We start from the raw sequence: 104,873 nt of genomic DNA on the forward strand, positions 1-104,873 counted from the left end.
TAATTGAATATCCTCAGGCTCACGATGCGCAGCTAGCGCCGCTAACTCCATCCTTTGCTTGATGAGTATGAGGTTGCTAACAATTTGACTCATTGTTTAATGGTTTGCTTTTGCGAAATCAATTGATCAATGATTTCAATCCAATGGAGTACTGGCTTGCCATCTTGTTGTAAGTGGGTGATACAGCCAATGTTTCCAGAGACAATGACATCGGCACCAGATTCTTCACAAGCGGCATGTAAATGAGTCAATTTTTGTTGGCGCAATTGCTCTGATAGTTCAGGCTGGGTAATGGAGTAGGTGCCAGCGGAGCCGCAGCACAGATGGCTGTCAGTGCATAGTTTTACGCCTATACCGATACTACTTAGCACCCCTTCGACTTTTCCGCGAATTTGTTGGCCATGCTGCAAGGTGCAAGGGGGGTGATATACCACTCCTGTCTTGGGTTCAGTGCCAATTAAGGCAATCAATTCATTCTGCAGGGCTGGCAGAATTTCTGAAATATCTTTACTGAGTTCCGAGATTCTTTTTGCTTTATGGGCATACGCAGCATCATTGGCAAGGAGGTGGCCATAATCTTTGGTCATTACTCCGCAACCCGAGGCGGTGACCACAATTGCTTCAACACCGCTTTCTATTAAAGGCCACCAGGCATCAATATTTTGCTTGGCATTAGCTAAGCCACCGGCTTGATCATTTAAGTGGTATTTCAAGGCACCGCAACAGGTGGCATTGGATGCGCTGATGAGTTGTATCTTCAGGGCATCCATCACACGTGCTGTAGCTGAATTAATATTCGGCAGCATGCCTGGCTGAACGCAACCCTCGAGTAATAGCATTTTGCGCACATGCTCGGTGTGAGGGCGCGCATAAGGATCGGTTGATTTTGCTAGTACCGCATTTTTAACCAATGGGATCTTGCGCTGGATGCTGTTTGGCATAAGCGGACGCACAAAGCGACCCAAAGTCATTGCTGTATTAAAGAGAGTGGGATTGGTTAAGCCATTTTTTAGTGCCCAGCGCGTAATGCGTGAACCGATTGGTCGGGCTGGGGTATTTTCTTCAGCCCATTTGCGCCCAATATCAACTAAGTTGCCATATTGCACACCACTTGGGCAGGTGCTTTCACAGTTGCGGCAAGTTAAGCAGCGGTCTAAGTGAAGACGGGTCTTTTCCGTGGGCGCCTGGCCCTCAGCCATTTGCTTGATGAGATAAATGCGGCCGCGCGGGCCATCGAGCTCATCACCAAGCAGTTGGTATGTGGGGCAGGTTGCTGTGCAGAAGCCGCAGTGGACGCATTTACCAAGAATGCGTGCTGCCTCTATACCTTCTGGCGTATTGGCAAATTGTGGAGCGAGTTGAGTTTGCATATAAAAACTTATGAAAGGCGATTGGTGGCAAAAACGCCAGCAGGATCAAAGGCGGCTCTGAGACGAGATTGAACGAGTTCAAGTCCCTTAGAGTGGGCTTGCTCACTCAATAGAGTGAAGCGCTGTAAGGACGGGTCGACTGAAGTACCCAGGCGGAAACACGTTGCATGCCCTCCGTGTGCAGTGGCGATTTCTTTGAGTGCTTTGAAGGTGGCTGCGTCGCTTGGACCTTTGAGCCAACGTTGTTGACCATGCCATTCAATGACAATATCTTTGTGCATCTGGCCGATGTTAAGGGGGCCGCAGGCAGCAGGTAATGCAAGTCGATATAGGCTCTCATTTTCTTGAAGCGTTTCAAAGAAAGACATTTTTTGTTCACGTAGGTTTGCCCAAAATACTTCTGCCTCATGAGGCTCAAGCGTTTTTGCATTTACTAGTGCACTCATTAAATTCCTGGCAGCTTCAACTGCTGCGACTGCGCCTGACAAACGGAAGGTGAGCTCACCTACTGAGTCAACGCTCGATTCCCCAATCCAGGCGCTGGCAGTTAAGGAGAGGGGTTGCCCTGCCCACTCATTCAAAACCTTGAGGGCATTTGCTTGAGTGGTATGACAGCGCAGGGTAGCCATTGCCTCGGGGCGCGGTAATACTTTGACTGAAGCTTCCAACAAAAGCGATAGCGTACCCAGGGAGCCTGGTAGCAAACGAGAAATATCATAGCCCGCAACGTTTTTCATCACCTTGCCGCCAAACGAGAGGTCTTGCCCTTTGCCATCCATGATGCGGGCGCCTAAAACAAAGTCCCTTAAGTTGCCGGCACTGATGCGGGCAGGCCCAGCAAGACCAGCGCCAATTGCTCCACCAAAGGTTGCGGTATCACCAAAATGAGGGGGTTCAAAAGGGAGTATTTGATTTTTGGCTGCCAGAGCTGCTTCAATTTCTTTCAGCGGCGTACCTGCACAAGCTGTAATGACCAGCTCTTCTGGTTGGTACTCTAAGATCCCCGCATATGCGCGGGTGCTTAGCTTAGTAAAGTTATTTTTGTTGCCATACCAAGATTTAGTACCGCCACCCTCTATAGAGAGGTGTGTGTTGGTTTTTGCCGCTTGGAGAATTTGCTCTTTAAATAAATCAATCTGCATAGTATGGTTTATAGCGGAGTTGCTCATTAAAAGCGCTCCAATTCTGGGTGAGGTAATTTGCCGCCACTAATACGCATACGACCATATTCTGCGCAGCGACTCAATGTAGGAATGGCTTTGTCTGGGTTGAGCAGTTTTTGTGGGTCAAAAGCACTCTTCACGCCCCAGAAGGCCTCTCGCTCTCCTTCTCCAAATTGCACGCACATCGAATTTATTTTCTCGATTCCTACACCGTGCTCACCAGTGATTGTTCCACCAAGCTCAACGCAGGCCTCTAAAATTTCTGTACCAAAGTCTTCTGCACGATGCCATTCATCTTGATCGGCGCCATTAAACAAAATGAGAGGGTGCATATTGCCGTCACCTGCATGGAATACATTCAGGCAGCCCAGCCCATATTTCTTTTCCATCACTTGAATACGCTTGAGGAGGGTAGCGATATGCCTGCGTGGAATGGTGCCATCCATGCAATAGTAGTCAGCAGCAATGCGGCCCGCAGCCGGGAAAGCATTTTTACGACCACTCCAAAATTTCAGGCGTTCAGATTCGCTGTTTGAAACTTGAATCCCACTGGCACCAGATTGTTCTAGTACTGCTGTCATGCGCGCAATTTCTTCAGCAACCTCTTCTGGTGTGCCATCGGACTCGCACAGCAAAATCGCTTCAGCTTCTAAGTCATAGCCGGCGTGCACAAACTCTTCTACAGCGCGAGTAGTGGCTTTATCCATCATTTCCAGACCAGCAGGAATAATGCCGGCAGCAATGATGGCAGCAACTGCATTGCCGCCCTTTTCAATATCATCAAAACTGGCCATGATGACGCGTGCTAATTTGGGTTTGGCTACTAGTTTGACAGTGACTTCGGTAACAACGGCCAACATACCCTCGCTACCGATGAGGACCGCTAAAAGATCTAAGCCAGGCGCATCGGGCGCTAAGCTACCAAATTCAACTACTTCACCGTTCATCAAAACTGCCCTTACCTTAAGGACATTGTGCAATGTAAGACCGTATTTAAGGCAATGCACCCCACCTGAATTCTCATTTACATTTCCGCCAATAGAGCAGGCAATTTGGGAGGATGGATCAGGGGCGTAGTACAGACCAAGATGGGCAACCGCTTCTGAAATCGCTAAGTTACGCACACCTGGCTGTACAACGGCAGTGCGTGTAAATGGGTCAATGCTGAGGATTTTTTTCAGCTTCGCCAGGGAAAGTACTAATCCTTGGGCAATCGGCATAGCGCCACCTGAAAGACCTGTCCCAGATCCGCGGGGCACCACCGGAATTTGCATGGCAAAGCAAATCTTCAAAATTTCTGAAACTTGCTCTTCGGTCTCCGGTAGGGCTACTGCCAAAGGCATGCGCCGATAGGCTGCTAAACCATCGCATTCATAGGGAATCGTATCTTCGGGCTCCCAAAGCAAGGCATGCTCAGGGAGGATGGGGCGCAATGCCGCTACCAATTTAGATTGAAGGGCTGTGATAGCGGCTAGATCAGGGGGAGGGGTCACCATATTCATATGGATCATTTTAGCCATTTACCTATAATCAGTTCATGGGAAATCGACTTTCAAAAATAGCCACCAGGACTGGGGATGCCGGTATGACCGGTCTAGGCGACGGTAGTCGCGTAGAAAAGGATCATTTACGCATTTGCGCTATGGGGGATGTGGATGAGCTGAACTCTGAAATCGGTGTTTTATTGACCGAGGAGCTGCCTAAAAGTGTTGCAGATGCCCTTTCAAGCCTTTTATTAAAGGTTCAGCATGATTTATTTGATTTGGGCGGCGAGCTTTGTATCCCGAATTACACCTTGCTCAAGCCTGAACAGGTCGAGCAATTGGATGTTTGGCTGGAGCAATACAACGCCAACTTATTGCCCTTAACCGAATTTATTCTTCCTGGAGGCACTCGCGCTGCTGCCCAGGCGCATGTATGTCGAACGGTATGCAGAAGGGCTGAGCGCTCAGTAGTTCGTTTAGGTTGGGATGTGGATATTCATGAGGCGCCACGCCAGTATCTCAATCGCTTATCTGATTTACTATTTGTTTTGGCTAGAGTGCTTAATCAAGCCTCCGGTGGTTCTGACATTCTTTGGAACCACTCCAAAGAAAAGAAAAAATAAAAAGCAAAAGGGCTAAATTACTTTAGCCCTTTTTATTTCAGCGCAGCAGTTCTTATTTTTTGCTGCGACGCTTTTTCACTGCGCTAGCAAGACGCTCTAATACCTTCACTGAATCATCCCAGTTAATGCAGGCATCAGTAATACTCTTGCCGTACTCCAGTTTGTTTGGGTCATCCTTGCCCGGACTGAATTTTTGCGCCCCATCCTTGAGGTGGCTTTCAATCATTACGCCAAAAATTTGATGCGATCCAGACTCGATCTGCTGTGCAATATCATCCGCTACCACAATTTGACGCTCATGTTTTTTGCTCGAATTTGCATGTGAGAGGTCAACCATCAAACTGGCTGGAAGCTTGGCTGCTTCAAGCTCTGCACAGGCTGCTTGAACATATTTCGCCTCATAGTTTGGCTCTTTACCACCGCGCAAAATGACATGACAGTCTTTGTTACCTTTGGTCTCCACAATCGATACCTGACCATTTTTGTGAACTGACAAAAAGTGGTGTGGGCGACTTGCCGCTTGAATGGCATCGGTTGCAATTTTGATGTTGCCATCGGTACCATTTTTGAAGCCGATTGGCGCAGAAAGTCCAGAAGCGAGTTCACGATGTACTTGACTCTCGGTTGTGCGAGCACCAATAGCACCCCATGAGATCAGGTCAGCAATATATTGTGGAGAAATCACATCTAAGAATTCACTACCAGCTGGCATACCTAGACGATTGATTTCCATGAGCACTTGGCGCGCAATCCGTAGACCTTCTTCAATGCGATAGCTTTCGTCGAGGTAAGGATCATTAATTAATCCCTTCCAGCCCACCGTAGTGCGTGGCTTTTCAAAATACACGCGCATGACAATTTCTAGTTCACCCGAGAAACGCTCACGTTCAATCAGAAGACGTTGGCAATATTCAAGTGCAGCACGTGGGTCATGAATCGAGCAGGGCCCAATGATCACTAAAAGGCGATCATCTTTGCCATGAATAATGTTGCGAATCTTCGTACGCGTTTTACTGATGAGGGATTCGGTGGCGGTTCCTGAGATCGGAAAGAAACGAATCAAATGCTCTGGTGGAGGAAGAACGGTAATGTTCTCAATACGTTGGTCATCGGTGTCAGACGTTTTGTCAACGGCTGCATACCAGTTCGCTGGATTGGTGTTTTGTTGGCTCATATATCTATTTTAAGGGTATCAGGCGGTTCCACCCACGGTAAGACTGTCAATTCGTAAGGTGGGCTGTCCAACACCTACTGGCACGCTCTGACCTTCTTTGCCGCAAACCCCCACGCCACCGTCTAATTTGAGGTCATTTCCAATCATAGAAACCTGTTTTAAGGACTCAGGACCGCTGCCAATAATGGTTGCCCCTTTGACGGGATATTGAATCTTGCCGTTCTCGACCCAATAAGCTTCGGATGCGGAAAATACAAATTTACCGCTGGTAATGTCAACCTGACCACCGCCAAAATTGACTGCATAGAGTCCGCGCTTAATACTTGCCACAATCTCTTGCGGATCATCTTTGCCAGCCAACAAATAGGTATTGGTCATTCTAGGCATGGGAATGGATGCAAAACTTTCACGTCTACCGTTGCCGGTAAGGGGCATTTTCATCAGGCGGGCATTTAAGCTATCTTGTATGTAGCCCTTCAGAATCCCATCTTCAATCAATGTAGTGCATTGAGTTGGAGTGCCTTCATCATCTATATTCAGTGAGCCACGACGCCCTGTAAGCGTTCCATCATCTACTACCGTCACGCCTTTCGCTGCCACTCGTTCCCCAATGCGACCAGCAAATGCAGAGGAACCCTTGCGATTAAAGTCACCCTCAAGTCCATGGCCAACCGCTTCATGCAATAAAACGCCAGGCCAACCTGGGCCCATGACAACAGTCATTGGCCCGGCTGGGGCGGGGCGAGATTCAAGATTAATCAGGGCGCCATCAACCGCTTCATCAACGTATTGATTAATGAGCTTGGTATCAAAATAGCCATAGTCATGGCGTGCGCCGCCACCGGAGGAGCCAGATTCTCGGCGACCATTCTGCTCTGCGATGACATGAACGGAGACTCGTACTAGTGGGCGTACATCTGCAGCAAGCAGACCATCTGCGCGAACCACCAGAACTACATCAAACTCACCCGCAAGACTTGCCATTACTTGAATAATCCGTGGATCTCTCGCTTTTGCTCGCTTCTCAATGCTCTCCAGTAAGGCAATTTTTTCTTTGGGTTGCATTGAGTCCAGTGGGTTAATACCAGAGTAGAGCTTGTTCGAAATAGGATGAAATATTTTGCGTGCGAAGCCTTGCTTACCACCTGCCGGCCCAATGACTCGTGTTGCTTTGGCAGCTTTAGCGAGCGCCTCGGCATTTATCTCATCCGAGTAAGCAAATGCAGTTTTATCGCCATAAATTGCGCGCACACCTACGCCCTGATCGATGCTAAAGCTACCTGATTTAACAATGCCCTCTTCCAGGCTCCAGCTTTCACTGCGGGTGTGCTGGAAATACAGATCAGCATCATCGAGGCGATGCGTAAACATATCGCCAAAAGTATTGCTTAATTCACGCTCGGTTAAGCCGGTTGGCTCGAGCAAAATGGATTTGGCTAATTTGAGAAGATCCGCCTGTTTTTGGGCTTGGCTCCAATTGGCGGGAAACAGTGCTTCAGGTGCATTCATATTAATTTAAGCAGATCTTTTAATTTTTAAAGCTTACGATGTTTTAATGCTGGTAGCTTAGAGCGTACCTCGTTTAATTTTTCTTTGCTCAGAAGGCCTGATATAAAGCCCTCACCCTCAGGTAGGTCGCCTAGGATCGCACCCCAAGGGTCAATCAACATGCTATGACCCCAAGTGCGACGCCCATTGCGATGGGTTCCACCTTGTGCTGAGGCTAAAACATAGCATTGGTTTTCAATTGCGCGGGCGCGTAGTAGCACTTCCCAATGCTCTTTGCCGGTGGTGTAGGTAAATGCTGCGGGTATCAAGTGACAATCCACTTCGCCCATTGATCTGTAAAGCTCAGGGAAGCGGAGGTCATAGCAAACGCTTAAACCAAAGCGCCAGTGGACTCCGTTGATATCGAGCGAGACGAGTCCGGGTTGATTACCTGCCTCGATTGTTTCGGATTCCTGATAGCGTTCAGTGAGCGTCTGGAATCCAAACAAATGGATCTTGTCGTAACGACTAATACATCGACCACTGAGATCAAAAATGAGGGTGGAATTTAAAACCTTATTTGCCTCTCTAGCTTCCAGTGGAATGGTACCGGCCACCAAATAAATCGAATTGGCTTGCGCAATGGCTGCCAGCCGCTCTTGAATTGGACCCTTTCCAAACACTTCTCTCACTGCAAGCTTATCAGTATCTTTTAAGCCCAATAAGCAAAAGTATTCCGGCAGAACAACTACTTGAGCGCCATCTTGCGCAGCGAGATGAACTAGCTTGCCGGCAGCATTCAAATTCTCCTCTAAGTTCGGAGTGGAAATCATTTGCACGGATGCAATTTTGAGAATAGCGTTATCTGGAGCTTTATTCATTTATAGGGCAGGGCCAACTGGTGGTTTATCAGTCGGCGCGTTAGGTGCATTCGGTTTAGTTTGCTCTTTAAGTAATGCTTTTTGTCGAATCGTTTCTAGAGTCTTTGGATCCAGGGGTTGCCCTTTTTGATCAAGGGGAATGACCTCCGGATTGCCCCAGGAACCTTGTATGAGGTAATCAGATTGCATGCTGCGATTGATTTGATTGGTGATGAGATATTGACCTACTAGGGCGCTAAGGCCAACGATGGGATTAACAACGAAGGCCGCCACAATGGATCCAGCAGTGGCATCGAGTGTTGGGAATACTGTAACCCTTAAATCTTGCGTTTCATTAGGGATATTGATTTGGCCTACCATCGCTACACGCGCTTGATCTAACTCCATCGTAAATTGACTGGCGTTGGCAATCCCGTTGGTAATTGCAAAATTACTAACAATTGAATTAAATGGCGTACCTTTGGTGACAATGCTACCTAAGCCCCCCTGTAAATCAAGCGTAGCAAAGCGAAATAAACTTTGCAGGCTTAGTACGTTCAATAATTTGGCGGCATCAGTGTTCACTTCAAGCAGACGACCTTTTTCTAAATAAAGATCTACATTGCCCGATAGGCTCTCATAGCTGGGTGCATAGGGTGAGCCATTCCATTGCAGCTTGCCAGTGATCTTGCCATTTCCACCTTCAATCGATTTGGCATTTGTCCAGTGAGCAACTATTTCACCGGCATTTTTAATTTCCATATCGACATTGATCGCAGTTTGCTCTCCACTATCTTTTGGATTGATGCTCCATTGTCCTGAGAGGGTAGAGTTATCTTGAGGATTGGAGACCTGAATAGATTCGATGTCTAAGCCATTCCTGTTAGTGTGCGTCTTTATTTTGACGCTGCCAAGCAACGTTTTAGCTAAAGAAAAATCATCAATCGAAATATTGAGGCTCGGTATGGCATTCGGCTTGAAAGCTGTTGATGCAGAAGTAGCTTTCGCAAAACTTTTTTTCTCACCAGGATTCCCTTTATTGCCCATCTCGACCTCTAGGTTTTGGTCTGGGACTTTGAGTCGGGCTAGGTGTCCAGAGATTAGGCCGCTCGGGTTTTGTTCTGTTGGTTCGTGCCAGTTCAGTCGCCCTGAGAGATCGGCAGAGTTCAGGCGGAATCTCCACCCATCACTCTTGTTTGTGCCATCTAAGCTGAAATTCGTCCAAAGGCGATTAAAGAGTGTGAGATTTTTGACTTGGGCGTTGATGCGTGCATTATTTGCATCGCCCAATGAGGGAGCCCCTGCTAAGTTATTTTGATGGTTGGTACCGGCGTTCATAAATTGTCGCCAAGCATCTAGATCCAGTTCATTAGCCACTAAATTGAGATTGAATCCTTGGGGTGGCAAGCTTGCAGTCGCGCCAATACCAATAGATTGGCGTAATTCCTTGTCAGTACCTAATGCGCCCTGAACAAAATAGTTTTCGCCCAGTTTTCCTGACCAATCTACTTTGTTGATGCTCAAGTTTTTGTTTTTTGAGCTGGTGTAGGTCTTGACATTTAATTGCCCTAGCATTGGCACGCCCGCTAATTTTTTTGCGGGGACTGGTGCCGCGCTTGCCCAGTTCCGTAAATCGAATTGAAGGTTGGTTTCACTGCCGGCTTGATTGAAATTTAAAAGCCCTTCATAGATAGCTGAGCCACCCATCGCATTGAATGCTGGCGCGTAGTCAGATTTGAAGTTTTTTGCAAAGTAGTCTTTGAGGTATTTGGCGCTAATGTCGCCGGCAATCTTAAAGCTCGAAGTATTTGCTGTAGCAGGCGCATTAGAAATCTTGATTGAGCCGCCCAAAAAACTTGCCGTGACATCGTCAAATTCGGGATGGACTTCGGTTAACCTTACCTTTCCTGTAAGATTTTCAAGTGGTGGAAGATTGCTCCATTGCACGCGATTACCTGAAAGTGTGAGCTTGGTATCAATCCGGGGATCACCCGATCCGGATAGCGGAAACTCTATTCCTAGGTCGAGAATAATTGGACCACTAGCTGACAAGTTTTTTTGAAGCTCGGGCTGTTGTTTGCCAATGGGTGAGGCAAAAAGATAATCGAGCATCTCAAGTGCATCGCCTTGGGCTGCGCCTTGAATATTGAGTATTAAGTGATTTGCGCTGACATTTGGAATTTGTGCATGAAAATTATGCAGGGCGATATTTTTATAGTTTGCTGAAGTGATATCGACATTTACAACTGAGTTTTCTTGGCTCAGCTGACCATTGACATTGCTCAGCGACTGCCAAACACCTTGATTGCTTGGTAATAGGGGGGCAGGTTTGAAGCTTGCTCCTAAAATAGGGAGATACAGAGAGAATTCTCCCGAATTTGGTTTTGAAAATGGGATCTGATCTGGATCGCCCTTTACATGCAAGGTTCCATTTTCAATAGTGCCAGAGCCGAAACATTTTTCAAGATACTGCCTAGCATCTTTGCTCATTCCGATTGGCAGGTAGCGATAAGCCGTCACCATATTCGCTTTGACGAAATTCATATCCAAAACCATTTGGTCCGCTTGCTTTGGTGCGCCAAGCAAATAGCTGAGATTCAGTGTGGTGGTGATATCCGGATTTTTAAGGGCGAGTTGTTTTGCTTCAATCGACCATTGGCCGCGTTGTTTCGTCCAAGTAAGCACCCCATTGGCAGTATCCAGTTTAATTTTTGGATCTACTAAAAAATCGTTGATTTCTATCTCAATATTTTTTGAGTCAAGTGTAAATTTCCCGCCTTTTTCATCGCTATATAAGAGGCCTGATAAATGCGATACCGCTGGCATTGATTTGTTAATTGCGGCAAAACTCAAATCAATTAATTTGGCCTTGATCATAAAATCCAGTTTGTCTGGATTGATCCAAGATCCGGGAATGGGCAAGACTGCAAGCGCAGATTTTTTCTCTGACCAATTGAGTTCTAGATCCTGTAACTCACCTTCGGCTTGTGAGGCCTTAACCCATTCGTGTACTTTTTTGGAGAGGGGAAGATTCAGGGCAAATGAGGCTGCATCAGCCACATGAATTTTGGGTGATGAGAAACCAAACTCTTTAATTTCCCCATCTGGGCCAGGCGGACGCCAGCGGAAAGTCATAGGGCTTAAAGTGGTTAGCGGGGCGTTGCTCGGGCTATTGATATCACGCCAAGCAAAGTTTTTGGAGCTAATTGATAAAAGCCCCCGAGTATTTGCCTGGCTCAGATCGGCCTCAAGATGGCCAAACTCAATAGGCTCTTCATTTTTATTGAGTTGCACTCTGAATTGATTTGCCTTGAGATTAAATTGAGCCCCATCAGCAACTCCCCCATCTAAGTTAAGCTCGCCTTTAGAGCTGATCGTACCTTTCAGTGTATTGAGGGGTAGGGTGAAATCGGTCGCTAATTGATTGAGATTGAGATCAATAAAGTCCCAAGAAAAATGACCAACCCAATCTCTCCAGTTGCCTGGCTGTCCTCTGAGGCGGTGAACAAAGTCTGCTTGCAACTGAATGGGGCTGTTAGACCATGGCGCACTCATGCTTAGATCTGCTTTGTGGAGCCGGATCCCATTTGTCAGATGAAATTGAAAAATATTGACGGAGGTGTTTAATTTTTTATTTTGATGGTCCTGCCAAAAAATTTGCGCATCGCCAATCTCAATCTCTGATTGATCCAAGAGCCAGTTTCCTGCGGAAAAATCATCATCGTTCCCATTAATAGGGATGCCGGCAATGGATACTGCTCCTTGGGTATTTCTCTGCGCATAAATTTGTGCGCCTTGGAAATGTAGATCCTCAAAATAGGGGGCGAGGTGATAGAGTGAATTCCAACTTAGGCCACCACTAATTTTTTGAATTTCTAGCAGTGGGGGTGCTTTTTTATCTGGTGCATTGAAGCGCAATCCAGAGATCTCAAAGCGAGGCCGAATTCCTGTCCAGGAGACCTGGAGATCATCCATGGTGATATTTGCATCCAAACGGGCGCTCATCAATTTTTCGATGGCAGGTTTAGATTTCTCAATTTGAGGCCATAGCAAGAAGCGAACACCTAGATGCCCGAGGACCAGGGTTGCAATGATTGCCCCGCAAAGAATGGCCGCGCGCTTGCGCCATGCCCCACCAGTACCCACGGGGCGTTTTTGAAGCACGCTCTGCAGGCGACGCTGGATCAAATTTCTAAGCATGTGCTCTATTATCCGTCAGCCAGCGCCGGTTCGCCAAGCTATTGAGTCAGATTCTTGCGCCGGATTAAGATGGTGAAATGAGTCATTTTTCCAAGCAAATCCAATTTTTGACGACGCACTCCAGCTATGCTGCTCGCTGGCTCAATGCAAGGCCGGAATGGGTTAATTGGCTAGAGTTGCATGCAGGGCAAAAAGTCGATCCAGTTGGTATTCAAGCCCTCCTAGGAGAGTGCGCTGTTTTAGCTGCCTCTAATGGGTGTGACGAAGCTCTGTTGATGTCTCATTTACGTCTTGCACGTCAGAAATTAATGCTTTGGCTGGCTTTTCGAGATCTCAATGGCTTAGCTAGCCTCGATGAAGTAATGCGTGGCATGAGTCAGTTCGCTCAAGCGGTAATTGCGCTATGTATTGATTTTATTCGCGCTGAGCAGAAAAGTCGGTTTGGGCTTCCTTGGAGCGTAGTTCGTCACTCGGAAATACCTCTCATGGTAGTTGGTATGGGCAAGCTTGGGGGTTATGAGCTGAACCTATCGTCTGATATCGATTTAATATTTTTGTACGAGTGTGATGGCCAGACCCAAAATGGCCCTCACAGCCTATCTCATCAAGAGTGGTTTACGCGCATGGGTAAGCGCTTAATCAAGTTGCTGGCCGAGCATACTGAAGATGGATTTGTGTTCAGAGTTGACATGCGCTTACGTCCCAATGGCGATTCCGGGCCCTTGGTTTGTAGCTTGCCCATGCTGGAAGAGTACCTAATGGTGCAGGGTAGGGAGTGGGAGCGCTATGCTTGGATAAAGGGACGGTTAATTGCCCCTGCACCCAATTCGGCTGATTTTGCTTATTGTGAAAAACAATTAGATCAACTCATTCGACCGTTTGTGTATAGGCGCCATTTGGACTATGGCGTGATTGCTTCGATTCGCGACTTGCATGCCCAAATACAGATTGAGGCGGAAAAAAAATCCTCACATCACCATGGCCGTTCACAAGACATTAAGTTGGGGCGCGGTGGTATTCGTGAAATCGAGTTTCTGGCGCAAATGTTTCAGCTCATGCGTGGGGGCACAGATCCTCGCTTTCGTGTGCGACCTACCTTAGAGGTGCTCGATCTGATTGCAGAGCGTGGTTTATTGCCTCGGGATGCGGTGCTGGCCTTAAAGGCGGCCTATGTATTTTTGCGGCGCTTAGAGCATCGCATTCAGGTATGGGAGGATCAACAGACGCATTACTTACCAGAAGATGCTGCTGCTAGGATGCGATTGGCTAATGCCATGTCTGGGCCAAACGCTACTGAAGGCGACTCAACATTTTTGCAGGCACTAGAACAGCATCAGACAGCTGTTGCTGCGCTATTTGAAGAGGCTTTTGTGCTTGAGGATAAAGCGCGTTTAGAGCTCGCGCCATTAGTGGCGCATTGGAGTCCAGACCCCGTGTTATTTCCGGAGGGTTTCAAGCGCTGGGAGCTTTGGCTTGATAGCGCTAGGCAAAAACATTTACCGGAAAAAAGTCGCTTAATTATTTTTAATCTGCTTAATAAGGCAACTGAATATTTGCAGGCAAATGAAGTCAATTCGCAGGCGGCTGATATCACTATCTTGCGCCTTTTTGATTTGCTTGAATCGATTTCCAGAAGAAATGCTTACCTGGCGATTTTGGCTGAATACCCCAAAGCCTTGCTCAATGTATTGGCTTTGCTGAAATCATCCCAATGGGGAGCCGCCTACCTGAGTGGTCATCCTTATTTATTGGATTATTTGCTTCATTCTCGTGCTGAGCAGTTGCTGATTGATGAGCCTAAGCGGTATTGGTATGAAGTTAAGGAAAACCTCGACATGCGCCTGGATGATGCTCAGAGTAACGGTGAGGGTTCTGAGCAATCGCTCGATATTTTGCGGGTCACGTATCATACCGAAACCTTTATTACCTTGTTGGCTGATCTAGGCATTGGTATAGAGCGGGGGCTTTCAGTGGAGCAGGTGAGCGATCATCTATCGGCACTCGCCGATTTAATCTTGCAGGCGACCTTTGAGCACGTGTGGCCAAGCGTTGCCCAAAAATTTGGCCTGAGTTCGTCATTGCCCCCATTTGCCATCATTTCTTATGGCAAGTTAGGCGGCAAGGAATTAGGGTATGCATCTGATTTGGACCTAGTCTTTTTGTATCAATCAGAAGGTGCTGGTTATGCCGATCAAGAAATTTATACTTTTTTGGCTAAGCGCATGATTCATTGCTTGACTGCATATACTGCTGCCGGCACTCTTTTTGAAATTGATACTCGGCTTCGCCCAAATGGTTCGGCAGGATTTTTAGTTACCAATGCCGATGCTTTCAGAAAATATCAGCTACGCGAGGGCGATAATTCCGCTTGGGTATGGGAGCACCAGGCTTTGACTCGCGCACGCTGTTCTGCAGGTAGTCCGGTAGTGGGTGCATATTTTGAAAAAGTGCGCTCTGAAGTCTTAAGACAACAACGCAACCAGAAAATACTCCGCGCAGAAATTGTGGACATGCGCATGAAAGTCCATGCGGGGCATCCAAACCCTACAGTGCAATTTGATTTAAAGCACGATGCTGGTGGCATGGTTGATATTGAATTTATTGTCCAGTTTTTGGTGTTGGCCTTCGCACATCGTCATGAGCAGTTGGTCGGAAATCTCGGCAACATTGCACTTCTCAGAATTGCTGGGAACATTGGATTAATAGATGAGGATTTAGCTATCAAGGTGGGTGATGCCTACCGCTTGCTCAGAGCGCGTCAACACCGCTTGCGTTTAGATGGGGCAGAAAAGATTCGCGTGACTTTGGAGTCAGAGCCCAACCTCATTCAAGCGAGAACTTCGGTCTTACAGCTCTGGAGAAACGTTTTCAAAGTCCCTATCGATTAAGGCAAGCAAGCGTTAACTTTGCTCAAGTAATTCGCGGGCATGACGGCGTGTGGTGTCAGTAATCGTTGCGCCCCCCAACATTCTGGCAATTTCTTCAACACGCTCGGTTCTGCTAAGAGGGCTTACCTGTGAGAGTGTGGTGTTGCCAGCTTGTGACTTGCTGACTTTGAGATGGTGATTTCCTTGGGCAGCAACTTGAGGTAGATGGGTTACGCACAATATTTGGTGCGATTGACCAAGCTGCCTGAGTAACTTTCCGACTGTTTCAGCAACTGCGCCACCAATGCCGGCATCAACTTCATCAAAAATAAGGGTGGGTGTGAAGGATGCCTCACTCGTGATAACACTAATCGCCAGGCTGATACGAGCAAGTTCTCCTCCTGAGGCCACTTTAGCCAAGGGCCTGGGTGTACTGCCTGCATGACCAGCAACCAAGAATTCAATTTGCTCTAAACCATTGGCGCCACCTTCGCTTAAAGGATTTAAGGCGATCTCTAGTTGACCGCCTACCATCGATAGGCTTTGCATAGCAGTAGTGACCATTGCCCCAAGCTCGCTAGCGGCTTTGCTGCGTTTTTGAGAGAGGAGTTTGGCCTGTTTTTGATAAGTTACTTCTTCTTGCATGACCTTGTCGCGCAAGGCTTCAATATTTTGTGAGGCGGTTAAGGCTTCTAAACGCTCATCTGTTTCTAGTAAAAGTGCTGGGAGCGCAATGGCCTCTACTCGGTACTTGCGAGCAGCAGAATGCAGTGCCTGCATGCGCTCTTCAATTTGGCTAAGGCGCTCTGGATCCAGGTCTGCTTTTTGTAGATAACGATTTAAGCCGTGCACTGCTTCACCTACTTGAATTAAGGCTGACTCCAGTACTTCACTCATCTCTTTGAGGAGCGGGTCATGCTCCGCTAAAGTGGCAATACTCGCACTTGCTTTGGAGAGGGTCGATTCAGCAGAGTTCTCGGCTTCGCTTAAGGCTTCAATGGCCTCTTGGCAACCAGTAAGAATTTTGGCGCCATTCGCAAGGCGACTATGTTCGCTTTGGACATGCTCCCATTCACCTACTTGTGGAGATAGTTCAGTGAGTTCCTCTAGTTGCCATTCAAGTCGTTCACGTTCACGCTCAATATCTTGTCCAGCATTTTCGGCTTGTACTAATTTGCGGCGCGAGTCGGCAAGTTGTTTAAAGGCAGCAGCAACTTCTAGTGCTAGTGGCATTAAGTTTGCATGGCGATCGAGAAGTTCACGTTGCGCCCCTCCCTTCAGAAGGAGTTGATGCGCGTGTTGACCATGAATATCAACTAGCTGATCGCCCGCTTCACGAAGTTGGCTGAGCGTTGCCACGCTGCCATTGATAAATGCTCGACTACGGCCATTGCTTTCAACCGTTCTTTTGAGCAAAAGACTGTGACCTTCTTCTTCCAATGGAAAGCCTTGTTCATCTAACCATTTTTTGAAGTGATCTATTTGCCCCGCCTCAATCTGGAAAAGTGCGCTGATTTCAGCGCGTTGGCAGCCTTCCCGCACTTGACTGCTATCTGCACGCTCGCCTAGAACAAGGCCGAGGGCATCCAAAAGAATGGACTTGCCAGCACCGGTTTCTCCGGTGAGGACGGTGAATCCGGAGGTGAAATCCAGCTCGAGCTGGTCAACAATGACAAAGTCGCGAAGGGTTAGGATTTGAAGCATGTATTAGCGTACCGAAGAACTCGACATTAGAAAGTCGATGGATACTCGTTCCAGTGTAATTTTTCACGCAAGGTTTTGTAATCGCTATGTCCTCGAGGGTGCAAGAGGGTGATTGATTTCTCAGACTGACGCACTTCAATTTTGTCGCCCGATTGCAATTCTGTTTGAGATTGCATGTCGAAATTCACAATCACTTCACGCCCGTCGACCACTTCAATACTGGTAACGGCGTCTTCGGGCAAGACAATGGGGCGATTGGAGAGGGAGTGCGGCGCAATTGGCGCCAACAGAATGCCTGCCACTCGAGGGTGCAGAATCGGTCCGCCCGCGGAAAGTGCGTATGCGGTAGAGCCGGTGGGCGTCGAGACAATGAGACCGTCAGAACGCTGGTTATACATAAATGACCCATTGACGCAAACCGCAAGTTCGACCATGCCAGAAGTGCCGGAGCGGTTGACCACCACATCGTTTAAGGCCAAGGCGCGGTTGATGATCTGCGCCCCCCGCAAAACAATGGCGTCTAAAAGGGTTCTGGAGTCCGCCTCATATTCTCCGCCAATGATTTTTGGAAGAACCTCTTTTACATCCTGAATGGGAATGTCTGTCATGTACCCAAGACGGCCCATATTGATGCCAACCAAGGGCACTTTGCTGCCGGCTAACTGACGCCCAATGCCGAGCATGGTGCCGTCACCCCCCAAAACCACTACCAAGTCGATACTTCCCGCAAATTCAGCGGGACTCTTGCTTGGGTGGGAGCTTAAGTTCAGGTGAGTGGCCGTTGCTGTTTCAATAAAGACCTCGCAGCCCAAGTCGCTGAGCATCTGGGCTAGGTCAATGAGGTGCCCCTCGATACCATCAGCTTGAAATTTACCGACCAGCGCCACCCGGTTAAATTCGTTTTTGGCAGATTTTTGGGATGGGCTTAACATATAACGATTAAACCATAGGCATAAAATCCCTTCCACCATGGATGATCGTTCCCGCGCTTTACTTAAAACCCTCATCGAGCGTTATATCGAAGAGGGTCAGCCCATTGGCTCGCGAACCCTATCTCGCTTCTCCGGCTTGGATCTATCTGCAGCTACGGTCCGTAATGTCATGGCTGATTTAGAAGAAATGGGCCTAGTTACCAGCCCCCATACCTCGGCTGGACGCATTCCTACGCCTAGGGGCTACCGCCTATTTGTCGACACCATGGTTACCGTCCGCCCCCTAGAGGAAATAGCGGCTAGAGAGGTGGAAAGAGGCCTTTTGCCTGATTCTCCTTCGCGGGTTTTAAATTCAGCGGCGCAAATCTTGTCCAATCTGACTCATTTTGCTGGGGTAGTCATGACCCCAAAGCGCGCTCAGGTCTTCAAGCACATTGAGTTCTTGCGCTTAGGGGAAGGGAAAATTCTGCTCATTGTGGTGACCCCAGAGGGCGATGTGCAAAACCGTATTTTGCCGACCACTCAGGATTACACACCCAGCCAGTTAGTTGAAGCGGGTAATTACATTAATGCCCAGTTTGCTGGGAAGAGTTTTGACCAGGTTCGTATGCACCTGAAATCTGATCTGGATACCCTGCGTGCTGATATCTCAGGTTTGATGGCGCTGGCGTTGCAAAGCGGCGTATCCGATTACGGCATGGGAGAGAGTGACATGGTGCTTTCTGGCGAGCGTCGTTTATTGAATGTGGGTGATCTCAGTTCCAATTTAGATAAGCTGCGCAAGATGTTCGACATGCTTGAGCAAAAATCAGTTCTTATGCAGTTGCTCGATGTCTCCAGCCATGCTGATGGGATTCAGATCTTTATTGGTGGAGAGAGTGACTTATTGCCCTATGAAGACTTAGCTGTCATCAGTGCGCCGTATAGTGTGGATGGTCAAATCGTTGGGACCCTAGGCGTGATTGGACCAACCCGTATGGCTTATGACCGTGTCATTCCGATTGTGGACATTACTTCAAAATTACTATCAGGTGCCTTGAGTAGCTGAGCGAAAATTATTTTTTATAGAAGACGGATCTATCTTGAATCAAAATCCCCATTTGCGCCCCTCCAAGACAGCTGTTGTATTACTTAATCTTGGTACGCCTTCAGCCCCAACGCCCAAGGCAGTCAGAGCATACTTAAAGGAGTTTCTCTCTGACCCACGCGTAGTAGAAATTCCAAAAGTAATTTGGTGGTGCATTCTGAATGGCATTATTTTGCCGATTCGAAGTGGTGCTTCAGCTAAGAAGTACGCCTCTATTTGGCTGCCTAAATTGGGTTCGCCGCTGATGCATTACTCCCGATTACAAGCTAAAGAGCTCGGAGAACTATTTACCAATCAGGGCCACTCAGTTTTAGTGGATTTGGCAATGCGTTATGGCGAACCATCCACTAAAAAGGTTTTGGATGAGCTCAAGGCGCAGGGTATGGAGCGCTTATTACTTTTGCCTTTGTATCCACAGTATTCAGCCACTACTACTGCTTCTAGTTTTGACGAAGTGTTTCGTGTACTAGGAACTTGGCGCGATCAGCCTGAATTGCGTCTGATAAAGCACTACCACGACAATCCTGCTTATATTGCTGCCTTGCGTGACCAGGTCTTAGAGGCTTGGGATAAAGATGGGCGCCCTGATTTTGCAAGAGGTGATCGTTTTGTAATGTCCTTTCATGGACTGCCTAAACGCAACTTAATGAAAGGCGACCCCTATCATTGTGAATGCCTCAAAACAGGCCGATTATTGGGCGAGTCTTTGGGCTTGGAGCGCGGGCAATATCTAGTTACCTTTCAATCCCGTTTTGGTAAGCAAGAGTGGTTAAAGCCGTACACAGCTCCTACTATTGAGAAGTTAGCTAAAGAGGGATGCCAGCGCCTTGATATCTTCTGTCCAGGCTTTCCAGCCGATTGCATAGAAACGCTTGAGGAGATTGCCATGGAAGCACGTGAAATCTTTTTGGAGCACGGTGGCAAGGACTATCGCTATATTCCCTGCTTAAATAGCAACCCCAAATGGATCGAGGCTTTGGCTAATATCGCCCACGATCATTTGCAGGGTTGGCCCCTGAGCTCAGAGCCCGAGGCAGTGTTGAATGAGCGCAATGAACGTGCTGAGTTGGCTAAAAAGGCATTGACTTGAATTTCGGGTACTTGAAAACCAGTATATTGACCCAATATCCCCAATAAGCATTATTCGTAGCCGTTTTTAAAGAAAAGTGAATTCCTAGCCATGACACAAGAAAATCAGAATCCAACCGAACCAAGTAAAGAGAATCTGGAAGTTGAGCCGCAGGTGGCCGATGGCGCAGAGCCTGAGTTAATGGTTGAATCCAGTGCACAACTGATTGAGGAATTAAATCAAAAGTTGGGTGAGATGCAGGATAACTTCCTGCGCGCCAAAGCTGAAGGAGAAAATATTCGCCGCCGTGCTGTTGAAGACATTGCCAAGGCCCATAAATTTGCAATTGAAAGTTTTGCTGAGCATTTAGTTCCGGTAACCGATAGCTTATATGCCGCACTGAGCGCCGAAGCAGTCGATGCCAAAGCCTTTAAAGAGGGTCTCGAAATTACACTCAAGCAGCTACTGTCTGCTTTTGAAAAAGGTCGCATGACCGAAATTAATCCAGCTGTAGGTGATAAGTTTGATCCTCATCATCATCAAGCTATTTCAGCGGTGCCTTCAGAGCAAGAGCCAAACACGGTGGTTTCAGTCTTGCAGCGAGGCTATTCGATCGCTGATCGGGTGCTCAGACCCGCATTAGTGATGGTGAGCGCCCCAAAATAAGGGGTTTTCTGGGGATTTTGCTCAAAAATCCTAAAAAAGAGAGAAAAAAAGGCAGATTTCTGCCTTTTTCCTTTTTTAACCCTTGAAATAGTCTTTTTAGACCCCACTTATTGAATATCGATTTATTCGCAGCAGCACATCAGAGATTACATAACAACTTAATTTTTTGGAGCAATTATGGGAAAGATTATCGGAATCGACTTAGGAACCACTAATTCGTGTGTTTCAGTCGTTGAAAACAACGCACCAAAGGTGGTTGAGAACGCAGAAGGCGCTCGCACAACACCATCAATCATTGCTTATGTTGAAGACGGCGAAGTATTGGTTGGCGCACCTGCAAAACGTCAGTCAGTAACCAATCCGAAGAACACCATTTATGCAGTAAAGCGTTTAATGGGTCGCAAATTCACTGATCCAGAAGTGCAAAAAGACATTGGCCTGATGCCATATTCAATCATTGCTGCAGATAACGGCGATGCTTGGGTTCAAGCACGTGATAAAAAAATGGCGCCTCAGCAAGTTTCCGCTGAAATTTTGCGCAAGATGAAAAAGACTGCCGAAGATTACCTGGGTGAAGAAGTGACCGAGGCGGTGATCACCGTACCTGCTTATTTTAATGATAGTCAGCGTCAAGCAACCAAAGATGCTGGCCGTATTGCAGGTTTAGAGGTAAAGCGCATCATTAATGAACCAACAGCAGCCGCTTTGGCATTCGGACTGGATAAGCAAGACAAAGCAGATCGCAAGATTGCGGTGTATGACTTGGGTGGCGGTACATTTGACGTATCCATCATTGAGATTGCAAACGTTGATGGTGAGAAACAATTCGAAGTACTTTCCACGAACGGTGACACCTTCTTGGGCGGTGAAGACTTTGACCAACGCATTATTGATTGGATCATTGATGAGTTTAAGAAAGAACAAGGCGTTGATCTGAGTAAAGATGTATTGGCATTGCAGCGTTTGAAAGATGCTGCTGAAAAAGCCAAAATCGAATTGTCCTCAGCGCAGCAAACAGAAATCAATCTACCTTACGTCACTGCGGATGCAAGCGGTCCAAAGCATTTGAACTTGAAATTGACTCGTGCCAAATTAGAGTCCTTGGTAGAGGAGTTAATCAAGCGTACAGCAGGCCCATGCTTAATGGCGATTAAGGATGCTGGCGTTAGCGCATCTGAAATCGACGACGTGATTTTGGTCGGCGGTCAAACCCGTATGCCTGCAGTACAAGACAAAGTAAAAGAAATCTTTGGCAAAGAGCCACGCAAAGATGTGAACCCAGATGAGGCAGTGGCAGTTGGTGCGGCTATTCAAGGTTCCGTATTGTCTGGAGATCGTAAAGACGTATTGCTCTTAGACGTTACCCCATTGTCATTGGGTATTGAGACTTTGGGCGGCGTGATGACTAAGATGATTCCAAAGAACACCACGATCCCTACTAAGCATTCACAGGTTTACTCTACCGCTGAAGATAATCAGCCTGCAGTGACCATTAAGTGCTTCCAAGGTGAGCGTGAAATGGCTGCGGCAAACAAGTTGTTAGGTGAATTCAATCTCGAAGGGATTGCCCCTGCGCAACGCGGTATGCCACAAATTGAAGTGACCTTTGACATTGATGCCAACGGTATTTTGCATGTCACTGCAAAAGACAAAACCACTGGCAAAGAGAACAAGATCACCATTAAGGCAAATTCTGGTTTGACCGAAGAAGAAATTCAGCGCATGGTGAAGGATGCAGAAGCTAATGCTGAGGAAGATAAGAAGGCACTTGAGTTGGTGACCGCGCGCAATACTGCAGATGCCTTGGCTCACTCAACCAAGAAGGCATTGGAAGAGCATGGTGCTAGCTTAGAAGCTTCCGAAAAAGAAGCGATTGAGGCTGCTTTGAAGGAGTTAGACGAAGCCATCAAAGGTAGTGATAAAGCTGCTATTGAGGCGAAGACGGAAGCTTTGGGTAAAGTCAGCCAGAAGCTGGGCGAAAAAGCGATGGCTGCTGAACAGGCTAAAGCTGGTGGCGCAGCTCCAGGTGCAGCGCCGAATGAAGCCCCTGCAGCAGATGCTGACGTGGTTGATGCTGACTTTAAAGAAGTGGATGACAAGAAATAATTCAGAGTCATTATTCATCAGTGAGTAGTAAATAAATAACAAGTCGGCCCCGTGCCGACTTGTGTCATTGAAGTAGTTGAGAGGAATGTTGTGTCAAAAAGCAAACGCGATTTTTACGAAGTCCTGGGCGTAGCCAGAGGTGCTAGCGACGAAGAGTTAAAAAAAGCTTACCGTAAGTTGGCGATGAAATACCATCCGGATCGTAACCCGGATAGCAAAACTGCCGAAGCCCAATTTAAGGAAGTCAAAGAGGCGTATGAGACGCTCACTGACCCTAACAAGCGTGCTGCATATGATCAATATGGCCACGCTGGTGTTGATCAATCGATGGGTGGCGGCGGTTTCGGTGGTGGTGGCTTTGCTGATGCATTCGGGGATATTTTTGGGGATATCTTTGGTCAAGGTGGCGGTCGTCACTCTGGCCCTCAGGTCTACAAGGGCGCTGATTTACGCTACAACATGGAGATCACACTTGAGCAGGCAGCTGAAGGCTATACCTCTCAAATTCGGGTGCCTAGTTGGAGTGCATGCAAACCATGTCATGGCACTGGTGCTGAGCCTGGAAGTAAGCCAGAAAAATGCTCAACTTGCGATGGTCACGGCCAGGTCCGTGTACAGCAAGGCTTCTTTTCAATGCAACAAACTTGTCCCAAGTGCCGCGGCACAGGCGAGTACATTCCTAAGCCATGCAAAACATGTCATGGTAGTGGGCAGCATAAAGAGCAGAAGACTCTAGAGATCAAGATTCCCGCAGGTATTGATGATGGAATGCGTGTGCGGTCCGTTGGCAACGGTGAGCCCGGTTTGAATGGCGGTCCATCTGGCGATCTCTATGTAGAAGTCCGAGTCAAACCTCATAAGGTGTTTGAACGCGATGGCAGCGATCTCCATGTGCAAATGCCAATCTCTTTTGCAACAGCTACCATTGGTGGTCAGATTGAGGTGCCAACCCTCTCTGGTCGTGTTGAGTTTCCGATTCCTGAGGGAACTCAGACGGGCAAGACATTCCGTTTGCGCAACAAGGGCATTAAAGGTTTGCGCTCCACCCTGGTGGGCGACTTATTTGTGCATGTGATTGTGGAAACGCCGGTAAAGTTAACCGATGAACAGAAGAAGTTATTGAAGAAATTTGATGACAGCCTTAAATCGGGCGGTGACAAACATAACCCGCATCAAAAGGGTTGGTTTGATGGCGTAAAGAGTTTTTTTAGCTAAAGAAGAATGTGTGAGCTTAGCCAGCAAAGCCGTGCTCTGGTCCGGGGAATATCCCAGTTTTTACTTCCCGAACATAGGCTTTGATGGCAGCTTCAATTGAGGCGTGGCCATCTACAAAGTTTTTAACAAACTTGGGTGGCTTACCGGGGCTAATGCCCAACATATCTTGCAATACTAAAACCTGACCAGAGCAATCTGGTCCAGCGCCAATTCCAATGGTTGGAATTGCAAGGGATTTTGTAATTTGTTTACCGAGTGATGAGGGAATTGCTTCGAGCACAAGCATTTGCGCGCCTGCCTCTTGGCACGCAAGTGCCTGTTCACGCATCAGGGTTGCCGCATCTTTAGACTTGCCCTGTACTTTATATCCACCAAGAACATGAACTGATTGTGGCAATAGTCCAAGATGCGCGCATACTGGCACACTGCGCTCAACCAAGTATTGAATAATTTCAATTTGCCAATCTCCACCCTCGAGCTTGACCATATCCGCACCAGCACGCATTAATTGTGCAGCTGAGTCCAGCGCTTGTACTGGATCGCCATAACTGGCAAATGGTAAATCAGCAATAATGAAGGCATGAGAATTAGCACGCGCTACACACTCGGTGTGGTATGCCACTTGTTCTACGGTGACAGGTGTGGTGCTACTATGGCCCTGCACTACATTGCCCAGTGAATCACCAATCAAAATGGTTTCAACACCACAGCGATTTAAGAGGGCAGACATGGTGGAATCGTATGCAGTGAGCATGGCGATCTTCTCACCCTCAGTGTGCATAGAGAGTAGCTTGGTAATTGTGATTGGCTTGTCGCCCTGTAGGTAGCTCATGAGCAAAGTTTACTAAACTTAATGAGCGGCTTGCTGGTATGCGTCTTTTTCTGTGCAGCCACAGTTTCTGCAGCTTAGTTTTTCGATGCTCTGATGGGCCACTTTGGGTAAGTAGGCTTTGAGTTCACCCCAATTGGGTAAGAAGAAATCAGGTGCGATTTCAAGCAGGGGTAGCAATACAAATGAACGCTCGATGATGCGAGGGTGTGGCAAGGTGAGCTCAGTATCAGTTTGGGAGACCCCTTCAAACGAAAGGATATCAAGATCTAAGGTGCGTGGCGCATTGGCATAGGGGCGCTCGCGACCAAACTCTTGTTCTATTGCCTGGCAAATGTGCAGCAAGCCATATGGACTGAGCTGGGTTTCAATTTCAATGACTGCATTAATGTAGTCCCCACCCACCGCTTCCACGGGAGCACTTTGATAGAAGCAGCTTTTGTTGAGAATTTGGAGTTCGCAACGTTGCGCTAGGCAGACGATAGCATCGGTAATTAACTGGCGAGTGTCGCCAATATTGCCACCAAATCCGATAAATGCTCTTGCCATACAAGTTCCATATTGAAGATGAGTCTACTTTACTCAAGTTCTGATAAGTTTGCTTAGCTCGGTGTTGTTTCGCTCGGTGCGTTGACCTTGGGTTTTCTCCGGCGCCGTCTTTTAGCAGCAGGCGCAGTATTGACCGATTCATTTTTCACGGCTGCCATCAAGGCCTCTTGGCCAGCAGGGTCAGCTGCAATAAAGTCAGTCCACCACTGGCCAAGACTGGCATTTTTTTCACCGGATGCACAGCGCAGTAGCAGAAAATCGTATGCCGCTCTGAAGCGAGGGGATTCAATCAGGCGATATGGGTAGCGCCCAACCCGTTTCTCAAAGCGGGGCTGCATTGACCAGATTTCGCGCATATCGCTTTCAAAGCGCCGCTGGATAGTCATGCCGCTACTTTGGGTGGCAATCGTCTCGTCCATTGCATCATGTAGCGCAGGAATGACCGAAACACCATTGGCAATATTCTTTTTCCAGTTTTTTAATAAATCAGGCCATAGCAATGTGGCAAATAAAAAACCTGCCGACACCGTTTTTCCGGATTGAATGCGATGATCGGTATTGCTGAGAGCAAGACGCACAAATTCATTGGCTTCTTTGGAATCAGTGGTTTGATCGAGAATGGTATCGAGCAGTGGGAGTAGGCCATGATGAAGTCCTGCATTGCGAAGGCCTTGTATTGCTGCCCAGGCATAACCAGACATCAGTAGTTTCAGAATTTCATCAAAGAGACGGGCAGCGGGAACGTCATGTAAGAGCTTTCCTAATTTAGCTATCGGAGCGCCGGTTTGTGGATCCAAGGTAAAACCAGTTTTGGCGGCAAAACGAATAGCCCGCAACATACGGATAGGATCTTCGCGGTAGCGTTTAGCTGGATCACCGATCATCCGCAGGGTTTTCTTCTGCATGTCAGCCATACCGCCGTGATAATCCAGTATGGTCTCTGTTTGCGGATCGTAATACATGGCATTGATGCTGAAATCGCGACGGTTAGCATCTTCACCTTGTGAGCCCCAGACGTTATCGCTCAGTATGCGACCACTTTCAGCGACATGATCGCCGGCATTTTCGAGTAAAGCTCTGAATGTCGAAACTTCAATAATTTCAGGGTGACCTTTGCCAAAAAAGGTGACGTGCACAATTTGAAAGCGGCGCCCAATCAGACGGGCTTTGCGGAATAATTTTTGAACTTGCTCAGGGGTTGCATTGGTGGCTACGTCAAAATCTTTTGGGCTGATACCCAGCGCGAGATCTCGAACCGCTCCACCTACGATAAATGCCTCATAGCCTGCTTGTTGCAGTGTATGTGTGACCTTAACCGCATTTTTAGAAAGTAAGTGCGGATCAATGCGATGTGATTTTTTTGGAATGCGCTTAGGGGCACCGCTGCGATTGACCGCAGTAGGTCGTTCCATGGGGTCGCGGCGCAAAATGCGTTTGATAAATTTAGTGATCATGCAAACAATTCAAGGATGGGCCAGTTACGCTTGGTAGCTTCTTGGCGCAAGCGGTCATCTGGATTGGTGGCGACTGGATGACTCACTTTTTCTAAGAGAGGCAAATCATTCATCGAGTCTGAATAAAAATAACTACAAGGCAAGTGATCTAGATTGAGATTTTGTTTTTCTAGCCAGTCATTCAGGCGAATAATTTTTCCTTCACGAAAGCTTGGTTCGCCTCTTACTTCGCCTGTGAAATTAGCCAATGGATTATTGTCAAGAGTGGCCGGTTCAGTTGCAATGAGATGCTCAATGCCAAATGCCTGCACAATCGGGCGCGTCACAAAACTATTGGTTGCAGTGATCACGCAGCAAAGATCGCCGGCATCTTGATGTTTTTTGACGAGGTCAAGCGCTTGTTGGCGCAATTGACCGTTGATCACTTCTTGCATAAATGCATCATGCCATTGTTTGAGTTGTTCGCGAGAATGCTCAGCCAAAGGCTTTAAGGCGAAACGCAGAAATTCTTGTATATCGAGCTTGCCTTCTTTGTAGTCTTGATAGAAGCGCTCATTTTGTTGGGCGTAGTATTTGCTATCAACCACACCAATGCGGGCCAAAAATTGCCCCCACTCATAATCGCTATCGCAAGGCAGAAGGGTGTGATCTAAGTCGAAAAGTGCTAATTGGGTCATTAATTTATTTTGGCTGCAAAAGCTCGCGAACAAGTGGCAAGGTTACAGCACGTTTTGTTTCTAGTGAGTACGCATCTAAGGCGTCGATTAAAGCCATTAAATTAGGCATATCTCGATAAAAGCGGTTTAAAAGCCAGGGCAGTACATCGGGCGATAAGACTAAACCCCTTTCTAGGGCCGCCTGTTGTAAAGCAAGTATTTTCTCATCATCATTGAGCAAGGTGGTTTGGAAAATCAAGCCCCATCCCAGACGCGTACGCAGATCTTCTCGGAGTTTAAGGGAGCTGGGGGCTGCATTACCGGCCATAAAGATGTGAATAGCTTTGCTCGCTTGTACTTCATTGAGAATGCGGAATAAGGCGCCAACGCAACGCTCATCTAGGCGATCAACATCATCCACACTAATTACCGAGGGCGTGTCACTCAGTACAAAGCTTGGTAGCTCTTCTTCAAGGCGTATCCAAGAGATGGGCTCATGTGGCCCAAGCGAAAAATGCCTTAAGCCCATTTTTTCAGCGGCATACCCAAGCGCGCTCAGTAGGTGAGTTCGACCCGAGCCTTCTGGGCCCCACCAATAGATCCACCTTTGATTCAAGGCGTTTGATTGCGCTGTGAGGGACTTTCTCTTTTCCCAATTGGCCACAATTTCACGCAAGGTGGACAAAAGGGCGCCATCTTGTCCCGGTAGGAAGTGGTCCAGACTGGCCTGTGGCGGGCTAGTGAGATCAAGGGCAAACTGACGTGGCAGCAAAGTATTGAGCATTACAGCTAAAAATTATTTTTGATACCAGGTGCTTTGGGTATATCGCGCCCAAAAATACTTGATGAGTACCAGGCTGACTGCGCTAATTGGTAAGGCCAATAAGACGCCAAAGAAACCAAATAATTTACCAAACAAGAGAAGGGCAAAAAGTACCGCCACAGGATGAAGGCCAATGCGCTCACCAACTAAACGTGGAGTTAAGAAGAATCCCTCTAAGAATTGACCCAAACTAAACACAATGATTGTGCCCAACACTTGGGTGCTAGGGCCAAATTGCAGAAGTGCTGAAATTAAGGCAAGCGTAACCCCGAGTGTGATGCCTACATAAGGAATGACAACCATGAGCGCGGTAAAGACGCCAATTGCTACAGCGCCTTTGATGCCCACGATGCTTAGGCCAATGCTATAAAACACTGACATGACGGTGATCACAATAATCTCCCCTCTGAGGTATTGGGAGAGCAACCCATCGGTATGCTTGGCTAAATGATGAACCGTATCTTGGGCTCTAGTGGGCACTAATGTTTTGAGGAGTTCGAAAAAATGAGTCCAGTCAATAAGCAGATAAAACATGACAAACAAAATGAGGATGGCGTTAGCAAAACCAGCAATTACAGAGCTGCCAGATACTAAAACCGTCTCAAGGGTGGTCCCCATCAGTGTGTCAGCATTCTCGCTAATGTGCTCGGTAATTCTCTCGGTAAGGGTAGTTTTTAAGTTACCCCAATCCACATCAATATGAAATTGACTGAGTTTTGGGCCGAGCCAAGTTTGGGTATTTTGGATCCAACCCGGTAATTGTTCTTTAATCAGGGGAATTTCTGTCTTCAGTAGCCCAATAAATAGGCCAAGAACCAAAAAAATGACTCCCAAGCCAATAATCATCGAGAATATGGCAGCAAGAGCTCGGGGCAAGTGGCGCCTCTCAAGCCATAGGCAAACTGGCCTCAAAGCATAAGCCAGGATAAATGCAGCAAGAAAAGGGGTAAAAATTTCAGCCATCTTGTATGAATCCTCTAGAATTCAATGATTCTACCGATCAAGTACCGTTTTTACTAATTCTCTAAATTTGCCATGACATCATCAAACGCATCATCCTCTAAAGGCCTTTCCTACCGCGACGCTGGCGTCGATATCGACGCGGGTGATGATCTGGTTGATCGCATTAAGCCCCTAGCCAAGAAAACCATGCGCGAGGGCGTTCTGGCGGGTATTGGCGGCTTTGGGGCCTTATTTGAGGTTCCTAAGCGCTATAAAGAGCCTGTATTGGTATCCGGAACCGATGGCGTTGGCACTAAGCTGAGATTGGCTTTTGAGTGGAATCGCCATGAAACCATTGGCCAAGATTTAGTGGCCATGAGCGTGAACGATATTTTGGTACAAGGTGCTGAACCACTCTTTTTCTTGGATTACTTTGCCTGCGGTAAATTAACAGTAGATACCGCGGCGACGGTGGTGGCTGGGATTGCCCATGGCTGTGAATTATCTGGCTGCGCTTTGATTGGTGGTGAAACTGCTGAAATGCCCGGCATGTACCCCCCAGGTGAATACGATTTAGCTGGTTTTGCTGTCGGCGCAGTAGAAAAATCCAAAATCATTACCGGTGCAAGTATTGTTCCGGGTGATGTGGTGTTGGCGATCGCCTCTAGCGGCGCACACTCAAATGGTTATTCATTGGTGCGCAAAATTATTGAGCGGGCTGGCGCAAAGCCAAGTGATGATCTAGGCGGTCGTCCTTTGGGTGACGTGGTGATGGCACCTACAGAAATTTATGTGAAGCCCTTGCTTAAATTGATTGCAGAAATTGATGTGAAGGGTATGGCCCACATCACCGGTGGCGGCTTGGTGGACAACGTTCCTCGGGTACTTCCTCAGAATGTCCAAGCGGTATTGCACCGTGATAGCTGGCAGATGCCAGAACTCTTCCGTTGGTTGCAGATGAAGGGTGGGGTTGCTGATGCAGAGATGGTTCGTGTATTTAATTGCGGTATTGGCATGGTGGTGATTGTCTCGCCTGAGCAGGCAGAGCAGGCCATTGCCTCATTAAATGCGCAGGGCCTCAAGGCTTGGACCGTAGGCGATGTGGTTGAGCGTCCTCAGGATGCCCCTCAAACCATTGTTATTTAATCTGATCCCTAATACTTTGTTGGCAGAATAATACTGCTTCCTCTAACTCCGTTGGGTTGAAGGGATCAAATGTATTTCTGCCGCTCATGGCACGCAGCCAGGTGAGTTGCCGCTTACCAAGTTGACGAGTGGCGGCCAAGGCTTTGTAGCGCATTTCTTCCCAGCCAATTTCCTGATCTAGGTAAGACCATACTTGGCGATAGCCTACAGAGCGAATCGCTGGCAAGTCAGGATGAAGCTTGGGATGAGCGTGCAGTTTTTTCACTTCCTCAAGCAAGCCACTGCTCAGCATCTCGTCAAAGCGCTTTTCTAGATTTTGATGTAAGCGGGTGCGATCGCTTGGCTCTAAGGAAACTAGCGTAATCCATTCTGGGATATCTGAACCTGCTCTGCCGTCTTCACTTGGTGAATCCGCCAATAAAGATGACATAGTTTTACCTGTTAGCTCATACACCTCAAGCGCACGCTGAACTCGTTGGGAGTCGTTTGGTTTGAGTCTGGCTGCAGTAAGCGGGTCGATGGCAGCTAGATCTGCATGCATCGCAGGCCAGCCGATTTGCTTGCCACGTTCATCTAAATATGCACGTATCTCTGAATTGGCTGGCGGTAATGCAGAGAGCCCATGAGCCCATGCTCGCCAATAGAGCATCGTCCCGCCAACTACCACGGGGATATGCCCGCGCATACGAATCTCAGTACAGAGCCTCTTGGCATCTGTAGCAAAACGTGCTGCCGAGTAAACCTCGTTTGGTTCAATGATGTCAATTAAATGGTGCATCACCAAGGCTTGCTCAGCTTTGGTGGGTTTAGCACTTCCAATATCAAGACCTCGATAGACAAGGGCCGAGTCCATACTGATTAATTCAATTGTTTGGCCAATTGAACTGGCGTATTGCGCCAGTGACATCGCGAGATGGGTTTTGCCTGCGCCCGTAGGACCCACAATACATAATGTTTTGAGGGGATTAGAAGCATGCTCAGGCTGAATGTTGGGTTCAGTTTGCATACCCCCATTATAGGAACTTAAAACCAATTATCCCAAGCCAAGAGCCTGTTAATATGCTCTTCAAATTCATAAGCGGAGTGCGTGTTGGTTGATACCCTTTTACAAATAAGTGATTTATTGCTGCATATCGATAAGCATTTGGATGTGATCATTGCGCAATACGGCTTCTGGGCTTATGGCCTCTTATTTGCCATTGTCTTTGCTGAAACTGGCCTGGTGGTAGCCCCCTTTTTGCCCGGTGACTCACTGTTGTTCATTGCTGGCGCTTACTGTGCCACTGGGCATTTTGATATTGGCGTCCTCTGTCTTGGTTTATTGCTCGCAGCGGTTGCCGGTAACACAGTAAATTATTTCATTGGACGCTGGATAGGTCATCGCGTGTTCAGTAGTCAATCTGCTTGGATTGATCAAAATGCCCTGCGTAAAACCCATTCGTTTTATGAGAAGCACGGCGGCAAAACAATTATCTTGGCGCGTTTTCTGCCTATTATTCGCACCTTTGCACCTTTTATTGCGGGCGTTTCAGAAATGAACTTTGCGCGTTTTCAGTTATTTAATATTGCGGGCGCAGGTTTGTGGATTGTGGGATTGGTTGCCGCAGGCTATTTCTTTGGAAATATTCCCTTGATACGCCAAAACCTCAATGTCATTGTTCTCATTGGCGTGGGCGCAGCGGCCTTGCCAATTTTATTGGCAGGACTCTACAAGTTATTGAAGTCAAAGAAAAAGGGCTAACAACTACCCTTGAGGTAACGCCTTAGTGCAGCTTAGTTTGGCCCTCAAGCGTAGCGATATGCTCTCTGATTTCGGAGGCATCTTCTGCTCCAGGCGCCTCACTGAGATAGCGTTGCATATCCGCTAAAGCCGGACGAACGTATTCCAATTGTGCAAAGATCAACCCGCGATCACGGATCTCTTCTACTGATTCTGGTAAGAGGATGACTAATCTCTCTTGTATGCCAAGGAGACGCTCCCAGCGCTCATCTTCCGAGTAAATCATTTTGAGGTTACGTAAAAAACGCGAGAGAATTTCTCTTGGACTGGAGGCGCGTAAAAAAAGATTTAAGGGTAGACTCAGTTCACCTCGATAACCTTTGGCATCAAGGTAGGGATCGAGCATTTCTTGCAGTTGATTCTTGGAAAGCGAATCGCCTGTTAATGGGTCCATGATGATTTCACCTTGTTGCAGGGAAATACGCATCATGAAGTGATTCGGAAAAGAAACCCCGCGAATATTTAACCCAATCTGCTGCCCTAATTCCATCATGAGGATAGCTAAGGAGATGGGTATGCCGCGCCGGTTCTCAATAATTTGGTGCAAATATGAATTTTCAGGCGCATAAAAATCATTGGGGTTGGGGCCAAATCCAAGCTCAGTATAGAAGAAGTGTTTGAGGATTTGCAGGCGCTGAATCGGGGTGGTATCCGGGCTAATACGAGTCCGTAGTTTGCTGGCCAACTGATCGATTTGATCGAGCACTCCCTGAACATCTAGGTCGGGATAGGCATGCTGAGCTACTGCTACCGCCGCCTCAGTTAAGGGAAAGTGCTCGTCCTCTGTAACCAGGGATGTGAAGTAGTCAAGCTGTTGTGTTGGCATATGCTCTATTTTGCATGACGCAGAAATTTTTGCCAGCGAATTCCAACTAAACCCAGTGCGGCAAAGTAGACGACTGCTGCTACACCTAACCACAAAGCCAATAAGCTGATGCGCCACCACGGCGTGCTTTGCAAGGCTATCCAGTTATGAAAGTGGGCGGCGTAATAGAGTACCCCTGCAAATGGAATGAGCGCAAAAAATAGTTGACTCAAATACTGCAACCAAGATGCTGAGGGAAGGGCTCCGCGCTTGCTAAGGCCAACCCAAAGAAGGGTGGCATTTAAGCAGGCCCCCAGCCCAATGGATAGTGCAAGGCCAGCATGACCAAACCAGGGTACAAAAACCAGATTGGCTAATTGGGTGGCAACCAGCACGAGCAAGCCAATTTTGACAGGCGTGCGAATATCTTGGCGAGAATAAAAACCAGGCGCTAAGATTTTTACCAAGATCAAGCCAATTAAGCCAACACCATAGGCTGCCAAGGCGCGCTGCGTCATCAAGACATCAAGCGCACTAAATTTGCCGTAGTGATACAGAACTGCCGCCAAGGGTTCGCCAAAAATAAAGAGGGCGAGCGCGCAAGGCGCAGCTAGCAAAAAGGTTAACTGTAATCCCCAAATGAGGAGCTCACCCGCATGCTTGAGGTCATTTTGAGCATTCGCTTTGCTCAGACTAGGCAGGAGCACGGTACCCAGCGCTACTCCTAAAAGGGCGGTGGGAAATTCCATCAGGCGATCAGCATACGAAAGCCACGAGACGCTCCCGGCAGGTAGTCGCGAGGCGATATTGGTATTGATAATCAATGAAATCTGCGCAACTGATACCGCGAAAACGGCTGGCCCCATCAGTCGCATGACCCTTCTTGCCTCAGTATTTTGAGCGGCCGCCTTGATGGCTTTGGGCCACAAAGCTATTCTGGGCAAAAGTTTCAATCGCGCCAGAGCTGGAATCTGGATGCCAAGTTGCAAAAAGCCGCCCAAAAGCACCCCAATGCTCAGGGCATAAATCGGTTGCTCTAGATATGGAGACAACAAAATAGCGCTCCCAATGAGGGCTAAATTGAGTAAAACCGGGGTAAATGCTGGAATGGCGAAGCGCTGAAAGGTATTGAGGATGCCGGCCGACAGCGAAACCATTGAAATTAGCCCAATGTAAGGGAACATGATGCGTGTCATAACAACACTTGCCTCGTATGCTGGACCGCCTTTAAAGCCCGTAGCAATCACTAGAATCAGCAAGGGGGCCCCTACGACACCAATACATACCGTAAGCAGCAAAGCCCAAAATAAGAGCGTAGCAACGGCATTAACGAGGACTTGAGCCTTTTTTTGGTCGCCTTGAGTAGCCATTTCACCCAAAATTGGGACAAAAGCCTGGGAAAAGGCCCCTTCGGCAAATAATCTGCGTAGCAAATTGGGGAGCCTAAAAGCCACATTAAAGGCATCAGTCCACTCGGAAGCCCCAAAACTACGGGCAATTAGGGTCTCCCGCAAGAGGCCTGTAATGCGGGAGAGCATCGTAAGGGAGCTGACTTTGGCGGCAGCGGAAAGCAGATTCATGGGTCGATTTTCTCTTATTTGTCAGGCGACTGGGCTTTTTTGCCCCTTTAATGTAAAATCTTGGGTTTTGGTGGGTCCGCAAAGAAAGCTGGCAATCCCATACAAGTTTCAGTTAATCGTATTTTGTAATTTTTATATAGCAAGGTTTAAAGATGGCCAATACCGCACAAGCGCGTAAACGCGCACGGCAGGCAGTAAAACAGAACGAGCACAACTCTAGTTTGCGTTCAAAGCTTCGCACCTCCATTAAGGCGGTTCGCAAAGCAATTGAAGCAGGTGATAAAGCTGCTGCCGCTCAAGTTTTCATTGCAACTCAATCAACAATCGACAAGATTGCTGACAAGAAAATTGCACACAAAAATACTGCTGCTCGTCAAAAGGCACGTTTGTCTGCAGCTATTAAGGCAATGGCAGCGTAAGACGTAATTTGTTTTAGGCTGGCAAGCGTCATGCTTGCCTAGGCCCGCTCCTTATCAGAGCGGGTTTTTGTTTTTAAGACTAGGTTTGTGGTTCGGGTTCAAACTCACAAGCTTCTTCGATGGGTAACTCATTGTCTTTGGCAAAGTTCATAACGAAGTCGAGCGCTCTTGGATCAAGATCGCCCAGTCTGGTATCAATGACAACGCATTTCACTTTAGCAATAACAACTGGTCTGGCATAAGGCGAGTAAGTGAAGCGGGGGTCGCCAGCATCGCCTGGCGGGCGAAATGTAGCCATCACTCCGCATAGACGTTCAGCCCAATCGCTGGGCCGAAATGGCTTGCCAGAAGTTGTAATGCCTTGAATGAAAAGCTTTTTGTGGTTCAAGTTGGCGTCAGGATCGTAGTAGAAATAAGTAGCAATAAGCCTCTAAGCTTAACAGCCTCGAATGAGCTTAAGATGACTTTAGGAACTATTTTCGTGCAGTTGAATGCCCAAAGAAAAAAATGCAAGCTAAAACTTTAGTAGAAAGCTCAACAATGACATCTCTGGCAAAACCCCAAGCGCCCGGTCAGGTCAGGCATTACTTGCAATTTTCTGACCTTTCTCGAGAAGAGTATGACTATTTGCTCGAGCGTTCTGCTTGGCTCAAGGCTAAATTTAAGAGCTATGAGACTTGGCATCCATTGCATGACCGCACCTTGGCAATGATTTTTGAAAAGCATTCCACTCGTACACGTTTATCTTTTGAGGCGGGTATTCATCAATTGGGTGGACATGCTGTCTACCTGAATACTCGCGATACTCAATTGGGCCGCGGTGAGCCAGTAGAAGATGCCGCCCAGGTGATCTCTCGGATGACTGACATCATCATGATTCGCACCTTTGGGCAAGAGATCATTGAGCGTTTTGCTGCTAATTCACGCGTACCCGTCATTAATGGTTTAACCAATGAATATCACCCATGTCAGGTTTTGGCTGATATTTTTACTTTTGTCGAGGCACGCGGCCTAATACAGGGTAAAACAGTTGCTTGGGTGGGTGATGCCAACAATATGGCGTACACCTGGATTCAGGCGGCCGAATGTTTGAATTTCCAAATTCGTTTTTCTGCCCCCAAGGGTTATCAACTAGATAGCTCGCGCCTCACTGGAGCAGCCTTAAATCACCTCACAGTATGTTCAGACCCTAAGGATGCCTGCAAGGGTGCTGATTTGGTAACAACAGATGTTTGGACCAGTATGGGTTACGAGGATGAAAATGCGTCACGTATGAGCGCATTTAAGGAGTGGATGGTTTCACCCGAGTTAATGGCGCTAGCAAAACCGGACGCTCTGTTTATGCACTGCCTCCCTGCACATCGTGGCGAAGAGGTGGCGGCCGATGTCATTGATGGTCCACAAAGTATTGTGTGGGAAGAAGCAGAAAATCGCTTGCATGTGCAAAAAGCCCTCATGGAATATTTGCTCTGCGGTCGCTTGGATTAAATATATTTAGTTTTTCGAGTTAATTTTTTATTGAATAGAAATCATGTCAGATATTAAAAAAGCAGTGTTGGCGTATTCCGGTGGTCTTGATACCAGCGTTATTTTGAAGTGGCTACAAGATACTTACCAATGTGAGATCGTGACTTTTACGGCTGACTTGGGTCAGGGTGAAGAGCTGGAGCCTGCGCGTGCAAAGGCATTGCAATTTGGTATCAAGCCAGAAAATATTTTTATTGATGACCTGCGTGAAGAGTTTGTACGTGACTTTGTATTCCCTATGTTCCGTGCCAACACCATCTACGAGGGCGAGTATTTGTTGGGTACATCTATTGCGCGCCCTTTGATTGCTAAACGCCAAATAGAAATTGCCCGCTTAACCGGTGCTGATGCGGTGTCACATGGTGCAACGGGCAAGGGAAATGATCAGGTTCGTTTTGAGCTTGGTTACTACGCTCTTGAGCCAGGAATCAAAGTGATTGCGCCATGGCGTGAATGGGATCTGCTATCACGCGAAAAATTAATGGCCTACGCTGAAAAGCATGGTATTCCAGTCGAGATGAAGCATAAGCAAGGTGGCTCACCCTATTCCATGGATGCCAACCTCTTGCACATTAGCTATGAAGGCCGTCATTTGGAAAACCCCAATGCCGAGGCTGAAGAATCAATGTGGCGTTGGACTGTTTCACCTGAAAGGGCCCCGGATGCTGCTCAAATTATTGAAATTGAATTCCGTGCAGGAGATCCAGTAGCGATTGATGGTAAGACTTATAAGCCACATGAGTTATTAGCTGAGTTAAATCGCCTTGGCGGAATGCATGGCATCGGTCGTTTAGATTTAGTCGAAAACCGTTTTGTCGGCATGAAGAGTCGTGGATGCTATGAAACCCCTGGTGGAACTATCTTGCTTAAAGCGCACCGCGGTATCGAGAGCATCACCCTTGATCGTGAAGTGGCTCACTTAAAAGATGATTTGATGCCTCGCTACGCTAGCCTGATTTATAACGGCTTATGGTGGGCTCCAGAGCGTATTGCCTTGCAAACCTTAATTGACCACACCCAGCAAATGGTAAATGGCGTGGTGCGTTTGAAACTCTATAAGGGCTCGGTCTCAGTCATTTCGCGCGATTCAGCAAATACATTGTTCGATCAAACAATTGCTACTTTTGACGATGATGGTGGCGCTTATAACCAAGCCGATGCTGGTGGCTTCATCAAGCTCAATGCTTTGCGTATGCGCATTGCTGAGACTGCTAAGCGCAAGCGCGCTAAATAATTTTTTAACGATGTTGATTTGAAAGAATAAAGATGCAATTTGATCAAGTATCAGTAGGTAAAAAAGCGAATGTATTTTTTGATGGTAAATGCGTCTCACATACCGTCACCTTGCCAAATGGTGTGCGTAAGTCTGTTGGTGTTGTGCTTCCAAGCACTTTACGTTTTGACTTAAGCGCTAAAGAAATTATGGAAGTGGTGGATGGCAATGCTTTTGTGAGCATTAATGGTGCTCCTGAACAGGAGTTCAAGGCAGGTCAGAGCTGGGAAGTGGAAAAGGGCGGATATTTTATTATTCGCGCCGAGTCACCAGTTCACTACGTTTGCCACTTTGAGTAAAGCTGAGTTGTTGCTCGCCACTGTATCGCTGGCGCAAACAAAATGCAGACCAAGGTCTGCATTTTTTTATGACTTCTTTGCTTATTTCTTCGGTAAGCCTGTCACTGTCATTCCTGGAATGATCACGCGCTCTGCAAACCATTGCTTGTTCATCTCTAGAGCGTAACGAATGGGGGCTGTTGGGCAGTGGTTATTGGTGGTGTCAGCTTGCATTTCTTCAATATTCACAATCTTGCCGTCATCTGCAATAAATGCAATCGATAGGGGGATCTTGGTGTTTTTCATCCAAAAGCAATTTCCTGCTTTCTGTTCAAAAACAAATAACATTCCTGAGTTAGTGGGCATGCTCGTGCGATTCATCAGCCCAACTTCTCTTGCTTGAGGGGTATCCGCTAACTCTGCTTGAATACGATAAATTCCTGTTTTCAGTTCAATAGTCGGCAGGCCAGTGTTCACTTGCGCGATGGTGCTGATGGAGATCAGGAAGGAAGCGGCGCCCGCTAAGGTCAGGAGGATGGGTTTGATATTCAGAAGGTGCATGATGCTCTCTAGCAAATAGGGTGTGCGTGCATTCTAAGGGAGAAGAAAATATAGGCGAAAAAAACCCAGGAACAAGTCCTGGGTTTTAGTAATGATCTAAGAGCGATTAAGCTGCTTGGATATTGGTAGCTTGTTTGCCTTTAGGACCTTGGGTAATGTCAAACGTTACCTTTTGGTTTTCCTTGAGGGTTTTAAACCCAGGCATTGTAATTGCGCTGAAATGCGCAAACAACTCTTCTTCACCATCATCAGGTTTGATAAAACCAAAACCTTTTGCATCATTGAACCACTTAACAATTCCGGTCGCCATGCGAACTCCATTACATAAACTTAAAACAACCGTGATGAGGGTGAATACTTTTTAATCAGTCTCGCTCTACAACACGCCTAAATAGGACTTTAAATAAAGCCTATACCCTGATTGTTTGCCCTTTATGGTGAGGTGTCAAGGGGTTATATGCATATAGTTGGGGTGAAGTACCCCTTTTTTTATGAAAAAATGCCCCAATATGGGGTAAGTGGGCTTTATTAATGGTTTTTTCACAACAGGACCCCTGTAAATTTAAGTTTATGTATCTGTGTTTAGAATGTTTCTCATGAGTCGCACAACGAAAAATCCCACGGTTGGTAGTCCCAACAACCCCTACATCGAAGACACCGTCCTTCTCGAAAAGCAGGCCGAGAAAGTAAAGGAGCCCTCGATGTATAAAGTTTTACTATTGAATGACGATTACACCCCAATGGAGTTTGTGGTGATGGTCATTCAGGAGTATTTTAGGAAGGATCATGAAACGGCAACTCGGATCATGCTCCAGGTTCATTTGGTAGGCAAAGGCGTTTGTGGAATTTTTACCCGCGATGTGGCTGCCACCAAAGTGCATCAGGTTTTAGAGCTCTCCCGCGAAGCGGGCCACCCACTACAGTGCACGATGGAGGAAGCATGATTGCCCAAGAATTAGAAGTGAGTTTGCATATGGCGTTTGTTGACGCTCGGGCTGCTCGACATGAGTTCATTACGGTCGAGCACTTATTGGCCTCTCTATTGGATAACGCAACAGCGGTTGAGGTTCTCAAAGCTTGCGCAGTTAATATTGCGGAGCTGCGTGCGCAACTCAAAAATTTTATTAATGACAATACTCCGGTAGTGCCTGGTAACGAAGAGGTCGATACTCAGCCAACTCTAGGCTTTCAGCGGGTCATTCAGCGCGCCATTATGCACGTGCAGTCAACCTCTAGTGGCAAGAAAGAAGTCACTGGCGCAAATGTCTTGGTGGCTATTTTTGGCGAGAAAGACTCCCATGCGGTGTATTTCTTGCAGCAACAGGGTGTTACCCGCTTAGATGTAGTGAACTTTATTAGTCATGGCGTTCGTAAGGATCAGGCTGAACATGTGAAACCTGTAGATCCTGCACAAGAGACAGAAGAATCTGCCTCAGGTGGAAAAGAAAGTCCGCTAGAGCAGTTCACGCAAAATCTTAATGCTATGGCGCGCCAAGGCAAGATTGACCCCTTAATTGGTCGTGACAGCGAAGTGGAGCGTGTCATTCAGGTCTTGTGCCGTCGTCGCAAAAATAATCCTTTGTTGGTTGGTGAGGCTGGCGTTGGAAAAACAGCGATTGCCGAAGGCCTGGCCTGGAGAATTGTGAAGGGGGATGTCCCTGATATCTTGGCTGATGCTACCGTCTACTCCTTAGATATGGGCGCACTTTTAGCTGGCACTAAATATCGTGGTGATTTTGAACAGCGTCTTAAAAGCGTTCTCAAATCCCTTAAAGACAGCCCACATGGCGTTCTCTTTATTGATGAGATCCATACCTTGATTGGGGCTGGTGCTGCATCTGGGGGTACTCTCGATGCAAGCAATTTGCTCAAACCCGCTCTATCAAATGGGCAGCTCAAGTGTATCGGCGCAACCACCTTTACTGAGTATCGTGGCATCTTTGAAAAAGATGCAGCATTATCTCGCCGCTTCCAGAAGGTGGATGTTGTTGAGCCTACTGTAGATCAAACCGTCCAGATTCTGCGTGGACTCAAGTCCCGTTTTGAAGAACATCATAGTGTGAAATACGCTGCTGCGGCTTTAGTAGCTGCCGCTGAACTTTCTTCACGCTACATTAATGACCGTCATTTGCCAGATAAGGCAATCGATGTGATTGATGAGGCTGGCGCTGCGCAGCGTATCTTGCCAAAGTCTAAGCAGAAGAAAACGATTGGTCGCCCCGAGATTGAAGAAATTGTGGCAAAGATTGCGCGCATCCCCCCACAGTCAGTCACGGTGGATGACCGTAGCAAATTACAGACCTTAGATCGTGATATCAAGAGTGTCGTCTTCGGTCAGGACCCAGCAATTGAGGCGCTAGCAAGTGCCATCAAAATGACGCGTGCGGGCCTTGGGAAGATTGATCGCCCGATCGGTTCATTCTTGTTTTCGGGCCCTACGGGCGTTGGTAAAACTGAAGTTGCCAAACAGCTTGCCTACATTCTTGGCATTGAGTTGTTGCGTTTTGATATGTCTGAGTACATGGAGCGCCATGCCGTTAGCCGTTTAATTGGCGCGCCTCCGGGCTATGTTGGTTTTGACCAAGGCGGCTTATTAACTGAGGCAGTGAATAAGAAGCCGCATTGCGTACTCTTGCTTGATGAGATTGAGAAAGCCCACCCAGATATTTTCAATATCTTGCTGCAAGTAATGGATCACGGTACTTTGACAGATAACAATGGCCGTAAAACTGACTTCCGCAATGTCATCATCATCATGACTACGAATGCTGGTGCAGAGGCAATGCAGAAATCAACCATCGGCTTTACTAATGCTCGTGAGTCTGGTGATGAGATGGCTGATATTAAAAAGTATTTCACGCCAGAATTCCGCAATCGCTTGGATGCTATCGTCTCCTTCAAGGCGCTTGATGAAACCATCATCATGCGGGTTGTGGATAAATTCTTAATGCAGTTAGAGGAGCAATTGCATGAGAAGAAGGTGGATGCCACTTTTAGCCCTGCATTACGCGCCCACCTTGCTAAGCATGGTTTCGATCCTTTAATGGGGGCTCGGCCAATGCAGCGGATTATTCAAGATACCGTTCGCAAGGCTTTGGCAGATGAACTACTCTTTGGTAAGTTAGCACAGGGTGGTGCGGTAGCGGTTGATATTGATGCTGACGGTAAGGTGTTACTGGATTTTCAGGCACCTGCATTGCCGCGCAAGCTACCCAAGGCTGATGTGGCTCCGGCCGAAGAAATCTGATCCAAATTCAGAAACTAGTTTTTGTATGCAAACAAGACCACCTTCGGGTGGTTTTTGTTTATTTAGCAATAATGTCAACTCGCTATTTTGAATGAGCGTTATATGAGTAGGGATCAGAATTCAAATAAATACCCAGGAGGTAAAGATGAAAAAAATCCTAATTTCTGTAATGACAGCGCTCGCTTTATGCAGTTTTGTTGCTCCTGCCAATGCTTATGGTTGGCATGGCGGTGGATGGCACGGTGCTTGGCGTGGAGGTGGTTATGGGTATGGTTGGGCACCATTTGCAGTAGGTGCGGTGGCCGGAGCAGTAGTTGCTAGTACTTACTATCGTCCTGCACCCGTCTACTATGCAACGCCATACTATCAAGTGGCCCATAGAACAGCGGCATTTTGTCCTGAGAATGGACTCTACTACCCTCAAACCCAAGCTTGCCCAAGTGGCTGGCAGCAGGTTCCAGTTCAGTAATTTTAGGAAAAAATAAACCGCCCAAATAGAGAGGGGCGGTTTATTCAATTGCCGAGGCGTGATGCTTTAGCTGCGACCGGTGCTGCCAAAGCCCCCAGCACCGCGGCTGCTTTCAGTGAACTCCTCTACCACTTTGAGCTCAACTTGTTGAACGGGCATGACGACCAATTGAGCTAAGCGCTCCATTGGTTCGAGCTTGAAGGCTGTGTCACCACGATTCCAGGTGCTCACCATTAATTGACCTTGGTAGTCTGAGTCGATCAAGCCAACTAGATTTCCTAAGACGATGCCATGCTTATGACCCAAGCCAGAGCGCGGCAGAATAAAAGCAGCATAGCGAGGATCTTCAACGTAAATCGCTAAACCGGTTGGTATCAGTACGGTTTGTCCTGGTTCGATGTCGATTGTTTGATCAATACATGCGCGTAAGTCCAGGCCTGCACTACCTGGTGTCCCATATGCGGGTAATTGGGAGCGCATGCGCTCATCTAAAATTTTGACTTGGAGTGATTGCATGAAGATTCCTAAAGCAAATAAATGGATGAATTGCGCATGATTACAATTTTTTAGCCACTAACTGAATGAGTTGACGTGCTAAAACGAGTTTTTCAGCTTGAGCGAGTTTCTTGCTACCACGATCATCAATCACTAGTAATTGATTGAGATTGCTGCCAAAGGTATCGGGCCCAATATTGCCCACAATCATTGGAATGCCTTTACGAATTCTTTTCGCCTTTGCATGCTCGGCAAGTGTAGTGGATTCGGCGGCAAAGCCGACACAGTATGGATAAGGTTTGCCAGCTTTCTTTTTTACCGCCTTTGCAACGTCTAGCAAAATATCGGGGTTCGCAATCAATTCAATGGCAGGGGCTTTAGTTCCCTGGCGCTTCATCTTTTCTTTAGAAGGCTTGGCGATACCCCAGTCAGCCACGGCAGCGACAGCAAAGAAAATATCGCAGTCGGTCGATGCCATGGTTGCAGCATGCATCTCTTTAGCGCTAATGACATTGGTACGAGTAATGCGACCAGTTGCTTGAAGCGGTGTGTTCAGATCGCAGGGGCCTGCAATCAGATGCACTTGCGCACCAGCCTCAATGGCGGCCCGCGCAATCGCAAAGCCCATCTTGCCGGAGCTGTGATTGGTGATACCGCGCACTGGATCAATTGCTTCAAATGTGGGACCCGCAGTAATCAGTACGCGTTTGCCGGACAATACTTTCTTCTGAAAGAAGGCAATCACCTGTTCTGTAATTTCAGCGGGCTCTAACATTCTGCCCATGCCAATTTCACCGCATGCCTGAAATCCGCTAGCAGGGCCTAACAAAGTAACCCCATCAGCCTCTAAACGCGCAACGCTGCGAGTGGTGGCGCTGTACTCCCACATTTGGCGATTCATGGCTGGTGCAAGCAGGAGAGGGCAGTCACGCGCTAGACATAGCGTTGAGAGTAAATCATCGGCTAGACCCAGTGAAAGTTTGGCCATGAGGTCTGCGCTTGCGGGTGCAATGACAATAGCATCGGCTGCTCTGGAAAGCTCAATATGTGCCATATTGTTTGCAATACGCTCATCCCATTGATTGATATAAACCGGGTTGCCCGTTAAAGCTTGCATAGTTACGGGAGTAACAAATTGCTGGGCTGCTTGCGTCATGACAACTTGAACCGATGCACCCTCTTGCATGAGCAAGCGAGCAAGTTCCGGAGCTTTATAGGCGGCAATTCCCCCGGAAATACCTAGGACGATTTTCTTGTTTAAAAGTGATTGCATGGTGCCAGCTTAATTGGGTTAGGCAGTTTTGCCAAATGCCTTGCGCAACTCACCCCAAACTATCAGGGCGGCGCCGATGCAGATTGCGCTATCAGCTACATTGAATGCTGGCCAATGCCAAGTAGCGTAGTGAAGGTCAATGAAATCAACTACAGCACCAAAACGGATGCGATCCAATACGTTTCCTAGTGCACCCCCCAGAATCAAACTCAGAGCCCATGAGAGGGTTTTATCGCTCTGGCTCTTGCGCAATAGCAGCACGATATAAAGCGATGCTCCTAGACCCAAGGCGGTAAATAACCAACGCTGCCAGCCTGACCCTTGGGCTAGAAAAGAAAATGCCGCTCCAGGGTTAAAGAGCAAGAGCCAGTTCATGAAGGGCAATACTGCTTCAGGTTGGCCAAATTGCAAATGGGTCAATGCGAGCAGTTTGCTCACCTGATCAAGCAATATGACAAATATTGCGATCGCCAACGCCTTCTTAAAAGGCAGCTCTTGCTTGGTTTGCATTATGCGAATGAGCGACTTTCGCCGCTTCCAAAAAGATTACCAATACAGCGGCCACATAAATCTGGATGTTCTGAGTTCGAGCCCACATCATCTGTATGGTGCCAGCAACGACCACATTTTTTGAATTGGCTGGCGCGCACCAGAACCTCCAAGCCATCCTTAGAGTGCTCTACTGCAGCACTAGAAGTAATTGTGACGAAACGTAAATCATTTCCGAGGGAGTGGATTAAAGCAAAATCTGCCTCGGGCACTTTAATGGTGAGTTCTGCCTGAAGTGATGAACCAACATTGCCAGCCTCTCGTTCAACTTCAATGGCTTTGGTGACTTCAGAGCGAATCTCGCGAATGCGGTTCCATTTAGAAACCAAGTCATTTGCATCTTTGATTGCTGGGAAAGCGCCAAATTCTTCCATGAAGATCGATTCACTGGCCTGCTCTTGAGCGCCATGAGGAAATGATTTCCATGCCTCTTCTGCCGTAAAGGAGAGGAAGGGTGCCAACCATTTCAAGAGGTTGCGCGTGATATGGAAAAGCGCATTTTGCGCAGCACGGCGATCTTGTGAGTGGGGTGCACTCGTATACAGACGATCTTTCAGAATGTCCAGATAGAAGCCACCTAAATCCTCGGAGCAGAAAGTCAACATGCGTGCAACCGCTGGTTGGAATTCGTATGCTTTGTAGTGGGTTTCCACTTCGCCTTGCAATTGCTCAGCAAGTGCGACAGCATAACGATCAATCTCAAGCCATTGCTCTGTTGGTAAGACATGCTGGGTGGGATCAAAGTCAGAGAGATTGGCAAGCAAGAAGCGCAGGGTGTTACGAATGCGGCGATAACTTTCAGTTACTCGCTTGAGGATCTCATCAGAAATTGTCATTTCACCCGAGTAATCTGTTGAGGCAACCCAAAGGCGGATGATTTCTGCTCCTAATTTATCGGCGACTTGTTGTGGAGCAATCACGTTGCCGACCGACTTACTCATCTTGCGACCCTGACCATCAACAGTGAAGCCATGGGTTAATAGCGCTTTGTAAGGCGGCTTGCCATCGAGCATGGAGCCTGTCAGCAAAGATGAGTGGAACCAGCCGCGGTGTTGATCTGAACCTTCTAAATAGAGATCAGCCAAGCGACCTTCTGGTAATTCGGATTCAGGTCTAAAGAGTTCATTGCGATGGGAACCACGAATCACGTGCCAATGCGTTGTTCCAGAATCAAACCAAACATCTAGGGTGTCGCGATTCTTTTCGTATTGGGATGCTTCATCGCCAAGTAGTTCGCTCACTTCGAGTTTTTGCCAGGCCTCAATTCCGCCTTGTTCAACACGTTTTGCAACTTCTTCAAGAAGTTCGATGGTGCGAGGATGTGGTTCACCACTTTCCTTATGAACGAAGAAAGCCATTGGTACGCCCCATTGGCGTTGGCGTGAGAGCGTCCAATCTGGACGATTGGCAATCATGCTGTGAAGGCGTTGCTTGCCCCATGCTGGAAAGAATTCTGTTCCTTCAATACCGGCCAATGCAGTCTCACGCAAACTGGCTTTACCATCAGATGGTTTTTTATCCATACTCGCGAACCATTGAGAGGTGGCACGATAAATAATTGGGGTTTTATGACGCCAGCAATGCATGTATGAATGGGTATAGCTTTTCTCTCTCACCAAGCTACCGGCCTCTCGGAGTGCCTCAACAATTTTTGGATTGGCCTTCCAGATAAATTCATTGGCAAAGAGAGGGAGCCAGGAGGCGTAGACGCCATTGCCCATTACCGGGCTCAGAATATCTCTATCGGCTATCTGATGCTTTTTGCAAGACTTAAAGTCTTCCTCACCATAGGCTGGTGAGCAATGAACAATTCCAGTGCCGGTATCGAGGCTGACATATTCAGCTGCATAGATAGGGGATAAACGACGATAACCTGCATCGAGTTTTGCTAAGGGATGCCAGAACGAAATATTTTCTAATTGGCTACCCAAGCAGGTGCCGATAATTTCACCTGCCAGACCATATTCCTGAAGGCAGGTCTCCACACGATCTTTTGCAAGAATGAATAATTTGTCACCCACATCTACCAAGGCATAGATGAGTTCGGGGTTGACATTCAAGGCTTGATTGGCTGGAATCGTCCAAGGTGTCGTTGTCCAGATGACCGCCATACCAGGCTTTGCTGGTAAGTCATTTAAACCAAACGCTTTTGCTAATTGTGGGCGCTGAGCATCATCAAAAGCAAAGCCAACATCAATCGTTGGATCCGTCTTATCTTGGTATTCAACCTCGGCTTCGGCTAGTGCAGATCCACAATCAAAGCACCAATTGACCGGTTTGAGGCCGCGGAACACATAACCCTTTTTCCAAATATTGCCAAGCGCACGAATCTCATCTGCCTCGTTACGGAAGTTCATGGTGAGATACGGGTTATTCCAGTCGCCCAGAACGCCCAAGCGCTCAAAATCCTTCTTTTGTTTATCGATTTGCACTTGTGCATAAGCCCGTGCCTTTGCTTGCACCTCTGCAGTCGGTAAATTCTTACCGAATTGTTTTTCAATTTGGATTTCAATCGGCATGCCATGGCAATCCCAGCCAGGTACATAGGCTGAATCAAAACCCATCAACCAGCGTGACTTTACGATCATGTCTTTGAGAATCTTGTTAACTGCATGCCCAATATGAATATCACCATTGGCATATGGAGGGCCATCATGCAAAATAAATTTCGGTTGATTGGCATGTGCCGCACGAATCTTTTCGTAGAGCTTATTTTTTTGCCATTGCTCAACCCATTGTGGTTCGCGCTTCGCAAGATCTCCGCGCATCGGAAATGGCGTTTCTAAAAGATTAACGGGATATGAGTTTGCTTTTTCAGACATAGACTTTTTTCTGGAAATAATTTCTGGCGTGCTTTGCATCTGCTGCAATAGCTTGTGTGAGTGTGTCGAGGTCGGCGTACTTTTCCTCGTCACGAATTTTTTCTAAAAGCTCAACGGTCACAATTTTTCCGTAAGCATCTTGTTGGTAATCAAAGATATGCGTTTCAAGTAACACCCGCCCTTCATCCTCTACTGTGGGCCGTACACCCAAGCTAGCTACTGCTGGCAGAGGCTTATCACTCAAGCCAATAACCTGTGCTGTAAAGATGCCGCTCGTTGCAGGCTTACGATGATGAAGATGATTTGCAACTGCTAAATTTAAGGTGGGAAAGCCCAGTTCGCGCCCAAGCTTTTGTCCATGAATGACATGACCTGAAATACCATAAGGGCGCCCGAGTAATTTGGCGGCGAGTGTCATATCACCATTGGCTAATGTGGCGCGCAAAGCCGAACTAGAAATGCGCTCGCCATCTTCAAGAATAGTGTCGATGCTTGAAACGGTGAAGCCAAATTTTTCACCAGCTGCTTTGAGGCTTGCAAAATTTCCGGCACGTTTTGCGCCGTAGCAAAAATCATCCCCGATTAAAATCCATTTTGCATTGAGCCGCTTGACTAGAATTTCTGAAACAAACTCTTCTGGACTTAGGCTCGCAAAAGCCTTGTTGAAATGCTCAACCACCACTCGATCGATTCCCATTTGCGCAAACGCAGCTAATTTGTCACGCAGATTCAAGATGCGTGGTGGCGCTGCCTCCGGCGAAAAGAATTCCTTTGGATGCGGCTCAAAAGTCATGACGCAACTTATCAGCCCTCTTTCGTCGGCTCCTTCTTTTAGTTCTTTGAGCAGGGCGCGATGACCCCTGTGCACGCCATCGAAATTACCAATGGTTAAGGCACAAGCAGGTCCTGCAGAAAACTGGGTCGGGCCACGGAATACGTTCACAAAATCGCTTTCAGGGTAGCCTTCAATTATATTGTGGGCATGCAATCAATCGTTACCTTAATCTCAGGCCGCGGATCAAACTTCGAGGCAATCGTTAAAACAGCCCAAAAAGAGGCTTGGCCCGTTCAATTTTCGGGGGTCATTTCCAACCGATCTAGCGCTTTGGGGCTTGATTTTGCTCGTTCTCATGGAATTCCAGCCTTTGCCATTGAGCATCAAGAGCATCCCTCTAGAGAGTCTTTTGATGCCGCCCTCATCGAGCAAATTGATGCTTTAGGGGCTGATTTAGTGGTTTTAGCTGGATTTATGCGTATTTTGACTCCGGGCTTTATTCGCCACTATGAAGGGCGTTTGATCAATATTCATCCTGCTTTATTACCTGCTTTTCCTGGATTGCATACCCATGAGCGTGCTTTGGAGGCTAAAGTGACAACACACGGAGCTACTGTGCACTTTGTAAATGAAGGCGTTGATGAGGGTCCCATCATCTGCCAGGCCTCTGTTCCAGTGCTTCCCGGGGACGATGCAGCGACCTTGGGGGCTCGTGTTTTGGCTGCTGAGCATCAAATCTATCCACGGGCCGTAAAATGGTTCCTCGATGGACGATTGCGAATAGAAGGTAATCAAGTGAAGTTACAACCCCCGGAGTCGCAATTTTTTAAATTATGAGTAAAGAACGTTCATCCAGAAATGCCAGCCCAAGAGCCAGGGCTAGATCCAGCGATAGTAAAAACTACGCTACTAAATCAAAAGATCCTTTGCGTAACCCTGAGCGACGCAATGCGAGCGGCAATCTCATTGGGCCTGTCGGTCAAAAGAATTTTTCGAATGCCAAGGCATTGCCTCAGCATGCCATTCATTTAGAGCGCCTGTTGCCAGAGATGCTCAGTTTTGAGCAGCCTGCAGATCGAGTCGTCAGTCGCTACTTTCGGGCTGAGCCGCAACTTGGTAACCGTGATCGCGCCTTGATCGCAGAAAGTGCTTTTGCTATCTTGCGTCGTAAAAATGAGTTCTCACAATTGGCAGTGAGTGGTGAAGGCTCTCAGGCCAGACGCTTAGCTCTATTGGGTTTGATGTCCGCCTTGTCTGAAGGTGGCCTAGGCACATCGAATCGTGCAGAAAGCGCGATTGCCGATCTGGCGCACGTGCTCAAGCCGGGAGAGTACGAGTGGCTCGTTCATGTTTCTAAGATTGACCCGGAGACTTTAAACCCCCTGGTTCGCAATAATCTGCCGGAGTGGCTTTGGGATGCTTTTGGAAAGTATCCGGGTGAAGAGTCTCGTGAAGCCTTGGCTAAATCACTCATGCATCCAGCCCTATTGGATCTGCGCGCAAATACGATGAAGACTACGCGCGAGCAATTGCTCCTTGAGATGAATGCCCTGGGCGGTCGTTATCAAGCGATCCCAACGCCTTATGCGCCAGATGGCGTGCGCATCATGGGCAAGCCTGCGCTACAAAATACGGTTGGCTTTAAGGCCGGCATGTTTGAGGTTCAAGATGAAGGCAGCCAGCTGTTGGCTTACCTGTTGGCGCCTAAGCGCGGTGAGATGGTGGTTGATTTTTGCGCAGGTGCTGGTGGCAAGACTTTAGCAATAGGAGCCCTGATGCGCTCTACAGGCCGTTTATATGCCTTAGATACATCCGAGCGTCGCTTGGCAAATCTAAAGCCTAGGCAGGCCCGTAGCGGCTTATCCAATGTCCATCCTGTTTGGATCGATAGTGAGAATGACACCAAGATTAAGCGTTTGGCTGGAAAAATTGATCGTGTCTTAGTGGATGCGCCATGTAGCGGGATGGGTACCTTGCGCCGCAATCCTGATCTAAAGTGGCGTCAAACTCCTGAGGGAGTGCTCGAATTAAATGTTAAACAAGCCAATATTCTGGCTTCTGCAAGTCGCTTGCTAAAACCCGGCGGCCGTTTGGTTTATGCCACTTGCAGTCTCTTGCCGCAAGAAAACCAAGGGATTGCAGAAGACTTTTTAGCAAAACACCCTGAATTTGAAGTGGTGCCTGCTGCAGAAGTGCTTAAACCCCTGTTCCCAAATCAGATGCCGATTGGATGCAGTCCAGATAATCCTTGGTGGCAGTTGTGGCCCCATATTCATGGGACGGATGGATTTTTTGGAGCCGTCTTCCAAAAAAAGATAGTCGTTAAAGCGCCAAAAGAAGAAGCCTAAAAAGCTGGGAAAGCTTTAAAATAGGGGCTTACCATATCTTTAGGGACTCCCTTTTGAATACTGCTTCTTATTCTGGTTTTGATCTATTTCTCAATTGGCTTGCGCATGGCTATCTTCAATGGTCTTGGTGGGAGATCGTTGTTTACACTTTGCTCGTGACGCACATCACTATTGCTGCTGTGACTATCTTTCTGCACCGTTGCCAAGCCCATCGCGCCTTAGATTTGCATCCCATCATGTCGCATTTTTTCCGCTTCTGGTTGTGGCTTACAACCGGAATGGTGACCAAGGAGTGGGCTGCGATTCATCGCAAACACCACGCTAAGTGCGAAACCATCGATGATCCACATAGCCCACAAATTTTAGGAATCAATACCGTCTTGTCACGTGGTGCAGAGCTCTATAAAAAAGAGGCTGCCAATCAAGAGACCTTAAACAAGTTCGGACACGGCACCCCTAATGACTGGATAGAACATCATCTCTATTCTAAATTTTCATGGCAAGGCGTTGCTTTGATGTTAATCATCGACGTATTTTTATTTGGCGGTATTGGTTTGACAGTGTGGGCAGTGCAAATGCTTTGGATTCCAATTACGGCAGCTGGTGTGATTAACGGCATTGGACATTTCTGGGGTTATCGTAATTACGATTGCGAAGATGCATCCAGAAACATCCTTCCTTGGGGTATCTTGATCGGTGGCGAGGAGTTACACAACAACCATCACACCTACGCTACTAGCGCCAAGCTCTCTAACAAGTGGTATGAGTTTGATATTGGTTGGCTTTACATACAGATGATGAGTGCGCTTGGTTTGGCGACAGTAAAGAAGACTCCCCCCAAGCCTATTCTGAGTAACTTACGCCCTGCGGACCAGGGCACACTGGAAGCCATCATTGCCAATCGTTATGAAATCATGGCGCGTTATAGCAAGACGCTACGCAGCTTCTTTAGTAATGAAGTCCAGCATATGCAGGTATTGGCTGCGCATCTGAAGGATGCGCGCACATGGTTGGGCAAAGATGAATCTCGCCTGAGTGATGAAGAAAAATCCAAACTGGAAGAGTTAATTGCAAGCAATGCCCAGTTGCGCAAAATGATTGAAATGCGTCGTGATTTACAAGCCATCTGGGGCCGCTCTAATGCTACTGGCGATCAATTGCTAGCCCAACTCCATTCTTGGTGTCAGCGTGCCGAGGAGAGTGGTTTATCGAGCTTGCGCGAGTTCTCTTTGCGTTTGCGACGTTATGCATAAGCCAACGATGAGTTGGGTCTGCGCTCTCGAAGTTCAGATAATAAAAAACCCGCTGTATTAGCGGGTTTTTTATTTGTGAAGTAAAGAAATTACTTCAGCTTGGTTTCTTTGTAAGCAACGTGCTTGCGAATGGTTGGATCGAATTTCATGATCTCCATTTTCTCAGGCTTTGTACGCTTGTTTTTTGAAGTAGTGTAGAAGTGACCAGTACCTGCTGATGACTCTAACTTGATTTTTTCTCTGCCGCCTTTAGCCATTTGTGCGCTCCTTAAATTTCGCCACGTGCACGAAGATCAGACAAAACAGCATCGATGCCATTTTTGTCGATCACGCGCAAACCAGCGTTGGTTAAGCGCAAGCTGACCCAACGGTTTTCAGATTCTACCCAGAAACGACGATTTTGCAGATTAGGCAAAAAGCGACGCTTTGTTTTGTTATTTGCATGGGATACATTGTTGCCAACCATCGGCTTCTTCCCAGTGACTTGGCAAACTTTTGCCATGACGGACTCCATAATTGCGAAAAAAGAAGATTGTATCAGGCATAGAGGGTTTTGATCTACCCCTAATTGGCTTTAGTTTGAACGATTGGTGTAATAAATGGATCTAGACATTCTGAATTACCATTAAAGTTAGTAATTACTATCTTTAAAAGTCAATCTACATAAGGCCTGAGTCTGAAAATGAGAAAAAACCACTCCCGCTCACGATACAGTGATCAAGTAGTGGAATATCGACTAGTTGCAGGGCTTTTGTGAGGATGTTGGTTAAATCTTGATCAGCCTGGCTTGGTAGCGGACTCCCACTCGGGTGATTATGGGCCACGATGATGGCGCTGGCATTGCGGGTGAGGGCCTCCTTGAGGATTTCTCGTGGATAGACAGCTGTATGGGTGATCGACCCCCGAAAGAGCTCCTGGCACTCAATCAGACGATATCTGGAGTCTAAATAAAGACATAAAAAGACTTCATGGGGTAGTTTGCCTATTTTTGCCTGTAAAAACTCCCTGACATGGGTTGGCGAAGAAAAGATCGAGTCGTATGCCAGCCCTTCCTCCAGGCTACGCTTGACTAGTTCATAGGCGGCTTGGATTTGTGACCATTTTGAGAGTCCCATGCCGTGAATGCGCGTTAGCTCGTCAGGGCTAGCACTCAAAAGGCGAGGTAGGCTGCCAAATTGATGGAGAAGATCTTGGGCCAAGGCCACGGCGCTTTTGCCTTTAACTCCAACCCGCAAGAAGATGGCTAAGAGCTCAGCATCATTTAATGACTGAGCGCCTCGGGCGCGTAATTTCTCTCTAGGCTGATCCTCTCTTGGCCAATCTGGGATCGGAGAGTGTTCCTTGGTCGGCTGCCTAGATACAATTACCTTATGACTAAGCTTATTGTTCTGCCTAATTCCTATCTCACCCTCAACTATCGGCTGACTTTGCCCAATGGGGAGGATTACATCAATACGTTTATTGACCGTCCCGCGACGGTTTTGATGGGTTCTGGACAATTTGCGCCTTGTTTTGAAAAAGTGTTGTTGGGTTTAGAGGTGGGCGAGAAAAAAAGTGCCTTACTCCCGCCGGAAGAAAGTTTTGGCGAACGTAAAGATGAGTTGGTGCAGTGGGTTTCTTTGGGGGCGCTTAAAGAAGGCCGGGATGAGGACGCAGAATTTAATCCGGGTGATGTGATTGAGTTCAATGCCCCGGGTGGTGCTCAATATGCTGGTGTATTGCAATCGATTAACGAAGAGGGTGCTTGGTTTGATTTCAATCACCCCTTGGCTGGTCGCCCCGTTACCTTTGAAGCGCAAATTGTTGCGATTCTGTAGAACATATTTAAAGCAGCCATGAATCCGATAGATAGCCCTGAAATTTTGATGGCCCAGCCCCGCGGCTTTTGTGCTGGCGTAGACCGCGCAATCAATATCGTTAATGAAGCGCTCAATCGCTTTGGTGCCCCAATCTATGTGCGCCATGAAATTGTGCATAACGCATACGTGGTCAATGAGCTCCGTGAAAAAGGCGCGGTCTTTGTTGATGAATTGCACGAAGTACCCAAGGGTGGCATTGTGGTGTTTAGTGCGCACGGCGTTTCTAAAGAGGTACGACAAGATGCCGAACAACGTGGATTGCAGGTGTATGACGCGACTTGTCCATTGGTAACCAAAGTACATCTTGAGGTCGTTAAGATGTGCAAAGAAGGCTATACCGTATTGATGATTGGCCATGCTGGCCACCCTGAGGTTGAGGGCACTATGGGGCAGGTGAAAGAGGGCGTCTTCTTGATTGAGAAAATCGGCGATGTTGAGAAATTGACTTTCCCAAGTGATACCAAGATTGCCTTTGTAACTCAAACAACGCTCTCCGTTGATGAGACCAAAGAAATTGTTGATGCATTAACGAGCAAGTTCCCCAAGATTGTTCAACCTCGCAAGCAAGATATTTGTTACGCTACTCAAAATCGTCAAGACGCCGTTAAGTTGATGGCGCCTCAAGTTGAGGTCGTTATTGTGGTGGGTAGTAAGGCAAGCTCGAACTCGAATCGTTTGCGTGAACTATCTGAAAAGTTAGGTGTACCGTCTTACATGGTGGACGCACCGGAGCAACTCAAGGCCGAATGGTTTGCAGGTAAAAAGCGCGTGGGTTTGACTGCTGGCGCATCAGCGCCAGAGAGTTTGGCGCAGTCAATCGTTGCAAAGATCCAAGAATTTGGTCCGCGGCAAGTGCGAGCACTGCCGGGGGTGGTTGAAGATGTTACCTTTTCACTACCTAAAAATTTAGTTGATTAGGTAGTCAGTTTCAAAAGTTCGCGCAAGATGCCACACATCTGACGGATTTCATCATCAGATACATTGAGGGCTGGCATAAAGCGCAATAGATTGGGTCTAGGAGAGTTAATCAGAAGACCCTCCGGTGCGCGATCACGCGCTAGTTCCACTAATTTTCCGCCGATATCTTTTCCTAAAATCAGGGCGCGCAATAAACCCTCACCACGTTCACCGCCCAGATTAAATTCATGAGAAAGTGCCAGTAGTTCTGAGCGCAGAAGTTCGCCTTTTGCTTTAACTGAATCCAAGAAGCCAGGTGCCAGCAACTGTTCAATTACGCTGATGCCAACCGCAGTCATGAGTGGGTTGCCGTTATAGGTGCCACCTTGGTCACCCGGTACAAAACAAGCCACTGCATCGGTAGCTAACAAGGCGGCCAAAGGAACGCCACCACCAATACCTTTCCCCAAAGTCATGATGTCAGGCTCGATACCATAGTGCTGATAAGCAAACAAAGTACCTGTGCGGCCACAGCCAGCTTGCACTTCATCCACTATGAGGAGAATGCTGTTCTCTTTAGTAAATTGGCGCAGGTCTTTCATAAAAGTGGCATCAGCAGGAATGACGCCGCCTTCGCCTTGAACGGGCTCAAGCATCACCGCTACGGTTTTATCTGTCACCAGTTTTTTAACGGAATCTAAATCGTTGAGGTCTGCTTTCGGAAATCCAGGCACTTGTGGTGCATATAAGGTATCCCAACCTGGTTTACCAGAGGCGCTCATGGTGGCTAATGTGCGTCCATGAAAGCTATGGTCAAAGGTAATGATTTCAAAGGCGCCTGGCTTATTGAGTTGCCCCCATTTGCGGGCTAATTTAATGGCACCCTCATTGGCTTCAGCACCGCTGTTTGCAAAAAATACTTTGTTAAAGCAGCTATTTGCCGTCAATAGATTGGATAAGCCAATCATTGGCTCGTTATAAAAAGCTGGACTGGGGTTGATGAGTTTTTTTGCTTGCGCATTGAGCGCCTCAATCATGCCGGGGTTGCCATGACCCAAACAGTTGACAGCCCATCCTTGCAAAAAATCTAAATAGCGTTTGCCATTGTTATCGACTAGCCATGAGCCCTTACCCTCCACCATGATGACTTCTGGTCTAGGGGTAATGAACATGACGGAATGCGCATCAACAGTCTGGGCAGGATTATTCATTTGGATAGGTGATTGGTTGGGGTGGCAAATTGGAATCTATTATCGCGCTTTGAATCAAAAATGGTGGGGCTCCTGGCCATCAGCTCGCTAGATCAGCAGCGCTGGTAAAGGAATCTGCAAAGAATTCTTCCTCAGGTAGATGACATTGAGATGAAAAGTCAGTCCGCGCCGAATTGACCATGATGGGGGCACCACAGGCGTAAACCTGAAAGTCTTTCATATCTGGATGGTCTTGCATGACGGTTTGATGAACAAAGCCAGTGCGGCCTTGCCACTGATCTTCTGGCTGGGCATCCGATATAACGGGGATATATTTAAAGTTGGCAATCTCTTTTTCCCATGAGGCGCACAGTTCAGGCAAGTAAAGGTCGCCTGGACGACGACCGCCCCAATAGAGATGAACGGGCCGCGCTATTTTCTTAAGCTGCATTTGCTCGATGATCGATTTAATGGGGGCAAAGCCTGTGCCTGCAGCAACAAAAATAATGGGTTTTTTAGAATCTTCTCTTAAAAAGAAGCTACCCAAAGGACCTTCAAAGCGCAAAATATCTTTTTCTTTGAGGGCTGGATCTTTCACCCCAAATACAAAATCAGTAAAAAGACCGCCAGGCAAATGGCGAATATGTAACTCAAGTGGCCCTTCTTGCTCTGGGGCATTGGCTATCGAATAGGCACGACGTTGACCATCTTTCAGTAAAAATTCTAAATATTGACCAGCTAAAAACTGAAAGCGTTCAGCCGCCGGTAGTTGCAATTTCAAGATGGCTACATCGGCGCTGGGCTTGGTGATGGTGTTGACCCGGCATGGAATTTTCCGAATGGCAATATCACCGCTTCCTTGGACTTCACGAGCCTCAATCAGTAAGTCAGACTGTGGGTGTGCGCAGCAAAACAAAATCGATCCCGCAGTTTCTTCAGCCCGGCTCAGCGCACCTTCACTATGTTGACCATGGCTGAGCTGACCTTCTAATACCTTACCTTTGCATGAACCGCAGGCACCATTCTTGCAACCATAAGGCAAGTTAATGCCCTGTCTTAGGGCCGCCTCAAGGATGCTTTCTTCTGAATCAACTGTAAATTGCTTACCGCTCGTTTTGAGCGTGACTTGATACGACACTCTCATTCCTTTCAATAAATCGTTACGATGTCACTTATGAAATCGTTTGGTAAACCCCGAATCCTGATTATTGGCTGCGGAGACATTGGTCTGCGCGTTGCCAAACAGCTATCGAAGCACTATCGTGTTTTTGCCTTAACTTCTCAGAAAAGTCGCTTTAGCGAGTTAATACAGTCGGGCGCCCTACCTATTTTGGGAAATTTAGATCAGCCAGAAAGTTTATGGCGGTTAAGCGATTTAGCTCAAACGATCATTCATTTGGCACCTCCCCAAAGTGTTGGTGTCCGCGACAACCGAACCCGCAACCTCCTCCGAATTTTAGCCCAAGGGTCAAAGACTGTCCGCCGCCTCATTTATGTCAGCACCACAGGGGTATACGGTGACCACCAAGGGGCTCAGGTAAGTGAAGTGACCCCGGTTAATCCGCAAAGCGAGCGAGCCAAGCGCAGAGTGGATGCTGAGCGCACACTTCGTTTATGGGGGCCAGCCCATGGTGTAGGGGTAACTATTTTGCGGGTGCCGGGTATTTATGCCGCCGATCGTTTGCCGCTTGAGCGCTTGCATGCCAAAACTCCAGCATTACTTCCACATGAAGATGCATACTCCAATCATATACATAGCGATGATCTGGCGAATTTAGTGTGCGCAGCGGTTTATCACGGTAAACCACAAAGAGTCATTAACGCCTGTGATGGCGGCCAAACAAAGATGGGTGATTACTTTGATCAGGTAGCCGATGCGTTTGCATTAGAGCGACCACCACGCTTGCCTGCTGAGCAGTTGCAAAAAATAGTTAGCCCCATGCTATGGTCTTTTATGCGTGAATCTCGGCGTGTAACAAATACACGCTTAGCAGAATTAAAAACACCGCTGCGCTATCCGAGCGTTGCTGCATTCTTAAAAACTATTTCCAAGAATCCTTCAGGCCAACAGTCCGATTAAAGACGGGTTTGCCTGCTTGTGAATCGATTCGATCGGCAACAAAATAGCCATGACGTTCAAACTGAAAACGCTCTTCCGGTTTGGCATCTTTCATACAGGGTTCTAAGTAAGCGGTAATGGTTTCTTTGGAGTTTGGATTGATTGCTTCTAGGAAGTTTTTATCCCCACTGTCTGGGTGGGGGTCGCTAAATAAGTGGTCATAGAGACGCACTTCAGCTGGAATCGCCTCGGCTGCGCTAACCCAGTGAATGTTCCCTTTTACTTTGTAATTATTGGATCCGGGCGTCCCACTTTTACTATCTGGAAAATGAGTTGCGTTCACCTGGATGACATTGCCATCTGCATCTACTTCAAACCCAGTGCATTCAATCACAAATCCATGACGCAAGCGAACGCGTCCACCAGCCTGATCGCCAATGGGTGGATAAAGTCTGAAGAAGCCCTTAGTGGGCTCTTTCATAAAGTCATCTGCCTCGATCCAAAGCTCGCGCGTGAAATTAAATTCACGATGACCCCACTCTGGATGATGGGGGTGGCGTGGTGCTGAGCAAGACTCACTTACGTTGGCATCCAAGTTTTGGATGACTAGCTTGAGTGGTTTTAAGACAGCTGTGGCACGAGGTGCTCTGGCTTCTAAGTCATCGCGTAAAGCCTGGCCTAGCGTACTCATATCAATCCAGCTATCCGCTTTTGAAACGCCAATGCGTTCGCAGAAAAGGCGAATGCTCTCAGGCGTATAACCCCTACGACGTATCCCCACAATCGTTGGCATACGTGGATCATCCCAACCTTCAACATGGTTTTCTTCTACCAATTGCAATAACTTGCGCTTACTGGTGATGGTGTAGGTGAGATTGAGGCGAGCAAACTCATACTGATGCGGTAGGGGGTCTTTAAAGACCCCCACTTCTTTGAGTGCATTGAGTACCCAGTCATACAAAGGGCGGTTGTTCTCAAACTCCAGAGTGCAAATGGAATGAGAAACATTTTCTAATGCATCAGAAATGCAATGTGTGTAGTCGTATAAAGGGTAGATGCACCACTTGCTGCCAGTGCGATGGTGATCGGTATGGCGAATACGGTACACCACTGGATCGCGCATCACAATGTTTGGATGCGCCATATCAATTTTTAAGCGCAGGACATGTTCGCCGTCTTTGAATTTGCCATCACGCATCTGACGAAAGAGCTGCAGGTTATCTGCTGGACTACGCTCACGATACGGACTATTTTTACCAGGTTGACCAAAGTTACCCCGATTCGCATGAATGTCATCAGCGCTTTGGCTATCCACGTAGGCCTTGCCATTTTGAATCAAAATTTCTGCAAATTCATACAATCGATCAAAGTAATCACTGGCGTGATAAAGGTGAGTGCCCCAGTCAAAGCCTAGCCATTTCACCGCATCCAAAATGCTATCGGCGTACTCCACATCCTCTTTAACAGGGTTGGTATCATCCAGGCGCATATTGCAACGCGCACCACCAGCTTGCGTGTTGTAGTCCTTGGCTAAGCCAAAGTTCAGGCAAATACTTTTCGCATGACCAATATGTAAATAGCCATTGGGCTCAGGTGGAAAACGCGTAATGATTGAAGGTATTGCTTGACCAGCGCTATTGCTGCGATGCTGATATGCGCCACTAGTCAAATCATGATCGATGATTTGGCGTAAAAAATTAGAGGGCTCTGCAAGAGCAGGGGAGGCTGGTTTGGAGGGCTTGCTATCTTGGGACATATTCCCATTGTAGAGAAAAGTGCGCTCCCAAGATCAAGGCGCAAAGGGTATAAGCACCCTTATTCCTCTACAAAGGCATCTTCACGGGTTTTTTTGACTGCCGGCAAGGTAACCGCAACCACCAGGAGGGCTGCCGCGATCAGCAAGCTCAGGGAGAGTGGACGTGTTACAAAAGTACTTAAGTCCCCGCGAGACAAAAGGAGGGCGCGTAGGAAATGCTCCTCCATCATCGGACCCAAAATAAATCCTAAAAGGAGGGGCGCGGGTTCGCAGCCTAATTTTGTAAAGAGATAACCTGCAATACCAAAGGCCGCGGTGATGTAAACATCAAACACGGTGTTGTTGACGGTATAGACGCCGATACAGCAAAAAACCAGAATCGCGGGGTACATATAGCGATAGGGGATTTTCAATAATTGGACCCAGACGCCAATTAAGGGGAGATTGAGAACAATCAACATCATGTTGCCAATCCACATGGAGGCAATTAAGCCCCAAAATAATGCCGGATTACTGGTCATTACCATGGGTCCTGGCTGAATTTCGTGAATGGTCATGGCGCCCACCATCAAAGCCATCACAGCGTTTGGCGGGATACCGAGCGTCAGCAGTGGAATAAAGGAAGTTTGGGCGGCCGCGTTATTGGCAGACTCCGGGCCGGCGACGCCTTCAATGGCCCCCTTGCCAAACTCATGACTATATTTAGAAGTCTTTTTTTCAACTGAGTAGGCTCCAAAAGACGCTAGAGCAGCCCCGCCACCAGGCAAAATTCCCAAGATGGACCCAATCACGGTGCCACGCAAGATCGCAGGGACCATGCGCTTGGCATCTGTTTTGGTGGGAATCATGGTGCTCATCTTGTTCAAAAAGCCCTCGTCTTGCCCTTTCTTTTCAAGGTTGGTCATGATTTCGGCAAAACCAAAGACGCCCATGGCTACCGCAACAAAACCAATCCCGTCATTGAGTTCTGGCAAATCAAAGGCGTAACGAGAAACCCCTGAATTCACATCAGTGCCTATGAGGCCAAGTAAGAGGCCAAGGACAATCATCCCAATGGCTTTAATTAGGGAGCCAGAAGCTAACACGACTGCCCCAATCAATCCGAGAACCATGAGAGAAAAATATTCTGCAGAACCAAACTGAAATGCCATTTGAGATAAGGGTTTTGCAAAAGCAGCCAATACTAGGGTTGCCACACAACCTGCAAAGAATGAGCCCATCCCTGCCGTAAAGAGGGCCACCCCTGCACGGCCATTACGCGCCATTTGGTAGCCATCAATCGCTGTCACAACCGAGGAGGTTTCCCCTGGAATATTGAGCAATATCGCAGTAGTGGAGCCACCATACTGTGAGCCGTAATAAATCCCAGCCAACATAATGAGCGCCGCGGTGGGGGGCAGCGCATAGGTTGCTGGCAGTAGCATTGCAATCGTGGCAATCGGCCCCAGTCCTGGCAGAACACCAATTAATGTGCCCAATATGCATCCCAGAAAGCAGTAAAACATATTCTGGAGAGTGAAGGCGGTATCAAAACCAAGTGCTAGATTGCTAAATAAATCCATTTTTTTAATATCTCTTTTTGGGCTTTACTGCAAAAAGTAAGGCAACAATGGGAATTGCAATTTGAGGCCAAAAACGAAGATGAGGTAGGAGCCCAATGCAAGCACGAGCGCGTTGATCAAGGTTCCCTTCCAGCCGAATTCATGACTTGCCTTTGAAGATGTAAATACCAACACCATAATGGCCAGTCCAAAGCCGAAGATGGGTAGCAATACCCCATATAGGACTACGGAGCCCGTAATGAGACCGATGATTTTCCAATCAAAAGGCGGAATTTTTTCAAGTGCTGTTTTGGCTTGAAGGGACTTCACTAAAACCACTAGCCCAAGGGCGGTTAAGAGCAGCCCCAGCCAAAATGGAAAATACCAAGGACCCATTTTGGGTGCGCTATACATAGACTGTCGGGCGGCAATAAAGGTAAAAAAGAGGCCGGTGACCACGTACATTAGGCCAGCCCCAAAGTCCTTCTGATTGCGGATTTCCACTAAATACTCCTTTGTAGCCGTGATGAGGGATTGTAAGACAGCATGCCAGTGGGTTTTGGTGCGTTTGCCCTTGATGGGTGCCAATGCGATAATTATTCCTATGAAAGTCTCTCAAATTCGCCAGGCATACCTGGATTTCTTCGCCGCAAAAGGCCACCAAATTGTTCCATCTAGCCCAGTTGTTCCTGGGGATGACCCAACCTTGCTATTTACCAACGCAGGCATGAATCAATTTAAGGACGTCTTTTTAGGCTTTGATAAGCGTCCTTACACCCGTGCCACTACTGCACAAAAGTGTATTCGTGCTGGCGGTAAACATAACGATTTAGATAACGTTGGTTATACCGCGCGTCACCATACCTTTTTTGAGATGCTGGGTAATTTCTCATTTGGAGATTACTTTAAGAAAGATGCGATTCAATTTGCATGGGATTTATTGACCCAGGTCTTTGAGTTGCCCAAGGATAAATTGTTGGTCACTGTGTATGCTGAAGATGATGAGGCCTACGCGATTTGGAAAGACCAAATTGGGGTTCCTGCCAATCGCATCATTCGTATTGGGGATAACAAAGGCGCGCGTTATGCGTCTGATAACTTTTGGATGATGGGTGATACCGGCCCATGCGGTCCTTGCACCGAGATTTTTTATGATCATGGTGAGCATATTCCTGGCGGCCCTCCTGGCAGTCCTGATGAGGATGGTGATCGCTTCATTGAGATCTGGAATAACGTCTTCATGCAATTTAATCGTGATGAAGCCGGCAACATGCATCCATTACCGAAGCCGAGTGTAGATACGGGTATGGGTTTAGAGCGCATTGCAGCAGTCTTGCAGCACGTACATTCCAATTATGAAATTGATCTTTTCGTGAATTTATTAAAAGCAGCCAAAGATGTGGTGGATGCTGCTGGCGGTGAGAACTGCGATCCAGCGAGCCCGTCATTAAAGGTGATTGCAGATCATATTCGGGCCTGTAGTTTTATCGTAGTTGATGGCGTTATTCCTGGTAATGCGGGCCGTGGCTACGTATTGCGGCGTATTACTCGTCGCGCTATTCGCCATGGCTATAAATTAGGTGCGCGTAAACCATTCTTCTATCAGTTGGTACCGGCTTTAGTGAAAGAAATGGGTGATGCATACCCCGAATTGCGTGCGGCGCAAGACAAGGTGGGCGAAGTCATCAAGCAAGAAGAAGAGCGTTTCTTCCAAACGATTGCCAATGGGATGGAAATTTTGGAGGGCGCTTTATCTAATGGCTCAACTACCGTTGATGGTGAAACGGCCTTCCGTTTGCATGACACCTTTGGTTTCCCATTAGATTTAACGGCTGACGTTTGCCGTGAGCGTGGTGTTGCTGTGGATGCTGCTGGCTTTGAAGTGGCAATGCAGAAGCAGCGCGATCAAGCTAGGGCGGCAGGTAAGTTCAAGGTTGCACAGGGTCTCGAATACTCTGGCAAGCCTACCCAATTTCATGGGTATGACACTCTTAAACATGATGGTGCAAAGGTTACTGCCCTGTATTTAGATGGTTCATCCGTTCAATCTATCAAAGCGGGGGATGCAGCCGTAGTGGTTTTGGATCACACCCCTTTCTACGCTGAATCTGGTGGTCAAGTAGGTGACCGCGGCGAGTTACGTAATGAATCCATGCGTTTTGCAGTCGATGATACTTTTAAGATTCAAGCAGATGTGTTTGGTCATCAAGGTGAGCTTATCGAAGGTAATCTTCAAGTGGGTGACTCTTTAAATGCTCTGGTAGATGCTGAGCAGAGAACAGAGACGATGCGCAATCACAGCGCTACGCATATTTTGCATAAAGCCTTGCGTGAAGTATTGGGTGATCATGTGCAGCAAAAAGGTTCTTTGGTTGATGCTAGCAAAACCCGTTTTGACTTTACACACAATGCTCCGATTAGCGCTGCGCAAATTCGTCAAGTGGAAGATATTGTTAACCGTGAAGTGTTAGCGAATACTGCCACCTCAGGCAAAGTTATGTCTTTAGAGGATGCGCAAAAAACGGGCGCGATGATGTTGTTTGGCGAAAAGTACGGCGATGAAGTGCGTGTACTGGAGATCGGCAGCTCTAAAGAATTATGCGGTGGTACGCACGTCGCTCGTACGGGCGATATTGGTAGCTTGAAGATTGTTTCTGAAAGTGGTGTTGCTGCCGGTATTCGCCGGATTGAGGCGGTTACTGGTAATACTGCCTTGCGCTTCTTGCAAGATTTGGAAGACAAAATCAATGACGCTGCGAGTGTTTTAAAAACACATCCCGCTGATTTGGTTAATCGCGTGACGCAGTTACAAGAGAGCTTGCGCCAAGCTGAGCGCGAGCTCGAGAAGGTGAATTCAAAACTAGCGGCCAGTCAAGGTGATGAATTAGCCACCCAGGCGGTAGATGTCAATGGCATGAAGGTCTTGGCTGCTCGCTTAGATGGAGCTGATGCTCAGGTTCTACGTGAAACCATGGATGCTCTCAAGGCGAAGTTGAAAACTGCCGCGATTGTGCTGGCATCTGTCCAAGGTGATAAGGTAAGTCTGATCGCCGGTGTTACTGCTGATTCCATTGCTAAAGTGAAGGCCGGCGACTTGGTCAATTTCGTAGCGCTGCAAGTTGGTGGTAAGGGCGGCGGCAAGCCTGAAATGGCGATGGCTGGAGGTAATAATCCAGCAGCATTAGCAGCAGCCTTGGCTGGTGTGCAAGCTTGGGTTGCCAGTAAATGAGCGAGCCGATTATATTTAATGCAGAGGTAGATGCCATTGGCATGAATTGCCCACTACCAATTTTGCGCACTAAGAAGGCCCTGGCAACCATGCAAACAGGGGAGGTATTAAAGGTCAAGGCAACGGATGCTGGTGCTGCTCATGACTTTCCTGCTTTTGCAAAGCAAACCGGTAATGAGTTACTAGCTACTACTCAAGAGGGGAATGTGCTTATCTTCTTTTTAAAGAGAAGGTAAGCTGCAAACCAAACAATGGGATTAGCCTAAATGGCGATCCTTGAGGTACTGGGCGAAACTAGCTCCGACCTCAGGATGGCGCAAAGCAAATTCCACTGAGGCTTTGAGGTAACCTAACTTACTGCCGCAATCGTAGCGCACTCCTTCATACTCATAGCCAAATACAGGCTCTTCTTTGAGGAGAGAGGCGATTGCGTCGGTGAGTTGAATTTCACCACCGGCACCAGGCTTTAAATTACGAATATGATCGAAGATGTTTGATGAGAGAACATATCGGCCAACTACCGCCAAATCAGATGGCGCATCTTGAGGCTGGGGCTTTTCTACAATTCCATCTAAGCGGTAAATGCCTTTAGAAACCTCGGCACCGGAAATAATTCCGTATGAGCTACTTCTTGCAGGGTCAATTTTTTCAACAGCCAATACAGAGCCCTGCTCTCTCTCGTGAACGTCGAGCATTTGCTTGAGGACGGGCGGCTGACCATCCAATAAGTCATCAGCCAAAATAATGGCGAATGGCTCATCACGAACTAGTTTTTCTGCGCACAAGACTGCATGACCCAAGCCAAGAGCCTCGGGCTGGCGAACGTATACACAATCCACATGACTTGGTTTGACGCTACGCAGAATCTCTAGAAGGGCATGTTTGTTTTTAGCTTCAAGTTCTGCTTCAAGCTCATAAGCTTTATCAAAGTGATCCTCAATCGCGCGTTTACTTCGGCCGGTAACAAAAATCATTTGAGTAATACCGGCTGCAATAGCTTCTTCTACAGCATATTGAATCAATGGCTTATCCACTACATTGAGCATCTCCTTAGGGCTAGCTTTAGTAGCAGGTAAAAATCGAGTACCTAATCCCGCTACTGGGAAAACCGCTTTAGTAACTGCTTTGGTAGTAGTAGCCATCTTCAATCCGATCAATATTTTTTATTTGAGACGCTCTAATTGCGCTACAAGCTTCTCATGATTTTGTTCAAAGCCAGCTAAACGTTGCTTTTCTTGGGCCACAACTTCTTCTGGAGCTCTTGCTACAAAGCTTTCATTCCCTAGTTTGTTGCGCGCTTTATTGATTTCATTAGCTAGACGCTCGATTTCTTTACTCAGACGAATACGCTCGGCCGCAACATCCACTTCAATTTTTAGCAGTAGTTTGATATTCCCAACTAAAGCCATTGGAGCACCTGGAGCATCTTGTTCAAGCGCGGACTCAATAAGGTAGATCTTGACTTCAGATAGCTTGGCCAGTGCAACAAGATAAGGGCTGGCTTGCTTTAAAAAGTTTTCTGGTCCGCTAATCCAAAGTGGTACACGTAGTGCTGGAGAGACTTGCATCTCACCACGGAGATTTCTGCAGGCATCAACGATGGCTTTGATCTGCGCTACCCACGCTTCGCTTTGCTCATCAATTTTTTCAAGCTGAGCAACTGGATAAGCCTGAAGTGCAATGGTCTGCTTATCTTGTTTGGCTAACTCTTTACCGCTCTTGGGGCCTACCGTTTGCCACAAGGTCTCAGTAATGAATGGAATGAGTGGATGAGCCATACGCAAAATCGTTTCCAACACTCGCAAGAGCGTACGGCGGGTGGCTCTTTGTTGTGCTGGAGTACCAGTTTGCAATTGCACTTTGGCAAGCTCGAGATACCAGTCACAATATTCATCCCAGACAAACTGGTAAATACTGTTGGCGATGTTATCAAAGCGATAGTTTTTAAATCCCCTATCTACATCTGCTTCAGTTCTTTGTAGCAAGGAAACAATCCATCTGTCTGCTGGCGAAAAGTCTAAATAACCTTCTGGACCACATTGATTGTCGCAGGGAGTAAAACCATTTTCTTCATCATTGCCTGGGCAATTCATCAGAACAAAGCGGGTAGCATTCCACAATTTATTGCAGAAGTTACGATAGCCTTCGCAGCGCTTTTGGTCGAAATTAATATTGCGACCCAAGGAAGCCAGTGATGCAAAAGTAAAGCGCAAGGCATCTGTCCCAAATGCAGGAATGCCATCAGGAAATTCTTTTTTGGTTTTCTTACTAATACTTTCTGCTTGCTTTGGATTCATGAGGCCAGTGGTGCGCTTGCCAACCAGCTCTTCTAATTTGATGCCGTCAATCAGATCAATTGGGTCTAAGGTATTGCCTTTGGACTTGCTCATCTTCTGGCCTTCGGCGTCACGTACCAAGCCATGAACATAGACCGTATGAAAGGGCACCTTGCCAGTGAAGTGGCAGGTCATCATGACCATGCGTGCTACCCAGAAGAAGATAATGTCAAAACCAGTTACCAATACCGACGACGGCAGGAAGTGATTGAGCGCAGGGGTTTCTTCGGGCCAACCAAGTGAGCTAAATGGTACTAAGGCCGAGCTAAACCAGGTATCCAATACATCGGGGTCACGATTGAGTTTGCCTGTATATCCAGCTGCAATAGCCTTTGCTTGAGCTTCTTCTTCAGAGCGCGCTACAAAGATTTGACCCTCTTCTCCATACCAAGCTGGGATCTGATGACCCCACCAGAGTTGACGAGAAATACACCAATCCTGAATATTCTCTAACCATTGAGTGTAGGTGCTGATCCAATTCTCCGGAACGAGCTTGATATCACCTTTGGTGACGGCATCAAGAGCGGCGCCTGCAATCGATGAGCCGGGCTGATACTGATTGTCAGGGCTTGGTTTTGAAACTGCTACGAACCATTGGTCAGTGAGCATGGGTTCAATAATGGTTTGCGTACGATCACCGCGCGGTACCATCAATTTGTGGGGCTGTGCTTTTTCTAGTAGACCAGCAGAATCTAAATCTGCTACCACTTGTTTTCGTGCTGCAAAGCGTTCCATGCCTTGGTAAGCGGCAGGGGCATTCTCATTTATCTTGGCATCTAGAGTCAAAATATTAATAAGCGGCAACTGATGACGTTGACCCACGGCATAGTCATTAAAGTCATGGGCAGGTGTGACCTTCACTACACCGGTGCCAAAGTTCAAGTCAACATAATCATCAGCAATAATTGGAATCTGACGATTGCATAGCGGCAAGAGAACGAACTGGCCAATGAGATGCCGATAGCGTTCATCTTCGGGGTTCACCATCACTGCCACGTCACCTAAGAGCGTTTCAGGTCGAGTAGTTGCCACGGTGAGATAGCCGGATCCATCAGCGAGAGGGTAGCGAATGTGCCACATCGAGCCATCTTCTTCTTCGCTGACGACTTCCAGGTCAGATACAGCAGTACCTAAAACAGGATCCCAATTGACTAAGCGCTTACCGCGATAGATCAAACCTTGTTCATGTAGTCGAACAAAAACCTCAACCACTGCTTTGGACATCTTGCTGTCCATCGTGAAATATTCTTTGCCCCAATCAATTGAAGCACCAAGGCGGCGGATTTGTCTGGTGATGGTCGAGCCGGAGGTTTCTTTCCACTCCCATACTTTTTCTAAAAACTTCTCACGCCCTAAGTCGTGCCGAGAAATCTGTTGGGCATCGAGTTGGCGTTCGACCACGATTTGGGTCGCAATGCCAGCATGGTCTGTGCCGGGTACCCAGAGGGTATTTTTGCCGGACATGCGGGCGTGGCGAACCAAGCCATCCATGATGGTTTGGTTAAAGGCATGACCCATATGCAAGGTGCCAGTCACATTGGGGGGTGGCAGCTGAACACTGAAATCACCCTTGTTTTCCGCTAGCGTGGCATCTGCAATCCCCCGGCGTTCCCATTCAGGGCCCCAATAAGCCTCAATGGGGGCGGGTTCATAGGATTTGGCGAGCTCATCAACTGAGCTGTTCACAGGAGAATTGGGGGTATTCGAAGCATTTGGCATAAGAGGCAAATTATAATTGGGACGATGTACTCAGATTTGCTCGCGAACCTCAATCCAGAACAGCGCGAGGCAGTGACCCTCCCGCCCCTCAATGAACACGGTCAAGCCCAGTCAGGCTTGATTTTGGCTGGTGCGGGGAGCGGCAAGACCCGCGTGCTCACTACCCGTATAGCTTGGCTGATCCAAACCGGCCAGGTATCCCCTATAGGCGTCATGGCGGTTACCTTTACCAATAAGGCTGCAAAAGAGATGTTGGTGCGTTTGGGAGCCATGTTGCCCATTAATACCCGCGGTATGTGGATCGGCACCTTCCACGGTCTTTGTAACCGCTTATTGCGCGCGCACCATAAAGAGGCCGGTTTGCCATCCACTTTCCAGATTTTGGATACCCAGGATCAGCTTTCTGCTATCAAACGGCTTTTAAAAGGCTTGAAGGTTGATGATGAGAAATATCCAGCCAAGCAATTGCAATACTTTATAGGGCATGCAAAAGAACGCGGCCAGCGGGCTCGGGACTTATCAGTGGGTGATGATTTCCAGGCCAAGATGGCCCAACTCTACGAAGCCTACGATGAGCAGTGTCAGCGTGAGGGGGTGGTTGATTTTGCCGAGCTCTTATTACGTAGCTACGAACTCTTAAAGCATAACGAAGCACTTAGAACGCATTATCAAGAGCGCTTTCGCCATATTTTGATCGATGAGTTTCAAGATACGAATGCCTTGCAATACGCCTGGTTGAAATTACTCTCTGGCCATTCGCAAATTCCCGTGAATGTCAGCGGCGCAGGAAGTAGTGCGGTGTTTGCTGTTGGTGATGACGATCAAAGTATTTATGCTTTCCGTGGGGCTGATGTGGAAAACATGCGTCTTTATGAAAAGCAGTTTCATCCTCTGATGGTGAAGCTAGAGCAAAACTATCGCTCGCATGGCCACATTCTCGATGCTGCCAATCACATTATTGCGAATAATTCAGAGCGTCTTGGAAAGAATTTGCGAACTGATGCGGGGCATGGAGAGCTAGTACGTGTTTACGATGCGCCGAGCGATCATGCCGAAGCCGCTTGGCTTGTTGATGAAATCAAGGCTCTAGTCAATAGCGGTATAAAGCGAACTGAAATTGCTTTGCTCTACCGTAGCAATGCCCAGTCACGCATTATTGAGCATGCCTTATTCTCTGCGGCGATTCCTTACCGCGTATATGGTGGCCTGCGCTTCTTTGAGCGTGCCGAGATTAAACATGCTTTAGCTTATTTGCGTTTGCTTGAAAATCCCAACGACGACACCTCATTTTCTCGGGTGGTGAATTTCCCAACCCGTGGCATTGGTGCGAGGTCCATTGAGGCCTTGCAAGATGAGGCCAGAGCCCAGCAATGCTCTTTGTATTTAGCAGCTACCACTTTGACTGGAAAAGCAGGTGCATCACTCAGTGGCTTTGTGCGCTTGGTTGATCATATGCGTGAGGCTACACGCCATAACACCTTGCCAGAAACAGTAGAGTTTGTGATTCAACATAGCGGATTAATTCAGCATTACCTTGGCGAGCGAGAAGGTCAGGATCGCGTAGAGAACTTGCAAGAATTAATTAATGCTGCCACCGCTTTCATTGCTGAAGAGGGATTTGGGCAGGATGCTCCTGCTGCCATGCTGCCTGGTGAGAATGCACCTGGAGTAGTGGAGGTGTCTCCACTGGCCGCTTTCTTATCCCATGCTTCATTAGAGGCTGGTGATAATCAAGCGCAGGCTGGCCAAGATGCTGTGCAGTTAATGACAGTCCACTCCGCGAAAGGTCTTGAGTTCACGGCGGTATTTATTACTGGGCTGGAGGAGGGATTATTTCCTCATGAGAATAGTGTGAACGAACAAAATGGCCTGGAAGAAGAAAGACGCTTGATGTATGTAGCGATTACCCGGGCCAAAGAGCGCTTGTATTTGTCGCATACTCAATCACGCATGCTCCATGGTCAGGTGCGCTACAACATGCCTTCACGCTTTTTGGAAGAGTTGCCATCAGACTCCTTAAAGTGGCTTACACCCAAAGCTAAAGATGCGCGTTGGGGTGGAGCTAGTAGAAGCTCGGGCTCCACTTGGCAGGATGGCTACACCCGTCAGCGCGAATATGAATCCAATGATTTCTTTGACTCTGGTAGTGCCCGACAATTGCCGCCTAAACGAGTAGGCTCAGCATCTACTGCGGTTACCAGAATGGCTGCGCCACCTCGTGGAAACTATCCATTCAAAATTGGTCAAAACGTATTTCACACTAAGTTTGGTGAAGGACGGGTTACTGGCTTAGAGGGTAATGACGCAGATGCGCGTGCGCAAGTGAATTTCAAGCGGCATGGAGTGAAGTGGCTGCAATTGAGCATTGCAAAACTTGCCGCAATTGATTGATTTGTATCGTAAAAAATTAAGCGAAATAGCTTGGTGCTGCGTCTTCTACAAAGCAGGCTTTCCATGTGGCATAGAAGGAGCAGTGCATTACTGTTAAGCCCGCCATTGAAATCGGAGCAACGATGAATGAGGCTACCTGCTCTAGATTCAGTGCATTCAATCCTGCACCAATTGCCATTGGAATAATGATCAATACAACAATCCAAATGGCGATGTACACCAAAAAAGCGCCGCGATTTCTCCAGCATGCAATAAAACTGGAGAAGAGGGCTTGAGCTAATGGCATATTAGTCCAGGCAATCAAGATAGGGGAGAACCACATTAGCATCGCTACCGGAATGTAAAGTAAGCCGCCGATCGCTAACAGCTCATAAATTTGGTGAAGCGTCTCAGCCGTCAGAGGCTGATCGCTAGTGACCAAGGGAAGCAGGGCTTCAAAGTCAACTAAGGCGCTGAGTGCAATGCTCAGAACAAGAATCAGGATGGTATAGATCAAACCAAGCTGCAAAATGCGTTTGCGAATAATGGGGCCTGAGCGCAAGGCAATGAGGTAGACCATTGGACGCAAAGGCTCTTTAACAATAGCCTGACGGCATGCGGTCAAAAAACCAACAGATAAGGTCGGGGTTAAAATGAGTACCGCAAAGACACCAAGGATAGGTACCAATACAGCGAGCTGTGCCACAAAAACATAAATAAATACCAGCATGAAAAATCCCAAAGGATTTTGTTTAAATAGCCAAATACCTTGCTGTATCCAGGTATAACCCTCCCTAGCAATTACCGAATTGAGTTTCATAAGGTGCGACGACTTTCCAGAATGCGCTCAAAATGTTTTGGGTCATGCGGCGTCAGCATGTGAGCATCTCGCGGCAAGTAAAAATCCCATAAACGAGAGATCCAAAAGCGTAATGCTGCTGCACGCAACATCATAGGCCAACTGGCTTGTTCATCTTTTGTAAGTGGGCGCACTGATTGATAGGCCTCTAATAATGCATTTAAACGAGTCGGCTCAAAGTCTTGTTTATTGTCTGCTAGACACCAATCATTTGCTGTGACTGCTAAATCAAATAACCACTTATCAGTACCAGCAAAGTAAAAGTCAAAGAAGCCGCCCAATTGATCCTGGGAGGGATCATGAGATGCCTGGGGATCAAACAGTACGTTATCTCTGAAGAGGTCGCAATGACTTGCACCTTGCGGCAGAGCAGCGTAACTCTCTGAGTGAAAGAAGTTTTCTTGGGCGTATAACTCGCTTGTTAGTAATTGCGCTTGAGTTACATCTAAATGGCCAACTACTTGCGGAACTGTTTTTTGCCACCAGGATAAGCTACGTAAATTGGCTTGGACTTTTGGAAAATGAGCGCCCGCTAAATGCATTTTGGCTAGCATCTCGCCAACTTGAGCGCAGTGATTGGCTGCAGGCTCTAATCTAGATAGCCCGGGAAGTTTGGTGACAATCGCTGCTGGCTTACCTTTGATCTCAAAAAGAATGAGTCCTTGATTATTTTCAATGGGCCTTGGAACTGGAATTCCTTGATTGGCCAGATGACGCATCAGCTCTAGGTAGTAGGGCAACTGCTCTGCGGTCAGTCTTTCAAACAGGGTTAAAACGTATTCGTGTTTTTGCCCATCGCGGCTAGTATCTAAAAAAAAGTTCGAGTTTTCGATCCCACCATGAATCCCGCGAATCTCCAGGGCCTGGCCAATATCAAAATCTTGTTCTATCCATTGGGAGATATCACCAAGCTCAAGTGGGGTAAAAACAGCCATATGAAATCAGGCTTAAAAAGGGATGCTAATGCTAGGAACGCTTAACAAGTCACCTTCGCCAGATTGGGCACCAGGCTTGACTGATTCAGGTGGCGACATTTCATAGGTGGTGTACTTGGTTTTAACCTGTACTTCAGTAGGTCCATTGGGATTTTTGTATTCAGTTACTTCAGTACCGGTGGCTTCTTTGTGCTGGAAGCTGGGTTTGCGAATTTCTGGAGCGCTAGTCAGGCCATTTGCGCTTACGGCAGGAGCGAGTGGCTGATTATTGATCCGTGCAAGTTCATCTTGGCTAAGGGCTTCGCCAGCAGGCTGCTGCGCTAAAACCAGGCTTGAAAATAGGAAAAGACCTGTTAAAACAAGGGCTTGGCGCAATAATTGTTTCAATAAATTTGTATTTAAATGCATCATATTTCACCTTTTTAAGCCTGCTCTGGGATGGTTCTTTGGCCATACCTGACAGAAGTTCGCAACTAGATTGTACGATTGCGGTATGACTAAACATAGACTCTTGTTGGTAGACGGTTCTAGCTACCTGTATCGCGCCTTTCATGCCATGCCTGACCTGAGAAACGGGGCCGGCGAACCCACTGGGGCCATTTACGGCATGGTCAATATGATGCGCCGCGCCCGCTCAGAGCTTAATACCGATCATATTGCCTGTGTTTTTGATGCTAAGGGTAAGACTTTTCGAGATGAAATGTACTCCGAGTACAAGGCTCACCGCTCTCCTATGCCAGAAGACCTGGTCAAACAAATTGAGCCAATTCATGCGATGGTAAAGGCTTTGGGTTGGCCGGTACTGATGGTTTCAGGGGTGGAGGCAGATGATGTGATTGGTACCTTAGCGTGCCAGGCTACCCAAGCGGGCTGGGAAACGATTATCTCTACCGGGGACAAAGATCTAGCACAGCTAGTTAATTCATCCGTCACTTTAATCAACACAATGACTGATGAGAGGTTAGATATTGATGGGGTGATTGCAAAATTCGGCGTACCCCCTGAGCGGATTGTGGATTATCTTTCCATCATTGGAGATACGGTAGATAACGTACCGGGTGTGCCTAAGGCTGGCCCTAAGACAGCAAATAAATGGCTGGCTGAATTTGGCGATTTAGATAACTTGATGGCAAACGCAGATCAAGTAAAGGGTGTAGTCGGAGAAAACTTACGAGCGACCTTGCCATGGCTCCCGCAGGCACGTCAACTGATTACCGTAAAGACCGATTGCGATTTATCTCCACATTTACCTAATTTAGATCACCTGCTGGCAAAGCCGGAAGATGCCCCCTTACTGCGCGAGTTATTTGAACGCTATGCGTTTAAAACTTGGTTGCGCGATGTTGAAAAAAAGCTCACTGGTGATCAGACTGAGGTATCAACCCGTTTGGATTTGGCGGGCAGTCCATTGCCGCAGGAAGTCGGTAGAGGTGATGCAAATCTGGCCTCAAGTCAAGCTGGCGCAATAGCAAGTAGCCCTACTAAAACCCTATCTCAAGAAACCACCGACATTCAAGCCTCTATCAGTAAGCGCTACGAGTGCGTGGTCAAAGAAGAGGATCTCGATCGTTGGATCAAAAAAATTGAGCAAGCATCTCTTACGGCAGTCGATACTGAGACCACTAGCTTAGATGCGCTTGCTGCTGAATTGGTGGGAATTTCTTTAGCGGTAACGCCAGGCGAGGCTTGTTATATTCCGCTTGCTCATCGCAATGGTGAGACCCAGCTCAATAGAGACTTGGTGCTTGCTCGGCTGCGCCCTTGGCTAGAGAGTGTAGCGCATGCAAAGGTGGGTCAAAACTTAAAATACGACACCCATATTTTTGCAAATTACGGAATTACTTTGCAAGGTATTGCATTTGATACCTTGCTTGAATCCTATGTTCTTGAATCGCATCTGCCACACAATATGGATAGCCTGGCTGAGCGGCATTTGGGAATGGAAACGATTCGATACGAAGAGGTCTGCGGCAAAGGTGCTCACCAAATTGGTTTTGATCAAGTGGACCTGCAAATTGCTACTGACTATGCGGCTGAAGATGCCGACATCACATTGCGTTTGCATCTGGAGTTATGGCCACAAATCCAGGCTAATCCTGGCTTAGTTTATGTGTATCAAAATATTGAAATGCCAGCGATGCGGGTACTGGGCATTATGGAGCGCAATGGCATTCGAATTGATTCGGCTTTGTTGGCAAAGCAGGGTCAACAAATTGGCAAACGTCTGCTTGAGTTAGAAGGTGAAATACATCAATTAGCAGGACAGCCTTTTAATATTCAATCGCCCAAGCAAATTGCTGAGATTTTGTTTGGCAAGTTAGAGTTACCAGTTGTTAAGAAAACCCCATCGGGCGCGCCATCTACCGATGAAGAGGTTTTGCAAAAACTAGCAGAAGATTATCCATTGCCGGCACGCATTCTGGATTACCGCAGTTTGGCTAAGTTGATGTCTACCTATATTGAAAAATTACCCCGTATGGCTGACCCTAAGACTGGGCGCGTGCATACGAATTTTTCTCAGGCGACTGCAGTTACTGGTCGTTTGGCTTCGAGTGATCCTAATTTACAAAACATTCCGGTGCGTACAGAAGAGGGGCGTCGCATTCGAGAGGCCTTTATTCCAGCTGAAGGTTGTAAATTGCTTTCTGCTGACTATTCTCAAATAGAGTTACGCATCATGGCGCACATTGCAGAAGATGAGAATCTCATGGCTGCTTTTGCAGCCGGCAAGGATGTGCATCAAGCAACCGCATCTGAAATTTTTGGTATTCCTTTAGACCAAGTCAATTCAGAGCAGCGACGCTATGCCAAGGTTATTAACTTTGGTCTGATTTATGGCATGAGTGCTTTCGGCTTAGCGGGGAACTTGGGTATTGAACGCTCCGCGGCACAAAACTATATTGCCAAATACTTTGATCGCTACCCAGGTGTAGCCCAATATATGGAGCGGACTCGTCTCGCTGCTCGAGAGCATGGTTATGTAGAAACTGTGTTTGGTAGAAGATTGTGGTTGCCTGAGATTAAAGGATCAAATGGCCCAAGGCGCCAAGGTGCCGAGCGCGCTGCCATTAATGCGCCAATGCAGGGTACTGCCGCTGATTTGATTAAATTGGCAATGATTGCTGTAGAAGCTTGGCTAGAAAAGGAACAACTTAAGACGCGCATGCTCTTACAAGTGCACGATGAGCTAGTGTTTGATGTGCCCATAGATGAAATTGAATTGCTCAAAGCCAAACTCCCAGACCTTATGTGTAATGTCGCACAATTGAAGGTGCCATTGCTTGTGAGCATTGGTATTGGCGATAATTGGGAGGAGGCCCATTAATTTGGGTAAAGAATGATGAAAAACAATCGGAGAGATTTTATTAAGGCATCTGCTATCGCTGCTACCGGCGTCAGTGTAGGTTATGTGGCAGCATCCACACCAGTACTCGCTGAAACGATTCAGACCGATTTTGTGGGTTTGACTGCTGGCGAGCAAATGATTCCTGTTGGAAGTTTTCAATTGCCATGCTATGTCTCACGACCAGAAAAGTCGCACGGCCAGTTGCCGATCGTGATCGTCGTCAGTGAAATTTTTGGGGTACATGAGTATGTAGCCGATGTCACGCGACGGTTTGCCAAGCTAGGTTACCTGGCAATTGCCCCAGAATTTTTTATCCGTGCTGGTGACCCCAATGATTACGGCACGATTGCCGACATTTTGACCAATATCGTGGCTAAAACCCCCGATGCGCAAGTGATTGCAGACTTCGAGGCAACACTTGCCTGGGCCGTTAAGAATGGCGGTGATATACAGCGCGTTGGTGTCACTGGCTTCTGTTGGGGTGGCCGCATTACTTGGTTGGCAGCCACCCTTCCTACTGTCAGAGCGGGTGTAGCTTGGTATGGGCGCCTCGTTGGTGAAAATACCCCTACTAATCCGAAGCAGCCAATTGATATCGTTAGCAACTTGCATGCGCCGGTATTGGGTTTATATGGCGGTACCGATATGGGTATTCCGCTCGAGACCGTGGAGCAAATGCGTGCCGCCTTAGCTAAAGCGGCACCTCATAATGCGGCCGCGAGAGCATCTCGCATTGAGGTCTACCCAGATGCCCCGCATGCATTTCATGCTGACTATCGAGAATCTTATCGCGAGGGTCCTGCCAAGGATGCCTGGAATAAATGCATCGCTTGGTTTAAGCAGTATGGAGTAGTGTGATCACCATGTCTGTACTACAAAGCATTATTTTCATCACTGCACTCGCTGGTACTGTGAGCGTGTTGATTGCTGCAAGTTGCTCACTGTCATTGCTTTCGAAGATGGTGGAGAACATGGTGAGTGTCTCCGTTGGCATTCTGTTATCTACTGCTTTGTTGCATTCGCTACCCGAAGCATTTAGCTTTCCCGGAAGTGAGCCCCGTCTTCTATTTGCCACTTTATTGGCGGGCTTATTGGGCTTTTTCTTGCTAGAGAAAATCTCCCTATTGCGCCATAGTCATCACCACGAAGGTGATGGACATGATCACCATCATGGTCATGATGCTGAGGTGGCTGGACGCAGTGGTTGGATGATTTTGGTTGGTGATGGCTTGCATAACTTTGTTGATGGTGTTTTGATAGCCGCTGCCTTTATGGCTGATTATCATGTTGGATTTTTTACTGCCTTGGCAATCATTGCGCATGAGATTCCTCAAGAAATCGGTGATTTCATGGTGCTGCTCAACGCTGGATTTACACGTTCTCGCGCCTTGCTCTACAACCTGATCTGTGGCTTAGCCGCAGTTTTGGGGGGTGTGCTGGCTTACTTCTTTTTGGCGCAGGCGCATTCCATCATGCCATATCTTTTGGTGATTGCCTCAAGTAGTTTTATTTATATTGCGGTCAGTGATCTGATTCCGCAAATGCATCGTCGCCCACACTGGGTAGAATCATTGCGCCAAACTGTTTTGATTGCGTGTGGTGTTGGTTTTGTATTGTTGCTATCCGTTTTGCACTAGCACCAATTTATTTTTCGATTGGGCGGCTCGGATCAGCGCACCATTCACTCCAGCTCCCCGCATACAGGCGTGAACCCTTGAGGCCAGCTACTTCCATTGCTAAGAGGTTGTGACAAGCAGTTACTCCTGAGCCGCATTGATGAATAACTTGGGCAGCTTTGCGGTTGCCGAGTAAAGCTAAAAAATCCTTAAAGAGTAAGTCAGACGCTTTAAATGAAGTGGCTGATAAATTTTCTTTAAAGCAATGATTTATCGCTCCAGGAATATGTCCACCCACTGGATCCAAGGTTTCATTTTGTCCATGAAAGCGATCATTGGCGCGGGCATCAATCACCAAATATTGTTGACTAGTAATGTTCTGAAGAACTTCCTTTGCGTGTACGAGGCCCACATAGGGTCTTGCCTCAAGCGCTTGAGCTGTGGGGGTGGCAGGACGGGGAATGGTGCCCATTGGCCCGTTCCAGGCATCTAGGCCGCCATCCAATACTTGGACATGAGCATGTCCAGTGGCCTTTAGCATCCACCAAAGGCGACTGGCATACATTGAACCTTGCTTGTCATAAGCGACCACCAAGGTATTGGGGTCGATGCCGAGGCGGGATTTGGTTTTTGCCCAAGATTCTGGTGTAGGTAGTGGGTGTCTGCCGTTTAGACCATTTTTTTCACCAGATAAATCTTGATCAAGGTCGACATAAATAGCGCCGGGAATATGATTTTCTAAATACGCTTTTTTACCGGCAGTCGGATCGTTTAAGTCAAAGCGACAATCGCAGAGTAAAACATTCTCCCCGCTGTTAATAATCTCTTCTAATTGATTGGCGGTAATGAGGGGAGTCACTTGCGTATCCTTTGTCTTTTAGAGGCCTTCAAATTGCATGACACGACGATACCATTCATGGAAGTGTTGCATACCATCTTCCATTGGGCTTTGGTAAGGGCCAACCTCATTAATACCGCGAGCTAGTAAAGCTGCTCTCCCGGCATCCATACGTTCACCGATTTCATCATCCTCGATACACGTTTCCATGTAAGCCGCACGCTCAGCTTCTACATATTCACGCTCAAAGAGGGCAATTTCTTCAGGGTAGTAAAACTCAACAATATTGCGTGTTTTGTTTGGGCCCATCGGATGCAAGGTGGAAACGCACAGAACACCTGGGTACCACTCAACCATGACGTTGGGGTAATAGGTTAGCCAAATGGCGCCGTGGCGGGGCATCTTGCCACCGTGATGGCGCAGGACTGCTTCGTGCCAATTGCGATACGTCGCCGAACCTGGAGTGCTCAGGTTCTTGTGAATGCCAACGGTCTGTACACTATGCCAATCACCGAATTCCCAGTGGAGATCTTCGCAAGAAACAAATTTCCCCAAACCTGGATGGAATGGCACTACGTGATAGTCCTCAAGGTAAACCTCAATAAAGGTTTTCCAGTTGTAATTGCACTCATGAACTTCAATGTGATCGAGGATATAACCTTCAAATTTGAGGTCATCAGCGACACCTAGCTTGGCAAGATCAGCACGCACATCACGCGGACCTTCAAATAAAAGCCCTTGCCAGTTTTGCAATGGCGATTTACCTAAATTAAGGCAAGGCTTATCTTCAAAATGAGGTGCGCCTAATAATTTGCCCTCGAGATCATAGGTCCAGCGGTGCAGTGGGCAAACGATATTGTCAGTTTTACCTGAGCCATTGAGCATTAAAGCTTGGCGATGACGGCATACATTGGAGAGTAATTCGATGCCCTGCTCATGGCGAACGAGTAGACGCCCTTCATTTTCTGCAGTAATAGTTTGATAGGAGCCAATTTCAGGCACCATTAATTCATGGCCTACATAGCCAGGACCCTGCTTAAAAAGCAGTTCAATCTCACGTTGATAAAGTTCAACGTCAAAATAGGCCGAAACCGGCAGTTGTAAATTGGACGGCGCAAGCTTCTGCGCGGTAGCCAGATTAGTCATTCTCCCCACCCCCGAAAACGTCAGCCGAAGCTAAGCGGAATAACCAATCCAACCATCGACGTATCGATATTGGAAAGGAAGGGGGTGATTATACCCATCGATATGGGTTCTCGCTTTAATATGTAGGGCTATTTGTGCCATTTAAACGAAAGAAATCAGCATATGCCAGCCAAAAAATCGGAAAACCCAAAGGCCGGGCTTGAGGTGCAAATCGACCCTGATTTGCGTTATGAACAGGCGGTTAAGGAGCTTGAAAAGCTGATTTCAGATATGGAATCAGGCAAATTTTCTTTGGAAGAGACACTTTTAGCTTATCAGCGCGGTGCAGCCTTGCTCAAACATTGCCAAGGGGTTTTGGCACAGGTTGAGCAACAAGTACGCATTTTCGAAGCTTAAAAGTTTTAAAAAAGACTGTATGACTGGCAATTCTTCATTTCAGGAGTGGCTCAAGCAGCATTCAGAGCAGTTCGAATCCGCCTTAGGGGATATGCTGGATAGTGCCCAAACCATTCCAAATCGTCTGCATGAGGCCATGCGCTATGCGGCTCAGGGCGGGGGTAAGCGGGTGCGCCCCTTATTGGTTTATGCAGCTGGTCAATTAGGTGATGCCAAACCAGAGATGCTCGATTGTGCTGCCGTGGCCATTGAGTGTATTCATGCCTATTCCTTGGTTCACGATGATTTGCCGTGCATGGACAATGATGACCTACGCCGCGGTCGCCCTACAGTGCATAAGGCCTTCGACGAGGCCACTGCCCTCTTGGTTGGAGATGCCTTGCAAACCCGCGCTTTTGAGATTCTGGCACTGGCTGATGACTCTGCACAGCTTCGTTTGCAAATGATTGCTGCTTTAGCTGCTGCCTCGGGGTCGCGCGGTATGGCTGGTGGTCAGGCAATTGACCTTGACAGTGTGGGCAAGAAGCTTGATCTGGCCGACTTAAAACACATGCATGCCTTAAAAACAGGCGCACTTCTATCGTGTGCTGTGCAAATGGGTGGCATTGCTGCCCACCTCAATGTGAGTCAAATGGACTCTTTAAGGGGTTATTCTGAGGCCTTGGGTTTGACCTTTCAAATTGTGGATGATGTCTTGGATGCAACTGCAGACAGTCAAACCTTGGGTAAGACTGCGGGTAAGGATGCGGCAAACGATAAGCCTACTTACGTTACCTTGATGGGTTTAGACTATGCACAGAAACAAGCTCAAACACTACAAGCGCAAGCCATCGGCCATTTAGAGGGCTTTGGCAGTGAGGCTGACCCCTTAAGGGAGTTAGCCCTCTTGGTAGTCAATCGAGGCAAATAAGTAAAGATTACCGATTCAATGACTTTAGATTCAATTAATACTCCGGCCGAATTAAAAAAACTCACGCGTGAAGAGTTGCCAGCGCTAGCTGAAGAGTTACGTCAATTTATCCTCGATTCCGTTTCAAAAACCGGCGGACATCTTTCCTCCAATTTGGGTACGGTTGAATTGTCGATTGCCTTGCACTATGTTTTTGATACCCCCGATGATCGGATTGTTTGGGATGTGGGTCATCAAAGTTATCCCCACAAAATTTTGACCGGCCGTCGTGAAAAAATGGCCTCGTTGCGCCAGTTCAATGGCCTTTCTGGTTTCCCCCGCCGCTCTGAAAGTGAGTACGACGCTTTTGGTACAGGCCACTCCTCCACTAGCATCTCTGCGGCCATGGGAATGGCCCGCGCTTTTCAAACCAAAGGCGAAAAGCATGTAGCTGTTGCAGTGATTGGCGATAGTGCGATGACCGGTGGCATGGCATTTGAAGCGATGAATAATGCGGGCGTCTATGACGACTTGCCATTGGTGGTGATCTTAAATGACAACGATATGTCTATTTCGCCAGCAGTGGGGGCGCTCAATCGTCATCTGGCTAGACTGCTCAGTGGCAATATTTATTCCGCCACTAAAAAAGGTATTGATAGTGTTCTATCGATTGCACCACCATTGCGTGAGTTTGCAAAACGCTTAGAGGATCATGCTAAAGGTATGGTTTCTCCATCCACTATTTTTCAAGAATTTGGCTTTAATTATTTTGGGCCGATTGATGGTCATGATTTAGATGCCCTCATTCCGATGCTGCAGAACGTTCGTCGTTTGGCGATCGAAGGGCGTGGACCTCAGTTTTTGCATGTGGTTACCCGTAAGGGCCAAGGCTATGAATTAGCGGAAGCAGATCCGGTTTTGTATCATGGCCCGAGTAAGTTTGATCCCGAGGAGGGAGTGAAATCCAAGCCCTCAAGCAAAAAAACTTTTACCCAGGTATTTGGTGAATGGTTATGCGACATGGCGCAAGTAGACCCACTCTTGGTGGGTATTACTCCAGCAATGCGCGAAGGCTCTGGCCTGGTTGAATTTGAAAAAAGATTTCCTAAGCGTTATTACGACGTTGGCATTGCAGAGCAGCATGCAGTTACCTTCGCAGCAGGTATGGCATGCGAGGGAATGAAGCCGGTAGTGGCAATTTATTCCACTTTTTTGCAGCGTGCATATGATCAGCTGATTCATGATGTAGCGATTCAGGATTTACCAGTTTTGTTTGCCTTAGATCGTGCCGGTTTAGTTGGCGCAGATGGAGCGACACATGCCGGTGTATACGACATTGCTTTCTTGCGCTGTATTCCGAATATGTTGGTGATGACGCCTGCTGATGAAGCTGAGTGCCGTGATTTATTAACAACTGCATTTCATCAGCCACATCCGAGTGCAGTTCGTTACCCACGTGGTTCTGGTGTAGGCACGATGCCTTCGACAGAATTACGCACTATTCCACTTGGTAAAGGTGAGATCCGCAGAAAATCGAACGCACCACTTGGAAAGCGTGTGGCAATCATCGCTTTCGGAACTTTGCTTTACCCCGCATTAGAAGTGGCAGAGCAAATCGATGCCACTGTAGCCAATATGCGTTTCGTAAAACCACTTGACGTTGATCTTGTAAAGTCTTTGGCGAACGACCATGATTACCTGGTGACTCTGGAGGATGGTGCAATCGAAGGCGGCGCTGGAAGTGCTTGCTTAGAGGTGCTTGCCAAAGCGGGCATGACTAAGCCTCTGTTGCAATTGGGTATTCCTGATGAATTTGTTGAACACGGTGATTACAGCATTCTCATGGCGCAGTGTGGCTTAGATGCCATTGGCATTGCTAAATCCATCACAGAGCGATTTCCAGACCTTCTAAATGTAAAAACTGCGGTGCTGGGCAAATAAGTCTCATTTGCTGGAAAATAGATCTATGAACGATATCAATACGGCTTTTTTGCAAACTCATGCCATGCCTGACGTGCAGTCATCTCACGATGAGCGTGCCTTACCAATTGAGCAAGTAGGAATTCGTGGCTTACGCCATCCCTTAATGATTCGCACTAAAGCTGGTACTTTCCCAGCGGTAGGTAATTTTGAGATGGATGTCGCATTGCCTGCCAATGTCAAAGGCACGCACATGTCGCGTTTTGTTGCGCTCTTGCAAAAGCAAACAGAAGCTATTGATAGTGAGGTTGTAGTCAAGATGGTGCGTGAGATGTTGCCACTACTTAACGCAACTGAAGGCCGTATTCAATTCTCATATACACACTTTGTGAAAAAAGCCGCCCCCGTGTCAAGCGTTGAAAGCTTGATGGATTATGAGGTGACCTGGATTGCTAAGGGTAAGTTACTGGCGACAGGCAATGTAGATGTTGAGTTGAACTTACGCGCACTGGTACCGGTAATGAGTTTGTGTCCTTGTTCTAAAGAGATTTCTGAGTACGGTGCCCATAACCAACGCTCACACGTCACGATGTCGGTAGCGCTCGATTCGCAGACAAAAATGACTGTCGAAGATTTGGTGCAGGCCGCTGAAAGCCAGGCATCTAGTGAGCTCTGGGGCATGCTCAAGCGCTCTGATGAGAAGTGGGTTACTGAGCGCGCTTATGACAATCCGAAGTTTGTGGAAGACTTGGTGCGCGATGTGGCTGGCCAACTAAAAAAAGATGAGCGAATTCTATCCTTGGTGGTGGAGGCGGAAAACTTTGAATCCATCCACAACCACAGTGCATACGCAAAAATTAGTTTAAGCAAATAAGCAATTTAGCTTTTTGCTTAGGTCAGATTATTGCTGGCCAAATCCCAACGGGGTTTGATATCAAAAGCACCCGATTTACTCAGTCCCTTGCTGTCGGCAAGCATACGAAGTGCGCCTGCAAAAGCAATCATGACACCGTTGTCAGTGCATAGCTCTAAAGGTGGGTAGTGCACCTCGAAACCACCTTTTTTTGCTTTTTCATTCAAAGCGCTACGCAGTTGTTGATTGGCTCCTACGCCACCAGCTAGTACCAGGTGTTTACAGCCAGTTTGCTTGAGCGCTTTTTCAGACTTGCTCACCAGTACTGCCACCAGGGAATCAACAAAGCTTCTTGCAAGATCAGCATGAAATTGCGCCATTTGTTCGGGGCTTTTTAATTCACCTGCATCCCATTTTTTAACCTGATTTAACACTGCAGTCTTTAGTCCTGAGAACGAAAAATCTAAATCTTTGGAATGCAGCATCGGTTTTGGTAAATCAAAACGGCCTACCTGACCTTTTTCTGCCAGTTTGGAGATGGCAGCGCCACCTGGGTAGTCCAGGCCAAGTAATTTGGCGGTTTTATCAAAAGCTTCCCCGGCGGCGTCATCTAAGGTCTCCCCAAGGAGTTCGTAATGACCCACCTTGCTCACCAGCATCAGCTGGGTATGTCCACCGGATACCAGCAGGGCAATGAAGGGAAAAGACGGTGCAGAAGTGCCCAAAAGAGGTGAAAGGAGGTGTCCTTCGAGGTGATGAACTCCAATGGAGGGTAAATTGAGGCCTTGAGCGAGGGATTTGGCAAAGGCGCTGCCTACCAGAAGGGCGCCAGCAAGGCCAGGCCCTTGGGTAAAGGCCACGGCATCAATTTGCCCTAAGGTGAGCTTGGCTTGGGCTAAGGACTCGTCTAGGAGGGGTAAAACCCGCCTAATATGGTCTCTAGAGGCTAATTCTGGGACAACACCCCCATACTCTCGGTGCATGGCGATCTGGGAGTGCAAGCCTTGCCCTAGGATGCCTTTTGCGGCTAAATCGCCATTTTCCCAGGCAGCAGTGTCATATAGGGCCACGCCGGTCTCGTCACAAGAAGTTTCTATGCCTAAAACAATCATTTTTTACTTAGCCGTGCTAGAATCCGTGATTCAGATTAATTTTCGATAATTTTCGAGCATATACGAGTTAAACAAGTATGACTACAGTCCGCCTACGTGAGAACGAACCTTTTGAAGTGGCATTGCGCCGTTTCAAGCGCACCATTGAGAAAAATGGCCTTTTGACAGACTTGCGTGCCCGCGAGTTTTACGAGAAGCCAACGGCTGAGCGTAAGCGTAAAAAGGCTGCAGCTGCTAAGCGCCATTACAAGCGCATTCGCAGCCAAATGTTGCCTAAGAAGCTCTACTAATCAAATTTAAAGCGCTCTTCACCGAGCAGCTTTGAAGCCCGCTGACGGTGAAACGCAGCGGGTTTTTGCTTTCTAATCTACCGAATATTGACGATATCAGGGAATTCTTATGAGCCTTAAAGATCAAATTACTGAAGACATGAAAAGTGCCATGCGCGCCAAAGAAGTGGCCCGCTTGGGAACGATTCGTCTTTTATTGGCCGCGATTAAACAACGCGAAGTAGATGAGCGCATTGTGCTCGACGATGCCGCTGTGATTGCCACGATTGAAAAGATGATTAAGCAGCGCAAAGATTCTATTTCTCAGTTTGAAAAAGCACAGCGTGATGATCTGGTGGCAATTGAAGCTGCCGAGATGGAAGTATTGCAAGTCTATTTGCCGGCGCAATTATCAGATGCTGAAGTAGCGGCAGCCGTTACTGCCGCAGTTGCTGCAACGGGTGCAACTGGTCCGCAAGACATGGGTAAAGTAATTGGCGCCTTAAAAGCCCAGTTGGCTGGCAAAGCCGATATGGGTAAGGTATCTGGTTTGGTGAAGGCTGCACTTGCAAAATAAAGTCATCATCAATCCTTTTCGATAGCCGATACTGGCGTTTATGGCTCTCATCCCCCAATCTTTCATTGCCGATTTACTGAATCGGATCGACATCGTCGATGTGGTGGGGCAGCATGTCAAACTCAAAAAAGCGGGCGCGAACTATCAAGGTTTGTGCCCCTTTCATCAAGAAAAATCACCATCATTTTCGGTTTCGCCTACCAAACAGTTCTATCATTGCTTTGGTTGTGGCGCGCATGGCTCTGCTATCAGCTTCATGATGGAATATGCTGGCCTTGGCTATGTCGACACCATTGAAGAGTTAGCGCGCTCAGCCGGTCTAACTGTGCCGCGTGAAGAACGCACTGCAAATGATGTTGCTAGATTGCAGCAGACCATGGCCTTAAGTGAGGTAATGAGTTCTGCAGCCGATTGGTATCGACAACAATTAAAGCAAGCACCGCGGGCTGTAGAGTATCTAAAGGGTCGCGGCCTCACTGGCGAAATTGCCAAGCGTTATTCCCTAGGTTATGCGCCTGATGGTTGGCAGGGACTCGAAGCTGTCTTTGGCACCTATGCCAATGATGAGATTGCAAAGACCTTGCTCGAAGGCGGTTTGCTGATTCAGGGCGAGCAAACGGATAATCAACAGACTGCTCGTCGTTACGATCGTTTTCGTGATCGCATCATGTTCCCCATCCGTAATCCAAAGGGTCAAGTGATTGGTTTTGGTGGACGTATTCTGGATCAGGGCGAGCCGAAATATTTAAATTCACCTGAAACACCATTATTTTCTAAGGGCAATACGCTCTATGGCTTGTTTGAAGCAAGACAAGCGATTCGTGCGCAAGAGTATGTTTTGGTGTGCGAAGGCTATATGGACGTTGTGGCTCTGGCGCAACTGGGTTTCCCGAATGCAGTTGCTACTCTAGGTACGGCTTGCACTGCAAATCACGTTCGGATGTTATTGCGTCAAACCGATCGGATCGTATTTTCCTTTGATGGAGATGCGGCTGGGCAAAGGGCTGCACAGCGCGCGCTAGAGGCCTGCCTGCCATTAATGTCAGACGATAAAGAAATTCGCTTCTTATTTTTACCAACCGAGCACGATCCCGATAGTTATGTCCGTGCCTATGGTGCCCCTGCTTTTGAAAAAGTAATTAAAGAGGCAATGTCTTTATCCAGCTTCTTTTTTAAGATTGTGAGTCAAGAACATGAGCTCACTACACCAGAGGGTAGGGCGCATACCCACCATGCTGCCAAGCCATTACTTTTATCCATGCCTCCGATTGCATTGCGTACACAAATTCTGCGGGAGGTAGCGATTCGCACGAATTCCACTCCCGCTGAGTTGGAGTCATTTTGTGGGTTGACGGTGGCACCTGCTCCGGTACAGAGTAATGCGTATGTTAGTCATCCTCAACGCTCAAATACAAACCCCCATTTTGGCAATACCAATCGCACACCAGGTGCGCCATGGCAAAGTGCTAAAGGTGCTGCTAAGCGGGTTCAGCCAATAGCGCCACCTCAAGCACCAACCGATTTGGCTGAGCAACTATTGCGAGTCTTAATTCAGTTTCCACATCTAGGTAAAAGCTTGGATGCTAATAAACGTACGCTCGCATTAAAAGCTTCGAAGTTACGCTCAGAAAAGGCATTTGCCTTGATGCAAGATTTATTGGCGCAATGTGATTTAGTTGAGCTAATCCCGGGTGAGGCTGGTAAGCCACCCAGTGTTGGCGCCGGATCTTTTGCTTTATTTCAGGAGCAGCTATCACGTAGTGAATTTGCCCCCTTGTATGAAGTACTGCGTAAGCGGGTGATGGGGTCGGATTTGGACCTTGAGGGTGCTATGGCTGATTTAGAGGGCAGCTTTAAAAAGCTGGAATTGACCGATCTCAAGCAGGAAATGACCGACATCACCCAAAAGATTTCTGGGGGGACTGCTACTGACCAAGATCGGGCGCGCTATCGTGAGTTAGGCGAAAGACTGAAATTTAACTAAGTATTTTCTGATTACCCTCTAGAAAAATACTTAAATTGCCCCTTATTTAAGGTAAGGGCGGGGGTAAAAAAGTCGTAATCGACTATAATCCTCTATTCCCAGAAAAAAACCGATTTAATTCAGCCACTTGCGCTTTATTTTGATTAAATTTGGGGCAAGTGGATGATGTGACTGCCTGTAATGAGTCGACACCGATAACAGTAACGAAAATAAGCGCTTATAAATGCCAACTACCAAGACTAAAAAACCTGCAGCCAAGCCAGCAGCAAAAGCAAAGGCACCTGCAAAACCAGCGTCAAAAGCAAGCGCCAAAGCAAAAGCACCCGCCAAGCCAGCGCCAAAAGCGAAGACACTAGCTAAGCCAGCACCTAAAGCAAAAGCACCTGTAAAGCCGGTCAAGCCTGCAGCTAAACCTGCGGCTAAGGCACCAGCCAAGCCAGTGAAGGCGGTTGCTAAGCCAGCACCTAAAGCAAAAGCACCTGCCAAGCCAGCCCCAAAAGCAAAAACTCCTGTAAAGCCGGTCAAGCCAGCAGCTAAACCTGCGGCTAAGGCACCAGTCAAGCCAGCAGCTAAAGCGCCTGCCAAGACGGTAGCGAAGCCAGCAGTTGTTACTAAAGTAGCCAAGCCCGCAGTCAAAGTTGAGGTGCCTACAAAAGGCAAAGCAGTTAAGGTGGAAGAGCCTAAGGTAGAGAAAGAAGTTAAAGGCAAAAAAACGCCGGTAACAGAAGAGCAGGTTGAAGTTGTTGAAGAAGTTAAAAAAGCACGCAAAACAAAAGCGGATGCTCCAGCCGAAGGTGCCGAGCCTGTCCTAACGGATCGTCAAAAGGCGCGTGAGCGTAAGGCCAAGGAAAAAGCCTTGTTAAAAGAATTTGCGGCACAGCAGTTGGGCTCTGAAGAGCAACAAGAGCTGCGTCGTACCCGCTTGAAGACTTTGATCAAGATGGGTAAATCCAAGGGTTACTTAACCCATGGCGAAATGAATGACGTGATGTCCGACGAGTTATCTGATGCGGATGCCTTGGATACATTGATCAGCCTCTTAAGCGATATCAACATTACCGTTTATGAGCAGGCGCCTGATGCTGAAACACTGTTGCTCAACGAAAATGCATCAGCAGCCACTACAGAAGAAGAAGCCGAAGAAGAGGCCGAAGCTGCCTTATCAACAGTGGATTCAGAGTTTGGACGTACAACTGATCCGGTTCGTATGTATATGCGCGAAATGGGTACAGTTGACTTGCTGACTCGCGAAGGCGAGATCGTTATTGCTAAGAAGATTGAGGCAGGCCTCAAAGACATGGTGATGGCTTTGGCTGCATGTCCGGTCACTATTGCTGAAATGCTGGCTAACGTTGACAAAATTGCCAGCGGTGAAATGGAAATTGACCAGTTTGTTGATGGATTGGTTGATCCCAACGCAGAAGATATCAAGTTAGGACCTGAAGAGCCTGAAGAAGATCCAGATGCTGAAGAGGGCGAAGATGTTGGTGACGATGAAGGGGGCGGCGGTGGCGGCGGTGCTGCTACTGCAAATGCAAAGCAGCTTGAAGAGTTGAAGCAGATCTCTTTAGAGAAATTTGCCATTGTTCGTGCTCAAGCAGAAAAGATGCGTCGTGCGTTTGAAAAGGAGGGCTATAACTGCCCAGCTTGGATTAAAGCGCAAGAACTCATTCGTGCTGAATTGCTTGGTTTCCGTCTGACTGCTAAGAGTGTTGAGAAGCTTTGCGACACCATGCGCTCGCAAGTAGATCAAGTATGGAAGTTGGAGCGCGGCATTGTGAGCCTCTTGGTCGATAAAGTGGGCGTCAATCGTGGTGAGGTCTTGAAAGACTTCCCTAAGATGTCAATGGATTTAATTTGGACAGACAAGTTACTGAAAGAGAACAAGCCATACAGCGCACTCTTGGAGCGCAATGTTCCGGCTATTCAAGAGTTGCAACAGAAGTTGATCGATATTCAGAAGAATGTAGTGATTCCACTTCCGGAATTAAAAGAAGTAAACAAGCAAATGATTGCTGGCGAGAAGCGTGCACGTGAAGCAAAACGTGAAATGACGGTTGCCAACTTGCGTTTGGTTATTTCGATTGCTAAGAAATACACTAACCGTGGCTTGCAATTCTTGGATCTGATTCAAGAGGGCAATATTGGTTTGATGAAGGCGGTAGATAAGTTTGAGTACCGTCGTGGTTACAAGTTCTCTACCTATGCAACTTGGTGGATTCGTCAGGCAATTACGCGCTCGATCGCTGACCAAGCCCGTACGATCCGTATTCCAGTGCATATGATTGAGACCATCAATAAGATGAATCGTATTAGCCGTCAAATCTTGCAAGAAACTGGTCATGAACCAGATGCGGCAACCTTGGCTCTCAAGATGGAAATTCCTGAAGACAAGATCCGCAAGATTATGAAGATTGCTAAAGAGCCAATTTCGATGGAAACACCGATTGGTGACGATGCCGATTCGAATTTGGGCGACTTTATTGAAGATAACAATACATTAGCTCCAGCTGAAGCTGCATTGCATGATTCTATGCGCGATGTAGTGAAGGATGTTTTGGATTCATTAACACCACGTGAAGCAAAAGTATTGCGTATGCGTTTTGGTGTTGAGATGAGCACAGACCACACCCTCGAAGAAGTGGGTAAGCAGTTTGATGTGACACGTGAACGTATTCGCCAAATTGAAGCAAAGGCCTTGCGTAAAATGCGTCATCCAAGCCGCAGCGACAAACTCAAGACCTTCCTGGAAGAGGATTGAGTCAAAGACTAACGGGCCTATAGCTCAGTTGGTTAGAGCAGAGGCCTCATAAGAAAGAAGCCCTAGGGGTCTTGTAGCAAAGACCTCAATAGATTCAAGAGGTTAGTGGTGGTTAAGACATATAAAATTCACTACACACCGACTACACACCGGGGCATTTTTCATGGTGTGTAGTAAATGCGGTTTTAGTGTGGTTTTTGAAGTAAAAAACACCAGCAGTAAGGTGTGTAGTAAAAACAGTTTTAGGGCCCATAGCTCAGTTGGTTAGAGCAGAGGACTCATAGCGAAAGTTGTGCCTTATGCGTGGAAACTGCATAAGGGATGGTGTCAAATTCGGAGAAAGCTAAATGTAGCCAAAAGCTGCACAAGCTAACGCCGAGCCAAGCTTCAGTATGAAAGTGCTGTTGAAGGTGTAGAGACTAGACGGCACCCATCTAAGTCGAGCAATCGATATGATGAAGGCATAGTCCAGGGAGTTAGGAAACTAACACAAACCGGAATCCTTTGGTCCCAGGTTCAAGTCCTGGTGGGCCCACCAGAAAAGCAAACCCTCATCAGCGATGGTGGGGGTTTTGTCTTTTTAAGTATGCTATGCGTATGAGTAATTCAAAGCCTCTCACTAAGCATGAGCGTATAAGACGCGTAACTATACTGTGTTGCCACGCCATGAGAAATATTGCATTTTATCGAGCCGGCTGGAGAGGGAAGCAAATCAGAGTAAAAGAGCAATATGACGTAGCAGCCAACAGTAATTTTTTGGATGTAGCTATATTGGATTGGTGCAAACTCTTTGCCGATAAAGATGGAAAACACCATTGGAAAAAAGTAGTTGAGGATAGGGCAGGATTTGAGGTGGGTTTATATAGCCACTTAAAAATTAGTAAAAAAGAATTTAAGGTATATGTTCGTGATGTACTGAAATATAGAAATAAATTCTTAGCTCACTTAGATGATGAGAGGGTTATGTATCCTCCAAAGCTTAGACTTGCAAGAAATGCAGCTTTGTATCTTTATGATTATTTACGCTGTGATCCAGTTGCATCTGGAAGTATTGTGAATGTTGAATTAACTGGAAAACGATTTTATGCCGCCCTTTATGCGCATGCATTATTTGTTGGTGTAAAAAAATGACTAAAGCGAAAATGACTGTAGGAGATTATGTTAATGATTCTTATGCCCTACATGCCTGGATTTTAGATAATCTCAATGAATTAGATATTTCAAAGGATAAGCGGTCGTTATTATCAGTTTGCGCATTTGATACCGTTATTGAACACTTCTTGGGAGCAATTACTTTAATAAAAAGCAAGATATATGGATCTGCTTTTAGTTTAGTGCGACCTATTTTCGAAACCTTCGTTAGAGGTGTTTGGTTAAAGAATTGTGCCGAAGACGCTGAGTTGGTTAATTTCCAAAAAGATAGGGTAAAGAAAGAATTTGGGGAAATATTGAAGCTGGTTGAAGGTCTTGAGGCATTCAAAAGCGGATCGCTATCTTCTTTAAAAAAGCAGGCATGGTCAGCAATGAGCAGCTATACCCACGGTGGATTTCAACAAATCTCAAGAAGGGTTAAATCCGGAAATTTGTATCCAGATTTTGAGGATGAGGAAATTATTGAAGTATTAAAAATTTCTCAGATGTTTGCTCTGTTGGCTTTTATTCAAGTGGCGATTGAGGTTAAGCGAGATGACTTGGTGCAAGTTGCTATAGGTAAACTATATTCAATGGGCCTATTTAAAAAGAAGAATTGAATCCCAAGCGTTACTTAAAGTAACGCTCATTCCTTCACATCTCTCCATTAACCGCCACACTTTGCCACAAGTTCTTTTGGCTAAATTGCCCCAAGTAATTCATCCAATTAGGTTGCTCTAGCCTGACTCTATAAGCTATTAACAAACTCGATTTGAATTGATTGTTTATCCGAAAAGTAGGTCAAAACGCCTATCGTACGTATATGAGTTATCGATATTGATAGCTCCATATATACGGGAGAGGCAAATGAATCAAAGTAATCTAGCTGTTAATCAAGTGATCTCTTTTGACACTTTAAAAACGTCAGCATATGCCAGTGCCAAGATTAACCTTGGTGATGAATTAAACATGGACGACTTGGGTGCGTTGTTCGCTGTAAATGACTATTTCCAGCAAAGATTGGGGCATTCAGTGTTTTCTAGCATTGAAATGGCAGCTATTGGCGATGCACTAGAAGAGCACGGGATTATGTATTTGGAGGCGCAATGAGTGCTTGCATAGATCAGACGTTACTTCAAGTAACGCCGCGATTACCAAGAGAACACCATGAGATTCCAAGAATTGCCATTAATCAGTCAGTCTGCTTTGGGCGTATTGACCAGGTAATTTTCCCAATACCGGTTGTCCTAAGCCGCCATCAGAAACTAAAGTACATATATGTCAATTAAAAGAAAAGATACCCATCAACTGATACACCGTAATTTAACTCTCTATCAGCGTGAGCGTAGTGCCGTATGGCAATGTCGCTATAAGGTGGACAACAAGTGGATACGCTCTACTACAAAAGAAACTAACTACGACTTAGCAGTTAATAAAGCTAAAGAGCTATTGGTAGAAGCAGAAATACGTAAGCGCTCCGGCATCCCAGTAGTAACCAAACGCTTTAAAGATATCGCTATGCTGGCTATCGATCGCATGGAGCGAGACTTAAAGGGTGGTTTGGGCAAGTCAATCTACAAAGACTACATCCGCATTATTAATGAACATTTCATTCCCAGTCTTGGGCAACGACTCATTACCAATATTGACTATGATGCCTTGCAGCAGTACTACGATGACCGTGAAGCTAGATATGGCTTGGCAATATCCAATAGCAACCGTAAGACTCAAAATGCTGCGTTTAATAGAGTTTTTGACGAAGCCATTGTTCGTGGCTACTTGACTGAAAGTAATCGTCCTAAGTTAGATGGCAAGACTAAAGAAAGTGTTCGTCGCCCAGCGTTTGAATTGCATGAGCTTAGAGCCTTGCTAAAGCAACTGAGTCCTTACATTGACTCTAGTAGAACTCGGGATGTACGTGAACGTCGTGAGATCTTGAGAGACTATGTAGAGATGCTGGTCGATACAGGAGCAAGGCCAGGCATTGAGCTATTAGATATGAAGTGGAAGCAAATCCGTTTCATGGTGAACCCCATTAGTACGGTCACAGATCAATTGGATGAAGATGGAGAAGTTATTGAAGTGCATAGCCTAAACCGTAGTTGCGAGATGACGGTTAAAGGTAAAACTGGGCAAAGGCAAATCATTGGACGCTTACCAAGCGTCAGAGTTTTGGAGCGCATTGCGCTTAGAAACTATGGAGTAGCTAGTTCTATTAAGGATCCATTAGTTGAACTGATTAAACCTACCAATGATGACTACATCTTTAGAACAAAAGAGGGTAGAGACTTAAGTGATGTTCTTAACCATATGTTTGATGGCTTCTTGGCTGACCATGGCTTGCTCATAGATCCCAAGACCAATCAAAAGCGAGTGTTCTATAGCTTGCGTCATACCTATGCCACGTTAGCACTTACTCACGATATGGTGCCTATACATACACTAGCTAAGCAGATGGGTACGAGTGTCTTAATGATTGAGCGGCACTACAGCCATTTACAGGTAATACAGGCTATTGAGCAATTGCGTGGGACTACGACTAGAAAGCTTATTGAGGCAGATAGTAAAGCTGCTGATAACTATCCCAGTAAGAAGCGGGCAGAACGGGAGTTACGGGTAGCTTAGGTTGGGACAAGCGTTACTTTAAGTAACGCTTAGAATAGCAATATGAGCGCGAATGACCTTGAATACGTCGGTAAAATGAATCCCCAAAAACAAACCTCATTGGCAGAAGACTCTAAAAGTGAGCTGGAAGAGATTCATGCCGATCAAGCGCACTGGGCAAAGTACGGGACTAATCGCTCTACTAAGTCAGCCAAGAGTAAGCGTGAAATCATGGAGGAGTTAAGTCGTGAACGATTCCCTTGGGAAGAGTAAGCCTACGCTAGAGTCTCTCCTAAATGATCAGCAAGTGATTACAGGCAAGAAACTAATTGAGCGCGATAGATTAGCCAAGCAAGAGGCCGATAGACAGAAAGCTATCTTAGAAGAGGCAATTGAGTTTGAGCAGAGAAATCGTAGAGTTAGATCTTAAGCTTCCAAAGCTTTCCGTTAATAGAGAACAATATCCGCTTAAGTATTTAGCCGCTAGTTCTTAGGATGAATAAACCACCATCTTAGCGCTATCTTGTATCTGCACTGCAATCGAGCCTTCTTTCTTCTTTCTTATTACCGCAGCTAGCGCATCATTAAATGAGCCATAGGTTCCAATACCAATCCAAGCGGAGTAGGGGTTATTGGGTTTATGTAATGCTCTAAAGGTTTTTGACATTGAATGACTTTCTAATTGATTGAGGATGGTTTGAGCAGCCTGTATCTTTTGCCTGGCTCGCTCGGCTTTAACTGCTGCTTGTTCTCGCTTGGCCTGATCTTTCAGAGCTTTGATTCGCGCCTGTGCTGGGCTTAATGGTTTAGTTGGGCTAGATTTAAATTCATAAAATCGCATACTGATATTTAGCTACTAGCTTTTGGTTATCAATACTCAGTGGGCAGCATTAAGATCCAACGCTCACTGTCCCAGCAGCTGACAGTTCTGCGGGAGAATAAGTTAGTAAAAACCCGCAGAGAAGGTAGACAAATTTATTACACACTCTCAAGTGAGATCGCTGCTGCAGTCATGGAGTTGCTGGCAAAGCACTTTTGTAAAGTTTGAATTTTTATTTGATCATTAGGGCAGATATAAACTGAGTTAATTGATTGGCAGGTAGTGCGCCGCTTACTCGTTTAAGTTTAATTTCACCTCTAAAGCCTACCAAGGTCGGTATCGAGCGAATATTGAATTGCTGCCCTGCAATAGGGTTTGCTTCAGTACCTACTTTAACGTGAATGACTTAATTTAGGTGTTGCCGAGCGCTTGCCTTAAGAGTAGGGTCAAATATCCGGCATGGACCATACCATGGTGTCCAAAAATCAACAATGATCGGTTTTTTAGAGTGAATCAATAACTCATTTAAAGAATTGACATTCACCCCTATGGGTTTGGTCTGAAAATCCCAGGACAGGTCAATGAAATCAAGCTAATTAATTAAGTCCAAGTAATTTTATTAACACAAAGCTGATTACAAATAGAGTCACGAGCGATAAGACCACTACGGCTGTAACCCTATATCCTGCGCGTGCTACAGATCGAACATCAACACCTAGACCCAAAGCTGCCATTGACATTACGGTTAGAAGATTACTAAAAATATGAGCGGGCTCTATGAAAAATTGTGGAATAAGGTTAAAAGAGCGCATTGTTATTAATGATAAAAATCCAACGATAAACCAGGGCGCCATATGCGAAAGGGTGAGACGCTTCCCACTATTTCTACTATTTAGCATCGAAAGTGTTAAAACCACTGGGCCTAACATCAGTACACGTACCAATTTGACCAGTGTGCCGATATGGGCGCTTATTAAAGAGACAGAAGTGGTGGCTGCTAATACTTGTGGTACTGCATATACAGTAAGGCCAGCAAATACGCCATATTGCAATACGGTCAAATTTAATAGAGGAATCATGATTGGCAGAATTAAAACAACCGCGATCCCCAGGACGGCAGTAAAGGCGATGGAAGAGGCTACATCATTTCCATCTGCATCAATGATGGGTGCAACTGCTGCAATCGCTGAATTGCCACAAATGGAGTTACCGCAAGCAATTAGAATTGCCATTTTTTTGGGGAGCCTAGCAAGTCTGCCAATGCTGTAGCTTGCAATAATCGCAATTACAACTACTAGCGCAATACCTCCAATAAGACTGGCACCTTGCGCCATGATTGCAGAAGCGCTAACTGATGCACCAAGTAAAACGACTGCTATTTCAAGTAATGTCTTAGCTCCAAAATGGATTCCTGTATCGAAACGAGAATTGGGGCGGTAAAAGGTACGCACTGCACTGCCTAGCAATATTGCCATGACCAGCGTTTCTAGCCACGCGCGCTCGAATAGATAAATTTCAAGGTATTCCAAATAATAAGAGGAGAGGGTAATCAGCCCGCAAAGTGAAAGCCCTGGTGTTAATTGATTTATCGCTTTTCTCATTTTGCTCTCGGTTTTGCATTGATGAGCAAGTATCTCCGTAATTAATCATTAAATATATCTATAAATAATTGATGTAATGTTTATTAAAAACGAATAATATAAGTAGTATTTAAATTGACATACATAAATGAAGGAAAAATATGACGCTTGAACAATTGCGCATATTTGTAGAGGTAGCAGAGCGTGGGCATCTAACACAGGCAGCAAATATTCTTGCGCTCACACCTTCTGCGGTGAGTGCGGCAATTCGCGTACTGGAGGATCGATATGGAACCCAGTTATTTGATCGAGTGGGAAGGGGTATAGAGCTCAATCCAAATGGTCGAATATTTTTGATTGAAGCTCGGGCGGTGCTCGCTCAAGCCTGGGCTGCTGAATTAACGCTTTTAGAGCTTGGCGGTGAAATACGTGGAAGCCTAAGCGTTCAGGCAAGTCAAACTATCGCTAGTTACTGGTTGCCGCCCCTCTTAATTAAATTTAAGCAGAAATACCCCTCTATTGATATTCACCTTGGGATTGGTAATACAGAGCAAGTAGCAAGGTCGGTTTTAAATGGTTTGGTAGATATTGGATTCGTTGAGGGAGGTATTGAAGACTCGAGTCTAGATATTAGAAAGATTGCTCAAGATAACATTGTCGCGGTAGTTGCATCCAATCATCCATGGGCAAAAAAAAGACGTATCAATCCCAAAGATCTTCTGAGTGGTCGATGGGTATTGCGCGAATCTGGCTCCGGAACTAGAGCGGCTTTTTTCGCTATGCTCAATGAAAATAACATTGATTCAAAAGCATTGGATATTGAGATCACGCTCCCATCTAATGAGGCGGTTAGGTCGGCAGTATTGGCTGGACCCTACGCTAGCGTATTGTCAGAAATGGTTGTAATGTCTTATCTGAGTGCGGGATTGCTAAGTAAAGTCAATATTGCATTACCCCAACGTGCTTTTTTCTTGCTCAGACATAAAGAGCGTTTTAAAACTAAAGCGTCTGTTGCGCTTGAGCAAGTTATTGCGAGTAGTTAACTTATGGGCCTATCCTTGTGTAACCCACTATTTCCGGTATGAATTATTTTAAAGATGTTTCACTTATTTCATTTATTGCGTTTAGTAGTGAACTGACCTGATTTTTAGTACCACTCCAGAAGAGAGGATTTTTGATAATCTTCACCTTAAAGGAGTGGGTGGATTCAACTACGAAGTGCAACTTTGAACAACTAGTTAAGGAGGCTAAGGATGTTTTAGTATCCAAAGCTTCTAGACCTGCAAGTCAAAGTAGCCATGACCTATCAACACCTTAGCCAAACTGAACGATATCAGATTTATATCCTCATGAAAGACGGAAAAACCCAAACTCAAATAGCCCAACTGATGGATCGGCATAAGTCGACCATTAGCCGAGAGCTTGCTCGCAATACGGGGCTCAAAGGTTACCGTCCCAAGCAAGCCTGCCTGTTGGCAGAAGAACGCTCATTAGGCTGCCGTAATGCCGCCCAAATAACAGCCGATCAATGGAATCAGACAGTCGATTGCCTCTTAGCTCAGTGGAGCCCCGTCCAAATTGCCAATCAGGTTGGCATTAGTCATGAGACCATCTACCGCCATGTCTACGCCGATAAAGCCGCTGGCGGCAATCTTTACCAGCAGCTGCGTTGCCAAAAAAAGCGCAAGAAACGCTATGCCAGCGGCCGTGATCGCAGAGGCCAAATAGTAGGTAGGCGGCCGATCAGTGAGCGCCCAGCGCACATTGAGACAAGATCCCAAGTCGGCCACTGGGAAGGCGATACTGTAATTGGAGCGGCCCACAAGCAAGCTGTTGTGACCTTGGTTGAGCGCAAGAGTGGCTATGCCGTTTTGGCTAAGGTCAAGAACAAGACGTCGGATTTAGTCAGTAGCGCCATCATCACTAAATTAAACGCCGTGACCCCACTCGTTAAAACCCTGACTTTTGACAACGGCAAGGAATTTGCCGAGCACGCCAGGATTGATACAGCTCTTCAATCAACGACGTACTTTGCGGATCCGTTTGCTAGTTGGCAACGTGGATCAAATGAAAACTTCAATGGTCTATTGCGGCAATACACCCCCAAAAAGAGACCGCTATCTACTGTGACCGATAAGGAGCTTAGAATGATCCAAGATCGTTTAAACAACCGACCTAGAAAACGATTAGGATTTAAAACCCCCAATGAAGTATTTATGCAGTCCTTAAACCGTGTTGCACTTCGTGTTTGAATCTACGAAAAACTAGAGTTTGATTAAAGCCGCTTAATAGCGGCTTTTTTACTTGCTTATAGGTGGTATTAAATTTATGGGCTAAAGGTTTTAGGACTCATGCCCCCAAAGCCTTCCGTAGGTATGGATCGATATCCCCTTGAGTCAGTAGCCACTGCTTGTAGTCGCTGGGAACATCCGTCAGCATCATGCCTTTATGTTTACCAAAGGGCATCGTTGTTGGAGTTCTAGCTTTCTCAGATTCAGTATATAAACCTCCAATAGTTTTGATGTCTAGCTCTTGGCATATGTGATCTAGGATCACAGCACAAATACCCACATCTGCAATTGCTGAATGGGCATTACGTAATTGCTCACGTGCTGTAGCTCGTTCTAGGTAATACATCAGTGCGCTTTGGTTATGACTATCCAAATTAGGCCAAAGCTTGCGAGCTAGGGCTAGAGTGCAGATGCGTTTGATTTCAGGTTTACCAATTACTTCCCAGTCAAAGTCCACGTTGTGCCCAATGATGTAGTCCACGTGTCCGGGTAAGGTAAAGCTAGCCGCTGGCGGGCAATCAACCAATTCCTCATCCATGATGTGATGGGTAGCAAGTGCACCAAATGCAATCGGTTTGCCAGGGTTATACCGCTGTACAAATGGGTTGGTAACAGTAAAGGGCTCAATGGATTCGAGCTCAACCCAAGCAGCTTCTATTAATACGGGTTCTTTAATGCCTGTAGCTTCGGTATCGAAAATAATGGTTTTGGACATGGAATTTTTTAAAAATATTTCTGTATTTGTATTTACTTTTATAACCATTCAAGATAGAAATAAGCCATACATGCAAAGTTAAATGGGTTTATATGTCAAATTTAAAAGTAATAGATTTAATTGTAGATGCATATTCGATAATATTTTTTCAGATGTCACTAAATTCAATAAAGGCTGATAGTAGTGGTTATAGCTATTCAGAGCCATATGAAGAGGAGGGCCTATGGATGCTTAAAGATCAAGTGAAGTTTTATGAACAAATATTTGATCACTATACATCTATAAAGTTTGTTGAGAAAAATATTTCAGGTGAAGTAGTAATTATTCTTCCGGTCGATTTTTCTAAAGCAGATGAGTTCGATGTTCTTAAAGTTGTAAATAGAATGAATAGATCTGCTGGGCCATTTTCTACGTCATATAACAATAAAACAGATAAAGTTGAGATTTATTCGTATCTCTCGTATGTAGGCTCTCCGGCAATATTTGGAAAAGAGTCAGGGGTAAGTTACGAATACGAGGTGCAAGCATTTGCGAATATTCTTGCAGGAGCTCTAGGACAAGCTAGCTACTGGATTGATAAGTTAGCCCTTCTAGAGGATCCTAATAATTCAGCTTTAGATGTATTTAGACTCGTTAAGTAGAGTTAATATTGACTAACTGTAGTTGCCCAGATTTAATTTTCTGCCTAGCTCGCTCTGCTTTTATAGCCTCTTGGTCTCGCTTTACACGATCCTTCATTGATTTAAGTCTCGCTTGCTCAGGGCTTAATGGCCTTTGAGGTGCTATTTCATCAAATCTCATAGTTAACCAATCTGTAGCGGTTGATGTGGCACGTTATTGGCGCCAAAGATAGCTTGAAACAGCTTATATGCCTGGGCCGGATTTTGGGCGTAGAGAATAGTTTCTACCCACATTCCCGCAGCATTGACTGTTGCCTTATATCGCTTCATAAAGTATTTAGCTTTTCTTATCAACTTCCAATAAATCAAGCGTTACTTTAAGTAACGGTTATATTCCTAACTATCTGTTTCTATTGAAGTTCAATTTCAACGCCCCGCTAGCTGCCTCAATAGCTGTATCCAGGCTGCCAGCCTCCGTTTCAGACTTAAGAAGCTCTAATGTCTTTATTAAATCGTTCATATTTTTTACCGAAATAAAGGTTTTGCCTGGCACAAGCTCTAAGCGTTTGCTGCCATAAAAAACAGATAGACATAAGGTGCCATCTGCAGCCATAAACCACCAGAGTCTAATGCGTTTAGGGCGTTCAATGCTCTTGTAGTTACCCTCTAAGTCTTTAACGGTAACCCTGCGTTTCACGACAAAGTGGGTATGTTCAAGTTGGCTTTTGGCTAGTTGGATCTGCTCCCAAAGCTTATTAATTAATTTATTACGTCTTTGCTGTACTGCTGGCATGGATCTTGGTCTTGCAGCGTCTACAAATCGCAGGGTATTTAATGCATTTGGTGCGCCCATAGTGTTCTCCTGTCTAAAGTGGGTTACACATGCAATTTATGGCTGATCAAGGATTTAGGGCGACCTCTATTTGGTTATTCACCTAAAGCAGAGCATTTTGGACAGAAAAAATATGGTATTTCTTATCAAGAGATAAATATTTTTGTGAGTCGCTCGGTTGCAACTAGAGTAGGTTGCAAAGAAGAAAAAGAAGTTACTGCGTAGTTGAGTTAGTAACTACGTAACTCCAGTAGCAAATGGCAAACTCTGACCAGTAAACCAAAGCAACTAGAAAAGAAACTTCCCTCTCTTGAGGGAAGTAACTAACTCGTAGTAACGGATCTTTTGAGATCTCTTCTTCTTGCAACTAACTCAAACTGCGCGACTTGCAACACTACTCATCAAAAAGGAGATAAAAATGAGAGAAATTGCAGTCAGATTGTTTATTAATGAAAAGTATATGGATTCTTATGGCAAAGGTGTTTTCAATCGCGCTACCTATAACGGCTCTATTGAGTTGCATAACCCCAATCAAAAGTATTTAGTTGATTTCTATGACTATGCGCATTGGGAATTTAGGGCTAAATCAGACGCTCAAATCAAAGTGCTCAAATACCTGGAGCAAACCGATTTACCAAAAGCGCCCAATTTGCTCATGTCCTGGATCTTGCATTACGATCCGCTAGCTAAAACTAAAACGCAGGTGCCAGGCTTTTGCGCTTACTTGCAGGATAGCAAGGAATTGCACTTGCATATTGATGACTCTGAGCATTCTGTAGGAGAAGAGTGGGATCTGCAGGTTAGGCAATGTAAAAACGCTGGAGCTAAATTACCAGTATTGTTAGCTACAAATGTGGCGCTAGATACTTGGCAGTGAAAATAATCTAAGTTAGGATGAAGCTCATAACTAATTTGGTGTTTATATGCAGAATGAAGAAAAGCTAAAGGTAATGTCTCATTTTCAAAAATATCTTGTATCAAGAGATATTTCAGAAATAGAGCAATATTCCTTAGAAGATCTTAGGCATACTGATGCTTCATTTGGTAATTTGGATCTAAATGCTGGATTCCGAATAGCCATGAGAAACCGAATCAAAGATTTGGGGGAAACTCAAGAGCGGAATAGACAAAGCGGAAATCAGAGACTTCTATATTTTGCGTACTTTATTAGTGGGGTAGTGGCAACCGTCCTAGCCCAGTGGATTATTAAGCAACTTGGATTGGCTTAATCAAGCAATAAAACCCCTCAAAAAGCCCTTTAAAACAGGGCTTTTTTGCATTCATAAGCTTGGGTAGCTGAGATTGCGTAAATGCAATACAGCGTGGATTTGAGGTGTTTTAATCGGCGTGTCAAAAACTCACAGTATTTGCATGCAAATACCCCAAATTCTTAGTCAATTTGTTGTCTAGATCTCACACAAAACAGCTAAATATTAAGCGTAGTGTGCACATAAGAAAAAAATGCTTTTCTTTTATGAATGACGCAAGTTGTTGATTCTTGGAAGATCTTGGAAACCTATGGTTTTACTGGAAAACCTAGTGCAAACATGACAAACCAAAAGAACTCAAAAGCGCCTCATGGCAAATAGAGGTCGACCTTTCCCACAAAAGAAAACACACTACACACATGCTTTTTATTAACTGCAAAGGAAAAACAAATGGCACAAGCTAAAACATTGACATCCCAAGAGCTAGATAAAGTATTGGCATACGTAAGTACTAAGAAGTACCCTGAGCGGGATAGGGCGCTGATATTGACTAGCTGTTATTCCGGGCTTCGCGTTGCCGAAATAGCCAGTTTAAAAATGCGGGACGTTGTGAATGAAGATGGCACGATTCGCAATGAAGTACGTTTAAGCGCAGCGCAGACTAAGGGTGGGCAACCTAGAACGGTATTTTTACCTAAGAAATTACAAGATGAACTGGCAATCTATTTGGCTACTCGTTATGCACGTTTCCCGGAGATACCATTTTTTCATACAGCCAATAGATTGGGATTCTCGGCAAACTCCTTATGTCAGTGGTTCTTTTGGGCTTACCGCAACGCTGGTATCGCCGGGGCTTCTAGTCATAGCGGGCGCAGAACCTTCATTACTACGCTGGCAAACAAAGGCATCTCAGTAAGGGTGTTAGCTGGATTAGCGGGACATAAATCAATTGCTGTTACTCAGAAATATATCGACGTCAATCCAGATCTTATGAGAAATGCAGTGGAATTAATTTAAGGGTTACTTAAGGGAGAGCTTGTACATTCCTTTGTAGTCCTTGGCCTTAAGCAACTTAACAATGCCAGGTTTAATTGCGTCTGCTATCTTTAAATGTCCAGATTTGTAGTCTTTTGCCTTAACTACATTTACTTTAGCGCCAAGATCTTCCAACATATTTAACTTCACCCGCTCATGTGTCGAAGGCTTCTCAACCTCGACATGATGATAGGTCAAACCACCGATATATTTAGGATATTTGCGTTGCATCCAAAACTTCTCTGTCATGAGCCACCATAAAATGGATTCGGAATAGTCCATCCCAAGCCCAACCATATGAATATGGTCACGCAAAAACAGATCCACCCAAGAATAAGGATCACCACTCTTTTCAAACTCAAAATCTGGGATTGGTCGATATAGCGGTGAATAAAGACCTTTTACTTTTGAGTATGAAATAGTGCTAAACAAGTAATTTGAGATATGGTTTTGATATCGGGCATATTGCCTAAGCCCCAAAGTGATGCTAGTTGACGTTGGAGAACTGCCATTAATATTCCAATACGTCTTGTTTCTCATTTTTCTTCCCCTAAATATCGAGAAAGTGTTTTCGGTGATATTGGGAAACAATGGTGTTGATATAGCAAAATCAAGATGGTCTGGACTAAATCCGCAACCATACATCGCAAAAGGGGCACAGAAATTGGTCGTTAAGATGTTTTTACTAAGGCAAGAAAGTGCGTGATTTAGATCAAGTTCTCCATTGGTGAAAGTTTTCCCCATTGCAATATATTGCAAATCATTTCTTGATAAGTTTTGATTTTTGAGAAGCAGTTCGTCAAAGACTAAGGTCAGTGGCTTTTGATCAATATCACGAACCTTATGTTGTGCAGCGGCAGCCATCTGTTCTAAACAAGATTTCCATGAGATTTGTCTCTCATCTGGATTGTCTTTGATAATGCGATTTACACCATTGCCAATCAGTACCGTACTTTGAATAGTCATTTCTTATCCTTAACTGTAATAACACTTATTCAATTGATGGGAACTTCAGTCTTGCCGCGTTGTAAACCAATCTTTCTGCTTGCTCTTTATATCTACTGGCAGCCATTTGGCGTCTTTGCTTCTCTTGCTCTGCGCTATTAGATTCTTGAACTTTCCTACCAAGGTGGATTTCAGCTAGTTTTGCTCTTTGAGCCAGTTGATACAGTTGAATGCCGGGGTTGCGATGCAGGATTTCTGCAACATCCACTAAGATTGGGACGGTTTTGTGTTGTAGCTTAGTAGTTTCGAGTTGCACTAAAGCGGTACTTTGAGCTCTCACATCCAAGTTTTTGCCATCATGATGCTGATCTAAGAGCTTATTGATTTGCTCAAGAATGGTTACTCGACGCAGATGTAAAGGGATATCGAGGATTAAGAAATCCTTTGCCTCAACTTCCAACTTGCTTAATGCCTCTTCTTGCTCGATTGCGCGAACCTTAGGGTATTGACGCCTCTCACTAAAAATACGTTTGCCGACTTTGATCCACCATTGTGCCCATGAGACGTTTACATCCCCGAATAGTGCATAGGTATCGGCTAAAGGGTGGTTTTTACCGCCTTTTGCACAGCAATCAAGATATTCGTTGCTTGCATTTAAACATCGCCACCATTCGTAATATGCGTATTTCAGCGATCGTGACCGCCTGTTTCAGATTCAGCGTGACCGTCAAGGCTCTAGTATTTGAAGGCTCAGTTATTGTAGTTTAGCGGTCA

The 104,873-nt window shown here is 46.7% G+C and carries 98 protein-coding genes and 1 pseudogene (1 of these 99 running past the window's edge); 47 read left to right on the forward strand and 52 right to left on the reverse strand.

Going from position 1 to position 104,873, the window contains the following annotated elements:
• The 4 genes in view from M2125_RS08285 to M2125_RS08300 are tightly spaced (at most 26 nt apart) and all read right to left on the reverse strand, a layout consistent with a single transcriptional unit that may run on beyond the window.
• Positions 1–93: the start of a YggS family pyridoxal phosphate-dependent enzyme gene (locus M2125_RS08285; RefSeq protein WP_280742818.1), read on the reverse strand. 633 nt of this gene lie to the left of the window's left edge; 93 of the gene's 726 nt are visible here — the first part of the coding sequence; the start codon lies at positions 91–93; its stop codon lies off the left edge, out of view.
• On the reverse strand, positions 90–1,370 hold the full coding sequence (glcF, locus tag M2125_RS08290; RefSeq protein ID WP_076023758.1) for a glycolate oxidase subunit GlcF: 1,281 nt from the start codon (positions 1,368–1,370) through the stop codon (positions 90–92). Before glcF ends, M2125_RS08285 begins: the two co-directional genes overlap by 4 nt.
• Positions 1,371–1,378: 8 nt before the next feature.
• The gene (gene glcE, locus M2125_RS08295) at positions 1,379–2,512 is read right to left on the reverse strand and encodes a glycolate oxidase subunit GlcE (RefSeq protein WP_280741836.1); all 1,134 of its coding nucleotides are present in this window, start codon (positions 2,510–2,512) and stop codon (positions 1,379–1,381) included.
• 26 nt (positions 2,513–2,538) lie between these two features.
• Positions 2,539–4,029: an FAD-linked oxidase C-terminal domain-containing protein gene (locus M2125_RS08300; protein WP_076023857.1), complete on the reverse strand. Its 1,491-nt coding sequence runs from the start codon at positions 4,027–4,029 to the stop codon at positions 2,539–2,541.
• A 41-nt stretch (positions 4,030–4,070) separates the two neighbouring features.
• Here M2125_RS08300 and M2125_RS08305 point away from each other — a divergent pair, with 41 nt between their 5' ends.
• On the forward strand, positions 4,071–4,640 hold the full coding sequence (locus M2125_RS08305) for a cob(I)yrinic acid a,c-diamide adenosyltransferase (protein WP_076023759.1): 570 nt from the start codon (positions 4,071–4,073) through the stop codon (positions 4,638–4,640).
• Between the two features lie 52 nt (positions 4,641–4,692).
• On the opposite strand, the gene M2125_RS08310 is transcribed toward M2125_RS08305, so the two are convergent.
• The 4 genes from M2125_RS08310 to M2125_RS08325 are packed head-to-tail and all read right to left on the reverse strand — an operon-like array spanning position 4,693 to position 12,362.
• On the reverse strand, positions 4,693–5,814 hold the full coding sequence (locus tag M2125_RS08310) for a 3-deoxy-7-phosphoheptulonate synthase (RefSeq protein WP_076023760.1): 1,122 nt from the start codon (positions 5,812–5,814) through the stop codon (positions 4,693–4,695).
• 18 nt (positions 5,815–5,832) lie between these two features.
• Positions 5,833–7,323, reverse strand: coding sequence for a metalloprotease TldD (tldD, locus tag M2125_RS08315; RefSeq protein ID WP_083657521.1), 1,491 nt, complete (start codon positions 7,321–7,323; stop codon positions 5,833–5,835).
• A 26-nt stretch (positions 7,324–7,349) separates the two neighbouring features.
• Positions 7,350–8,183, reverse strand: coding sequence for a carbon-nitrogen hydrolase family protein (locus M2125_RS08320; RefSeq protein ID WP_076023761.1), 834 nt, complete (start codon positions 8,181–8,183; stop codon positions 7,350–7,352).
• Positions 8,184–12,362: a YhdP family protein gene (locus M2125_RS08325; RefSeq protein WP_280741837.1), complete on the reverse strand. Its 4,179-nt coding sequence runs from the start codon at positions 12,360–12,362 to the stop codon at positions 8,184–8,186.
• 77 nt (positions 12,363–12,439) lie between these two features.
• On the opposite strand from M2125_RS08325, the gene glnE reads away from it, so the two are divergent.
• Positions 12,440–15,250: a bifunctional [glutamate--ammonia ligase]-adenylyl-L-tyrosine phosphorylase/[glutamate--ammonia-ligase] adenylyltransferase gene (glnE, locus tag M2125_RS08330; protein ID WP_280742819.1), complete on the forward strand. Its 2,811-nt coding sequence runs from the start codon at positions 12,440–12,442 to the stop codon at positions 15,248–15,250.
• Positions 15,251–15,262: 12 nt separating this feature from the next.
• On the opposite strand, the gene recN is transcribed toward glnE, so the two are convergent.
• On the reverse strand, positions 15,263–16,933 hold the full coding sequence (recN, locus tag M2125_RS08335) for a DNA repair protein RecN (protein ID WP_280742820.1): 1,671 nt from the start codon (positions 16,931–16,933) through the stop codon (positions 15,263–15,265).
• Positions 16,934–16,959: 26 nt separating this feature from the next.
• Positions 16,960–17,865, reverse strand: a complete 906-nt coding sequence (locus M2125_RS08340) for an NAD kinase (protein ID WP_280741839.1) — start codon at positions 17,863–17,865, stop codon at positions 16,960–16,962.
• A gap of 37 nt (positions 17,866–17,902) precedes the next feature.
• Between M2125_RS08340 and hrcA the strand changes: the two genes are divergently transcribed.
• From hrcA to dnaJ, 5 genes are all read left to right on the forward strand, one after another.
• Positions 17,903–18,913 carry a heat-inducible transcriptional repressor HrcA gene (gene hrcA, locus M2125_RS08345; protein ID WP_076023764.1) on the forward strand — a complete coding sequence of 337 codons (1,011 nt, stop codon included), beginning with the start codon at positions 17,903–17,905 and terminating at the stop codon, positions 18,911–18,913.
• 34 nt (positions 18,914–18,947) lie between these two features.
• Complete coding sequence (hemH, locus tag M2125_RS08350; protein ID WP_280741840.1) at positions 18,948–20,042, forward strand: ferrochelatase; 1,095 nt, start codon at positions 18,948–18,950, stop codon at positions 20,040–20,042.
• Positions 20,043–20,132: 90 nt separating this feature from the next.
• On the forward strand, positions 20,133–20,687 hold the full coding sequence (gene grpE / locus M2125_RS08355; protein ID WP_076023766.1) for a nucleotide exchange factor GrpE: 555 nt from the start codon (positions 20,133–20,135) through the stop codon (positions 20,685–20,687).
• 177 nt (positions 20,688–20,864) lie between these two features.
• A complete protein-coding gene (dnaK, locus tag M2125_RS08360) occupies positions 20,865–22,793 on the forward strand; it encodes a molecular chaperone DnaK (protein ID WP_076023767.1) in 1,929 nt (642 codons plus the stop codon).
• 90 nt (positions 22,794–22,883) lie between these two features.
• A complete protein-coding gene (dnaJ, locus tag M2125_RS08365; RefSeq protein WP_076023768.1) occupies positions 22,884–24,008 on the forward strand; it encodes a molecular chaperone DnaJ in 1,125 nt (374 codons plus the stop codon).
• Positions 24,009–24,024: 16 nt separating this feature from the next.
• On the opposite strand, the gene panB is transcribed toward dnaJ, so the two are convergent.
• The 6 genes from panB to M2125_RS08395 are packed head-to-tail and all read right to left on the reverse strand — an operon-like array spanning position 24,025 to position 29,282.
• Positions 24,025–24,840, reverse strand: coding sequence for a 3-methyl-2-oxobutanoate hydroxymethyltransferase (gene panB, locus M2125_RS08370; RefSeq protein WP_280742821.1), 816 nt, complete (start codon positions 24,838–24,840; stop codon positions 24,025–24,027).
• An 18-nt stretch (positions 24,841–24,858) separates the two neighbouring features.
• Positions 24,859–25,386, reverse strand: a complete 528-nt coding sequence (folK, locus tag M2125_RS08375) for a 2-amino-4-hydroxy-6-hydroxymethyldihydropteridine diphosphokinase (protein ID WP_076023770.1) — start codon at positions 25,384–25,386, stop codon at positions 24,859–24,861.
• Positions 25,387–25,439: 53 nt separating this feature from the next.
• Complete coding sequence (pcnB, locus tag M2125_RS08380; RefSeq protein ID WP_277542062.1) at positions 25,440–26,840, reverse strand: polynucleotide adenylyltransferase PcnB; 1,401 nt, start codon at positions 26,838–26,840, stop codon at positions 25,440–25,442.
• A complete protein-coding gene (locus M2125_RS08385; protein WP_076023771.1) occupies positions 26,837–27,517 on the reverse strand; it encodes a histidinol-phosphatase in 681 nt (226 codons plus the stop codon). Before M2125_RS08385 ends, pcnB begins: the two co-directional genes overlap by 4 nt.
• A 4-nt stretch (positions 27,518–27,521) precedes the next feature.
• Complete coding sequence (gene hda / locus M2125_RS08390; protein WP_083657522.1) at positions 27,522–28,280, reverse strand: DnaA regulatory inactivator Hda; 759 nt, start codon at positions 28,278–28,280, stop codon at positions 27,522–27,524.
• A gap of 12 nt (positions 28,281–28,292) precedes the next feature.
• Positions 28,293–29,282: an AI-2E family transporter gene (locus M2125_RS08395; protein WP_277542065.1), complete on the reverse strand. Its 990-nt coding sequence runs from the start codon at positions 29,280–29,282 to the stop codon at positions 28,293–28,295.
• A 72-nt stretch (positions 29,283–29,354) separates the two neighbouring features.
• Between M2125_RS08395 and purM the strand changes: the two genes are divergently transcribed.
• A complete protein-coding gene (purM, locus tag M2125_RS08400) occupies positions 29,355–30,407 on the forward strand; it encodes a phosphoribosylformylglycinamidine cyclo-ligase (RefSeq protein WP_076023773.1) in 1,053 nt (350 codons plus the stop codon).
• Here the strand turns inward: purM and miaA are convergent.
• The gene (miaA, locus tag M2125_RS08405; RefSeq protein ID WP_076023774.1) at positions 30,400–31,413 is read right to left on the reverse strand and encodes a tRNA (adenosine(37)-N6)-dimethylallyltransferase MiaA; all 1,014 of its coding nucleotides are present in this window, start codon (positions 31,411–31,413) and stop codon (positions 30,400–30,402) included. The two genes, purM and miaA, sit on opposite strands and share 8 nt — an antisense overlap.
• Positions 31,414–31,497: 84 nt before the next feature.
• Between miaA and M2125_RS08410 the strand changes: the two genes are divergently transcribed.
• Positions 31,498–32,148: a VTT domain-containing protein gene (locus M2125_RS08410; RefSeq protein WP_076023861.1), complete on the forward strand. Its 651-nt coding sequence runs from the start codon at positions 31,498–31,500 to the stop codon at positions 32,146–32,148.
• Positions 32,149–32,170: 22 nt separating this feature from the next.
• Here the strand turns inward: M2125_RS08410 and M2125_RS08415 are convergent, their stop codons facing one another.
• Entirely contained in the window at positions 32,171–33,013 is an 843-nt protein-coding gene (locus M2125_RS08415) for a SirB1 family protein (RefSeq protein ID WP_076023775.1), read from the reverse strand.
• Positions 33,014–33,018: 5 nt separating this feature from the next.
• On the reverse strand, positions 33,019–34,572 hold the full coding sequence (gene murJ, locus M2125_RS08420) for a murein biosynthesis integral membrane protein MurJ (RefSeq protein ID WP_076023776.1): 1,554 nt from the start codon (positions 34,570–34,572) through the stop codon (positions 33,019–33,021).
• 152 nt (positions 34,573–34,724) lie between these two features.
• On the opposite strand from murJ, the gene rpsT reads away from it, so the two are divergent.
• Positions 34,725–34,991, forward strand: a complete 267-nt coding sequence (gene rpsT / locus M2125_RS08425; protein ID WP_076023777.1) for a 30S ribosomal protein S20 — start codon at positions 34,725–34,727, stop codon at positions 34,989–34,991.
• 79 nt (positions 34,992–35,070) lie between these two features.
• Here the strand turns inward: rpsT and M2125_RS08430 are convergent, their stop codons facing one another.
• A complete protein-coding gene (locus M2125_RS08430) occupies positions 35,071–35,379 on the reverse strand; it encodes a DUF3579 domain-containing protein (RefSeq protein WP_280742822.1) in 309 nt (102 codons plus the stop codon).
• 152 nt (positions 35,380–35,531) lie between these two features.
• Between M2125_RS08430 and argF the strand changes: the two genes are divergently transcribed.
• The 3 genes from argF to ppnP are packed head-to-tail and all read left to right on the forward strand — an operon-like array spanning position 35,532 to position 38,090.
• Positions 35,532–36,479 (forward strand): ornithine carbamoyltransferase, encoded by a 948-nt coding sequence (argF, locus tag M2125_RS08435; protein ID WP_280742823.1) that lies wholly within the window; start codon positions 35,532–35,534, stop codon positions 36,477–36,479.
• Positions 36,480–36,522: 43 nt separating this feature from the next.
• Positions 36,523–37,752, forward strand: a complete 1,230-nt coding sequence (locus tag M2125_RS08440; protein ID WP_076023780.1) for an argininosuccinate synthase — start codon at positions 36,523–36,525, stop codon at positions 37,750–37,752.
• Between the two features lie 32 nt (positions 37,753–37,784).
• Entirely contained in the window at positions 37,785–38,090 is a 306-nt protein-coding gene (gene ppnP, locus M2125_RS08445; RefSeq protein ID WP_280742824.1) for a pyrimidine/purine nucleoside phosphorylase, read from the forward strand.
• 81 nt (positions 38,091–38,171) lie between these two features.
• Here ppnP and M2125_RS08450 read toward each other — a convergent pair whose 3' ends face one another.
• Together M2125_RS08450 and M2125_RS08455 are read right to left on the reverse strand one after the other, a co-directional pair.
• Positions 38,172–38,630, reverse strand: a complete 459-nt coding sequence (locus tag M2125_RS08450) for a DUF192 domain-containing protein (protein WP_076023782.1) — start codon at positions 38,628–38,630, stop codon at positions 38,172–38,174.
• A gap of 106 nt (positions 38,631–38,736) precedes the next feature.
• Positions 38,737–38,940, reverse strand: coding sequence for a cold-shock protein (locus M2125_RS08455; RefSeq protein WP_011903586.1), 204 nt, complete (start codon positions 38,938–38,940; stop codon positions 38,737–38,739).
• Positions 38,941–39,217: 277 nt separating this feature from the next.
• On the opposite strand from M2125_RS08455, the gene clpS reads away from it, so the two are divergent.
• The 3 genes from clpS (at position 39,218) to M2125_RS08470 (ending at position 42,346) form a co-directional block, all read left to right on the forward strand.
• A complete protein-coding gene (gene clpS, locus M2125_RS08460; protein WP_076023862.1) occupies positions 39,218–39,574 on the forward strand; it encodes an ATP-dependent Clp protease adapter ClpS in 357 nt (118 codons plus the stop codon).
• A complete protein-coding gene (clpA, locus tag M2125_RS08465; protein ID WP_076023783.1) occupies positions 39,571–41,877 on the forward strand; it encodes an ATP-dependent Clp protease ATP-binding subunit ClpA in 2,307 nt (768 codons plus the stop codon). The genes clpS and clpA overlap by 4 nt, the downstream gene beginning before the upstream one ends.
• Positions 41,878–42,022: 145 nt before the next feature.
• The gene (locus M2125_RS08470) at positions 42,023–42,346 is read left to right on the forward strand and encodes a hypothetical protein (protein WP_076023784.1); all 324 of its coding nucleotides are present in this window, start codon (positions 42,023–42,025) and stop codon (positions 42,344–42,346) included.
• 66 nt (positions 42,347–42,412) lie between these two features.
• Here the strand turns inward: M2125_RS08470 and dut are convergent, their stop codons facing one another.
• The 5 genes from dut to M2125_RS08495 are packed head-to-tail and all read right to left on the reverse strand — an operon-like array spanning position 42,413 to position 48,428.
• The gene (gene dut, locus M2125_RS08475) at positions 42,413–42,862 is read right to left on the reverse strand and encodes a dUTP diphosphatase (RefSeq protein ID WP_280741844.1); all 450 of its coding nucleotides are present in this window, start codon (positions 42,860–42,862) and stop codon (positions 42,413–42,415) included.
• Between the two features lie 40 nt (positions 42,863–42,902).
• Positions 42,903–44,114, reverse strand: a complete 1,212-nt coding sequence (gene coaBC, locus M2125_RS08480; protein ID WP_076023786.1) for a bifunctional phosphopantothenoylcysteine decarboxylase/phosphopantothenate--cysteine ligase CoaBC — start codon at positions 44,112–44,114, stop codon at positions 42,903–42,905.
• Positions 44,115–44,132: 18 nt separating this feature from the next.
• Positions 44,133–44,624, reverse strand: a complete 492-nt coding sequence (gene lspA / locus M2125_RS08485) for a signal peptidase II (protein WP_076023787.1) — start codon at positions 44,622–44,624, stop codon at positions 44,133–44,135.
• Positions 44,624–47,503, reverse strand: coding sequence for an isoleucine--tRNA ligase (gene ileS / locus M2125_RS08490; protein ID WP_425334240.1), 2,880 nt, complete (start codon positions 47,501–47,503; stop codon positions 44,624–44,626). The genes lspA and ileS overlap by 1 nt, the downstream gene beginning before the upstream one ends.
• Positions 47,478–48,428: a bifunctional riboflavin kinase/FAD synthetase gene (locus M2125_RS08495; protein ID WP_280742826.1), complete on the reverse strand. Its 951-nt coding sequence runs from the start codon at positions 48,426–48,428 to the stop codon at positions 47,478–47,480. The genes ileS and M2125_RS08495 overlap by 26 nt, the downstream gene beginning before the upstream one ends.
• A 39-nt stretch (positions 48,429–48,467) precedes the next feature.
• Between M2125_RS08495 and purN the strand changes: the two genes are divergently transcribed.
• From purN to M2125_RS08510, 3 genes are read left to right on the forward strand one after another with little or no spacing between them, the layout of a single operon-like run.
• The gene (purN, locus tag M2125_RS08500; RefSeq protein ID WP_076023789.1) at positions 48,468–49,097 is read left to right on the forward strand and encodes a phosphoribosylglycinamide formyltransferase; all 630 of its coding nucleotides are present in this window, start codon (positions 48,468–48,470) and stop codon (positions 49,095–49,097) included.
• Positions 49,094–50,608, forward strand: coding sequence for an RsmB/NOP family class I SAM-dependent RNA methyltransferase (locus tag M2125_RS08505; protein ID WP_076023790.1), 1,515 nt, complete (start codon positions 49,094–49,096; stop codon positions 50,606–50,608). The genes purN and M2125_RS08505 overlap by 4 nt, the downstream gene beginning before the upstream one ends.
• A gap of 53 nt (positions 50,609–50,661) precedes the next feature.
• Positions 50,662–51,861, forward strand: coding sequence for a DesA family fatty acid desaturase (locus M2125_RS08510; RefSeq protein WP_076023791.1), 1,200 nt, complete (start codon positions 50,662–50,664; stop codon positions 51,859–51,861).
• 89 nt (positions 51,862–51,950) lie between these two features.
• On the opposite strand, the gene rpmG is transcribed toward M2125_RS08510, so the two are convergent.
• From rpmG to radC, 3 genes are all read right to left on the reverse strand, one after another.
• Positions 51,951–52,118, reverse strand: a complete 168-nt coding sequence (gene rpmG, locus M2125_RS08515; RefSeq protein WP_015421876.1) for a 50S ribosomal protein L33 — start codon at positions 52,116–52,118, stop codon at positions 51,951–51,953.
• 11 nt (positions 52,119–52,129) lie between these two features.
• Positions 52,130–52,363, reverse strand: a complete 234-nt coding sequence (gene rpmB / locus M2125_RS08520) for a 50S ribosomal protein L28 (RefSeq protein WP_076023792.1) — start codon at positions 52,361–52,363, stop codon at positions 52,130–52,132.
• 157 nt (positions 52,364–52,520) lie between these two features.
• The gene (gene radC, locus M2125_RS08525; protein ID WP_342394173.1) at positions 52,521–53,225 is read right to left on the reverse strand and encodes a RadC family protein; all 705 of its coding nucleotides are present in this window, start codon (positions 53,223–53,225) and stop codon (positions 52,521–52,523) included.
• A gap of 6 nt (positions 53,226–53,231) precedes the next feature.
• On the opposite strand from radC, the gene M2125_RS08530 reads away from it, so the two are divergent.
• Both M2125_RS08530 and ispH read left to right on the forward strand, forming a co-directional pair.
• Positions 53,232–53,678, forward strand: coding sequence for an FKBP-type peptidyl-prolyl cis-trans isomerase (locus tag M2125_RS08530; RefSeq protein WP_076023793.1), 447 nt, complete (start codon positions 53,232–53,234; stop codon positions 53,676–53,678).
• Between the two features lie 18 nt (positions 53,679–53,696).
• Entirely contained in the window at positions 53,697–54,638 is a 942-nt protein-coding gene (ispH, locus tag M2125_RS08535) for a 4-hydroxy-3-methylbut-2-enyl diphosphate reductase (RefSeq protein WP_076023794.1), read from the forward strand.
• On the opposite strand, the gene M2125_RS08540 is transcribed toward ispH, so the two are convergent.
• Together M2125_RS08540 and M2125_RS08545 are read right to left on the reverse strand one after the other, a co-directional pair.
• A complete protein-coding gene (locus tag M2125_RS08540; RefSeq protein ID WP_277542154.1) occupies positions 54,635–55,828 on the reverse strand; it encodes an acetylornithine transaminase in 1,194 nt (397 codons plus the stop codon). The genes ispH and M2125_RS08540 overlap by 4 nt on opposite strands.
• 79 nt (positions 55,829–55,907) lie before the next feature.
• On the reverse strand, positions 55,908–56,945 hold the full coding sequence (locus M2125_RS08545) for a CDP-6-deoxy-delta-3,4-glucoseen reductase (RefSeq protein WP_280742827.1): 1,038 nt from the start codon (positions 56,943–56,945) through the stop codon (positions 55,908–55,910).
• A 27-nt stretch (positions 56,946–56,972) separates the two neighbouring features.
• On the opposite strand from M2125_RS08545, the gene M2125_RS08550 reads away from it, so the two are divergent.
• The gene (locus M2125_RS08550) at positions 56,973–57,887 is read left to right on the forward strand and encodes an SDR family oxidoreductase (protein WP_280742828.1); all 915 of its coding nucleotides are present in this window, start codon (positions 56,973–56,975) and stop codon (positions 57,885–57,887) included.
• Here M2125_RS08550 and M2125_RS08555 read toward each other — a convergent pair.
• Genes M2125_RS08555 through M2125_RS08565 form a run of 3 tightly spaced genes read right to left on the reverse strand, consistent with a single transcriptional unit; the run spans position 57,850 to position 61,751 of the window.
• Positions 57,850–59,622: a glutamine--tRNA ligase/YqeY domain fusion protein gene (locus tag M2125_RS08555; protein WP_280742829.1), complete on the reverse strand. Its 1,773-nt coding sequence runs from the start codon at positions 59,620–59,622 to the stop codon at positions 57,850–57,852. The two genes, M2125_RS08550 and M2125_RS08555, sit on opposite strands and share 38 nt — an antisense overlap.
• Positions 59,623–59,681: 59 nt before the next feature.
• On the reverse strand, positions 59,682–61,184 hold the full coding sequence (locus M2125_RS08560) for a tripartite tricarboxylate transporter permease (RefSeq protein ID WP_280742830.1): 1,503 nt from the start codon (positions 61,182–61,184) through the stop codon (positions 59,682–59,684).
• 24 nt (positions 61,185–61,208) lie between these two features.
• Entirely contained in the window at positions 61,209–61,751 is a 543-nt protein-coding gene (locus M2125_RS08565) for a tripartite tricarboxylate transporter TctB family protein (protein WP_233126660.1), read from the reverse strand.
• A 16-nt stretch (positions 61,752–61,767) separates the two neighbouring features.
• On the opposite strand from M2125_RS08565, the gene alaS reads away from it, so the two are divergent.
• Together alaS and M2125_RS08575 are read left to right on the forward strand one after the other, a co-directional pair.
• Entirely contained in the window at positions 61,768–64,392 is a 2,625-nt protein-coding gene (gene alaS / locus M2125_RS08570; protein WP_076023800.1) for an alanine--tRNA ligase, read from the forward strand.
• Positions 64,393–64,400: 8 nt separating this feature from the next.
• Positions 64,401–64,628, forward strand: coding sequence for a sulfurtransferase TusA family protein (locus tag M2125_RS08575; protein WP_076023866.1), 228 nt, complete (start codon positions 64,401–64,403; stop codon positions 64,626–64,628).
• 21 nt (positions 64,629–64,649) lie between these two features.
• Here the strand turns inward: M2125_RS08575 and galU are convergent, their stop codons facing one another.
• Positions 64,650–65,534, reverse strand: coding sequence for a UTP--glucose-1-phosphate uridylyltransferase GalU (gene galU / locus M2125_RS08580; protein WP_280742831.1), 885 nt, complete (start codon positions 65,532–65,534; stop codon positions 64,650–64,652).
• A gap of 21 nt (positions 65,535–65,555) precedes the next feature.
• Positions 65,556–68,447 carry a valine--tRNA ligase gene (locus tag M2125_RS08585; protein WP_277542170.1) on the reverse strand — a complete coding sequence of 964 codons (2,892 nt, stop codon included), beginning with the start codon at positions 68,445–68,447 and terminating at the stop codon, positions 65,556–65,558.
• A 24-nt stretch (positions 68,448–68,471) separates the two neighbouring features.
• Here M2125_RS08585 and M2125_RS08590 point away from each other — a divergent pair, with 24 nt between their 5' ends.
• Positions 68,472–70,838: a UvrD-helicase domain-containing protein gene (locus M2125_RS08590; RefSeq protein WP_280741849.1), complete on the forward strand. Its 2,367-nt coding sequence runs from the start codon at positions 68,472–68,474 to the stop codon at positions 70,836–70,838.
• Between the two features lie 16 nt (positions 70,839–70,854).
• Here the strand turns inward: M2125_RS08590 and M2125_RS08595 are convergent, their stop codons facing one another.
• Genes M2125_RS08595 through M2125_RS08605 form a run of 3 tightly spaced genes read right to left on the reverse strand, consistent with a single transcriptional unit; the run spans position 70,855 to position 73,022 of the window.
• Entirely contained in the window at positions 70,855–71,637 is a 783-nt protein-coding gene (locus M2125_RS08595) for a BPSS1780 family membrane protein (RefSeq protein WP_277542175.1), read from the reverse strand.
• Positions 71,634–72,611 carry a homoserine kinase gene (locus tag M2125_RS08600; protein ID WP_280742832.1) on the reverse strand — a complete coding sequence of 326 codons (978 nt, stop codon included), beginning with the start codon at positions 72,609–72,611 and terminating at the stop codon, positions 71,634–71,636. Before M2125_RS08600 ends, M2125_RS08595 begins: the two co-directional genes overlap by 4 nt.
• Positions 72,612–72,623: 12 nt before the next feature.
• Entirely contained in the window at positions 72,624–73,022 is a 399-nt protein-coding gene (locus tag M2125_RS08605) for a hypothetical protein (protein ID WP_280741850.1), read from the reverse strand.
• A gap of 82 nt (positions 73,023–73,104) precedes the next feature.
• Here M2125_RS08605 and polA point away from each other — a divergent pair, with 82 nt between their 5' ends.
• From polA to M2125_RS08620, 3 genes are read left to right on the forward strand one after another with little or no spacing between them, the layout of a single operon-like run.
• Positions 73,105–75,936 carry a DNA polymerase I gene (polA, locus tag M2125_RS08610; protein WP_280741851.1) on the forward strand — a complete coding sequence of 944 codons (2,832 nt, stop codon included), beginning with the start codon at positions 73,105–73,107 and terminating at the stop codon, positions 75,934–75,936.
• A gap of 12 nt (positions 75,937–75,948) precedes the next feature.
• Positions 75,949–76,815 carry a dienelactone hydrolase family protein gene (locus M2125_RS08615; RefSeq protein WP_076023807.1) on the forward strand — a complete coding sequence of 289 codons (867 nt, stop codon included), beginning with the start codon at positions 75,949–75,951 and terminating at the stop codon, positions 76,813–76,815.
• A gap of 5 nt (positions 76,816–76,820) precedes the next feature.
• Positions 76,821–77,594: a ZIP family metal transporter gene (locus M2125_RS08620; protein WP_280742833.1), complete on the forward strand. Its 774-nt coding sequence runs from the start codon at positions 76,821–76,823 to the stop codon at positions 77,592–77,594.
• A gap of 7 nt (positions 77,595–77,601) precedes the next feature.
• Here M2125_RS08620 and M2125_RS08625 read toward each other — a convergent pair whose 3' ends face one another.
• Together M2125_RS08625 and M2125_RS08630 are read right to left on the reverse strand one after the other, a co-directional pair.
• Complete coding sequence (locus M2125_RS08625; RefSeq protein WP_277542182.1) at positions 77,602–78,432, reverse strand: sulfurtransferase; 831 nt, start codon at positions 78,430–78,432, stop codon at positions 77,602–77,604.
• Between the two features lie 18 nt (positions 78,433–78,450).
• Positions 78,451–79,557, reverse strand: a complete 1,107-nt coding sequence (locus M2125_RS08630) for an aromatic ring-hydroxylating oxygenase subunit alpha (protein WP_076023809.1) — start codon at positions 79,555–79,557, stop codon at positions 78,451–78,453.
• 162 nt (positions 79,558–79,719) lie between these two features.
• Between M2125_RS08630 and xseB the strand changes: the two genes are divergently transcribed.
• From xseB to folE2, 4 genes are read left to right on the forward strand one after another with little or no spacing between them, the layout of a single operon-like run.
• Positions 79,720–79,953 (forward strand): exodeoxyribonuclease VII small subunit, encoded by a 234-nt coding sequence (xseB, locus tag M2125_RS08635; RefSeq protein WP_076023810.1) that lies wholly within the window; start codon positions 79,720–79,722, stop codon positions 79,951–79,953.
• A gap of 19 nt (positions 79,954–79,972) precedes the next feature.
• Positions 79,973–80,863 carry a polyprenyl synthetase family protein gene (locus M2125_RS08640; protein ID WP_277542187.1) on the forward strand — a complete coding sequence of 297 codons (891 nt, stop codon included), beginning with the start codon at positions 79,973–79,975 and terminating at the stop codon, positions 80,861–80,863.
• Between the two features lie 18 nt (positions 80,864–80,881).
• Positions 80,882–82,783, forward strand: a complete 1,902-nt coding sequence (gene dxs / locus M2125_RS08645; protein WP_076023812.1) for a 1-deoxy-D-xylulose-5-phosphate synthase — start codon at positions 80,882–80,884, stop codon at positions 82,781–82,783.
• A 25-nt stretch (positions 82,784–82,808) separates the two neighbouring features.
• Positions 82,809–83,636, forward strand: a complete 828-nt coding sequence (gene folE2 / locus M2125_RS08650; protein WP_280742834.1) for a GTP cyclohydrolase FolE2 — start codon at positions 82,809–82,811, stop codon at positions 83,634–83,636.
• A 17-nt stretch (positions 83,637–83,653) separates the two neighbouring features.
• On the opposite strand, the gene tsaD is transcribed toward folE2, so the two are convergent.
• Entirely contained in the window at positions 83,654–84,727 is a 1,074-nt protein-coding gene (tsaD, locus tag M2125_RS08655) for a tRNA (adenosine(37)-N6)-threonylcarbamoyltransferase complex transferase subunit TsaD (protein WP_076023814.1), read from the reverse strand.
• A gap of 77 nt (positions 84,728–84,804) precedes the next feature.
• On the opposite strand from tsaD, the gene rpsU reads away from it, so the two are divergent.
• The 3 genes from rpsU to dnaG all read left to right on the forward strand — a co-directional run bounded on the left by rpsU (position 84,805) and on the right by dnaG (position 87,557).
• Positions 84,805–85,017, forward strand: coding sequence for a 30S ribosomal protein S21 (rpsU, locus tag M2125_RS08660; protein WP_011903537.1), 213 nt, complete (start codon positions 84,805–84,807; stop codon positions 85,015–85,017).
• Positions 85,018–85,126: 109 nt separating this feature from the next.
• Positions 85,127–85,573 (forward strand): GatB/YqeY domain-containing protein, encoded by a 447-nt coding sequence (locus M2125_RS08665; protein WP_076023815.1) that lies wholly within the window; start codon positions 85,127–85,129, stop codon positions 85,571–85,573.
• 40 nt (positions 85,574–85,613) lie between these two features.
• Positions 85,614–87,557, forward strand: coding sequence for a DNA primase (dnaG, locus tag M2125_RS08670; protein ID WP_076023816.1), 1,944 nt, complete (start codon positions 85,614–85,616; stop codon positions 87,555–87,557).
• A 114-nt stretch (positions 87,558–87,671) separates the two neighbouring features.
• Here dnaG and M2125_RS08675 read toward each other — a convergent pair whose 3' ends face one another.
• Positions 87,672–88,181: a hypothetical protein gene (locus tag M2125_RS08675; RefSeq protein ID WP_280742835.1), complete on the reverse strand. Its 510-nt coding sequence runs from the start codon at positions 88,179–88,181 to the stop codon at positions 87,672–87,674.
• A 19-nt stretch (positions 88,182–88,200) separates the two neighbouring features.
• Here M2125_RS08675 and rpoD point away from each other — a divergent pair, with 19 nt between their 5' ends.
• From rpoD to M2125_RS08705, 6 genes are all read left to right on the forward strand, one after another.
• Positions 88,201–90,318, forward strand: coding sequence for an RNA polymerase sigma factor RpoD (gene rpoD / locus M2125_RS08680; RefSeq protein WP_280741854.1), 2,118 nt, complete (start codon positions 88,201–88,203; stop codon positions 90,316–90,318).
• A 666-nt stretch (positions 90,319–90,984) separates the two neighbouring features.
• Positions 90,985–91,449, forward strand: a complete 465-nt coding sequence (locus M2125_RS08685) for a hypothetical protein (protein WP_062310547.1) — start codon at positions 90,985–90,987, stop codon at positions 91,447–91,449.
• Complete coding sequence (locus tag M2125_RS08690) at positions 91,446–92,069, forward strand: DUF6988 family protein (RefSeq protein ID WP_062310551.1); 624 nt, start codon at positions 91,446–91,448, stop codon at positions 92,067–92,069. Before M2125_RS08685 ends, M2125_RS08690 begins: the two co-directional genes overlap by 4 nt.
• Positions 92,070–92,316: 247 nt before the next feature.
• On the forward strand, positions 92,317–92,559 hold the full coding sequence (locus M2125_RS08695) for a hypothetical protein (protein WP_277542218.1): 243 nt from the start codon (positions 92,317–92,319) through the stop codon (positions 92,557–92,559).
• A 168-nt stretch (positions 92,560–92,727) separates the two neighbouring features.
• A complete protein-coding gene (locus tag M2125_RS08700; protein ID WP_280742837.1) occupies positions 92,728–94,074 on the forward strand; it encodes a tyrosine-type recombinase/integrase in 1,347 nt (448 codons plus the stop codon).
• Positions 94,075–94,116: 42 nt separating this feature from the next.
• Entirely contained in the window at positions 94,117–94,326 is a 210-nt protein-coding gene (locus tag M2125_RS08705) for a hypothetical protein (RefSeq protein ID WP_215346273.1), read from the forward strand.
• Positions 94,327–94,543: 217 nt separating this feature from the next.
• Here M2125_RS08705 and M2125_RS08710 read toward each other — a convergent pair whose 3' ends face one another.
• The 3 genes and pseudogenes from M2125_RS08710 to M2125_RS08715 all read right to left on the reverse strand — a co-directional run bounded on the left by M2125_RS08710 (position 94,544) and on the right by M2125_RS08715 (position 96,474).
• A complete protein-coding gene (locus tag M2125_RS08710) occupies positions 94,544–94,894 on the reverse strand; it encodes a hypothetical protein (RefSeq protein ID WP_277542225.1) in 351 nt (116 codons plus the stop codon).
• A 211-nt stretch (positions 94,895–95,105) separates the two neighbouring features.
• Positions 95,106–95,417, reverse strand: a pseudogene (locus M2125_RS10955) (thioredoxin family protein).
• 52 nt (positions 95,418–95,469) lie between these two features.
• A complete protein-coding gene (locus M2125_RS08715) occupies positions 95,470–96,474 on the reverse strand; it encodes a YeiH family protein (protein ID WP_076024316.1) in 1,005 nt (334 codons plus the stop codon).
• A gap of 140 nt (positions 96,475–96,614) precedes the next feature.
• Here M2125_RS08715 and M2125_RS08720 point away from each other — a divergent pair, with 140 nt between their 5' ends.
• Together M2125_RS08720 and M2125_RS08725 are read left to right on the forward strand one after the other, a co-directional pair.
• The gene (locus M2125_RS08720; RefSeq protein WP_076024315.1) at positions 96,615–97,496 is read left to right on the forward strand and encodes a LysR family transcriptional regulator; all 882 of its coding nucleotides are present in this window, start codon (positions 96,615–96,617) and stop codon (positions 97,494–97,496) included.
• Positions 97,497–97,751: 255 nt separating this feature from the next.
• Positions 97,752–98,705 (forward strand): IS30 family transposase, encoded by a 954-nt coding sequence (locus M2125_RS08725; RefSeq protein ID WP_280742838.1) that lies wholly within the window; start codon positions 97,752–97,754, stop codon positions 98,703–98,705.
• Positions 98,706–98,802: 97 nt separating this feature from the next.
• Here M2125_RS08725 and M2125_RS08730 read toward each other — a convergent pair whose 3' ends face one another.
• Entirely contained in the window at positions 98,803–99,459 is a 657-nt protein-coding gene (locus M2125_RS08730) for a putative quorum-sensing-regulated virulence factor (protein WP_280742839.1), read from the reverse strand.
• A 92-nt stretch (positions 99,460–99,551) separates the two neighbouring features.
• On the opposite strand from M2125_RS08730, the gene M2125_RS08735 reads away from it, so the two are divergent.
• Complete coding sequence (locus tag M2125_RS08735) at positions 99,552–100,100, forward strand: hypothetical protein (RefSeq protein ID WP_280742840.1); 549 nt, start codon at positions 99,552–99,554, stop codon at positions 100,098–100,100.
• A gap of 162 nt (positions 100,101–100,262) precedes the next feature.
• On the opposite strand, the gene M2125_RS08740 is transcribed toward M2125_RS08735, so the two are convergent.
• Together M2125_RS08740 and M2125_RS08745 are read right to left on the reverse strand one after the other, a co-directional pair.
• Entirely contained in the window at positions 100,263–100,409 is a 147-nt protein-coding gene (locus tag M2125_RS08740; RefSeq protein ID WP_215306726.1) for a hypothetical protein, read from the reverse strand.
• Positions 100,410–100,479: 70 nt separating this feature from the next.
• Positions 100,480–100,932, reverse strand: coding sequence for a DUF6641 family protein (locus tag M2125_RS08745; RefSeq protein ID WP_280742841.1), 453 nt, complete (start codon positions 100,930–100,932; stop codon positions 100,480–100,482).
• A 397-nt stretch (positions 100,933–101,329) separates the two neighbouring features.
• Between M2125_RS08745 and M2125_RS08750 the strand changes: the two genes are divergently transcribed.
• The 3 genes from M2125_RS08750 to M2125_RS08760 all read left to right on the forward strand — a co-directional run bounded on the left by M2125_RS08750 (position 101,330) and on the right by M2125_RS08760 (position 103,136).
• Positions 101,330–101,788: a hypothetical protein gene (locus M2125_RS08750; protein WP_262500658.1), complete on the forward strand. Its 459-nt coding sequence runs from the start codon at positions 101,330–101,332 to the stop codon at positions 101,786–101,788.
• Positions 101,789–101,861: 73 nt separating this feature from the next.
• Entirely contained in the window at positions 101,862–102,140 is a 279-nt protein-coding gene (locus M2125_RS08755; protein WP_280742842.1) for a hypothetical protein, read from the forward strand.
• A gap of 429 nt (positions 102,141–102,569) precedes the next feature.
• The gene (locus M2125_RS08760) at positions 102,570–103,136 is read left to right on the forward strand and encodes a tyrosine-type recombinase/integrase (protein ID WP_280742843.1); all 567 of its coding nucleotides are present in this window, start codon (positions 102,570–102,572) and stop codon (positions 103,134–103,136) included.
• 3 nt (positions 103,137–103,139) lie between these two features.
• On the opposite strand, the gene M2125_RS08765 is transcribed toward M2125_RS08760, so the two are convergent.
• Together M2125_RS08765 and M2125_RS08770 are read right to left on the reverse strand one after the other, a co-directional pair.
• Complete coding sequence (locus M2125_RS08765) at positions 103,140–104,120, reverse strand: hypothetical protein (RefSeq protein WP_280742844.1); 981 nt, start codon at positions 104,118–104,120, stop codon at positions 103,140–103,142.
• A 25-nt stretch (positions 104,121–104,145) separates the two neighbouring features.
• Positions 104,146–104,559: a hypothetical protein gene (locus tag M2125_RS08770; RefSeq protein ID WP_280742845.1), complete on the reverse strand. Its 414-nt coding sequence runs from the start codon at positions 104,557–104,559 to the stop codon at positions 104,146–104,148.
• Positions 104,560–104,873 lie beyond the last annotated feature (314 nt).

The sequence above is a fragment of the Polynucleobacter sphagniphilus genome, assembly GCF_029892205.1.
Lineage (GTDB): Bacteria > Pseudomonadota > Gammaproteobacteria > Burkholderiales > Burkholderiaceae > Polynucleobacter > Polynucleobacter sphagniphilus.

Bases quoted from the DNA above. Each gene is read 5' to 3' on its own strand.
- M2125_RS08705 (WP_215346273.1), top strand. From the start codon at position 94,117: ATGAGCGCGAATGACCTTGAATACGTCGGTAAAATGAATCCCCAAAAA.
- M2125_RS08685 (WP_062310547.1), top strand. From the start codon at position 90,985: ATGAGAAATATTGCATTTTATCGAGCCGGCTGGAGAGGGAAGCAAATC.
- pcnB (WP_277542062.1), bottom strand. From the start codon at position 26,840: ATGATCACTAAATTTATCAAACGCATTTTGCGCCGCGACCCCATGGAA.
- M2125_RS08765 (WP_280742844.1), bottom strand. From the start codon at position 104,120: ATGACTATTCAAAGTACGGTACTGATTGGCAATGGTGTAAATCGCATT.
- glcE (WP_280741836.1), bottom strand. From the start codon at position 2,512: ATGCAGATTGATTTATTTAAAGAGCAAATTCTCCAAGCGGCAAAAACC.
- M2125_RS08615 (WP_076023807.1), top strand. From the start codon at position 75,949: ATGATGAAAAACAATCGGAGAGATTTTATTAAGGCATCTGCTATCGCT.
- M2125_RS08630 (WP_076023809.1), bottom strand. From the start codon at position 79,557: ATGACTAATCTGGCTACCGCGCAGAAGCTTGCGCCGTCCAATTTACAA.
- dxs (WP_076023812.1), top strand. From the start codon at position 80,882: ATGACTTTAGATTCAATTAATACTCCGGCCGAATTAAAAAAACTCACG.
- M2125_RS08590 (WP_280741849.1), top strand. From the start codon at position 68,472: ATGTACTCAGATTTGCTCGCGAACCTCAATCCAGAACAGCGCGAGGCA.
- rpmG (WP_015421876.1), bottom strand. From the start codon at position 52,118: ATGGCTAAAGGCGGCAGAGAAAAAATCAAGTTAGAGTCATCAGCAGGT.
- rpsT (WP_076023777.1), top strand. From the start codon at position 34,725: ATGGCCAATACCGCACAAGCGCGTAAACGCGCACGGCAGGCAGTAAAA.
- rpsU (WP_011903537.1), top strand. From the start codon at position 84,805: ATGACTACAGTCCGCCTACGTGAGAACGAACCTTTTGAAGTGGCATTG.
- M2125_RS08305 (WP_076023759.1), top strand. From the start codon at position 4,071: ATGGGAAATCGACTTTCAAAAATAGCCACCAGGACTGGGGATGCCGGT.
- coaBC (WP_076023786.1), bottom strand. From the start codon at position 44,114: ATGCAATCACTTTTAAACAAGAAAATCGTCCTAGGTATTTCCGGGGGA.
- M2125_RS08620 (WP_280742833.1), top strand. From the start codon at position 76,821: ATGTCTGTACTACAAAGCATTATTTTCATCACTGCACTCGCTGGTACT.
- M2125_RS08550 (WP_280742828.1), top strand. From the start codon at position 56,973: ATGTCACTTATGAAATCGTTTGGTAAACCCCGAATCCTGATTATTGGC.
- M2125_RS08455 (WP_011903586.1), bottom strand. From the start codon at position 38,940: ATGGCGACCGGAATTGTTAAGTGGTTCAATGATGCAAAAGGTTTTGGT.
- M2125_RS08540 (WP_277542154.1), bottom strand. From the start codon at position 55,828: ATGAATAATCCTGCCCAGACTGTTGATGCGCATTCCGTCATGTTCATT.
- glnE (WP_280742819.1), top strand. From the start codon at position 12,440: ATGAGTCATTTTTCCAAGCAAATCCAATTTTTGACGACGCACTCCAGC.
- M2125_RS08325 (WP_280741837.1), bottom strand. From the start codon at position 12,362: ATGCTTAGAAATTTGATCCAGCGTCGCCTGCAGAGCGTGCTTCAAAAA.
- M2125_RS08715 (WP_076024316.1), bottom strand. From the start codon at position 96,474: ATGAGAAAAGCGATAAATCAATTAACACCAGGGCTTTCACTTTGCGGG.
- M2125_RS08600 (WP_280742832.1), bottom strand. From the start codon at position 72,611: ATGGCTGTTTTTACCCCACTTGAGCTTGGTGATATCTCCCAATGGATA.
- M2125_RS08695 (WP_277542218.1), top strand. From the start codon at position 92,317: ATGAATCAAAGTAATCTAGCTGTTAATCAAGTGATCTCTTTTGACACT.
- M2125_RS08300 (WP_076023857.1), bottom strand. From the start codon at position 4,029: ATGGTGACCCCTCCCCCTGATCTAGCCGCTATCACAGCCCTTCAATCT.
- dnaG (WP_076023816.1), top strand. From the start codon at position 85,614: ATGGCTCTCATCCCCCAATCTTTCATTGCCGATTTACTGAATCGGATC.
- rpmB (WP_076023792.1), bottom strand. From the start codon at position 52,363: ATGGCAAAAGTTTGCCAAGTCACTGGGAAGAAGCCGATGGTTGGCAAC.
- M2125_RS08450 (WP_076023782.1), bottom strand. From the start codon at position 38,630: ATGCACCTTCTGAATATCAAACCCATCCTCCTGACCTTAGCGGGCGCC.
- clpS (WP_076023862.1), top strand. From the start codon at position 39,218: ATGTTTCTCATGAGTCGCACAACGAAAAATCCCACGGTTGGTAGTCCC.
- recN (WP_280742820.1), bottom strand. From the start codon at position 16,933: ATGCTTCAAATCCTAACCCTTCGCGACTTTGTCATTGTTGACCAGCTC.
- folK (WP_076023770.1), bottom strand. From the start codon at position 25,386: ATGGCAAGAGCATTTATCGGATTTGGTGGCAATATTGGCGACACTCGC.
- M2125_RS08605 (WP_280741850.1), bottom strand. From the start codon at position 73,022: ATGATGCATTTAAATACAAATTTATTGAAACAATTATTGCGCCAAGCC.
- alaS (WP_076023800.1), top strand. From the start codon at position 61,768: ATGAAAGTCTCTCAAATTCGCCAGGCATACCTGGATTTCTTCGCCGCA.
- M2125_RS08585 (WP_277542170.1), bottom strand. From the start codon at position 68,447: ATGCCAAATGCTTCGAATACCCCCAATTCTCCTGTGAACAGCTCAGTT.
- tldD (WP_083657521.1), bottom strand. From the start codon at position 7,323: ATGAATGCACCTGAAGCACTGTTTCCCGCCAATTGGAGCCAAGCCCAA.
- murJ (WP_076023776.1), bottom strand. From the start codon at position 34,572: ATGAATCTGCTTTCCGCTGCCGCCAAAGTCAGCTCCCTTACGATGCTC.
- argF (WP_280742823.1), top strand. From the start codon at position 35,532: ATGACATCTCTGGCAAAACCCCAAGCGCCCGGTCAGGTCAGGCATTAC.
- M2125_RS08730 (WP_280742839.1), bottom strand. From the start codon at position 99,459: ATGTCCAAAACCATTATTTTCGATACCGAAGCTACAGGCATTAAAGAA.
- dut (WP_280741844.1), bottom strand. From the start codon at position 42,862: ATGCAATCACTCCAAGTCAAAATTTTAGATGAGCGCATGCGCTCCCAA.
- folE2 (WP_280742834.1), top strand. From the start codon at position 82,809: ATGAACGATATCAATACGGCTTTTTTGCAAACTCATGCCATGCCTGAC.
- M2125_RS08755 (WP_280742842.1), top strand. From the start codon at position 101,862: ATGTCTCATTTTCAAAAATATCTTGTATCAAGAGATATTTCAGAAATA.
- ppnP (WP_280742824.1), top strand. From the start codon at position 37,785: ATGCAATTTGATCAAGTATCAGTAGGTAAAAAAGCGAATGTATTTTTT.
- galU (WP_280742831.1), bottom strand. From the start codon at position 65,534: ATGGCTACTACTACCAAAGCAGTTACTAAAGCGGTTTTCCCAGTAGCG.
- glcF (WP_076023758.1), bottom strand. From the start codon at position 1,370: ATGCAAACTCAACTCGCTCCACAATTTGCCAATACGCCAGAAGGTATA.
- lspA (WP_076023787.1), bottom strand. From the start codon at position 44,624: ATGCAAACCAAGCAAGAGCTGCCTTTTAAGAAGGCGTTGGCGATCGCA.
- dnaK (WP_076023767.1), top strand. From the start codon at position 20,865: ATGGGAAAGATTATCGGAATCGACTTAGGAACCACTAATTCGTGTGTT.
- M2125_RS08690 (WP_062310551.1), top strand. From the start codon at position 91,446: ATGACTAAAGCGAAAATGACTGTAGGAGATTATGTTAATGATTCTTAT.
- panB (WP_280742821.1), bottom strand. From the start codon at position 24,840: ATGAGCTACCTACAGGGCGACAAGCCAATCACAATTACCAAGCTACTC.
- ispH (WP_076023794.1), top strand. From the start codon at position 53,697: ATGAATCCGATAGATAGCCCTGAAATTTTGATGGCCCAGCCCCGCGGC.
- M2125_RS08440 (WP_076023780.1), top strand. From the start codon at position 36,523: ATGTCAGATATTAAAAAAGCAGTGTTGGCGTATTCCGGTGGTCTTGAT.
- M2125_RS08415 (WP_076023775.1), bottom strand. From the start codon at position 33,013: ATGCCAACACAACAGCTTGACTACTTCACATCCCTGGTTACAGAGGAC.
- M2125_RS08735 (WP_280742840.1), top strand. From the start codon at position 99,552: ATGTCAAATTTAAAAGTAATAGATTTAATTGTAGATGCATATTCGATA.
- M2125_RS08470 (WP_076023784.1), top strand. From the start codon at position 42,023: ATGAAAAAAATCCTAATTTCTGTAATGACAGCGCTCGCTTTATGCAGT.
- M2125_RS08745 (WP_280742841.1), bottom strand. From the start codon at position 100,932: ATGGGCGCACCAAATGCATTAAATACCCTGCGATTTGTAGACGCTGCA.
- xseB (WP_076023810.1), top strand. From the start codon at position 79,720: ATGCCAGCCAAAAAATCGGAAAACCCAAAGGCCGGGCTTGAGGTGCAA.
- M2125_RS08505 (WP_076023790.1), top strand. From the start codon at position 49,094: ATGAGTAAAGAACGTTCATCCAGAAATGCCAGCCCAAGAGCCAGGGCT.
- M2125_RS08750 (WP_262500658.1), top strand. From the start codon at position 101,330: ATGAGAGAAATTGCAGTCAGATTGTTTATTAATGAAAAGTATATGGAT.
- M2125_RS08320 (WP_076023761.1), bottom strand. From the start codon at position 8,183: ATGAATAAAGCTCCAGATAACGCTATTCTCAAAATTGCATCCGTGCAA.
- M2125_RS08395 (WP_277542065.1), bottom strand. From the start codon at position 29,282: ATGGCTGAAATTTTTACCCCTTTTCTTGCTGCATTTATCCTGGCTTAT.
- grpE (WP_076023766.1), top strand. From the start codon at position 20,133: ATGACACAAGAAAATCAGAATCCAACCGAACCAAGTAAAGAGAATCTG.
- M2125_RS08310 (WP_076023760.1), bottom strand. From the start codon at position 5,814: ATGAGCCAACAAAACACCAATCCAGCGAACTGGTATGCAGCCGTTGAC.
- M2125_RS08665 (WP_076023815.1), top strand. From the start codon at position 85,127: ATGAGCCTTAAAGATCAAATTACTGAAGACATGAAAAGTGCCATGCGC.
- tsaD (WP_076023814.1), bottom strand. From the start codon at position 84,727: ATGATTGTTTTAGGCATAGAAACTTCTTGTGACGAGACCGGCGTGGCC.
- M2125_RS08340 (WP_280741839.1), bottom strand. From the start codon at position 17,865: ATGTTAAGCCCATCCCAAAAATCTGCCAAAAACGAATTTAACCGGGTG.
- M2125_RS08700 (WP_280742837.1), top strand. From the start codon at position 92,728: ATGTCAATTAAAAGAAAAGATACCCATCAACTGATACACCGTAATTTA.
- M2125_RS08725 (WP_280742838.1), top strand. From the start codon at position 97,752: ATGACCTATCAACACCTTAGCCAAACTGAACGATATCAGATTTATATC.
- M2125_RS08720 (WP_076024315.1), top strand. From the start codon at position 96,615: ATGACGCTTGAACAATTGCGCATATTTGTAGAGGTAGCAGAGCGTGGG.
- clpA (WP_076023783.1), top strand. From the start codon at position 39,571: ATGATTGCCCAAGAATTAGAAGTGAGTTTGCATATGGCGTTTGTTGAC.
- M2125_RS08530 (WP_076023793.1), top strand. From the start codon at position 53,232: ATGACTAAGCTTATTGTTCTGCCTAATTCCTATCTCACCCTCAACTAT.
- purM (WP_076023773.1), top strand. From the start codon at position 29,355: ATGACATCATCAAACGCATCATCCTCTAAAGGCCTTTCCTACCGCGAC.
- M2125_RS08595 (WP_277542175.1), bottom strand. From the start codon at position 71,637: ATGAAACTCAATTCGGTAATTGCTAGGGAGGGTTATACCTGGATACAG.
- M2125_RS08640 (WP_277542187.1), top strand. From the start codon at position 79,973: ATGACTGGCAATTCTTCATTTCAGGAGTGGCTCAAGCAGCATTCAGAG.
- purN (WP_076023789.1), top strand. From the start codon at position 48,468: ATGCAATCAATCGTTACCTTAATCTCAGGCCGCGGATCAAACTTCGAG.
- miaA (WP_076023774.1), bottom strand. From the start codon at position 31,413: ATGCAAACTGAACCCAACATTCAGCCTGAGCATGCTTCTAATCCCCTC.
- M2125_RS08555 (WP_280742829.1), bottom strand. From the start codon at position 59,622: ATGTCCCAAGATAGCAAGCCCTCCAAACCAGCCTCCCCTGCTCTTGCA.
- M2125_RS08740 (WP_215306726.1), bottom strand. From the start codon at position 100,409: ATGAAGCGATATAAGGCAACAGTCAATGCTGCGGGAATGTGGGTAGAA.
- M2125_RS08560 (WP_280742830.1), bottom strand. From the start codon at position 61,184: ATGGATTTATTTAGCAATCTAGCACTTGGTTTTGATACCGCCTTCACT.
- hda (WP_083657522.1), bottom strand. From the start codon at position 28,280: ATGCTCAATACTTTGCTGCCACGTCAGTTTGCCCTTGATCTCACTAGC.
- polA (WP_280741851.1), top strand. From the start codon at position 73,105: ATGACTAAACATAGACTCTTGTTGGTAGACGGTTCTAGCTACCTGTAT.
- hrcA (WP_076023764.1), top strand. From the start codon at position 17,903: ATGGATGATCGTTCCCGCGCTTTACTTAAAACCCTCATCGAGCGTTAT.
- M2125_RS08760 (WP_280742843.1), top strand. From the start codon at position 102,570: ATGGCACAAGCTAAAACATTGACATCCCAAGAGCTAGATAAAGTATTG.
- M2125_RS08385 (WP_076023771.1), bottom strand. From the start codon at position 27,517: ATGACCCAATTAGCACTTTTCGACTTAGATCACACCCTTCTGCCTTGC.
- M2125_RS08710 (WP_277542225.1), bottom strand. From the start codon at position 94,894: ATGCGATTTTATGAATTTAAATCTAGCCCAACTAAACCATTAAGCCCA.